Genomic DNA, 110,810 nt, shown 5'->3' on the forward strand with positions numbered 1-110,810 from the left:
ACCCGGCGGGCGACCACGTCCTTCTCCAGCTTGAAGCCGGGGATGCCGTAGACCAGCAGGCCGCCCATGCGGTCGTAGCGGTCATAGACATGGACCTCGTAGCCCTTGGCGCGCAGCTCCTCGGCGGCGGCCAGCCCGGCCGGGCCGGCGCCGATCACGCCGGCGGACAGGCCGAGTTCACGGGCCGGCTTGCGCGGCTTGACCCAGCCATTCTCCCAGGCGGTGTCGTTGATGTATTTCTCGACCGAGCCGATGGTGACGGCGCCGTGGGTCGACTGCTCGATGACGCAGTTGCCCTCGCACAGCCGGTCCTGCGGGCAGATGCGGCCGCAGATTTCCGGGAAATTGTTGGTGGCCTGGGAGACCTCGTAAGCCTCCTCCAGACGGCCCTCGGCGGTCAGCTTCAGCCAGTCGGGGATGTTGTTGGAGACCGGGCAGTGCACCTGGCAGAAGGGGACGCCGCATTGCGAGCAGCGGTTGGCCTGCTCGTTCGCGCGCTCGTCGCTGAAGCGGGCGTAGATCTCGGCGAAGTCCTGGCGGCGGTCGGCGGCAGACCGTTTGTCGGGCATCTTCTGCGCGGTGTGCACGAAGCCCAACATTTTCTGGTTCGCCATGACGTCTGCTCCTTCGCTTCGCGGCCCCGCCGTCTCTCTCGGGGACATCGCCTTGCTGGGCCTGACCGGGGGCTGCGGCATTCGCCTCTACCGACCGGCTGGGTTGAAATCGAACGTCCGCGAAGTGGCGGACGCTCGTCATATAACGCATGCGATCGGCCCGCGAAAGCACAAAACAGCCGATAGGTCCGCTTTGTTGACCTTTTCTTCCGCAAGGCTGTAATGCGCATGGGGGTGCGCGGGGCGTCACAAAAACGCGACAGAAAATTAGTCCCGAAAAAGGACTATCGCCCGCATCGGAGTACCGACCCCTCGCCATCGCCAGCGTGATCGTCGCCTGCTATAAGCGCTGCAACATCCAACCGTGCCGAAGGCTTGAGCGCCGCGATGATGATCGATCAATATCTGGACGCCACCCTGCTGGGGCTGATCGAGGGGCTGACCGAGTTCCTGCCGGTCTCCTCCACCGGCCACCTGATCATGCTGGACGAGCTGCTGGGATTCGAGGGGCCACCCGGCAAGGTGTTCGAGGTGGTGATCCAGCTTGGCGCCATCCTGGCGATCTGCGTGGTCTATTTCCAGCGGCTGTGGCATGTCGCCACGGGGCTGAAGGACGACCCCGGCGCCCGGCGCTTCGTGATGGCGGTGGTCATCGCCTTCCTGCCGGCGATGGTGCTGGGCGCCGGCCTGCACGGCATCATCAAGGCGGTGCTGTTCAACCCCACCGTGGTCAGCATCGCGCTGATCGTCGGCGGCATCGCCATCCTGCTGGTGGAGCGCATGGTGCCGGTCCCCCGCTATCACCGGATCGAGAATTTCCCCGCCCCGCTGGCGCTGAAGATCGGCTTCTGCCAGTGCCTGGCCCTGGTGCCGGGCGTCTCGCGCTCGGGCGCCAGCATCCTCGGCGCGCTGCTGATGGGCGTCGACCGCAAGACGGCGGCCGAATTCTCCTTCTTCCTGGCGGTGCCGACCATGGCCGGCGCCACCGTCTACGACCTCTACAAGAACTGGTCGGGCATGAGCTTCGACAGCGGCCTGCTGATCCTGGTCGGCTTCGTCACCGCCTTCATCGCCGCGGCCCTGGTGGTGAAGACCCTGGTCGACTTCGTCGGCCGCTACGGCTTCACCCCGTTCGGCTGGTACCGCATCGCCGTCGGCACCGGCATGCTGGCCTTCCTCTATCTGTAAGTCTCTCAACCCGTCCGCCGCGGCACCGCACGGGCCGCGGCGGCGGCCATTCCCAGCGCCAGCAGCGCGATCATCGCGAAGGCGCTGGCGAGGCTGGTGGCCTCGGCGATGAAGCCGACCAGCGGCGGACCGGCGAGCACGCCGGCATAGCCCATGGTGGACACGGCGGCGACCGCGTGGTCGGCATGGCCGCTGTCCACCGCCCCCGCCGTGCTGAACAGCACCGGCACGATGTTCGACAGGCCGATCCCGGTCAGCCCGAAGCCGATCATCGCCAGTACGGGCAATCCGTCCAGGACGGGGCCGCCGGCCAGCACCAGCCCCAGTCCGGCCGCGGCCAGCACCCCGCCGGCACGCATCAGCGTCGCCCCGCCGAAGCGGTGGCGCAACCGGTCGCCGCTGAACCGCCCGATCGCCATGGCGGCGCTGAACACGCCGAACCCCAGGCCGGCGACGGAGGCCGGCGCGCCCAGATCGTCGCGCAGATGGATGGCGCTCCAGTCCAGGATGGCGCCCTCGCCCATGAAGGCCATGGCGGCCAGCAGGCCGAGCAGCAGGGTCTTGCGGTCGGGCAGCACCAGCCCGCCGCCGCCGGCGTTGCGGTCGGGCAGGAAACGGCCCTGCAAGGCCAGGAAAAGGGCGAGCAGCCCGGCCGACACCAGGGCGGCCTGGGCCGCCGGCGGCATCAGCGGCAGCAGAAGCCCGCCCAGCCCGGCCCCGGCCAGTCCGCCCAGGCTCCACATTCCATGCAGCGACGACATGATCGGCCGGCCGAAGCGCCGCTCCACCAGGGCGCCCTGGGCGTTCATCGCGACGTCCATGGTGCCGCCCGAGGCGCCGAACAGGGCCAGCACGACGCACAGCGTCACCACATCGGGCACCAGCGCCGGCAAGGGCAGCAGGCCGGCGAACAGCAGGGCGGTCGCCCGCGTCACCGGCGCGCTGCCCAACCGTCCCAGCAGGGGCCCGCTGGCGATCATCGCCGTCAGGGCGCCGGCGGCAAGGCAGAGCAGCGCCACCCCCAGCACGGCCGGGCTGAGGTCGAGCCGGTTCTTCAGCAGCGGGATCTGCGTCGCCCACACGCCGAAGACGGTGCCGTTCAGGAAGAAGGCGGCGACGGTGGCCCAGCGCGCGGCGGACGCCTGTTCCATCGCCCGTCCCGCAACGTCCCGGATATGCTCTGCCCCAGTCATCGCCCGCGCCCGCCTCCCCTCGGTTGAACCGCCCACATGACGGCGGACGGTGGGGATTTCAAGCGGCGATCGCGGCAGGCGTGCCATGCCCGCCGGCATGGGGAACCTTCCCGCTCCTCCCTTCCCCCCCCAATGCGAAAGCCCCGGCGCGGGGGCCGGGGCTTTCGGGAGGCGGCAGCTGTGTGCGCCTGGTGCGGGTTGGCGGTCAGTGGGCGGTGCCGGTCTGGCCGCTGAACTTGCCGCCGACGATGAAGCGCGACAGGTAGGTCGGCAGAATCACCTCGCAGGTCGCCAGATCGGCGATGCCGAGATCCTTGAAGCCCAGCGCGGTCGGGGAAACGACGTTGTCCCGCTTCAGCAACGCCACCTGATCGCGGGTCAGCACCGGATCCAGCACCGGGACCTTTTCCAGGAAGCCGGCCAGCGACTCGGCGGCGTTCCAGGGGATGGTCACCAGCGGGCGGTGGCGCTGGATGTCCTTCTGGGTCAGGTCGAGCAGTTCGCGGAAGGTGTAGACGCGCGGGCCGCCCAGCTCATAGGTCTTGCCGCGGCTGGCGTCGGTCGCCAGCGCGGCGACGACGGCATCGGCCAGATCGCCGACATAGACCGGCTGGAAGAGGGTCTTGCCGCCGCCGATCAGCGGCAGGGCGGGGGCCTTCTGCGCCATCGCGGCGAATTTGTTGAAGAAATTGTCCTCCGGCCCGAAGACGATGCTGGGGCGCAGGATCGTCGCCGCCGGGAAGGCCGACAGCACCGCCGTCTCGCCGGCCGCCTTGGAGCGGGCGTAGGCGGAGGCGGAGGAGGCGTCGGCGCCGATGGCGGAGAGATGGACCAGCCGCTCGACGCCGGCCGAGGCCGCCAGCCGGGCGATGCGGGCGGCGGCATCGACATGCACGCCCTGGAAGCTCTGGCTTCCGCGCTCGAACAGCACGCCCAGCAGGTTGATGGCGACGTCCGCTCCCTGAAGGGCGCGGGCCACCGACTCGTCCTTGGCGCAGTCGGTGGCGAAGGGCACGATCTGGCCGACGGCGCCGGCCGTTTTCAGGAAGGCGGCCTTGCCTGGATTGCGGGTGGCGATGCGGATGACGGCGCCCGACTTGGCGAGGCGCCGGATCAGATGGCGGCCGATGAAGCCCGAACCGCCGAACACCGTGATAACCTGAGTGCGATAGGACATCGACCGTCTCCCGTGTCGTTGCGCGCCGGAACCGGGGATTCCGCGCGGGCGGCCTTTTCCGCGCGCCGCCGCGCGCCCCCCGCGCGTCGTCCGACTGTGTGTCGCCATATAGAGGATCGCTGGAACTGCGGGCATGCTTATAGCGAAAGGGTCGCCGCCAATCTAGGGACTGCATCGCCGCGCCCGCCGGCGGGGGGACGAAAACCCGCGATGCGACAAAAAAATGAAGGGGCCGGAAAAAAGCTGTTGACGCCCCCCGGCCGGATCATTAAACAACCGCCCACACACCGAGCACCGAGCCCAGGTGGCGGAATTGGTAGACGCGCAGGTTTCAGGTACCTGTGGCAGAAATGTCGTGGAAGTTCGAGTCTTCTCCTGGGCACCATTTCTTTCTACCCGGCTGCGCCGCATGCACAGCTCCTTCGATCGAGGGAGAGAATGTGCAGAGCGGCGTTCGTCGTTTCTAGGGTCCGTGGCCGGGGGCCTGACCACCCCGGGAACCGACCATGCCCATCGACCTTCATGACGGCGACCTCCCCGACGGCCTCGACCTCGCCGCCGGCGCCCGCGACAACTGTGTCGCCATCGACACCGAGACCATGGGGCTGAACCCCCATCGCGACCGTCTCTGCCTGGTGCAGCTGTCGGCCGGCGACGGTGCCGTCCATCTGGTGCAGTTCCGTCCCGGCCGGTATGAGGCGCCGAACCTGAAGCGTCTGCTGACCGATCCCGGCGTGACCAAGCTGTTCCACTTCGCCCGTTTCGACGTGGCGGTGATGAAGGCCTATCTCGGCGTCGACTGCCGGCCGGTCTATTGCACCAAGGTCGCCTCCAAGCTGGTCCGCACCTTCACCGACCGCCACGGCCTGAAGGATCTGTGCAAGGATCTGCTGGGCGTGGAAATCTCCAAGCAGCAGCAGTCCTCCGACTGGGGCGCGCCCGAACTGACCACCGACCAGATGAAGTACGCGGCATCCGACGTGCTGCACCTGCATGACCTGAAGGCGAAGCTGGACGTCATGCTGGCGCGCGAGGGGCGGACCCATCTGGCGCAGGCCTGCTTCGACTTCCTGCCCGCCCGCGGCGAGCTGGATCTCGGCGGCTGGGAAACCCCGGACATTTTGGCGCACTGACAGCGGACGCCTTTGGCGCTTCAAGTGGCGGGCAAGGAGTTTCCGTCCCTGGAGGGCGGAGACTTCGATCGATCGCCGGGTCCCGGTTCGGGCGTGGGTTTGACCCCGCCTGCCGGGCTGGGCATACTGCACCACGCCGCCACCGATCCGTCATGATGCCGGGCGGGCGCAGGGTGGTGAACGGCCCGTCGCCGGGCCTCTTGAATGGAAGGCATGACAGCCTTGACCAGCGTTATCATGTCCAGCGTGACCGGCAGCCTGACCGACGGCCCGGTCGCTTCGACCGAGTCCAGCCCGGTGGAGAACCGCGATCTCGCCTGCGCCGTCCGCGTGCTGCGGACCGAGGCCGACGCGCTGGTCGCGCTGGCCGGCAGCCTCGACGGCGAATTCCTGCGGGCGCTCGACATTTTGCAGGGCATCGAAGGCCGCGTCGTCGTCACCGGCATGGGCAAGTCCGGCCATGTCGCCCGCAAGATCGCCGCCACCATGGCCTCCACCGGCACGCCGGCCCTCTTCGTCCATCCGGGCGAGGCCAGCCACGGCGACCTCGGCATGATCGCCAGGATCGATGCGGTGGTCGCGCTGTCCAATTCCGGCGAGACTCATGAACTGGCCGACATCATCGCCTACACCCGCCGCTTCGGCATCCCGCTGATCGGCATGACGCGCCGCGCCGCCTCCTCGCTGGCCGAACAGTCGGACGTGGCGCTGGTGATCCCGCCGGAACCGGAGGCCTGCCCGCTGGGGCTGGCGCCCACCACCTCCACCACCATGATGCTGGCGCTGGGCGACGCGCTGGCGGTGGCCCTGCTGGAGCGGCGCGGCTTCTCCGCCGCCGATTTCCGCGAGTTCCACCCCGGCGGCCAGCTCGGACGCGCCCTGCTGAAGGTCACCGACATCATGCACAAGGGCGACGATCTGCCCCTGTGCCGTCTTGACTCGCCGCTGTCCGACGTCATCTTCGAGATGACGGCCAAGCGGCTCGGCTGCGTCGGGGTCACCGACGAGGCCGGGGCGCTGGTCGGGATCATCACCGACGGCGACCTGCGCCGTCATCTGAAGCCGGAGATTCTGGCCGAACGCGCCGACAGCATCATGTCGCCGCGGCCCAAGACCATCCGCCCGAAGGCGCTGATCGTCGAGGCGCTGCGCGAGATGAACGACAAGAAGATCACCACCCTGTTCGTGATCGAGGCCGACCGGCCGCTGGGCATCGTGCACATCCACGATTGCCTGCGGGCCGGCGCGGCCTGATGGTGGTCCCGGTCATCATGCGAGCCGAGCGCCGAGCCGGAGGGACGAGGATTTGAGCCTGGACGACCTGCGCAGCCCCGACCGCACAGCGGCCGGCAACACCGCGACCGAGCCCACCGCTCCCGCGCCCGTTCTGTCGGCGCCCGTTCTGTCGGCGATTGGCCCATCGGCGGGAGGACGGGCGCGTGATGGCCGCGACTCCGGCTTGGCGGCACCGCAGGCGGCGCGGCGGGCGCACCGTCGGCGCGACACCCGCCCGGTCAGCCGGATCTACAGCCGTTTCGTCTCGGCCATGAAGTTCGTGCTGCCGGCGGCGGCGCTGGCGATGGTGGCCCTGCTGGCCGCCTGGCCGTCGCTGAACAGCCCGCAGGGCGCCCGGATCACCGCCGACGCCGGGCAGACCGAGATGCTGAAGCCGCGCTATTTCAGCCTGGACGAACACAACCAGCCCTTCTCGCTGGTGGCGGCCAAGGCCGACAAGTCGACCGACCAGCCCGACATCGTCCTGCTGGACGACCCGCGCGCCGAGATGACCGAGACCACCGGCACCTGGGTGACCATGCAGTCCGACAAGGGCTGGTACAATCAGACCACCGGCATCCTGCTGATGCGCGGCAACGTCCATGTCCTGCGCGACGACGGCAACGAGTTCACCACCAGCGAGGCCGAGGCCGACATCCGCAAGGGCAACGCCTGGGGTGACAAGCCGGTGACCGGCCAGGGCCCGCAGGGCGAGATCAACGCCATCGGTTTCCGCATGACGGACCGTGGCAAGAACGTCGTCTTCCTCAACCAGTCGAAGGCCGAGGTCCAGGCCGCCGAACGCCCCGGGAGCAAGAAGCCGTGACGTCCAAACGGTCGCCAGTCCGTACCGCCCTGACCTTGTCGGCCCTGCTGGCCGGCGGTCTCCTTTCCGGCGCTCCCGCCCTTGCCCAGGGCCTGCCCGGCATGGGCGGCAAGCAGCCGGTGGAGATCAACGCCGACCAGGCGATCGAATGGCACCAGGATGTCCGCGCCTATGTGGCGCGCGGCAACGCCTCGGCCAAGCGCAACGAGTCGACCGTCTTCGCCGACGTGCTGACCGCCTATTACCGCGAGGTCCCCGGCAAGGGGAACGAGGTGTTCCAACTGGTGGCCGACGGCAATGTCCGCGTCGTCAGCCCGAACCAGCAGGTTTTCGGCGACCATGGCGTCTATGACGTCGACAAGCAGGTCGCCGTCGTCACCGGCAAGGACCTGAAGCTGATCACCGCCAAGGATGTCGTGACCGCCCGCGACAGTCTGGAATATTACGAGGCGCAGGATTTGACCGTGGCCCGCGGCGACGCGGTGGCGGTGCGCGGCAACGACCGGCTGCGCGCCGACGTGCTGATCGGCCGGCTGAAGAAGATGCCGGACGGCACCTCCCAGATGGAGCGGATCGACGGGTCCGGCAACATCATCGTCACCACCCCCACCGACGTGGCGCTGTCCGACAAGCTGGTCTATTCGGTGGCCGACAATGTCGCGGTGCTGATCGGCAATGTCCGGATCACCCGCGGCGACAACCAGCTGAACGGCGAAGCCGCCGAGATGAACATGAACACCAAGATCAATCGCGTCATCGCCGGCCGCGACGCCGGCGGCCGGGTCAGCGGCCTGCTGATTCCCGCCGATAAGACTGATGGTGGCAAGACCGGCGCCGGCAATACGGGCGCCCCGGCGGGCAAGAAGCCGTGACCGTGCTGACCGTGAACGGACCCGGCGCCGCTCCCGCCGGCAGCGGCAGTGCCGCCACCGCCACCCCCACCGAAGGGCTGGTGGCCCAGCATCTCGGCAAGTCCTTCAAGAAGCGGCCGGTGGTGCGCGACGTCTCGCTCAGCGTCCAGCGCGGCGAGGCGGTCGGGCTGCTCGGCCCGAATGGCGCCGGCAAGACCACCTGCTTCTACATGATCACCGGCCTGATCGCCGCCGATTCCGGCACGATCACGCTGGATGGCCAGGACATCACCGCGCTGCCGATGTACCGCCGCGCCCGGCTCGGCATCGGCTATCTGCCGCAGGAGGCCTCGATCTTCCGCGGCATGACGGTGGAGAACAACATCCGCTCCGTGCTGGAGGTGGTGGAAAGCGACCGCGACGCGCGGGAGGCGATGCTGGACGAGCTGCTGGCCGAATTCTCGGTGACGCATCTGCGCCGCTCGCCCGCCCTGGCGCTGTCGGGCGGCGAGCGGCGGCGCGTGGAGATCGCCCGCGCGCTGGCCGGACAGCCGCATTTCATCCTGCTGGACGAGCCGCTGGCCGGCATCGACCCCATCGCGGTGAACGACATCCGCGAATTGGTCGGCCACCTGCGCGACCGCGGCATCGGCGTGCTGATCACCGACCACAATGTGCGGGAAACGCTCGATCTCGTCGATCGGGCATATATTTTGCACGACGGTGTGGTACTAATGGAGGGACGGCCGGATGAGATCGTGGCGCACGAGGGCGTGCGCCGGGTCTATCTCGGCGACCGCTTCAGTCTGTAGCCCTCCGTTTCCACTGGTCCCGGTTCCACAGCCATGGCGCTTGCTCAACGTCTCGACCTTCGACAAGCCCAGACACTGGTGATGACACCGCAGTTGCAGCAGGCCATCAAGCTGCTGCAACTGTCGAACATCGAACTGTCGGACTTCGTCGATCGCGAGATCGAGCAGAATCCGCTGCTGGAGCGTGACGGCGGCCCGGCCGACGGCGGCAGCGATCCGGTGGGAGAGGGGAGCGGCGGCGAGGCGCCGGGCGGGCTGGACGGCCCCGGCGGCATGGAGGCGAACGGGCTCAGCGCCGACGGGCTGAACGGGCGTGACGACGGCCCGGCCCTGGCGCCGGGCGACGGGCGCACCCGCGACACGGTGGAGATGACCTCCTCGGACACGCTGGCCTCCTCGTCGGAGGCGCCGCTCGACACCGATTTCGAGAATGTCTACAGCGACGACCGCTTTTCCGACGGCTCGGACGGCGGCAGCGAGGTCTACGGCTCCTATGGCGAGCGCGGCGGCCGCAGCGGCTTCGACGATGACGACAGCAATCTCGAAGCGACGCTGACCAGCGAGAAGAACCTCCGCGACCACCTGACCGAACAGCTGAAGATCGACCTGCCCGACCATGGCGACCAGTTGATCGGGCTGGCCCTGATCGACATGCTGGACGAGGCCGGCTGGCTGATCGGCTTCGACGCCGGGGCGCTGGCCGACCAGCTCGGCTGCGGGGTGGAGCGGGTGGAGCGGGTGCTGGCCGCCTGCCAGCGTTTCGACCCGCCCGGCATCTTCGCCCGCTCGCTGAAGGAATGCCTGGCCATCCAGCTGCGCGAGAAGAACCGGCTGGACCCGGCGATGGCGGCGCTGCTCGACAATCTGGAGCTTCTGGCCGCGCGCAACCTGCCGGCCATCATGAAGGTGTGCGGCGTCGATGCCGAGGACGTCGCCGACATGGTCGCCGACATCCGCAAGCTGAACCCGAAGCCGGCGCTGGCCTTCGACCACACCCCGGCCCAGCTGGTCACCCCCGATATCCTGATGCGCGCCAATCCCGGCGGCGGCTGGCTGATCGACCTGAACCCGGACACGCTGCCGCGCGTGCTGGTCAACCACCGCTATTTCGCCCGCATCTCCGACAGCGCCCGCAACAAGTCCGACAAGGAATACATCTCCGAACGCTTCCAGTCGGCGAACTGGCTGGTGAAGTCGCTGCACCAGCGCGCCACCACCATCCTGAAGGTGGCGAGCGAGATCATCCGCCAGCAGGATGCCTTCTTCATCCATGGCGTCTCGCACCTGCGGCCGCTGATCCTGCGCGACATCGCCGAAGCCATCGGCATGCATGAAAGCACCGTCAGCCGCGTCACCACCAACAAGTTCATGGCGACCCCGCGCGGGGTGTTCGAGCTGAAATACTTCTTCACCTCCGCCATCCAGGGGGCCGACGGTCAGGCGTCCCATTCCGCGGAGGCGGTTCGGCACCGCATCAAGACCATGATCGACGCCGAGAAGCCGGATGACGTGCTGTCGGACGACAAACTGGTGGAGATTCTGCGTTCCGAAGGGATCGACATTGCGCGAAGGACGGTCGCGAAGTATCGTGAAGCGATGAAAATACCGTCATCGGTGCAGCGGCGACGCGCCAAGATGTCACGCATGTAGGCGGGCGGTCAGGGGAGGGCTCGATTGACAGTCCGATGCCCGTTGCCTATCGTCCCGGCCCGCAAGCGGCGGATCAGCATCTTTGAATGCGGCATCTTAGAACGTCGTGTCTACACCGTCCCCAGCGGACCAATATTGGAAACGTTCCACCATGCAACTCTCCGTCAAAGGCAAGCAGCTCGATGTGGGTGACGCTCTGCGCTCCCATGTGGCCGACAGCCTGAACGCCGTGGTCGGCAAGTATTTCGACAAGCCGATCGAGGCGAACGTCGTCCTGACCAAGGACGCGCATCTGTACAAGGCCGATATCCAGGTCCATGTGAGCCGCGGAATCGTCCTGCAGAGTGCCGGCGACGCCACCGAACCCTATCCGGCCTTCGACATCGCCTGCGAGAAGCTGGCCAAGCGTCTGCGCCGCTACAAGCGCCGTCTGCGCGACCATCATGCCGCCGAGAACGGCGCCGCCATCCCGGCCAGCTACCGGGTGCTGGAGGCCGAGGGCGACGAGCATCACGAGGAGGTCGAGGCCGCGGCCGATGGCGCCGCCCATCCGATGGTCGTCGCCGAGATGGAGACGAGCATCGCCACCCTGTCGGTCAGCGAGGCGGTGATGCGCCTGGAGCTGGCGCAGGCCCCCGCCCTGATGTTCCACAACGGTGCGCACGGCCGCCTGAACATGGTCTATCGCCGCGCCGACGGGAACATCGGCTGGGTCGATCCGGCGGAGAAGGCCGGCGCCTGACGGCGCCGACCCCTCTCCCTGGTCAAGAAGCGTCATGCTCGACCTCATCTCTCCGCACGCCATCCTCCCGAACCTGAAGGCCGGCAACAAGAAGCAGGCCCTGCAGGAGATGTCGCGCAAAGCGTCCGAGCTGACCGGTCAGCACGAGCGGGCGATCTTCGACGTGCTTCTGGAGCGCGAAAGGCTGGGCACGACCGGCGTGGGCCATGGCATCGCCATCCCGCACGGCAAGCTGTCCAGCCTGGACCGCGTCCATGGCGTCTTCGCCCGCCTGGAGCGGCCCATCGATTTCGACGCGATCGATGAGCAGCCGGTCGATCTGATCTTTCTCCTCCTCGCCCCGGAACAGGCGGGAGCCGACCATCTGAAGGCGCTCGCCCGCGTCTCGCGCCTGTTGCGGGACCAGTCCATGTGCGAAAAGCTGCGCGGAGCCCAGTCGGGCGACGCGATGTACGCGCTCCTGACCCAGCACGAGCCGACCCCGTCCAACTGACGGGCCGCCGGTGAGGGGGAATGGTATGCCGAAGGGCCGCTGCACGTTCGTGCGCGGCCCTTTTTCTTTGGCGCTCCAACACCAATTAGTGTCGGGACGGACGGGCTGCTACACTGGACCGAGCCGACTTGTTTGACGGGGGCCAAGGCCATGGGAAACGCACAGCGCAAGCCCTGGATTTCGCCGCAGGACTACCTCGCCGCCGAACGCAGCGCCGAGGTCCGCCACGAGTATGTCGATGGCGAGATCTTCGCCATGGTCGGGGCGAGCCGCCGTCATGCCACCATCGTCGGCAATTTGTTCGTCGCCCTGCGGCAGGCCGCCCGCGCCCGTGGATGTCAGGCTTACGCCAACGACGTGAAGGTCCGCGTCGAGGCGGCGAACGCCTTCTACTATCCCGACCTCGTCGCGACCTGCTCCAGTGGTGACGACGACCCCTATGTCGTCAAGGACCCGGTCCTGGTCGTCGAGGTGCTGTCCGACAGCACCGAGGCCATCGACCGCCGCGAGAAGCGGACCAACTACCAGAAGATCCCGTCCCTGCGCGAGATCGTGCTGGTCTCGCAGAGCGAGCGTCTGGTGGAGGTGTACCGCCGCGACGGCGGCGGCTGGACCGTCGATGTCGTGCGCGACGGTCCGGTCATGCTGGCCGCGTTGGACCTGGCCATTCCACTGGAGGCGGTTTACGAGGACTGAGGGCGATCGGCTTTCAAAACCGAAAGTCCTTCAACTATCATTCCCCCTCACCCCCGTTCAGCCCACCCCATATAGTTCACGTCCAGATCGCGCGGGTTCAGCCGGAATTCGTCGCTCAGCGGGTTGTAGGTGATGCCGGTCAGGTCGCGCATGCCCAGCCCGTGGGGGCGGATGATGGCGTTCAGTTCGGACGGGCGCAGGAACTGGCGCCAGTTGTGGGTGCCGCGCGGCAACCAGCGCAGGATGTATTCCGCCCCGACGATGGCGAGCGCGAAGGATTTCGGCGTGCGGTTCAGCGTCGCCAGGAACAGCGCGCCGCCCGGCGCCAGCAGGTCGGACAGCGACTTCACGAACAGGGCCACGTCGGCGACATGCTCGATCACCTCCATCGCCAGCACCACGTCGAAGGTCTCGCCGCTGGCCGCCAGCGCCTCGGCGGTGGTGGCGCGGTAATCGACGGTGGTGCCGGTCTCGGCGGCATGGGTGGCGGCGGTCTTGATGTTCTTCTCCGAGGCATCGACGCCGACCACCTCGGCGCCCATCCGTGCCAGCGGTTCGGCCAGCAGGCCGCCGCCACAGCCGATGTCGACCACCCGCAGCCCTGCCAGCGGCGCCGGCGCCAGCGGGTCGCGGCCCAGCCGCTTGCACACGCTGTCGCGGATGTAGGTCAGGCGCAGCGGGTTCAGCCGGTGCAGCGGCTTGAACTTGCCGGCCGGATCCCACCACTCGGCGGCGATGGCGGAGAAGCGGGCGACATCCTCCGGATCCACGGTTCCGCCGGCAGAGACGGTTGCGGACGCGTGCGGGAAGGCGGAGGAGGAGGCGGTCATGGTGAAAATCCGTAAACTGTGAGGCGGGACGGGCGCGGGCAACTTGCCTCGCTCCCATCGACGGAGTATGGATACGCCGCCCCGCGCCGGCAACGGTGGAGCGGGGGTGCGCTCAGCCGACCCGCATGATCGACAGACATCGTGACCGGGCGGCCAGACATGGTGTGAGGTATGGCGCGGATCGTCCTGAAGTTCGGAGGCACGTCGGTCGGCGACATCGACCGCATCAAGAACGTGGCCCGGAAGGTCGAGCAAGAGGTGAAGGCGGGGCATCAGGTCGCCGTCGTCGTGTCGGCGATGTCCGGCGTGACCAACCAGCTCGTCAAATACTGCAACGACATCGACAAGCTGCACGACGCCCGCGAATATGACGCGGTCGTGGCGTCCGGCGAGCAGGTGACCTCCGGCCTGCTGGCCGTCGCCCTGCAATCGCTCGGCATTCCCGCCCGCTCCTGGGCCGGCTGGCAGATTCCGATCCGCACCGACGACACCCACGGCAAGGCGCGCATCGTCTCCATCGACACCACCGAGATGGAAAAATCCCTGCAGACCGGCGAAGTCGCCGTGGTCGCGGGCTTCCAGGGCGTGTCGGAGCAGGGCCGCATCACCACGCTGGGCCGCGGCGGTTCCGACACCTCGGCGGTGGCGCTGGCGGCGGCGGTGAAGGCCGACCGCTGCGACATCTACACCGACGTCGACGGCGTCTACACCACCGACCCGCGCATCGTCACCAAGGCGCGCAAGCTCGACAAGATCACCTACGAGGAGATGCTGGAGCTGGCCTCGCAGGGCGCCAAGGTGTTGCAGACCCGCTCGGTCGAGATGGCGATGAACCACCGCGTGCGCGTGCAGGTGCTGTCGAGCTTCGAAGCGGCGGCCGGCAGCGCGCTTCCCGGAACCCTGGTTGTTGACGAGGACGAGATCGTGGAAAAGGAAGTTGTGAGCGGCATCGCCTACAGCCGCGACGAGGCGAAGATCACCCTGGTGGGCGTCGCCGACCAGCCGGGCGTCGCCGCCGCCATCTTCGGTCCGCTGACCGACAACGCCGTCAACGTCGACATGATCGTCCAGAACGTGTCGGAAGACGGCAAGTCGACCGACATGACCTTCACCGTCGGCAAGGCCGATCTGGCCCGCGCCGTCAAGGTGCTGGAGGACGCCCAGTCCACCCTGAACTACAAGCGCATCGTCTCGGATGCCAATGTGGTGAAGGTGTCGGTCATCGGCGTCGGCATGCGCAGCCATGCCGGCGTCGCCCAGCGCATGTTCAAGGCGCTGGCCGACAAGGGCATCAACATCCAGGTCATCTCGACCTCCGAGATCAAGATTTCGGTCCTGATCGCCGAGGAGTATGCGGAGCTGGCGCTGCGCGCCCTGCACACCGCCTACGGCCTGGACGCCGCCTGAGCGCAGGTGGCGCCCGGGTGTCGGGGACCGCAACATCAGGAAAGGGCCGGCCATGACCGACGCCATATCGCACGCGGCGGCAGGACCGGCCCAGTCCCGTCTCGACAGACCCCGTTCCGACCACTCCCGGCAGCAACAATCCCGTCTCGACCGGCTCTGGCAACGGGGCCGGGACTTTCTCGGCACCCGCACCGCCGTGATGGGCGGGGCGATGAGCTGGGTGTCGGAACGGCATCTGGTCTCCGCCATCTCCAATGCCGGCGGCTTCGGCGTGCTGGCCTGCGGTTCGATGGCGCCGGACCAGTTGGCGGTGGAGATCGCCGCCACCCGGGCGCTGACCGCCAAGCCGTTCGGCGTCAACCTGATCAACATGCATCCGGCGCTCGACCGGCTGATCGACGTCTGCCGCGAGCAGGGCGTCGGCCATGTGGTCGTCGCCGGCGGGCTGCCGTCCGGCGCCACCCTGCGCCGCATCAAGGATGGCGGGGCCAAGGCGATGGGCTTCGCCCCGACGCTGGTCGCCGGCCGGCGGCTGGTGAAGCATGGCGTCGACGCGCTGGTGATCGAGGGAACCGAGGCCGGCGGCCATATCGGTCCGGTCTCCACCACCGTGCTGGCCCAGGAAATCCTGCCCGACCTGCGAGAGGTCCCGGTCTTCGTCGCCGGCGGCATCGGCCGCGGCGAGGCGATCCTCTCCTATCTGGAGCTGGGGGCGGCCGGCGTGCAGATCGGCACCCGCTTCGTCTGCGCCACCGAGTGCGTGGCCCATCCCAAGTTCAAGCAGGCCTTCATCCGGGCATCCGCCCGCGACGCCCAGCCGTCGGTGCAGATCGATCCGCGTTTTCCGGTCATTCCGGTGCGGGCGCTGGCGAACGACGCGTCGAAGCGCTTCACCGAGTTCCAGCGCGCGGTCATCGCCAAGGTCGATGCCGGCGCGATGAGCCGCGACGAAGGCATGCTGGAGATCGAGCATTTCTGGGCCGGCGCGCTGCGCCGCGCGGTCATCGACGGCGATGTCGAGACCGGCTCGCTGATGGCCGGGCAGAGCGTCGGGCTGGTCACCCGCGAACAGCCGGTGGTCGACATCCTGGCCGAATTGATCGCCCAGGCCGAATCGGCGCTGGCACGGCGGGCGATGGATGAGGCATCGTTGGGATTACTGGCGGAGCCGACGGTGGGAGCGCTGTAGCGATGACCGACACCCTCGACACGACGGCCGGAGATGGCGGGATGGGCGGGGGATCGCACCCCCGTTTCGACGGCGCCTCGTCGCGCCGTCTGCTCGCCCATCTGCGCGACATCATGGCCGGGGCGGGGTCGGGACAGGACCGGCTGGACAAGATCGTCACGCTGATCGCGGCCGAGATGAAGGCCGACGTCTGCTCCTGCTATGTGCTGCGCGCCGGCGAGGTGCTGGAGCTGTTCTCCACCGAGGGCCTGAACAAGACCGCCGTCCACAATACCCGGCTCAGGGTGGGCGAGGGCATCGTCGGCTTCATCGCCGGCCATGCGCGGCCGCTCGCCCTCAACGACGCGCCCTCCCACCCCAGCTTCGCCTACCGCCCGGAAACCGGGGAGGAGCCCTTCCCGTCGATGGCCGGCGTGCCGATCCTGCGCGGCGGCAAGGTGCGCGGCGTGCTGGTGATCCAGCACAAGGACCGCCGCCGCTATGTCGAGGAGGAGGTGGAAACCCTCCAGACCATCGCCATGGTCGTCGCCGAGCTGGTCGCCCAGAGCGAGCTGGTCAACCCGGCGGAGGTCAGTACCACCGGCGATCCGGTGCTGCTGCCGGCCCGGCTGTCGGGCACGGCGATGAGCGCCGGGCTGGCCATGGGGCTGGCCGTCATCCACCGGCCGCAGCTGACCGTCCGCCAGATGGTGGCGGAGGATGCCGACGCCGAGCTGGAGCGCTTCAACGCAGCACTTCAGACCATGCACAGCGCCATCGACGATCTGCTGGAGGCGGCGTCGCTGGCGGGGCTCAGCGAGCCGCGCGACATCCTGGAGACCTACCGGATGTTCGCCGAGGATCGCGGCTGGCTGTCGCGCATCCGCGAGGCGATCCGCGTCGGCCTGACCGCCGAGGCGGCGGTGCAGCAGGTGCAGAATGACACCCGCGCCCGCATGAGCCATCTGACCGATCCCTATATCCGGGAGCGGTTGATGGATCTGGAGGATTTGACCAACAGGTTGCTGCAACATCTGGCCGGAAAGACCAGCGGCGCCGACGGCGCCACCCTGCCGGACGACATGATCCTGGTCGCCCGCTCCATGGGGCCGGCGGAGCTGCTGGATTACGACCGCACCCGCCTGCGCGGGCTTCTGCTGGAGGAAGGGTCGCCGGCCAGCCATGTCTGCATCGTCGCCCGCGCCCTGAACATCCCGGTGGTGCAGGCGGCCGACGCGCTGAACCGGATCGAGCCGCTGGACCAGCTGATCGTCGATGGCGACCACGGGCAGGTCTTCATCCGCCCGGCCGAAGACATCCAGATGGCCTTCTCCGAGGCGGTGGCGTTGCAGCACCGCAAGGAGCAGATGTATGCGGAGATCCGCAAGCACCCGTCGGTGACGCGCGACGGGGTGCCGATCTCCATCCATCTGAACTGCGGCCTGCTGATCGATTTGCCGCATCTGACCGCCAGCGGGGCGGAGGGGGTCGGGCTCTACCGCACCGAAATCCCCTTCATGGTCCGGGCGTCATATCCCGACGTGAAGGCGCAGACCGACCTCTATTCCCGCATCATGAACGAGGTCGGCGACAAGCCGGTCGTCTTCCGCACGCTGGATGTCGGCGGCGACAAGATGCTGCCCTACATGACCGGCGGCGAGGAGGAGAATCCGGCGCTGGGCTGGCGCGCCGTGCGCATCGGACTGGACCATCCGTCGCTGCTGCGCCAGCAGCTGCGCGCCTTCCTGCTGGCAGCCGCCGGACGGCCGCTGTCGGTGATGTTCCCGATGATCGCCGAGGTGGCGGAGTTCGACGGCGCCCGCCGCCTGCTGGAGCTGGAGCTGAAGCGGCTGGCCGCCCAGGGGCTGGAGCCGCCCAGCCGCCTGCGCGTCGGCACCATGCTGGAGGTGCCGTCGCTGTTGTGGCAACTTCCGGCCCTGCTGCCCAAGCTGGACTTCCTGTCGGTCGGGTCCAACGACCTGACCCAATATCTGTTCGCCGCCGATCGCGGCAACCCGCGCACCTCGACCCGCTACGACCCGCTGGCGCCGTCGATGCTGTGCGTGATGCGCCGGCTGGTCGACGAGTGCGCGAAGCACAAGGTGTCGCTCAGCATCTGCGGCGAGATGGCCGGCCGGCCGCTCGACGCCATGGCGCTGATCGGCGTCGGTTTCCGCACCCTGTCGATGTCGCCGCCCTCGGTGGGGCCGGTGAAGACGATGCTGCGCTCGCTCGACGTCGCGGCCCTGCGGGATTACATGAGCGGGCTTTACACCGGCGCCGACCACAGCCTGCGCGACAAGCTGAAGACCTTCGCCAAGGATCATGGCGTGATCATCTGATAGCGGTCGGCGGCGCGAAGGGTGGCAGGTGGAACTCCGTCTTTTTATCCGCCTTTCTCGCCGGGCCGGCGGGCCGATGCCACAAAATACGTGACGGAATAGGCGCGAAAGCCGTTAGGCTATGGGTATGGCCGAATCGAGGCACGACCCAGTGTTGGGAACATGAAGCAGCCTTGCCGGAGCCAAGGCGTCCTCAGCCATGGGATGGTCCCGCAGGCAAGCAGCGGGGCGTCGCACCGCCGCCCCGGTCGGCCGGCGCACCCCGGCCCCCATCCTTGGACGCCGCCGTTTCCAAGCCGCCGCCTCCTGCTTGGCGGCCTCGGCCGACGATCGGGCGACACCATGCCAAACCGGACGGACGAGGCCCGCCCGCCGCAAGCCCATCCTCTTCCCTCGATCTCCGTCGGCCTCGGGTCGACACCGGCACGCTTTTCCATCGGAGGGCCTTCATGCGTATACGCCTGGGTTACCAGCTGAATTTCAGCTTTCCCGCCCCCACCCCCATGATCGTGATGCTGAACGTGCATTACTCCCGCGTCGGCGATCTGGAGCGGCCCGACCATATCGTCACCAGCGTGCCGGCGCCGATCCAGGGCTATCGCGACAGCTTCGGCAATTGGTGCAGCCGGTTGGTCGCGCCCGCCGGTGCCGTGACCATCAGTGCCGACAGCATCATCCGGGACAGCGGGGCGCAAGATCCGGTCGAGTATGGCGCCGTCCAGCATCGCGTCGACGAGTTGCCGGCCGACACCCTGCTGTTCCTGCTGGGGAGCCGCTATTGCGAGACCGACGTGCTGTCGGACGAGGCATGGCGGTTGTTCTCGGGGACCGCGCCGGGCTGGGCACGGGTTCAGGCGATCTGTGACTTCGTCCACGCCCACGTGACATTCGGCTACGAGCATTCGCGCCCGACGCGGACCGCCGCCCAGACCTATGCCGAGAGGCGTGGGGTCTGCCGTGACTTCGCCCATCTCGCCGTCGCCTTCTGCCGCGCGATGAACATTCCCGCGCGCTACTGCACCGGATACATCAGCGACATCGGCCAGCCGCCGCCTTATGGGCCGATGGATTTCGCGGCGTGGATGGAGGTGTATCTGGGCGGTCGCTGGCATGTCTTCGATCCGCGCAACAACGCTCCCCGGATCGGGCGCATCCTGATCGCGCAGGGACGCGACGCGGCCGATGTGCCGCTCACCCACACCTTCGGCCCCAACACGCTGACGGAGTTCCGGGTCTGGACGGACGAGGTCAGCGTGTGATCCGGAGCCACGCCGGCCCGGCTCTTTCCGCTTCCCGTAACCATGCGGCGCCGGTGCGTCCGCCGCGCCCTTGGCGGTCATTCCCGCCAAGGGCGGGAGCCGGGAAGTTCCGCGATCAAATGCTTGAATGGACGGGATTCTTGCTTTGGCCGCAATGACGGCCGAAGACGGTGCGGGGCTCTGGCCTTTTGATTTTCCGTGCGATTCACGGTCCAGACGATTCCGTTCGAACCGATTGCGCGTCAAGCCCGGCGCCTTATCCGGCGACCGTCACCATTGATCGCGATCTATGCGTTCAACCGGCAGCCCCGCCGCTTTCCAGGAATCCAGCCCGCCACGGAACCAGCTGACATTGGTGTATCCGATGCGTTGGGCGCGAAGCGCCGCGTTCAACGACAGCCAGCACTCGGACGACAGGCAGTAGAAGACCAACGGCTTGGTTTTGTCGCCGGCGGTCAGGTCATCCAGGCGCTTGGACAGGCGTGCCTGTGTCGCATCGTTGAAGTCCTTGCCCAAGCCGGCACCGCTCAACCAGACCGATCCCGGGATCGCGTTCACCCATTGGCCGGTGAGGGTGTTCACGATGACGGGCTTGCCTTCCCCCTGAAGCGACTGGGCAAGGGCATGGGTGGCGACCACCTTGGCCCCCGGCAGCGAGACCGGGGTCGGGGCGTGGTAATTGCCCTGCCTTATGGTGGTCTGTGGAGCGATTCCCCAGTCCTTGTCCTCGGCGCTGTAAGGTTTGGCCGCAACCTGTCCAGCCGATTGGGCCGCGCTCTGACCACCTGCTCCGGAAGTCTGGCATCCGGCCAGCAGCACCGGAGTGATCATCGCGAAGACGAGGCTGCGCATCGACCGACGTGGAGGCATGATCCCATCCCATCCTCTACAGGAGAGCGTCAGGGATCGGTATGTCATAGGCATCATTGCGAGTTCAATGCGGCGCATCCGCGCATCACCGGGTCTGGAATGGGGCAATCTATCCATTCCAATCGGAGGGCGATCCGATGACGCTCCGACCTTCCCCCTTGTTTCAGTCCACCCCGCCGCTTTGCGGCGAACGCGGCCGGGGTGAGGCATCCGAGGCCGCTGTCCGGGCGCTCCTGGAGCGGGCCGTGACCTTGCCGGCGCCGTCGGCCTCGGACGCCGCCATGTTCCGGTTCGACAGGAAGTCCAGGTTGGCGCTGACGGTGGTCGCGTCGAGATCCATCCGCCCGATACGTTCGGCATCCGCCTCCCGGCCGGCCAACCCATAGGCGAGCGCCAGCGTCTGCCGATGGCGGGGCTCCGCCTTCGGATCGTTGGCGAAGGGTTCCAGCACCGATACCGCCGCCGCGGCATCTCCGGTCAGAAGCAGGGTGAATCCCAGGTTGTTGCGCAGTGTCCGGTCATCGGGCCGCCGTTCCAGCATGCCGCGGTAGTCGGCGATCGACTGGTCGCAGGCCCCCGTCATGCATCGGGCAACGGCCATTCCGTTGCGGGCATCGGCGTCCGTCCCGTCAATGGTCAGCAGGCGCGCGTAAGTGTCGATCCCCGACTTCGCCTGGCCGGTCGCGAGTTGGAGCCGGGCAAGTCTGCGCATCGCCACGACGTCAGCCGAATTGATGGCGAGAACCGCGCGGTTGGCCGCGGCCGCTCCCTCCAGATTGCCGCCGCGCTCCAGCGCCTCGGCCAAGCCGCGCGCCGCCGTGATGTTCTGCGGTTCCGCCCGCAGGGCACGTTCGTACAGCAGCGCGGCGCCGTCGGTATCGCCACGCCGCAGCGCGGCATCGGCCACTTGAAGCGTGGCGAGCACCTGTGGCGTCTCGGCTTGCCGGCCGCCGGCCGCGAGACCATTGTCGCCCATCGTGGCGCAGCCGCTCAGCATCAGGACGATCGCGATCGCCGTCGAGGCGCGTGGCAGGGAAGGGCACCCCATGGACATCTCCGGAAGGTAAGGGACGATTCGGGCGGACCGGGAAGACGCGGCGATCAGAGCCGCTGCCGCAGCCAGACCTCGACGCGGCGGTTCTTGTCGCGGCCTTCCTCGGTGTCGTTGGAGGTGACCGGCAGGTCGGGGCCGAGACCCATGACGCTTTGAACCTGGACGCCGCGGCGGCGCAACTCGTCGGCGATGATCTGGGCGCGCTGCTGGGACAGCGTGACGTTCGCGGCCCGCGCACCCTGGGCATCGGTGAAGCCGATCAGCACCACGCCACCCCGCTCGTCGGGCTTCTGCTTCGTCAGGAAATCGACCAGCCGGTCGAGGTCGCGGACGGCCTTGTTGTCGAGGGCCGACGACCCCGAGCGGAAGCGGAGATTGACCGACAGCCGGCGGGCCTTCGCCGTCAGATCCTTGTACTCCCGCGGCGCCTGCGTATTTCGGCGAATTCGCCCAGGCGTTTCGGTTGAAAGCGCCCACCGTTTCGGCGAAAGCGCCCACCCGAATTGCAAGCTGGTGGGAGCCGGGGCCGAACCCTGGATTTACGTTATGAAGGTTGTGGGTTTGGTTGCCAAGCACCGGCCTTAGGTGTCGGGGGTTTCGCTGGCGGCATCGGCCTTGGTGCGGCGCATGGAGTCGCCATGCAGGTCGATGCGGTAGGCCCGATGCACGAGGCGGTCGAGGATGGCGTCGGCGTAGGTGGCATCGCCGATGAGCCGATGCCAGTTGGCCACGGGAACTTGGGTGGCCAGCATGGTTGCGGCCCGGTCGTGGCGGTCATCGATCACCTCCATCAGGTCCAGGCGCTGAGGCGCGGTCAGCTCGGTCATCGCCCAGTCATCCAGGATCAGCAGGTCGAGCCGGGCGATCCGTCGCAGCAGCCGGGCGAGCGAACCGTCCAGGCGGGCGGTGGCCAGATCGTCCAGCAGGCGGGTCAGCCGGGTGTAGAGTACGCTGTGGCCTTCCCGCGCCGCCTGGTTGCCGAGTGCACAGGCCAGCCAGGTCTTGCCGATCCCGGTCGGGCCGGTGATCAGAACCGGCCGGTTCTCCTTCACCCAGCGCCCGGTGGCCAGCTCGCGCACAACACCGCGATCGAGCCCACGCGGGGTGCGCAGGTCGAGGTCCTCCAGGCAGGCCGTCTGGCGCAGCCGGGCACGTTTCAGTCGGCTGGCGAGTGCGGTGTTGGCGCGCTCTGCCGCTTCCCGCTCGATCAGCGTGCCCAACTGCTCGTCGAAGGCCAGTTGGCCGCGATCGGGCAGGCGTTCCAGCGCCTCCAACCCCTTGGCCATGCCGTACAGCCGCAACTGGCGCAGCCGCTCGTGGTTGACGTGCTTCATCATCGTATCTCCGTCAGTGATAGTAGGAAGGGCCGCGCAGATTGGTGTGCTCGCCGGCACCGGCCGCGTCCGCCGTTGTGGCCGGGGGAGCGGTCAACCAGCGCTGGACGTAGCGGTAGGATCCGACGTTGGCCTCCAGCGCCGCCTGGCAGGCTTGCTCCAGCCGGCTGGTGCCGTGGGTGGCCGCCAAGCGGATCAGGCCGATCCCGGCCCGCACCGCCTGTTCGGGGTGATCGGCGCCGGCCAGGATGCGTTCGAACAGCAGCGCGGCGGCCGGGCCGATGGCGGCCAGTTCGGTCTGGATGGCATCGGGGGTGAAGCGGGCGACGGCCCGGTGGTTGGCGGGGCGATGGGCGTCCAGCGTCACGGTGGCGCCGTCCTGCCGGCGGACATGGCAGGCCATCCGCTTGCCGCGCAGGAAGACGCTGATCACGCCGGCGGTGCTGTGCACGTCGACCGTCTTGCCGATCAGCGTGTGGGGCACCGAGTAGACGCCGCCGTCGAGAGCGAGATGATAGTCGGGCGGGACCTTGTGGCGCGCCCAGGTGCCCGGCACGAAGCGGTCCGGCGGCAAGGGGCGCAGGGTCGGCTGCTCCTCGGCGGCGAACAGGCCGGCGCGCGTGTCCTGCGGCCGGCGGCTCAAGGGAGCGGCATTGAGGGTGGCCAGCTTGTCGCGCAAGGCCGCGTTGGCGGCGTCCAGCGTGGCGAAGGGCGTATCGCGCAGCGGGGCCAGCACCCGCCGCTCGACCTGCTGCACGCCGTTCTCGGCGCTGGGCTTGTCGCGCGGGCGCCGCACCCGGGCCGGCAGGACGGCGGTGCGGTAGTGCCGGGCGAGATCGTGATAAGCCGGGTTGATCGCCGGATCGTAGAAGGAGGCGTGGCTGACGCCGACCTTGAGGTTATCCGGCACCAGCTTGCCCGGCACGCCGCCCAGATGTTCGAACAGCCGGGTGTGGGAGGCCAGCCACTCCTCCGCCTGCTGGGTCCAGGTCGCCTCGGCATAGACGTAGCCCGAATACGGCAGGCAGGCGACAAACACCTGGGCCTGCCGCGCCTCAGCGCCGAGCCCGACGGTCAGCGTCATCCCAGCGTAATCAACCTCGATCGCCGCCCCCGGCCGATGTTCCCGGCGCAGACGCGGCTCGGCATGAGCACCCTGCCATGCCCGGAAATGCTGGACGAATTGGGTGTAGCGATAGCCGCCGGGATGGACCTCCAGGTATTCCTCCCACAGCAGCCGCAGCGTTACGCCACGGCGGCCGAGTTCCCGGCTGATGTGCCGCCAGTCGGGCACCGGGCGCGCCGACGTGACCGGAGGCGGGAACAGCCGCTCCTCCAGCTCGACGTCCGTCCAGCCCAGCACATCCGCGTACTGCAGCCCGGAGGCCCGTAGCCGCTCCAGGTAATCGCGCACGGTGCTGCGCGGCAGCCGGCAGGCATCGGCAATCTGCCGTTGGCTGGCGCCAAACTCATCCCGCAGACGAAGGACTTCTCTGATCCGCCGCATGTCCGACCTCGCTCGGGGCATCCCGATCCTCCTTGGCCTGTGCCGTGGAAAGATCATGGGGATGCCAAAGGCTGGTTCGGACCCCGATACCACCACTCCTACGGGTGGGCGAATTCACCGAAACGGCTGGGCGCTTTCACCGTTCTGCCCGGGCGCTTTCCGCCGTTCCCGCTGGGTGCTTTCCGCCGAAATATGCAGGCGCCGTCTCCGGGACCGAGGTGACGATGTCCGAATCGATGGTCAGCGGCACGAATCCGACTTCCGCCGCGATTCCCTGACCAGCCGGGGACAGCGCGAATTCGATGAAGTTCAGGACCAGCGGGTTGATGGAGGTGGTCGGAACATAAAGGAACAGCCGTCGCGACAGCGGATAATCCTCGGTGGAGACCGTGAACACCGTCGGCAGCAGCGGATTGGCGTCCTTTTCCGCAACCGCCAGCGCCTTGGTCGGGCCGATGTAGGGCAGTCCGATGAAGCCGATGCCGTTGGGGTCGGCGGCCACGGCATTGGCCAGTTCGCGGCTGTCCTCGAAACGCTGCGCCTTGTCGCTCAGCGGCGTTTTCCCGAGCACCAGCGCCTGGAAGGTGTCGAAGGTCCCGGAATTATGGTCACGCGCGAACAGATGGACCGGCCCCGCCCGTCCACCGACCTGCGACCAATCGGTCGCCTTGCCGTTGAACAGATCCCGGATCTGGGCGGTCGACAGCGCGGCCAGGGGATTGCTGCGGTGGACGACCACCGCAAGCCCGTCGAGCGCGACGACATTCTCGTTCGAGGGCGAGGTCATGTCGCCCAGCGTCTTCAGGCGGTTGACCTCGGCGGCGGAAATGGGGCGCGACGCCATGCCGATGTCGGTCTTGCCCTGTTCGAGATCGCTGAAGGCGGTCGCCGATCCGTGCGCCGCCACGGTCACCGCCACCTGCTTTCCATCGCGGGTCGCGGTGATGATCAACTCGTCGGCGACGGGGGAGCGGCGGCCGACCACCGAATAGCCTTCGGAGGCCAGGAAGCGCTCGACCAGCGTCGGCCCGAACTTCGCCCCGATGGTGTTCGAGCCCGAGATGCGCAGGATCACCGGCGCCTCGGGTGCGGGGGCGGGCGCCGCCGCGGGTGCCGCCGCCGGTGCCGCGCCGTCGGCCGGCTTCGACGGCTGGGACGGCGGCGCCGGCTCGGAACGGGCCGGCGCGGATTGGACTGGAGCCGATTGGGGCTGGGAGACCGCTGGAGGGGTGGCGGGGGCGGCCGGACGCGGCATCGGCTGCGGTGCCGGCTGGGATGCCGATGCCGCCACCGCCACCGGCGAGGCCTGCTCCCGCGTGCCGACCAGCCCGCCGAAATAAGCCGCCGCACCGCCGGCCAGCAGAAGCAGGGCCGCCGCCGCTGCGAGCTTGCCGCGCCCGCCCCCCATGCTTTTCCCGCCGGGAGCGGCGACCGTGATCAGCAGGCGCCCGCATTCGGGGCAGGCGGCATTCTCCTCCTCGGTCAGCGGAACCTGGGTGCGGCTGTTGGCGACCGAGCAGTTCCCGATGTTCGGGCACATCCCCATCCGGTTGGCCATTATCGATGGTCTCCCCTAATCATCTGGGTGGCGGTCCGGGCCGCATCCACGAATTTGCGGTAGATCGGGTCGACCGGGTCATTGCCCCGATCCGCCTTGACCCGATTGACGAGCGACACCACGCTTCGCAGCCAGTCCTCGCGCTGTTCCGGCGACGCGGCGGACAGGGTCAGCGTGTTGTTCGCGCACAGCAGCGCCGTGGTCGACGGCACCAGCCTGTCGCAGGACTGGAGAAGATCCTCGCCAAGGAGGATCGGCTCCTCGTCGAGGCCGTCCGCATCCTTCGGCACCAGCAGGTAGCGGTCCGGTTCCAGGGCGTCGCCCTTGCGGCGGAAGACATGCCCGAGGGCGACGCCGATCAGCAGATGCGGCAGGGTGAAGCCCGCCGCCTTTTCCTTCTGGCGTTCGCCGCCCTGGACGGTCAGGGGCTTCAGGTCGGTGGCGTTGCTCACCGTGTGCATGTCGTAGAAGGCCGTGGCGGTGTCGGCGAACAGGCGCGTCTGATAGGCGGTGTCGTAGGCGGCCAGGTTGGTGAAGCGGGACAGGGAGGGGATGGTCTGGATCGTGACGATCCCGATTTCGAATGGCCCCTGGTCGGTTTCCAGGAACTCGATCTCGCTTCCGGCGCTGGCGCGGATTCCGGCCCGAACCTGCTTGGAAAACGCTTCCTGCTTGGCGCCGCGCGGCAGCAGGGCGAACTGCCGCCGCGCCTGCGCCGCCGCCGGCTCGGTCAGTTCCGCGAAGCAATGGGTCGCCGACAGGATCGTGTCGAAGAAGGAGCGGAGCGCCGCCGGGTCGCCGCCATACATGTCCCGGATCTGGTCGAACACGGTCAGGCGCAGGACCCGCTCGCCGGTCGCCCCCATATGGCTGGCGTGCGCGTCGTCGATCCTGGCCTGACCGATCTGGCGGATGGTCTGGGTCAGGTTCGGTCCGTTGAAGCGCTCCAGCAGATCGTGGAAGCCCTGCTCCGGCCCGAGATCGCCGATCATGGCGTCGCGCATCGTCGCCACATGGTGCCGCTGCACGCGCTCGTCGGTCAGGGTGGCGGCGGCGATGCCGCGCACACGGTCGCGGTTGAACAGCCTCACCACCGGGGCATAGGCGTTGGGCATCGCCTCCAGTACGTCGCCCAGCCGGTCGAGCCGCTGGTCGAGCGCATTGACGGCGTCGGCCACCGAGCGCGTCACCGATTCGATGATGCTCCTCAGATTCTGCAATTCCGTCAGGATGGCTGGCAGCAGCTGGCCGGCGAAGGCCCAGGCTTCGGCCCGCGTCATCTTCACGTTCAGCTCATGCAGCTGGATGACGCACTCGTCGAGAATCTGCTCGCATTTGCCGGACAACCGGGCCAACCGGCCCAGGGCGGCCCATTTCTGGAAGACGCCGATGATCCGCGCGCGCGTCTCGTCTTCCGAGCCGCGGATCCGGGCGACCCGTTCCGGGATGGCGGCGAGCCTGTCCTCCTGGGCGGCGATCAGGGAATCGACGATGCCGGCCAGTTCCCCCAGCGACCAACGGCCGTCCTTCCAGCCGTCGATCAGGTCGCGCTCGATGCTCGCGCGCACCATCGCGGCCATATACACCGTTTCCATGTAGCGCGACCGATAGAAATTGGCGACGCCGACGCCCCTGAAATCCTCCGCATAGCGGCGATGACACAGGGCGATGAGGGTATCGAGCCATTTCGGCCGCTCTTGCAGGCGCGCCATGTCCTTGAAGCCCTCCATCACGGAGGACCATTCGTCGGAGATCGAACGCCAGCGCTTGTCCGCGAGATCCTGCGGAAGGAAGGCCTGCGACAGCAGCAGATGGTCTTCGGAAATCAACCAGCGGCTCTCCGCGTCGCGGGGCCAGGTCGTCCCACCGGGCGATTCCGGGGGTTCATCGACGAATCCCGCGCCGTCGCGCCAGTTGTTGTGCAGCAATTGCAGCAACCCGGCGCGAGCGAAGGAGAGGACCAGCGCTTCGCGGATTTCCGGCTCCGGCGAGACCAGCCGCTTCGAACCGAAGGCCAGCACCGTCATCGCGCCGCCGTCCGACCAGGGGAAGCGCCCGGCGCCGAAGCCGTTCGCCGAATCCTCCAACTGGCGCAGGCGCTTTCCATCGACATCGCCCCGGTCGATGGCGATCCGCTGGCGCAGGAACTGGGCCGCGGCTTCATGCACGTCGTCCGCCGACAGCGGCTGGCCGTTCTCCAGGCTTCCGCCGAACAGGTAGGCCGCGTTCAGGGGCGCGTGCTGGTCGACGCCCGTCTCCCCGAAGGTGAAATCCGCGGCGCCGATCTCGCCGGCGACGATCGCCTGCAACTCGACCATGGCGGCATAGGCGTTGGCCAGCGCCGCGGCCGCCGTGTCGTCCCCGGAATCGTCGGGGTCCGGCATGCGGGCATAGACCACGATCCGCGCCCGCTTCGGGTCGCGCCAGCGCATCCGGATGCCGGCGACCGCCTCGATCAGCCCGCCTCCCGGCCCTTCGCCGAGGCCATAGACAATGTGGAAGGTGAGGGGCGCGCCGCCGAGGGACGGCAGCGCGTCGACCGCCCGGTCGAGCGCCGCCATGAAGGACGGGGCGTTGCAGGCGAGCAGAAGCCGGCCGAGCCGCCGCGATTGGGCGCACAGCGCCGCCAGATGGCGGTCGTCGTCGTCCCGCATCGCCCGCTCCACGCGCTCGTACAGGGCGCGCGAGAAATGATGGCCGGGCATGCGCGGCGCGCCGTGCTTCAGGCTGCTGGGGTGTACGAGCAGGAATTCCTCGGGCAGGAAGGTCCCGGACCGCAGCCAGTCGGAGATCGGTGCCGCTCCGGCGACATCGGTCGCCGCCTCGACGATGAGGTAGCTGACGTCCGGGCCGACAGGCTGCTCCGTCTGGGCATCCTGCTCGGCGATCCTGCGAAACGCCGTCAGCGCATGACCGCCGGTCGCGCCAAGCCCGATCAGAACATGGGCCATGCGACACCTCGGACGCCGGGTTTCAGATCGGAAATATGGGCGCAGTTGGAGGAATGCACGACGCGAGCCCAAGCTCCAAACGAGAATCAAGGCGCCGCACGGAGGACGTCGCCGTCACACATGTTGAGTCGCACCTTATATAGATATAGCCACGCTTCGTAAAGTTGCTTTCCGTGAGAATTTTTGTTGACGTAAGGGGTTTTGCGAGAAAATCTATTATAGACTCAATAGATTTAAGATTTGTGTCGGCGATTTTAATTGCACAATTATGATATATGAATATTTTGTATTTTCAAATACTTGACATATGTGAATATAATATTCTGATATGTTCGAAGTCTTAATGTTGTATAGATTTGTAAGAGGAGTCTGTAGTCTGCTCATAGCCAAAGACTGTTAAGCTTTTATGATGAATCGATGAAGACTCGCTGTTTTCACGAAATTAAATAACATTGACTTGAAACATTAATCGATTATCCGTTGATAACCTGTGTTCCAACATGGTAATCGACCATCCGCCTAGGCTGGATGCCATACGGGGTCACCAGCATGTGCCTTGATTGTGGCGCCGGCAGATCCGCGTTCCGTCATGACCACCCGGAGAAATGAAATGTTCGGAATTCTTCGCCGTCTGCGCAAAGATGATCGTGGCGCCACCGCCATCGAATATGGCCTGCTCGCCGCCCTGATCGCCGTCGCCATCATCGGCGGCGTGTCCGCTGTCGGCGGCAATCTGAACAGCATGTTCAATGCGATCTCCAGCAAGATCAGCGCCAAGACGCCGACCTGATCACCGCCGGCGCATGGACTGGGGTCTATCGGTCGTCCTGTGCGGCCTGTTCGCCTGGGCCATGGTCAGCGATATCCGTCGGCGCACCATTCCGAATTGGATTTCGCTGGCGCTGGCGGTGCTCTTCGCCGTCGCCACCGCCGCCGATCCCGGGCGGTTCGATCCGGTTTTGGCGGCGACGGCGGCGGGATTGACCTTCGCGATCCTGCTCGCCGCATTTCTCGCCGGTCTGGTCGGCGGCGGCGACGTCAAGCTGATGACCGCGGCCGCGCTGTGGACCGGTCTATCCGGTCTGCCGGGCCTGTTCCTGGGAACGGCCCTGATCGGCGGGCTGATGGCCTTCGGCGCCCTTGCCCTGCGGGGGCTGCGGCGGCTGGGCCTCCTTTCCCGGGAAGGCGCCGGGGAAATGGACGGTCTTCCTTACGGCGTCGCCATCGGCGCGGCGGCGCTTCTTTCAATCCCTTTCCTCGCACCCGGCTGAGCGGGGGGCCCGGGGGCGTGGGCCGCGGCCGGGGCGGCCATCTCATGGGGTTCGAACGTCGATGAAGCTCGGGACGGTGTTCCTCGGAATAGCGGCTGTGTCGATGGCCGTCGTCGGCGGCCTGATGGTGCAGGCCGCGGTCGGTGCGCGCGGCGCGCCAGCGGCCGTCGAGATCCCGCAACGGCGGATCGCCGTCGCCGCGGCCGATCTCCCCGCCGGTTCCTTCCTTCAACCGATGTCGGTGCGCTGGGAAGCCTTCCCGGAAAACGCGCTGCGGCCCGAAACCCTGGTCGAGGGCAAGGACAATATCGATTCGCTGGTGGGAGCCGTGGTGCGCGACGCCGTCAAGGCGGGGGAGATCATCTCGCGCGACCGGCTTCTCTCGCCGCGCGAGCGCGGCTTTCTCGCCGCCGTCCTGGCGCCCGGCATGCGCGCCGCCTCGGTCGCGGTGAACGAGGTGTCGGGAACCGCCGGGCTGATCTTTCCCGGCGACCATGTCGACCTGCTGCTGACCCAGGAGGCCAACGACGAGGGGGCGGCCCGCCGCCTCGCCACCGAGACGATCCTCGACAATCTCCGCGTCCTCGCCGTCGACCAGCGGACCGATTTTCCGAAAGGCGAGGAGCCGGGACAGACCGCGCGCGTGGCCCGCACCGTGACGCTGGAGGTGACGGCCAAGCAGGCGCAGGTGATCTCGGTGGCGGCCAATCTCGGCAAGCTGACGCTCAGCCTGCGCAGCCTCGCCAGCGCGCCGGACGGCCAGGGCGAGGCCGGGAGGAAGGGCGAGGCGTCGGTGGTCTGGGCGACCGACGTGTCGGTCGTCACCCCGCGCCCGCCGGCGGCCCCCGTGCCGTCGCCCGACGCGCCGACGGTCGTGAAGCCGCCGGTTCCCGTCATCATCCGCGGCACGACCCGTTCCACGCCATGACCGCGTCCCATTTCACGGTCCCCGCCCGCAAGATGCAGGAGTGCTTCCCCGTGCCCATGTTCCGGACACCGCCGCTGCCCGCCGCCCGGATCGCGGCCGCCTTGCTGTGGCTTGCGGTGGCGCTTGCCCTTTCCGGTCCGGTTCGGGCGGCCGGGACGGGAACCGGCGAGACCGGCGCCACCGCCGGCACGATGACCCTCGACGTCGGCACCAGCGAAATGGTGCGGCTGTCGGCGCCGGCCACCAATGTCTATGTCGCCGACCCCGAGATCGCCGACGTCCAGGCGGCCTCCGGCACGGTGATCTTCGTGCTGGGGCGCAAGCCCGGGCGCACGACCGTCTATGCGCTGACCGAGGGCGACCGGGTGGTGCTGCACCGCGACATCCGCGTCATCCACAGCCTGGCCCCTTTGCGCGAACAGATCACCGCGCGCTTCCCCGGCATGCCGGTCACCGTGACGTCGGCGCCGAACCGCCTGATCGTCACCGGCGAGGTGCCGACGCCCGCCATCGCCGAATCGGTGATGGAGCTGGTCAACGGCTTCGCCCGTCCGGACGACAAGGTGGTCAACCAGATGGCGGTGACCGGCCCGGTCCAGGTCACGCTGCGTGTGCAGGTGGCGGAGGTCGCGCGGTCGGTGACCCAGGAGCTCGGCTTCAACTGGGAAGGCGCGGTCAAGATCGGCGACTTCGCCATCGCGCCGGGCTTCGGACGTGATTTCCTCAACGCGACGAGCGGAGCGATCCAGCGCTCCGCCACCGGCGCCTCGTCGCTCGCCGGCATCCTCAAAAGCTCGAACGGCAAGGCGAACATCGCCGGCATCGTCGACGCCATGCAGGACCAGGGGTTGGTGACGCTGCTGGCCCAGCCCAATCTCGTCGCCATGTCGGGCAAGCCCGCCATGTTCCTCGCGGGTGGGGAATTCCCCATTCCGGTCTCGGCGGGGGATAGCGGCTCCAACAAGATCCAGGTCGAGTTCAAGCAATATGGCGTCGCCCTGAACTTCGTGCCGACGGTGCTGGCGCCCGACCGCATCGCGCTGACGGTCCGTCCGGAAGTCAGCGAACTGACGGATGTCGGCGCCGTCACCGTCAACGGCCTGACCATCCCGGCCCTGACCGTGCGCCGTGTCGAAACCTCGGTCGAGCTGGGCAGCGGCGAAAGCTTCGCCATCGGTGGCCTGTTGCAGAACAGCAACCGCAGCTCGCTGAAGAAATTCCCCGGTCTCGGCGACCTTCCGGTGCTGGGCGAGCTGTTCCGGTCGCGCCGCTTCATCAACAACGAGACCGAGCTCGTGGTCATCGTCACCCCCTATGTCGTGAACCCGATCCAGCGGGGTCCGGGTGTCATCCCGCAGCGGGGCACCAAGCCGAACCGCGAGGTGGAGGAGCTTCTGCGGCGTCGCCAGCAGGCTCTCGGCCTTCCGGAGCCGGCCGGTTCCTATTACGGCCCCGCCGGCTTCATCTATTGAGGTGCATCCCATGCGCTCGCCCGCCTTCCCGCCGTCCGCCATCGCGTCACTTGCCGGTCTGCTGGCCTCGGTGGTCCTCGCCGGATGCACGCCGACGCCGCTCTACCAGGAAAACACCGCCGTCCAGCAACAGCTGACGGTCGATGTGGCCACGGCGGAAACCACGCTCTCCCCGCTTTCCGGCGCGCGACCGCTGGACGGGGCCAGCGTGGAGCGCCTGCGCCGCTTCGTGATGGAGGAGGGGAATCCCTATGCCGTCCGAATCCGGCTCACCCCGGGCGACCGGGTCGCCGACGGCGTGGTGAAGCGGGTCATCGCGGTGCTGACCGCCGCCGGCGTGCCTGGCCGGGGCATCTCGGTGTCCATGGTCAACCGCCCGGTCGGCAACGAGCTGCGGTTGCGCCGCGAGACGGCGACGGCCGTGCTGCCCGACTGCCCGCCGCTCAACCGCGACACGCTGCTTGACCGGGAGAACGATACGCCTCTCGATCTGGGGCGGGCGCCTCCGCCCCCGCCGCGCCTCGGCTGCGCGACGACGGCCAATCTCGGCCTGATGCTCGCCGACCCGCGCGACCTGATCGAGCCGCAGCGCTCCGGTCCGGCGTCGGGCGCGCTGGCCGAGGATACGGTCGGCCGTTACCGGACGAACCGCCTGCCGCGGCCTGGCAATTCCGGCGTGACGTCCGGCGCGGCCTCCGAATCCGGAAACCAGTAAGCGAACGGGCGGGGCTCGCGATGTCCATCCTCGGAAGATCGGTTTCGGCCAAGCCGGCCAAGCGCAGCGGTGCCGCGGAGGTCGCGGCCTTCATCGCCGACGGCGAAACGGAGAATTCGCTGCGCATGCTCGTCCAGGAGCAGGTGATGACCTTCACGGTCATCCGCCGCGGAAGCGTCCGGGACGCCATCTCCTATCTCGGAACCGCCGCTCCGCCGCGGGTGCTGATCGTCGATGTCTCCAGCTCCCGGCTGCCGCTGGCCGACATCGACGAGCTGGCCAACGCCTGCGAGCCGGGCGTGATCGTGATCGTGATCGGCCAGCAGAACGACATCGGCCTGTTCCGCGACCTCATGCATCTCGGCATCTCCGACTATCTCGTCAAGCCGGTGACGACGGAATTGTTGCGGCGCAGCATCTCCGTCGCCCTTGGCGGCCAGTCCGGCGGGGCCGTCCGCCAGCGCACCGGCAAGATCATCGCCGTCACCGGCGCGCGCGGCGGGGTGGGCACCTCGACCGTGATGACCAATGTCGGCTGGCTTCTGGCGAACAAGATCGGCCGCAAGGTGGCGCTGGTCGATCTCGACCTGCAATGCGGATCCATCAGCCTGATGCTGGGCCTGAAGAAACAGGCCGGCATGATGGAGGCGTTGAAGAACGCCCACCGTATCGACAACGTGTTCCTCGACCGCACGCTTGTCCATCACGGTGAACGGCTGTCGGTGCTGAGCGCCGAGGAGCCGCTCGGCGACGACACCCGCTACGAGCCGCAGTCGCTGGACAAGGTGATCAGGGATCTCGAACAGCGGTTCCATTACGTGATGTTCGACGTTCCCCGGCGTCCCGACCCGATCTATCAGCATCTGCTGTCGCAGGCGCAAATCCGCGTGGTGGTCGCCAATCCCACGGTGGCCTCGGTTCGCGACGTCATGCGGATCATGAAGATGGCCGGGCGCGACGACATCGGCCAGCGGCTGGTCCTCGTTCTGAGCCACACCGTCCCGCCGTCGCAGGCGGATATCAGCCGACGCGATTTCGAGAAGGCGGTCGGGCGGCGGGCCGACCACGAAATTCCCTTCACCCGCCACGCCATGTTCGCCGACAACGCCGGCAAGCTGCTGGCGCAGCGCCGCTGTCCGGCGACCGATCAACTGATGCGCATCACCGACGACCTGATGGGCAAGCGGGTGGTCCAGCGCTCGTTGATCGCCCGTCTCCTCAGGCGCTGAGGTCCTCCATGTTCGGACGCAAGCTTCAATCGGCGGTTTCCTCGGTTCAGCAGGCCCCGGCCGCGGAAAAACCGGAGGTCCCGGCCGCCGCCGCCTCGGAGACGGCGGCCGCGGCCGGGATGGTGGCCGACCGCCATCCGATGGAACTGCTGATCCGGGAAAAGCTGTTCTCGCGAATCAACGTGTCGGCGGTGGTGACGACCGGGCGCGAGCGGTTGCAGGACGACATGGTCCAGATCGTCGCGGCCATCACCGCGGCCGAACGGCTGCCGATCAACGCGGCCGAACAGGAACAGATCGTCACGCGCGTCCTCGACGACATGTTCGGGTTGGGGCCGCTGGAACCGTTGCTGGCCGACGAGACGGTGACCGACATCATGGTCAACGGTCCACATCAGGTCTATGTCGAACGCCATGGCAAGCTGGAGCTGACCGACTGCCGCTTCCGCGACGACGCCCACGCCACCAACGTGGCGCAGCGGATCGCGGCGTCGATCGGCCGCCGCGTCGATGAATCGAGCCCGACGGTGGACGCGCGCCTTGCCGACGGCAGCCGCGTCAACATCGTCCTGCCGCCGGTCGCGCTGAATGGTTGCGTGATCTCCATCCGCAAATTCGCCAAGCGGAAGGTCGATTTCGCCCAGATGGTGCGCCAGGAGAACCTGTCGGCGGGCATGTCCAAGCTGCTGGAGATCGCCGCCGCCTGCCGGCTCAACATCGTCATCTCCGGCGGCACCGGTTCGGGCAAGACGACGCTGCTGAACGCGCTGTCCCGGATGATCGACCCGCGCGAACGGGTTCTGACCATCGAGGACGCGGCCGAACTGCAATTGCAGCAGCCCCACGTCGTCAGCCTGGAAACCCGTCCGGTGAATGTCGAGGGCCATGGCGAGATCAACCAGCGCGATCTCGTCAAGAACGCGCTGCGCATGCGCCCCGACCGCATCATCCTGGGCGAGACCCGTGGCAGCGAAGCCTTCGACGTGTTGCAGGCCATGAACACCGGCCATGACGGGTCGATGACCACCGTCCACGCCAACACGCCGCGCGACGCGCTGGTGCGTCTGGAAAACATGGTGCTGATGTCGAACGCCAACCTGCCGATCCGCGCCATCCGCATGCAGATCGCCAGCGCGGTCAATCTGGTGGTGCAGATCGAGCGCATGCGCGACGGCGTCCGCCGCCTCCAGAGCATCACCGAGGTGATCGGCATGGAAGGCGACATCATCACGACCCAGGATCTCTACGTCTTCGAATATGACGCCGCGTCCTTTGGCGACAAGGTCATCGGCAGTTTCGTCAGCACCGGCGTCCGGCCGCATTTCTCCCGCCGAGCGGCCTATTACGGCCTTGAGGAGGCGCTGATGGCGGCGATGAAGACGCCATGACGCCGGAGATCCTCGCGGCGCTGGCTCCGGGCCTCGGCGCCTTCCTGCTGATCCTTGGCGTGATCCTGCTGGCGCTGGTGCTGCGCGGCGCGCTGACCGAGCGCCGCCGCGCCGTGTCGAACCGCCTGACGGCGCTGAGCGCGCCGGTGTCGGTCGTCGCCGACGGGGAAACCCTCCTGTCCGTCGACGAGGGCGCCGGTGAGCGGGACGGCCTGATGCGCCGCCTGGAAGCTTTGATCGAGCCGGCCGGCGGCTGGGCGGCGGCCCGGCCGGCGGCCTTGGGCGCGGTCGCCGCCTTCGCCGTCGCCCTGTTCCTGGCCGGGCGGGCGCTTTCGCTGCCGCCGGCCCTGGCCATCGCCGTTCTCGTCGGGCTGGGGGCCGGCCGGCAGATCCTGGGCATGTTGACCCACCGCCGCACCATCCGCTTTCTCGACCGGCTGCCGGACGCCATCGATCTGGTGGTCCGCGCCAGCCGCGCCGGCGTTCCGGTGAGCGAAGCCATCATCGCGGCCGGGCGGGAAACCGAGGAGCCGGTGCGCTCCGAATTCCGCCGCGTCGCCGACCAGGTGTCGATCGGCGTCGATCTGAAGGACGCCCTGCGCCAGTCGTCGGCCCGCGTCCGGCTGCCGGATTTCGATTTCTTCGTGGTCGCGCTGGTGGTGCAGCGGGAAACCGGCGGGCAACTGGCCGAAACGCTCGGCAATCTCAGCGACATCCTGCGCAAGCGCAAGGACATGCGGCTGAAGGTCAAGGCGCTCACTGCGGAAGGACGCATGTCGGCGAACATCGTCGCCTCGCTTCCCTTCGTTTCGGGCGGCCTGATCTTCGCCGTCGATCCAACCTATGTCCTGAACCTGTTCACCGATCCGCTGGGGCACAAGCTGCTGGCGGCGGCGGCGGCCTGCCTCGGCCTCGGCATGTTCGTCATCGGGCGCATGACCCGGGCGGAGGCGTGACATGGACGACCGCTGGGGAGGTTCGTGGTACGCGGCGGTGGCGGGCACCGGCGCCGAGGGGCTTGTCCTCGCCCTGCTGGGGCTGGCGGCCGTCGCCGTCGCCGCCGCCATGGCGGCGCGGGGCGGCGATTCCGTCCGGGAGCGGCTGGACTGGGTGGCCCGCCGGCAGGCCGGCATTCTCGTGGATGCGGCCGATGACGAGGATCCCGGTGTTTCCGTCCGCCGTCCGGGTGAACTGGCGGCCCGCATGCTGCGTTCCGCGCACGGGATCCTCGGGTCGTTGGCGATGGCCAACGCCGCCGAGCAGGCGCGCATCCGGCAGCGTCTGCTCAACGCCGGCTTCCGTGATCCGGAAACCGTGTCGCTGTTCCTCACCGCCAAGCTGGTCTTCGGGCTGGCGGCGATTGCGCTGGCGATGGTGGCGGTGCTGGGATTCGATCTGGTGTCCGGCGGGGCCGTCCCGCGCTTCGGGGCGATCATCGCCGCCGCCTATGCCGGAACGATCCTGCCGGAGCGCATCCTCGCGCTGCTGGCCAAGCGGCGGCAGTCCGCCATCGCGCGCACGTTGCCCGACGCGCTCGACCTGCTGATCATCTGCGCCAATGCCGGCTACAGCCTCGATCTGTCGCTCGCCCGCGTCGGGCGGGAGATGCGGCTCGCCGCCCGCGCCATGAGCGAGGAGCTGGTCATCACCGCCGACGAGCTGCGGGTGCTGACCGACCGCCGCGAGGCGTTGCGCAATCTGGCCGAGCGCAACGACCTGGAGGCGCTGCGCTCGCTGGTCGCCACGCTGTTGCAGGCGCAGAAATACGGCACGCCGTTGACCCAGGCCCTGCGCACGCTGGCCGCCGAGATGCGTCATGCCCGCATGATGGCGATCGAGGAGCGCGCGGCCCGGCTGCCGGCGCTCATCAGCGTGCCGCTGATGGTGCTGATCCTGCCGGCCGTCTTCATCATCGTCGCCGGTCCCGCCGTCATCCAGGTCGCCAGGACCTGGGTCCAGTGAGGCCGCCGTCCATGCCGAAACCATCGATCCCCGTCATGATCCCCGTCATGATCCCCGTCATGGGGCGCAAGGGATCGGTGGCGGTCGAGTTCGCGATCGTGGCGCCGATGATCATCCTGGTCTTCATCGCCGTGTTCGAGCTGGGCATGCTGGAGTTCAGCCGAAATTGCCTGGAGCTCGCCGCCCGGCAGGCGTCGCGCGCCGGCGTCACGGGCGTGCTTCCCACCGGCTACAAGACCCGCGAGGACGCGATCCAGGCCCTGGTGACCTCCCTCACCGCCGGCTATTTCGATCCCGGCAAGGTGTTCGTGACCATGTGGGTCTATTCCAGCTTCGACCTGCCCGCGCCCGAACCCTGGACCGACCTCAACCACAACGGAACCTGGGACAGCGGGGAGCCCTACACCGATATCAACAAGAACGGGAAATGGGACGGCAACATGGCCGCCAGCGGCGCGGGCGGCAGCGGGGATATCGTGCTGTACCGCATCACCGCCAGCCGCCCCTATCTGACACCGGTCTGGAAGGGCCTGGCGGGCGACGACGAGGCGCATTTCTCCGTCCAGATCGTGGTCAAGAACGAATGACGCCGCCCCCGCCCTTCCCGTGGCCGCCCCCGCGGACGCCGGCCGGCGGGCGGTCCGTCTTCGGCGACCGCCGCGGCGCCGTCTCGATCGAGACGGCGATCCTGGTGCCGCTGCTGTTCCTGCTGGTCGTCGGCGCCCTGGATGTCGCCCGCTATTTCCGCACCCTCGCCGCGCTCGACCGCGCGGCGGTGACGGCCGCCGACCTCGCGACGAAATGCCAGACGATCTACGCGCCCACCGTCAACCCGACCTCGCCCTGCAACGTCCAGACGATCTTCAAGGCGGCGGCGGTGACGGCCGGCGACCTCGGCCTCGACGGCGGCGGCGCGGTCATCCTGTCGAGCGTGGGGTGGTACGTCACCAACCCCGCGAATGCCTTCGCCGTTCAGACGGTGTTGTGGCAGCAGGCCAGCGGCTTCACGACGCCGGGCGCCGGAACGTCCGTCGGCAAGGTCAACGGGAAGGCGACGCTGCCGGCCGGGGAGGTGCTGCCGACGGCGCACAACGTCATCGTCGCCGAGGTCTTCTACAGCTACCGGCCCTGGAGCACCCTGACGATCTTCCAGCCGGTCATCGCCCGTTCGGCGGTCTTCCGGCCACGCTACACCACCGATCTGCGCACCATCACCACCAGCTGACCCCGTCTTCCGGGCGCTGTCATCAGTGAGACCAGGAATGAAACGACCGCTTCCTCCAGCCAGGGTCTTCGCGCCGCTGGTCGCCGTGGCCGCCGACCGGCGCGGTTCGGTCGCCATCATGGTCGCGCTGTCCTTCCTGGTTCTGCTGGGCATGCTGGGGGTGGCCATCGATTTCGCGCGCGCGCAGTTCGTGAGCTCGCGGATCTATTACGCGGCCGATGCGGCCACGCTGGCGGTTTCCCGCGAGAATTTCCAGGTCAGCACCAATGATCAGTTGAAGGCGCTGGCCCAGAGTTATTTCGACGCCAATTTCCCGCCGGGAACCATGGGGGCGACGACCAGCCTTTCGGTGGCGACCAGCGGAACGCCACCGACCGTCCAGGGCTTCACCGTGACCGTGACCGCAACGCTTCCGCTGGTGTTCGCCCCGCTGGTCGAGACGCTGGGCGGTCCGACCATCGGCAGTGTCGGCATCTCCAAGGCCAGCGGAGCCGTTTTCACCACCCAGACCTCCAACCAGGGCGGTATGGAACTGGTCATCGTGCTCGACAATTCCGCGTCGATGAAAGGGTCGCAGGAGGATCTCAGGGGTGGGGTCAAGGCCTTGCTCGACATGCTGTACGGCAATGCCGACACCAGGAAGAACCTGTATGTCGGCATCGTCCATTACAGCGGCGCGGTCAATGTTCTGCAAAGCGCCTTGAAGAACAAGGCCGACATCGTCGCCCCCGTCGTCGGCGGAATGGCGAACTGTCCGATGGCGACGGTCAATGGGAAGCTCAACGGCAGCAGGCTTAGCAACGCTCCGCCGAAGACGTTCAAGTTCGATTCGACGACCGACGGCGTTGAAATCCAGTATTGCGGCGCGTCGACCCTGGGGACGAGCAGCGCCCTGTCGCCGAATCGCGGCGACGCCGACAAGGCGATCAAGTCCTATGTGGCCGGTGGCGACACGCTGATCGGCGAGGGGCTGGTGTGGGGCTGGCGCATGCTCACGCCGAGCTGGCGCGGGCTGTGGAACACCAAGGACCAGCCGGGCGCCAGCCTGCCGCTCGATTACGACCTTCCCTACATGAAAAAAGTGCTGGTGCTGATGACCGACGGCGTGAACCACATCGCCGGCCGCAATTACACCGCCTATTACTCCGACCCCTATCAGACCGTCGCGGACGCCAGCAAGGCGGATGCCGACCTGATGACCATATGCAATGCGGCGAAGAAGGATCACAACGTCGTTCTTTACACCATCACATACGGATCGGACACCGACGAACAGCAGATGTCGGACTGTGCGAGCGATCCGTCAAAGCATTACCACGCCGCATTGCCGCAGGACCTGGCCAAAGCCTTCACGCAGGTGGGAACCGATCTCACCACCATGAAACTTGTTCAGTGAGGGCCGAGCATGGATTCAAATCTACTTGTCCGGCTGGCGACCGACCGGACCGGCACCTCGGCCGTCGAATACGCCATCCTTCTCGGGATCATCGCCGTGACGCTGACCGTCGCCATCCCCCCGGCGATGGATGCGATCACCGCCATGCTGATGCGCCTCGCCATCCTGTTCGGGGGAAGCGCGTCGTGACGGTGCCGCCGCCCGCCCGCCCGGATGGCGGCGCCGGTCACGGGGGCGAGGGGCGCCGCTCCGCCGAGGCGCCCCGGACCAGGTTCGGCCAGACCGGCGGATGGTGCGCCGCGGACTTGGCGATGGCCGGCGGTCTGGCCTTCGTCATGGTGATGGCACTGTCGGCGCGGGCGCATCTGATCGCCTTCGACGGTTCGACGATCGACGACCCCGACACCTGGATGCGTCTTGTCCGCCTGCGCCTCATCATCGAATCCGGACAGATGGCGTGGTCGATTCCGGGCGCCGATTCCGGCGGCCCGCTGTCGCTCCACTGGAGCCATCTGCTCGAAGGGATGATGTTTCCGTTCGTCTGGCTCCTCCGTCCGTTTCTCGGGCTGGACGGCGCGCTGACCGCGGTTGCCGGTATGGTCGGCCCGCTGGGCGAGGCGGCGTTGGCCGTCGCGCTGTGCTGGGCGGTGGCGCCGCTGGTGCCGACGCGCACCTCGCGCACCCCGCTGGGCGGTTTGGTCAGCATAACGCCGATGCTCTACTCCTACGGCCGGTTCGGCGTGGCGGACCATCATGTCCTGCTCGGCGCGGCGGTCGCGCTGGTCGCCGGTTCCGCGCTGCGGGCAAGGCTGCGCCCCTCCGGCCGGGCGGCGGCGATGCTTGGGATGACGACGGCGGTCGGGGCTTGGCTGAGCGTCGAAAGCCTGGTCTTCGCGGTCATGGCGTTCGGCGGGGTCGGCGTCGCCTGGCTTCTCGGCCCGACGCCGGTGGGACGCCGACGGATCGCGCGTACCCTGCTGGTCGCCTGCATGGTTCTGTGCGCCGCCATGGCCGCCTTCATCCTGCTCGATCCGCCGGAGAGCGGTCTGGCCGGGGTGGAAATGGACCGGCTGTCGCGGCCTTTCGTCTTCGCGGCGATGGCGGGCGCCCTGGTGGCCGCGGCGATGTCCGCCGGCGCCGCGGCCGGGATGCCGGCGCGCCTGGGTCTGCTCGTCGCCAGCGTCGCGCTGGCCTGCGGCGGCTGGGCGATGGGCTTCGCCGATGCCTTGCGCGTGCCGGCGGAGGTGATGGTGACCGCCTCCGAAGCGTTCGACTGGAACCGGATCTCCGAAATGAAGCCGGTCGGCGACCTGCGGGAATTCGTGGTCTATTGCGGGTTGGGCCTTCTCGGCACGGTGGCGGCCACGCTGGTGGCGCGGCGTCTCGCGGGTTTCGCCGACGCCGCCTATGTCCTGGCCTGCGGTGGCGCCTGCATCCTGCTGGGCGCGCTGCATATCCGGTTCTCCGTCTACACCGCCGTCGCCGGCGCGGCCGGGCTGGTGATCGGGATGGAGTATCTGCGCACCCATCCCGTGCTGTCCGATGCGGTCAGGAAACCGGCCATGTTCGTTCTCGGACTGATCGCGCTGTGCGTTCCGACGGGCGTCGCGGCCTCCATCGTCGCGGCCAACGACCTGTCCAACGACGATCGCTATCTTGGCGTTTCCTGTCCGCTGGCCGACGTCGGCGCCCTGCTGCGCGATCATGACGTCGGGATGGTCCTGGTCTTTCCGAACTATGCGCCGGAGCTTCTGTTCCGGGCGAGAAACGTCCGCGTCGTCGGCGCGCTCTATCATCGCGGGACGGTCGGGCTGGCGCAGTTCACGCGGATCTGGGATGCCCCGTCCGAGGAGGGGCGGGCGGCCATCGACCGGTTGGGTATCCGCTGGGTTCTGTCTTGCCAACCGAAGGAACCGCGCTACGGCGTGCCGACGGATGGCCTGTCGCTCGGCGGCCTGCTGTCCCGCGGCACGCCACCCGACTGGCTGCATCCCGCCGTTGGTTACCGCAACTCCCAACCGATGCTGTTCGAAGTGAGGTGAGCGAGGCGGTCCCGCCCACTTGTCACGATCAGGCCCCCAATTCCACGGTCATTGCGGTTGCGCCGTGGGGTCGGCATGTCGTACCCATTTCGCAAGTTGCATCCACGCGGATGACCCCGCTGCGCACATCTTCCGGTGTGCGCGCAAGCTGCGAGCAGATGGCGAGCCATGGCCAAGCGCAAGGTTTTCGACGATTTCGATACGGCCCCGTCCGGCCCCTCCGTCTCCGAGACGCTGCGCGCGACGCGGATGGCGCATGGTTATGAGCTGCGCGACGTCGCGACGATGCTGCGCATCCGCTACCCGTACCTGCTGGCGATCGAAGAGGGGCGGTATCAGGAACTGCCGGGCAGCACCTATGCCATCGGCTTCCTGCGCTCCTATGCGGAATGCCTGGGGCTCGACCCCGATATGGTCGTCGCCCGTTACAAGGAGGAGGCGGCCGGCACGGTTCGCCCGCGGGAGCTGTATCTCCCGACGCCGGCGGCCGAGGGGCGCGCGTCGGGCGGCACGCTGCTGCTCGGCACGCTGGTGCTTGCCGGCATCGTCTATGGCGGCTGGTATTATCTGTCGGCCACCGACCGCTCCGTGGCCGACCTCGTGCCGACCCTGCCGGATCGGCTGGTCTCCCTGCTGGACGGGGTGTCGACCAAGCCGGCGGAGCAGACGCCCGAACAATCCGGGGCCGTGCCGCAACCGGGCGCGGAGCCGACGGTGCCGGCGCCGGTGATCGCTTCCGCCGCCCCGCAGACGACTCCCTCGGCGGCAAATCCTTCCTCGGCAAACCCGACCCAGGCAAATTCCGCGTCCGCGGGTTCGGGTGCGGCGTCCGGGGCGGCGTCCGGAGCGGCATCGTCGTCTGCGCCGGGCAAGCCGCCGCAGACCGCCGCCGCCGTGCCGCCGACTCCGCCGGGGGGAGCCGCCAAGCCGCCGGCCGTCGCCGCGTTGCCGCCCCAGACCCAGCCATCCCAGACCCAACCGCCGCAGCCCTCGGTGACTCAACCCTCGGCCAACCAGACGGGCGGGCAGGGGATGGTCAACGTGCCGGCCCCGCCGGCCGAGGATGACGAGGATGCGTCGCCGCAGGAGCCGACGCCGCTGAACGCCGCGGCCGCACCGCCGACGGCGCCGGCCGCTCCCACGGCCACGGTGCCGGCGAACGGCAAGGTCTATGGCACGCTGAACACCAACGCGAAACTGATCCTGAAGGCGACGCAGGAAAGCTGGCTGCAGGTGCGCGACGGCAGCGAGATCGTCTTCACCCGCGTGCTGAAGCCGGGTGATACCTTCCGCGTTCCCGACAAGCCGAACGTCAAGATCCGCACCGGCAACGCCGGCGGTCTGGTGGTGATGGCCGATGGCGGCGAAAGCCCGCCGCTGGGGTCGGTCGGGCAGGTGCTGCGCGATGTCACCATCGACTCCCGCGGGGTGGTGCGGCGTTGAAAGCCGGGGTGGTGGGGCGCCAGCCATGCGGTGGCGGCGCCCCACCACCCCGCCCCCTTGGAATTCCGGGGGCCGGAGCGCACTTCTGGCCTGACGCCGGCTGCGCTAGGATGCGGCATCCGGCCCCCGTTCCCCGGATCGTTCCGCTGTCCAGAGGTTGACCTGAGATGACCGTGCGCGCCTACCGCCAGATCCTTCGCCGCAAATCGCGCCAGATTCGTGTCGGCAACGTGTTGGTCGGCGGCGACGCGCCGATCTCGGTCCAGACCATGACCAACACGCCGACCACCGACGTGAAGGCGACGGTGGAGCAGATCCAGGCGGCCGAGCGGGTGGGGGCGGACATCGTCCGCGTCTCCTGCCCCGACCGCGAGTCGGCGCTGGCGCTCAAGGACATCGTGCGTCAGGTCAAGGTGCCGATCGTCGCCGACATCCATTTCCACTACAAGCGCGCCATCGAGGCGGCGGAGAGCGGTGCGGCCTGTCTGCGCATCAACCCCGGCAACATCGGCTCGGCCGAGCGGGTGCGCGAGGTGGTGAAGGCGGCCAAGGACCATGGCTGTTCGATGCGCATCGGCGTCAATGCCGGCTCGCTGGAGCAGGATCTGCTGGAGAAATATGGCGAGCCCTGTCCGGAGGCGATGGTCGAGAGCGCGCTGAACCATGCGAAAATCCTGGAAGACAATGATTTCCGCGAGTTCAAGATCTCGGTGAAGGCGTCGGACGCCTTCCTGGCGGTCGCCGCCTATCAGGGACTGGCCGAGGCCTGCGACTATCCCCTGCACATCGGCATCACCGAGGCGGGCGGCCTGCGGGCCGGGACGGTGAAATCCTCCATCGGGCTCGGCATGCTGCTGTGGTCGGGCATCGGCGACACGCTGCGCGTCTCGCTGTCGGCCGATCCGGCGGAAGAGGTGCTGGTCGGCTACGATATCCTGAAGTCGCTGGGCCTGCGCCGGCGCGGCGTGACCGTCATCTCCTGCCCGAGCTGCGCCCGGCAGAACTTCAACGTCATCAAGACGGTGGAACTGCTGGAACAGAAGCTGGCCCACATCACCACCCCGCTGACCCTGTCGGTGATCGGCTGCGTCGTCAACGGCCCGGGCGAGGCGCGGGAGACCGACATCGGCCTGACCGGCGGCGGCAACAACACCCATCAGGTCTATTTGTCCGGCGTCACCGACCACCGGCTGAAGGACCAGGACATCGTCCAGCATCTGGTCGGGCTGGTCGAGAGGAAGGCGGCGGAGATCGAGGCGGCGAAGGCGGCGGCGGAAGCGGCGGCCGAAGCCGAGAGCGGGCAAGACGTGGCTCCCGCCGCGGAGTAAGCTGCCCGCGATTCGGGCAGGGACGGCGACCCCAGGCGTGACCACAACCTCCTACCTCGTCATCGGCGCCAGCCACCGGACCTGCTCCGGTGCCGTCCGCGACCGCCTCTCCACCGACGAGGCGGAAGTGGCGGGCATGCTGGACCGGCTGCGCGCCGCGGGCGTGGGACAGGCGCTGTGGCTCAGCACCTGCGACCGGGTGGAAGTGCAGGCGGTCCATGAACGCCCGGCCGAGGCGGCGCTGGCGATCGCCGAACTGATGGCCGACCGCGCCGGCTTGGCCACCGCCGATCTGGCGCCGCAGCTCTACACCCGCACCGGCATCGACGCCGCGCGCCACCTGTTCGCGGTGGCCTGCTCGCTCGACAGCCAGATCGTCGGCGAACCGCATATCCTGGGCCAGTTGAAGGCCGCCCATCGCAGCGCCGCCGGTGCCGGGCTGACCGGGCCGGAGCTGGAGGCGGTGCTGCAAGCCGCCTATGCCGCCGCCAAGCGGGTGCGCAGCGAAACGCCGATCGCGGAGGGCGCCACCTCGCTGGCCGCCGCCGCCATCCAGGTGGCGCGCGACCTGCACGGCGACATCAGACGCTGCGGCGCGCTGCTGGTGGGGCTGGGGGACATGGGCGCCCTGGTGCTGGAGGGGCTGCGCGAGGCGGGCCTGCCGCGGCTGACGGTGGCGGCCCCGGTGGACCGTCGGGCGGAAGCGGCGGCGCGGCGGCTCGATGGGCATTTCGCCCCCTGGACCGATCTGGAGACGGCGATGACCGGCGCCGATATCCTGGTGACCGCGGCCGGTCTGGGGCGCTATATCCTGACCGCCCCGATGATGGAGGCGGTGCTGAGGCGCCGCCGCCGCCGGCCGGTCTTCGTGGTCGATGCCGCCATCCCGGCCGATGTCGATCCGGCGGTCGCCGGCATGGACGGCGCCTTCGTCTATGATCTGGGCGATCTGGAGCGGGTGGCGTTGCAGGGCCGCGTCGGGCGCGAGGCGGCGACCCAGGCGGCCTGGATGATCGTGGACGAGGCGCTGGCCGCCTTCGCCCGCGACCGGGCGGAACGCGCCGCGGTGCCGGCCGTGGCGGCGCTGCGCAGTCATTTCGAGGCGGAGCGGCGGCGCCTGCTGGCCGGGCACGCCGATCTGGATGCGGCGTCGGCGACGCGGCTGCTGGTCAACCGGCTGCTGCACGTCCCGTCGGAGGCGCTGCGGGCGCTGGCCGCCGACGGCAGCGGCGACGGTCTGGCCGAACGGGCCGCCGCCGAGCGGCTGATGTTCCGGCTGTTCGGGCTGGACAGGGTGACGGGCGCGGCACTGGAAGAGAACGAACGGGATAAGGACGAGCGACGTGAGCCTGGACGAGAAGTTCGATAAGGTGATGGCCCGGTATGACGAGCTGCGCGACACGCTTGCGGCCGGCCTTGCCGAGTCCGGCGATTTCGCCCGGCTGTCCAAGGAATATGCCGACCTCACCCCGATCGCCGCGGCCATCGCCGAGCTGAAGAGGGGCCGCGCCGAGGCCGCCGATCTGGCGGAGATGATAGCGGCGATGATGGGCGACTCCGGTGCCGATCCCGAGATGAGGTCGATGGCGGAGGAGGAGTTCCACCTCCTGACCAAGCGCATCCCGGAGTTGGAGCGCAAGGTGCAGATCTCGCTGCTGCCCAAGGACGAGGCGGACGAGAAGAACGCCATCCTGGAGGTGCGCGCCGGCACCGGCGGCGACGAGGCCGCCCTGTTCGCCGCCGAGCTGTTCGAGATGTACCGCCGCTATGCCGGCCTGCATGGCTGGCGTTTCGAGGCGATGGACGTCAGCGAGACCGGCATCGGCGGCTACAAGGAGGCCACCGCGAACATCACCGGCCGCGGCGTGTTCGCCAAGTTGAAGTTCGAGTCCGGCGTCCACCGCGTCCAGCGCGTCCCGGCGACCGAGGCGCAGGGCCGCATCCACACCTCCGCCGCCACCGTCGCCGTGCTGCCGGAGGCGGAGGAGGTCGACATCCACATCGACGAGAAGGATCTGCGGATCGACGTCTTCCGCTCCTCCGGTCCCGGCGGCCAGTCGGTCAACACCACCGACAGCGCCGTGCGCATCACCCATCTGCCCACGGGGCTGGTGGTGAGCCAGCAGGACGAGAAGTCGCAGCACAAGAACAAGGCCAAGGCGCTGAAGGTGCTGCGCGCCCGGCTGTACGACCGCGAACGCGCCGAAAAGGACGCGGCCCGCGCCGCCGACCGCAAGAACCAGGTCGGCAGCGGCGACCGCTCGGAACGCATCCGCACCTACAATTTCCCCCAGGGGCGGGTGACCGACCACCGCATCAACCTGACGCTTTACAAGATCGACAAGGTGATGGCCGGCGAGGCGCTGGACGAGCTGGTCGACGCGCTGGTCGCCGAGGACGAGGCCGCCCGGCTGGCCGAGCTGGGGTGAGGCTCTTCGCGGAGCGATACCCAGGTCCCTCCCCCGCCCAGCGGGGGAGGGGAGAAACTGTTGCGTAGAGAGGGCGTATATCCATGAACCTCCGCACCCTGCGCGCCCGGGCCGAGGCGCGGCTGCGTGAGGCCGGTGTCGATACGCCGGACCTCGACGCCCGCTATTTGCTGGAGCATGCGCTCAAACTCACCCGCACGGATTTCATTACGAAATCGGAACAACCCGTCCCTGACCAGGATGCCGCCCATGTTCTGACGCTGGTTGAACGCCGCGCCGCGCGGGAGCCGGTGGGCCGCATCCTGGGGCACCGGGAGTTCTGGACCATCGATCTCGTCCTCAATCCCGACACGCTGGAACCCCGGCCCGACACCGAGACGGTGGTGGAGGCGGCGCTGGCCGCGATTCCCGATCGCAAGGCTCCGCTGCGCCTGATTGATTTCGGAACCGGAACAGGTTGTATCCTGCTGGCGCTGCTATCGGAACTGCCGAACGCCACCGGTGTCGGCGTCGATCTCAGCCCGCTGGCGGTGCAGGCGGCGGCCGGGAACGCGGAGCGGAACGGGCTGGCGGACCGCGCCCGCTTCCAGATCGGCGATTGGGCGAAGGATATCAGGGATCGTTTCGATATCGTGGTATCCAATCCGCCTTACATCCCCAGCGCTGACATCGCCGCGCTGGAGCCGGAGGTGCGTGATCATGACCCGCTCCGCGCGTTGGATGGGGGACCGGACGGGCTGGAGCCCTACCGCATCCTCGCCGCCGAGCTGCCGCGCCTGCTGCTCCCCGGCGGGCTGGTCGCCTTCGAGGTCGGGTGGGGCCAGGCGGAGGATGTGGCGGCGCTGGTCGAGGCGCAGGGGATGGGCGAGACCGCGATCCTGTGTGACCTCGGTGGGGTAAAGCGTTGCGTCAGGGCGCGGATGGCGCCATAGGCGGCGGGCCATCCAAAAAAACGGTTGGATTGGTGGGCTCTGGCGGGTAGTGTGCGGTACACGACCGCGAACCGATGGCCTGCGGAGCAACAAACTCGGATGGTTTTCTGCCGAGCTCTGACCGCGATGGCCTGCCGCACGTGATGCGGACGCGTCGTTTGAACCCCGTGAGCGGCCCATGGAAATCGTCCATGGTGGGCTCGGTGGCCGGGCCGGAAGGCCGGAAGGCCGCTGGAGCGTTCCGGGGACTGCGCTTCTCTTGCATGGGGCCTTAAGAGCCGAATGAGACAGGGACCGAACTCCAGGCGTTCGCGTGGTCGTGGCAACAGCGGTGGCGGGGGCAGCGGCGGCGGTGGTGGCGGGGGCGGCGGTGCCGGCCGGCGCCAGAATGTTCCGCTGCGCCATCAGACCTTCGACAGCAACGGCCCCGATGTCCGCATTCGCGGCAATGCGTGGCAGGTGCAGGAAAAATATCAGGCGCTGGCCCGTGACGCGATGTCGTCGGGCGACCGCGTGCAGGCGGAGAACTACCTGCAGCATGCGGAGCATTACCTGCGCATCATCAACCAGATTCAGGAATCGGAAAACCGCCAGCGCGGTGGCCAGCCGGGCAACGGGCACGGCCATCAGCCGCAGACCGTCCCCTATGGCGGTGACGAGGACGGCTCGGGCATCGAGGACGAAACCGACGGCGAGGAGCGGGCGGCCGTCAACGCCTGAGCTTATCCGACCGCTGCGCCAACTGCCGCGACCGGGTCGCCAACCGCGATCCGGCCGCCGCCGGTCACCCGGGCGCGCAGCAGGATCTGGGCGTGGCCGTAACCGCGCTCCATGATTTTGGTCAGGTTGAGGTCGGCGACGCCGGTATCCGGGTTCACATCGTTGCCGGGCGTGCAGTCCAGCGCCTCCACCACCTCCAGCGTCGCGGCGCCGACCGTCAACCTCCGGCCGATCCAGCCGCGCTCCGCCCAGGGGGCGATGCCATCCACCAGCAGATTGGCGCGCATCCGGCGGGGATCGACCGGCTGCTTGGCGATCCGTTCCTCCAGATCGCGCAGGCTGGCGAGGTTCAGCAGGGTGACCGACGGCTCCTCGCTGTCACCGAAGCCGCCCTGCCGTGCCTCGATCAGGCGCGGCATGCCGGGGACGATCCCGGCCAGATAGGCGGCGAAGAACTGCTCCAGCAGGGTGCGGCCCATCGGCTGGTCCAGCCGGCCGCGCGACACCTGCCGCCCGCCGCGGCGGACGACCAGCGCCCGGGTCGCCTCGTCGAACTCCGTCCGCAGGGCCGCCAGCTTTTCCGTACGGTCCAGCGTGAAGAAATCCGACGGCAGGCGCCAGCCCTCCGTCTCCGCATCCAGCGCCGCCGGGCCGTGAAGCAGCCCGTATCTGCGGTCGAGCGGGATCGCCTGACCGGCGGTCAGCTCGGTGGCGGGCAGGTCCTGGCCGCTCATGCCCTTTACGGGGTAGCGGCTGATGGCGGTCACTGTGGCGTTCATTGCACTGCACAATGAGAGGGCGCGGGCACCCCTGTCAACCGATGCGGCGCATGTTTCTCACGCCTTGGCAACGGGGATGGCTGGTCCGACCACCCGCTCCGCCTCCACCCTCCGCCACGGCTACCAGCGTTCGGCGACAGGGCACCGGCCGAGAAACTCCTCCAGCCGTCGCCCGGTGGCGGGCGACAGCCCCGCCGGCAGCCGGTCCAGCGGGAAGAAGCGGGTCTCGACGATCTCGACTCCGTCGGCCTTTGGACTGCCACTCCAACTGCACACGACGAACACCGCCACATGGTCGCTCGCGCCGTTGCGGAAGCGGGCGTAGATGCCGAATGGCTGAGCCGGGCGGTCGGCGATCAAGCCGACCTCCTCGCGAACCTCGCGGCGCATGGCGTCGATCAATGTCTCCCCCCGTCCGACCCCGCCACCGGGCAGGTGCCAACCATCGACATAGCTGTGCCGGATCAGCAGAACGCGGGGGCTGGCCGGGTCCGACTCGTCGACGATGATCGCCCGCACCCCCATGGTCAGCGGCCGCGCCACCCGGTGCCAAAGCCCGCGCAGTCTCCAGGCGAGACGGAGCAGGCGCCCTGTCGGGGTTCGCGGCATCGGCTGGTCGGTGGGGGAGGGCTTGGTGCGGGAACCGGAGGCGGCCAGATCGGTCATCATGAAATCCGGAACGGGGAACCGTCGCCAGGCGGGATGGTCGCCAGACGCGATGCCGGCAGTCTAACCGCGGCCGACCGCGGCGGTGTAGGGAGCAATCGGTGGGGGCGGGCGCTACCCCTTTTTCCCGATCCCAGGCGGTCCGGCGGGAGGAGGTCGTGGCGGCGTTTCCCCACCGATACCCTTTCCGCGCCGATGGTCTTGCATGGCTTTCGGCCCTGCCTACATCTTCGGCAGCATCCTTGCGGATCGCACAGTTGCGTGGATCGGGCAGGGGGATCGAGTCGGCCGGGCTGCCTCGCGGACGGTTGGCGGGAGAGAGGGGAGCATCATGGATTTCGAGCAATACACCGAGCGCAGCCGCGGGTTCATCCAGGCCGCGCAGACCCTGGCGGTGCGCCGTGGGCATCAGCGCCTGACCCCGGAACATCTGCTGAAGACCCTGCTGGACGACAAGGAGGGCCTCGCCGCCAACCTGATCCGTACGGCGGGCGGCGATCCCCAGGCGGCCCTGTCGGCGGTCGATGCCGAACTGGACAAGCTGCCGAAGGTCGAGGGCAGCGGCGCCGGCCAGCTCTATCTGACCCCCGAACTCTCCCGCCTGTTCGAACAGGCGGAGAAGGTCGCCGAGAAGGCCGGCGACAGCTTCGTCACCGCCGAGCGCATCCTGCTGGCGCTGGCCATGGCCGACGGCACCCCGTCGGCGCGCGCGCTGAAATCCGCCGGCGTGACGCCGCAGGCGCTCAACACCGCGATCAACGACATCCGCAAGGGCCGCACCGCCGACAGCGCCAGCGCCGAGCAGGGCTATGACGCGCTGAAGAAATACGCCCGCGACCTGACCGCCGCGGCGCGCGACGGCAAGCTCGATCCCGTCATCGGCCGCGACGAGGAAATCCGCCGCACCATCCAGGTGCTGGCGCGGCGCACCAAGAACAATCCCGTCCTGATCGGCGAGCCCGGCGTCGGCAAGACCGCCATCGTCGAGGGGCTGGCCCAGCGCATCGTCAAGGGCGACGTGCCGGAAGGACTGAAGAACAAGCAGCTGTTGTCGCTCGACCTCGGCGCGCTGGTGGCCGGCGCCAAATATCGCGGCGAGTTCGAGGAGCGGCTCAAGGCGGTGCTGTCGGAAATCCAGGCGGCGGCCGGCGAGATCGTCGTCTTCATCGACGAGCTGCACACGCTGGTCGGCGCCGGCAAGTCGGATGGCGCCATGGACGCCTCCAACATGCTCAAACCCGCGCTGGCGCGCGGCGAGCTGCATTGCGTCGGCGCCACCACGCTGGACGAGTTCCGCAAATACATCGAGAAGGACGCGGCGCTGGCCCGGCGCTTCCAGCCGGTCTTCGTGTCGGAGCCGACGGTGGAGGACACCATCTCGATCCTGCGCGGCCTGAAGGAGCGCTACGAGGTCCATCACGGCGTACGCATCACCGACAGCGCCATCGTGTCGGCGGCGACCCTGTCCAACCGCTACATCACCGACCGTTTCCTGCCCGACAAGGCGATCGACCTGATCGACGAGGCGGCGAGCCGCCTGCGCATGGCGGTGGACAGCAAGCCGGAGGCCATCGACGAGCTGGACCGCCGCATCATCCAGCTGAAGATCGAGCGCGAGGCGCTGAAGCGCGAGCAGGACTCGGCGTCGCGCGACCGGCTGGTCACCCTGGAGCGCGAGCTGTCCGAGCTGGAGCAGGAGTCGGCCGAGCTGACCGCCAAGTGGCAGGCCGAGAAGGACCAGCTCCAGGGCGCGCAGAAGATCAAGGAGGATCTGGAGAAGGCGCGCACCGAACTGGAGACGGCGCAGCGCGACGGCAATTGGGGACGGGCGGGCGAGCTGGCCTATGGCGTCATTCCCGGCCTGGAGAAGGCGCTGAAGGACGCGGAGGAGCATGCCAGCAGCCGCATGCTGAACGAGGAGGTCCGGGACGGCGACATCGCCGCCGTGGTCAGCCGCTGGACCGGCGTGCCGGTGGACAAGATGCTGGCCGGCGAACGCGAGAAGCTGCTGGCGATGGAGGAGAAGCTGCGCGGCCGGGTGATCGGCCAGGACGAGGCGATCGTCGCCGTGTCCAACGCCGTGCGCCGTGCGCGGGCCGGGTTGCAGGACCCCAACCGCCCGATCGGCTCCTTCCTGTTCCTCGGTCCGACCGGCGTCGGCAAGACCGAGCTGACCAAGGCGCTGGCCGAATTCCTGTTCGACGACGAGACGGCGATGGTCCGGCTCGACATGTCCGAATATATGGAAAAACACTCCGTCGCCCGCATGATCGGCGCGCCTCCGGGCTATGTCGGCTATGAGGAGGGCGGGGCGCTGACCGAGGCGGTGCGCCGCCGGCCCTATCAGGTCGTGCTGTTCGACGAGGTGGAGAAGGCCCATCCCGACGTCTTCAACGTGCTGCTTCAAGTGCTGGACGACGGCCGTTTGACCGACGGGCAGGGCCGCACCGTCGATTTCCGCAACGTCGTCATCATCATGACCTCCAACCTCGGCTCGCAGGCGCTGGCCGAGCAGGCGGAGGGCGAGGACAGCGCCGCCGTGCGCGACGAGGTTATGGAGGCCGTCCGCGCCCATTTCCGGCCGGAATTCCTCAACCGCCTGGACGAGATCCTGCTGTTCCACCGGCTCGACCGCCGGCATATGGGCGGCATCGTCAAAATCCAGCTCGGCCGCCTGACCAGGATGCTCGCCGACCGCGAGATCACGCTGACGGTGGACGAGGCGGCGACCGAATGGCTGGCCGAGGCCGGTTACGACCCGGTCTATGGCGCGCGTCCGCTGAAGCGGGTGATCCAGCGCGAGTTGCAGAACCCGCTGGCGACCCTGATCCTGGAGGGCCGGATCAAGGACGGCCAGACGGTGGCGGTCGGGGCCGAAGCCGGTTCGCTGACCATCGACGGCCAGCCGGTCGGCGGGCTGGTCCGCAAGGGCTGACGCTCCGCCAGTTCCCCTCTCCCCCGCTGCGCATGCTTGGGGGAGCGGGGGGGGTCAGCCCCGGCGCAGATGCATCTTGCCCAGGCCGCCCAACGCGTCGAACAGTTGGCGGAATTGGGTGAGGAACTGCTCCCAGGTCACCTTGGCGGTCGGCTCGATGGCGGCGTGCAGGGCGCCCAGGTTGGTCCCGCCGTCGATCCGCGACAGGATCGGCCCGGCCAGCCGCGGCAGGGGCAGCGCGACCACGCCGCCCATCAGGTCGAACTCCAGGCCGCCGCCGGGCGGCACCGCCTTCGCCACCGCCGGGCCGTCGATGTCACGCAGGATCGGCACAATGTCGGGCCCGTCCGGCTGGATGCGGGCGGCGTCGACATCGGTGGGACGCAGCAGATAGGCGATGTGCTTGGTGAAGGCGCCGGTGACGCGCTCGGTCCAGGCGGCGCGTTCCAGCATGCCCATGCCCTCCAGCCGCTTCAGAACGCGGGCGTCCTTGACCCACAGCGACGGCTCGTAGCGCAGCGGGTCGATCAGCGTCGCGATGGCGAGGCCGGCGCTGTCCGCCAGCTCCGCGAGCTGCGGCACGCCGTAGGGGCGGTCGCAACTGTGCAGCAGCAGGTCGTAGAGGTTGGCGTCGGCCAGCCGGTGGTCGCTGATGTGCGGGTTGTTCAGCAGCCAGTTGGTCGGCGGCAACGCCTGGATCAGCCGGCGGGCCAGCGCCACCTTCTCGGCCGGCGGCAGCCCCTCGGTCATGCCGCGCAGCGCCTCCTGCATCGGATAGACGCCGGTGCGGCCATAGGGGGCGTAGACCATGAGGCCGATGCCGCCGCCGGGCGCCAGCGCGCCGGCCAGCGAGCGCAGGCCGGCCGCCGGGTCGTCGAGATGGTGCAGCACGCCGCAGCAGTCGATGTAGTCGAACGGCCCGGCTTCGGCCGTGACCTCGCCCAGCTCCAACAGCGAGCCGCGGCGGAAAACGATGTTGCTCAGGCCGCGCGCCTTGGCCCGCGCCTCGGCGATGGCGCGGCTGGCGTCGGACAGGTCGATGTAGGTGATGCGGCCGGGATTGCCGGCATCGGCCATCTGCTGCGCCAGCATGACGGCGCCGTCCCCCGTGCCGCCGCCGGCCACCAGCACGCGCAGCGGCTTGGAATGGTCGATCCGGCCGCCGAAGACATGCTGGACCAACTCGTCCAGATGGCTGGGCGAGCCGGTGATCAGGCGCTTGGACTCGTCGGCCGGGTTGCGCGCCGGGTAGGGATAGGCTTCGTACTGGGCGCGCAGGTCGTCGATGCTCATGGGGGACTGCTCATAGGGAACGGGCGCGGCGACCATAGCACCGCGCCCGCCCGATGGCAGCCGTCCGGTCGTGTCCGCTCGGGGTGATCTCAGTCGGCGAGCGGAACGCAGATCTCGGTCAGCCACTCCGCCGGCGGCAGGGCGCGCGGGTTGTTGAGATATTCCTCGTAGCAGGGGGCGTCGCCCGGCGCGTGGCCGCTGTTGGGCAGCCACTCGCCATAGAGCCAGCGATAGACCGCGCCCAGTTCGGCATAGGGGCCCTGGTGCCGCACCACCGCATGACGCCCGCCGGGGATGTCGACCACGCGGATCATCCCGTCCTCCACGACTCCCAGATCCAGCATCAGTCCGGCGAAGGAGCGCAGCTCCTCCGGCTTCACCGAGTCGGGATCGTCGTAGTAGATGGCGAAGCTGCGGATGTGGGGACCGATCAGCCCCTGCTTGGACGCCCAGGCATAGAGCCGGTCGAAGCTGACGCCGATGGTCATGTAGGGGCCGCGATGCGGCAGCCCGACGACGCGGTGGGCGGGCAGATCGCGGATTTCGACCTCGTGCATGCTGTCCTCCATTCGATGGTTGGCGGTTCGATGGCCGGTCGGGACTGGAGGATTGAGCCGCCCACGCCTGCGGTAAGCGGCCGGTGTCGCGCCATAACCTTGCCCGAAGGCGCGGGTGAAGGCCTCGACGCTGCCGTAACCCGCACGCCGGGCGATGTCCGGGATGGCGATGCTGTCGCGCACCAGATCGCCGGCCGCCCGGTGCAGGCGAAGCCGGCGCAGGGTCTCCGCCGCGGTCTCGCCGGTGATCGCCCGGTAGACGCGATGGAAATGGTAGGGCGAGAAGCAGGCCACCTCCGCCAGCCGCTCGAGGTCGAGCGGATCGTCCAGATGGTCGGCGATATAGGCCACCACCCGTTCGGTCCGGTCGCCATAATCGAGCCGCGTGCCGGGCTTGGCCGCGATGGCGGAACAAGGCACCGGCGGTTGCGCGGACAGGCGATCATGGATCTCGGGGGTCTCATGGGTCATGGGTCGGCGTCCTCCAGTCCCGCCGATGCTAACCGGCGGCCGCTTGATCGCGCTTGCGGAGTTGAGCCGCCGGCCCGGCCCGTCGTCGCCCGGCGCTCATGCCGGCGAGCTTGCCTCGGGCGGGTGGTGGCGGCAAGCTCACGCCCGGTCATATCCTTACCTGGAGCGGCGGGTTCTTCATGCGTGGTTATTTCGGGATCGGGGTGGAGCGGATCAGCAAGCCGGGCAATGTCGGCAACCTGATGCGCACCGCCCACGCCTTCGGCGCCTCCTTCTTCTTCGCCATCGATCCGGAACCCGATCTGCGGGAGACGAAGCTGGTCGATACCTCCGGCGCCACGCTGCATCTGCCGCTCTACATCCATGACCGGGTCGCCGACTTCACCCTGCCGAAGGATTGCGCGCTGGTCGGGGTGGAACTGACCGACGATGCGGTCGAACTGCCCAGCTTCCGCCACCCGTCGCGCGCCGCCTATGTGCTGGGGCCGGAGCGCGACAGCCTGTCGCCCGCCCTGCTGGAGCGCTGCGACCATGTGGTGAAGATCCCGATGTCCTTCTGCATCAATGTCGGCGTCGCCGGGGCGCTGGTGATGTATGATCGCATGATCTCGCTCGGCCGCTTCGCCGAACGGCCGGTGCGCCCCGGCGGCCCGCTGGAGCCGCCGTCGCTGCACAAGCACGGCAAGCAGATCATGCGCAAGGCCGATCGCCGCCGCCGCATCCGCGGCGAGCAGAGGCCCGTCGAGGAGGATGGCGACGAGTGAGGATGCAGGGGTAGGTCAGAGCGGCAGCGGATCCTCCGCGGCGACGGCGCAGATCCGCTGCACCACCGCGGGCTTGGGCAGGGTGATCTCGCCCTGTTCGAAGGCCACCACCTGGAGCGTGCCGCGCACCGCCTCCAGCAACTCGCCCCGGCGCAACAGGAAGTCGGGGGAGGAGGGGCGGCCGAAGCGGGCGTTGCCGTCGGCGAAGGTCTCGTAGATCAGCACGCCGCCCGGCTCCAGCGCCGCCAGGATGGCGGGAAACAGCGGCCGGTGCAGGTAGTTGGTGACGATGATCCCGGCGAAACGGCGCTCCGCCGGCAAGGGACCATTCAAGGGACCATTCAAGGGGCCATGGCCGCCCGCCGAGTCGCCACCTTCCAGATCGGCCTGGACGAGAGTGACGCCCGCCTTCCCCTCCAGATCGGCGACGCCGGCAAGGTCGCGGTCCAGACCGACCACCGGATGGCCGCGCCGGCGGAACAGCCGCAGATGCCGTCCGCCGCCGCAGGCGAGGTCGAGAACCGGCCCGCCCGCCCGCAACAGCGGGGCGAATCGCTCGACCCAGGGGGAGGGTGGCGAGAGCGGATGCGGCGTGGGCATGATGGAAGTTCCCTTGGCGGACTTTTCTTGGGGCGCGCGGAACGATATCACAAGAGGTACGGACAATTGAGCAGGGCGGCGTTTGACGGCGCGGCCCGGCCGTGCTGAATTAGGGCAAATTCCCGAGTCGCGCCGCAACCCGGACCGGCACGCCGGGGCGCACCTTCCAGCTGCGGGTTAGTTTGGGGCTAGTGGGGACATGATCCTCTTCGCGTTGAGATGCTCGGCCGACCATCGGTTCGAGGCCTGGTTCCGCAACGGTGCCGCCTATGACGAACAGGCGGCGGCGCATCAGATCGCCTGCCCGATCTGCGGCGACACCATCGTCGGCAAGGCGCCGATGGCCCCGCGCATCGCCAAGGGCGTCGCCAAGGCGGCCGACCGTGCCCGCGAGCAGGCCGAAGCCGTCGCGGCGGACAGCCCGCCGGCCGCGCCACAGCCCAACGCCGCGGCTCCGGTCCCCGCGGCTCCGGTCCCCGTGCCGGTGCCGCTGCCCAACGTCTCCGACATGGTCGCCGCCCTGCCGGCCGGCCTGAACGACGCCCAGCGCGAGGCGGTGGCGGAGGTCATGCGGCAACTGACCGAGGTCCGGCGCAGTGTCGAGAAGAACTGCGACTATGTCGGCGACCGCTTCGCCGAGGAGGCCCGCCGCATCCATTATGGCGAGACCGACCCGCGCGGCATCTATGGCGAGGCGTCGGACGAGGAGGTCGCCGAACTCCACGACGAGGGTGTGACATTCCACCGCATCCCCTGGATTCCACGCAGCGATTCCTGACGGCACGCCAGCGCGGCGGGCCTTGTGGCGGGGCCATTGATTCCCAACGAAACCGTTTGAAACACTGACTTCCAAAAAGGCGCGCCCACCCTCGGGCGCGCCTTTTCCCATGCGCCTAGCGCCTTGCCCAGCCTTGGCTTTTCAGGATCGGCCTTCCCATTGGCGCGTTCGAATCGACCAAGGTAGGGGGTGCATCCAACAATGATCTGTATCAAACAATTGGGCAGGTCAAGGGCGTACGAATTACGGGGAGAAACCCGGACGCGACGGCCCGGACGGCAAATGCCCGCTGGTTCAGAAGATGCTGTCTCTGGTTCGGAAGACGGTGTCTTGGCGGACCGCCGAACATTGCCGGCACTCGATGAGGGGACGCACATGAGTCAAAACGCGCAACGGATTGTGAACAATCCAAAATTCCAGGAACTGGTGGCGAAACGCTCCGCCTTCGCCTGGACTTTGTCGATCGCCATGCTGGTCATTTATTTCGGATTCATTCTGCTGGTGGCGTTCGGAAGGAATTTCCTGGGCACGCCGATCGGCTCCGGCGTCACCACCTGGGGCATTCCCATCGGCGTCTTCACCATCCTGTCCGCCTTCATCCTGACCGGCATCTACGTGCATCGGGCGAATGGCGAGTTCGACGAGCTGAACCGCCAGATCCTGGAGGAGTCGAAGTGATGCGCGCCACCACCCGTCTCGCCACCCCGGTCGCCGCGGCGGTGGCCGCCGCCGGCGCGCTGCTTCCCACCACCGTCCTGGCCGACGCCATCGGCGGCGCCGTGCAGAAGCAGGCGACCAACTGGTCGGCCATCCTGATGTTCCTGGCCTTCGTGCTGTTCACGCTGGGCATCACCTACTGGGCGGCCCGCCGCACCAAGTCGGCCAAGGACTTCTACGCCGCCGGCGGCGGCATCACCGGCTTCCAGAACGGCCTCGCCATCGCCGGCGACTATATGTCGGCGGCCTCATTCCTGGGCATCGCCGGCCTGGTGTACGCCTCGGGCTTCGACGGCCTGATCTATTCGGTGGGCTGGCTGGTCGGCTGGCCGATCGTGCTGTTCCTGGTGGCCGAACGGCTGCGCAACCTCGGCAAATACACCTTCGCCGACGTCGCCTCCTACCGTTTCCAGCAGACGCCGATCCGTTCGCTGTCGGCCTGCGGCTCGCTGGCGACCGTCACCTTCTACCTGATCGCCCAGATGGTGGGGGCGGGCAAGCTGATCCAGCTGCTGTTCGGCCTCGACTACATGGTCGCGGTCGTCATCGTCGGCGTGCTGATGATCGGCTACGTCACCTTCGGCGGCATGCTGGCGACGACCTGGGTGCAGATCATCAAGGCGGTGATGCTGCTGTCCGGCGCCTCCTTCATGGCCTTCATGATCCTGGCCAAGTTCGGCTTCAGCCCCGAGGCGATGTTCAAGGCCGCCGTCGAGGCCCATCCGAAGGGGCTGGCGATCATGTCGCCGGGCGCGCTCGTCACCGATCCGGTCTCCGCCATCTCGCTCGGCATGGCGCTGATGTTCGGCACCGCCGGCCTGCCGCACATCCTGATGCGCTTCTTCACCGTCGCCGACGCCAAGGAAGCCCGCAAGTCGGTCTTCTACGCCACCGGCTTCATCGGCTACTTCTACATCCTGACCTTCATCATCGGCTTCGGCGCCATCCTGATGATCCTGGCTCCCGACGCCAACAACGCCTATCCCTTCCTGACCGCGGCCCCGGCGGCCGGCGTCAAGGCGGTGGTGGCCAACGTCATCGGCGGCACCAACATGGCGGCCATCCACACCGCCCATGCGGTCGGCGGCGACCTGTTCTACGGCTTCATCTCGGCGGTCGCCTTCGCCACCATCCTGGCGGTGGTCGCCGGTCTGACGCTGGCCGGCGCCTCGGCGGTCTCCCATGACCTCTACGCCTCGGTCTTCGCCAAGGGCCGCGCCAACGAGGCCGACGAGATCCGCGTGTCGAAGATCACCACGGTGGCCATCGGCATCCTGTCGATCATCCTGGGCATCGCCTTCGAGAACCAGAACGTCGCCTTCATGGTCGGTCTGGCCTTCGTCATCGCCGCCTCGGCCAACTTCCCGATCCTGCTGATGTCGATGTTCTGGGGCAAGATGACCACCCGCGGCGCCGTCATGGGCGGTGCGCTCGGCCTGATCTCCGCCATCGTCCTGCTGGTGCTGGGTCCGACTGTCTGGAAGGCGGTGCTGGGTCATCCGGAAGCGATCTTCCCCTACGACAACCCGGGCGCCTTCACCATCCCGCTCGCCTTCCTCGGCATCTGGTTCTTCTCGATCACCGACAACAGCGCGCAGGCCCAGAAGGAGCGCAAGGACTTCGAGGCCCAGTATATCCGGTCGCAGACCGGCCTGGGCGCCGAGGGTGCGTCCGCCCACTGAGCGGCCCGCTGATATCGATGGGGTAACCGGGCGGAGCGGGAAGAACGGGGAAGGGATCGCGACTCGCACCGCATCCCTTCCCAGGAAGAAAAGGCTCCAGCCCGTGCGGTGAACGAACCACGCCGCCAAATGTCGCACCCGCTTCCGGCCTTCCGCCCGGCGGGTGTATCCTGAAAGGCGCCACCGGCCGCGATCCGGTGGCGCTTTTTTCATGCCCCGCCCTCCCGCGACGGAGCCTGCCCGTGCAGCACGCGATGCCGACCGCCTGTCCGGATTTCGACTTCGGGCAGCCTCCCTTCGATCTGCTGACCGACGAGCAGCGGGCGGCGCTGGCCGGCGCGATGGACATCGCGCTCTACCCGCCCCATACCGTCCTGCTGTCGCGGGAGGAGCCGACCGACTCGCTGTTCGTCGTCCTGCGCGGGACGGTGCAGGAACGCCGCGGCGGCGAACTGGCGGCCGTCCATGGGCGGGGCGACCGCTTCGGTCTCCAGGCGCTGTATGGCGGGGCGGGCGGAGCCGGCCGCCGTTTCGTCGCGGCGGACGAATGCGCCTGCCATCTGGTCCCGCGCGTGGCGCTGGAGGCGCTGGCGGCGGAGAATCCGGCCTTCGGCGCCGCCATCATCGGCGATTTCGCCCAGCGCATGCGCGATCTCGCCGCCCAGCGCTCCAACCGCGAGATGGCGGCGCTGACCATGGCCCGCATCCGGCAGGCCTATCTCCATCCGCCCTTGTTCGTCGATGCCGGCGCCAGCCTGCGCGACGCGGCCGAGGCGATGAAGCGCAACCGCGCCAGCAGCGTGCTGGTGCGTGGGGCGGATGGCGCCGTCGGCATCCTGACCGGCACCGACCTGCGTGACCTCGTGGTGCTGGAGGGGCGGCCGGTGACCGATCCGGTGGGGCCGCTCGCCCGCTATGGCTTGCTGACGCTGGACCGCGACGACCTGCTGTTCAACGCGCTGGTGCTGATGACCCGCCATGCGGTGCGCCGGGTGGTGGTGACGGAGGCCGGCGCCATCGTCGGGCTGTTGGGGCAAAGCGACCTGCTGGCGGTGCTGTCCAACCATTCCCAGGTCATCGGCGTGCAGGTGGACCACGCGGCCGACCCCGCCGACCTGCGGCGGGCCAGCCGTTCGGTGGTCGAGCTGATCCGCACGCTGCACGCCACCGGGGTCAAGGTCGCCGTCATCGCCGATCTGGTGACGGAGCTGAACCGCCGCATCTTCCGCAAGCTGTTCGAACTGCTGGCCCCGCCGGAGCTGCTGGCGAACAGCTGCCTGATCGTGATGGGCAGCGAGGGACGCGGCGAACAGCTGCTGAAGACCGACCAGGACAATGGCCTGATCCTGCGCGACGGCTTCGACTGCCCCGATCTGCCGCGCATCGCCGCCGACTTCACCCGTCATCTGGTCGATTTCGGTTATCCGCCCTGTCCGGGCAACATCATGCTGTCGAACCCGGAGTGGACGCGGCCGCTCGCCGGCTACAAGGACGCGATCTTCGGCTGGATCCACCGTCCGGACGAGGCGGCGCAGATGAATCTCGCCATCTTCTACGATGCCGCTCCGGTGGCCGGCGACGCCACGCTGCTGGCGGACGCCAAGGAGTATCTGCTGGGCCGGTTGCAGGACAACCAGATGTTCTTCACCCATTTCGCCCGGCCGGCCCTGTCCTTCGACACGCCGAGCGGCCTGTTCGCCGCCCTGTTCGAACGGCGCCGGGCGGAGCCGGTGGACATCAAGAAGGCCGGCATCTTCCCCATCGTCCACGGCGTGCGGGCGCTGGCGCTGGAGAAGCACCGGGCGGAGACCAACACGGTCGAACGCATCCAGGTGCTGGCCGAGCTGGGGGCGCTGGAGCGCCGGATGGCCGCCGATCTGGTGGAGGCCTTCACCATCCTGTCGACCATCCGGCTGAAGGCGCGCGTCGACCTGCCCGATGAGGAAAACGGAGAGGATGGCGGGGAGGGGGCGGATCTGGCGATCGACAATCTCGTCCACCCCGACCGTCTGGGCAAGCTCGACCGCGACCAGTTCAAGGACTGCCTGGCGCTGGTGAAGAGCTTCAAGGAGCTGATCGCCCACCATTTCCGACTGAACCACTGAGGCGACGGCGATGGGCGGTTCCGATCACAGCGATGGCGGCCATGGCGCCGACCGCCGGGAGCATGTCGCGATCCATTGCGAGGCGACCAGCTTCGATCCGGGGACGGCGCGGCCGGTCGCCGTCGCCGCCATCCGCATCCGGGGCTTCCGCATCCTGACCGGCGGCGCCCTGCTGCTCCATCCCGGCGGCGACATCGGCGTGGCCGAGGCCGGCGACCGGCTGCACGCCTTCATCGGCGGCCGCCCGCTGGTCGGCTATTATCTGGATTTCTCCGTCGCCCTGGCGGAGCGCCTGACCGGGCGGCCTTTGCCCGACGAGCGGGCGGAGGTGTCAAGCCTCTATTACGACCGCAAGATCCGCAGCCTGTCCAAACAGGCGGTCGATCTGCGGCTGGACAGCCTGATCCGCGACCTCGACCTGCCGGTGCGGCCCGGCGGCGCCTTCGGCACGGCGCTGGCCGCCGCCATGGCGTGGCTGCGGCTGACCCAGGACGGGCGCTGAAGGACGGGCGCTGAGGGGGGCGGGAGAGGGGATTACCCGACCCGCTCCACCGTGAAGGCGCGGTCGTGGGTCAGCGACGGGACCATGCCGCGGGCCTCCGCCACGCGGTCGAGGTCGAGGTCGGCGGTGATGATGCCGACCTCGGTGCCGGCATCGGCCAGCACCTCGCCCCAGGGGGCGACGATCAGGGAATGGCCGTAGGTCTGGCGGCCCTGGTCGTGGCTGCCGGTCTGGGCCGGGGCGACGACGAAACAGCCGGTCTCGATGGCGCGGGCGCGCAGCAGCGTATGCCAATGGGCGCGGCCGGTCGGCACGGTGAAGGCGGCCGGCACCGTCAGGATCGACGCCCCCGCCTGGGCCAGCGCCCGGTAGAGAGCGGCGAAGCGCACATCGTAGCAGACGGTCATGCCGATGCCGCCCCACGGGCTCGACGCCACCACCGCCCGCTCGCCCGGCCGGAAGGTCGCCGATTCGCGGTAGCTCTCGCCGTCCTTCAGCGTGACGTCGAACATGTGGATCTTGTCGTAGGAGGCGACGATCCGCCCGCCGGCGTCGAACAGGTAACTGCGGTTGGCGGCCCGCCCGTCGTCGAGCAGGACATGCAGGGTGCCGCCCAGGATCCAGGCCCCGGTTTCCCGCGCCAGATCGGCGAAGGCGGGGATGCCGGGATGCTCCGCCTCGCTGCGGACACGCCGCATGGTCTTGTCGCGGCCCTGGACGATCCAGCCGACATTCTCCGGCAGGGCGATGAAGGCCGCCCCGGCGTCGCGGGCGCGGCGGACGAGGTCGCCCGCCGTCCGCAGGTTGGGCTCAAGCTCCGTCCCGGCATTGACCTGGATGCAGGCGGCCTTCAGCACGCCGCCATTGATGGGCGGGGCGCCGCTCATGCGGCGATGCCCAGCAGCGGGTCGAGCTTGCCGGCGCGGTCCAGCGCGTGGATGTCGTCGCTGCCGCCATAGGGCTTGCCGTCGATGAAGATCTGCGGAACGGTCGTCCGGCCTTCCGCCCGCTCGATCATCTCGCCGCGGCGTCCCGGCTGGGCGTAGAGGTCGATTTCCTCGTAGCTCACCCCCTTGCCGTCGAGCAGGCTCTTGGCCCGCATGCAGTAGGGACAGAAGGGCGTGGTGTAGATGACGACGTCGGCCATGCCACTGGGCTCCTGTTGGATGTGGGGAGACTATAGGATCAACCCACGGGAGGCGCCAGACGTTGCGGCCCGCGCGCGACGCCGGTCAGCCTCGCCGGACGCGGCCCTTTTCCGGTGTCAGCGCTGCACCACGCGCGCCAGCGTCAGCACGTCGACCCTCGCCGCGCCGGCGCGCAGCAGGACCCGCGTGCATTCCGCCAGGGTCGCTCCGGTGGTCATCACGTCGTCGATCAGCACCAGCCGCTGTCCCGCCACCGACTGGCCCGGCCGCAGGCAAAAGGCGCCCTTGACGTTGCGGTGCCGTCCCCGGCGGTCCAGCCCGCCCTGGGTCGGGGTGGAGCGCCGGCGTTGCAGCAGGTCGGGGGTGGCCGGCACGCCGCTGTGTTTCGACAGGGCCTGGGCCAGCAGGGCCGCCTGGTTGTAGCGGCGGTGGAACAGGCGGGCGCGGTGCAGCGGCACCGGCAGCAGCCGGTCGGCGTCGGCCAGCAGTTCCTTTCCGGCGCGGGCCAGCCAGAGGCCGTAGGAGCCGGCGGCATGGATGCGGTCGCCATGCTTGAAGCCCAGCACCAGCGGCCGGCTGCCGTCGTCATAGGCCAGGACGGCGCGGGCGCGGGCGAAGGGGGGCGGGGCGGCCAGACAGGCGCCGCACAGCGCCCCCTCCTGCGCCTCATACTCGAAGGGCAGGCCGCAGCGGGCGCACAGCGGCGGGGCGATGAAGGTCAGCGTGACCCAGCAGGCGGCGCACAGGCCGCCCTGCCGGTCCACCGCCTCGCCGCAGCCGAGGCAGCGCGGCGGCAGCAGGGCGTCCAGCAGCAGCCCCGCAGCACCGGCGGCGGCGCGGCCCAGTCCGGCGAGGGAGGTGGCCAGGGGAGGGAGGGACCGCATCGCCGTGGCCCGGTCACTGCAACATGGCGATGCGTTCGAAGATGACGCCGGTGTAGTCGCGCAGCGCCAGATAGATCGCCGGGCCGGTGACGAACAGGATCAGCAGGGTGGCGAAGAACTTCATGTCCTGCTGGATCGAGGATTCGTTGATGTTGGTGGCGGTCTGGACCAGCATCAGCCCCGCCGACAGCAGGGCGGTGAGGCCCAGCGGCGGCAGCGAGATCTTCAGGATGACCATCAGCGCCTCGTGGCTGACGGCGATGGCCTCGTCGATGCCCATGGCGTGGCTGTCCCGATGGAGAATGGTGGCGTGGAGATGGTGGCTGTCCTGCGAGTGTAGCACGGTTGTCGCGCCGCCGGGCTGGGGTATAGTGCGGCCATGACGAATCCCGACAGCATGACCGTCTTCGACCGTGCGCTGGTCCGCCGCCGCCGCGACCGCGCCGTCGCCGAATTCACCGACCACGCCTTCCTGTTCGAGGAGATCGCCGACCGGCTTGCCGACCGGCTGGAGGACGTGATCCGCCCCTTTCCGCTGGCGCTGGACGTCGGCTGCCATGACGGGGCGATGGGACGCATCCTGAACGGCCGCAAGGGGATCGAACGGCTGGTCGCCTGCGACCTGTCGCCGGACTTCGCCCGCGCCGCCGCCGGTCCCGGCAGCGGCACCATCGCCGCCGCCGCAATTGCAGCCGACGAGGAGTTCCTGCCCTTCGCCGCCGGCAGCTTCGACCTCGTGGTCAGCAATCTCAGCCTGCATTGGGTCAATGATCTGCCGGGCGCGCTGGTGCAGATCCGGCAGGCGCTGAAGCCCGACGGCTTCTTCTGCGCCTCCATGCTCGGCGGCCAGACGCTGGCCGAGCTGCGCCGCTGCCTCTACGAGGCGGAGATGGAGGTGTCGGGCGGCGTCTCCCCCCGCGTGTCGCCCTTCGCCGAGATCAAGGATGCCGGCGGGTTGCTGCAACGCGCCGGCTTCGCCCTGCCGGTGGTCGACAGCGACGTCATCACCGTCACCTATTCCGACGCCTTCGCCCTGATGCGTGAGTTGCGCGGCATGGGCGAGACCAACGCCGTGCTGGCGCGGCGCAAGGTGCCGGCCAGCCGCGGGCTGCTGTTCGACGCGGCCCGGCGCTATGCCGAACTCTATGCCGAGCCGGACGGGCGGATTCCGGTGACCTTCGAGGTGCTCTATCTCGCCGGCTGGTCGCCGCATGAGAGCCAGCAGCAGCCGCTGAAGCCCGGCAGCGGGCAGGTTCCGCTGGGCGACGCGCTGAAGGGCGGCGGTTGCGGCATCCACTGAAACCGGCTGATCCGATCGGGACGGGGGGCTGGTTCAGGCGACCAGCTTCCACGCCATCCAGCCCAGCACCCCGGCGTTCACCAGCATGATCGCCGGGGCGGCGCGGGCGACGGCGGTGCGCCAGGTGCGGCCGGCGATATGCCCGGCCAACCCCACCGCCAGCAGGCTCGGCATCGTGCCGAGCGCGAAGGCCATCATGCCGATGGCGCCGGTGAGCGCGCTGCCGCTGGCCGCCGCCACCGCGACGGCGCCATAAAGCATGCCGCAGGGGATGAAGCCCAGCGCCACCCCCAGCCCATAGCCGCGCCAGCCGGTCGGGTTGCCGAACAGCGGCCGGGCGAAGGCGGATACCCGGTCGCTCCACCAGCGTCGCAGCCGGCCCTCACCGGGCGACCGCGGTTTCGGCAGCCAGGACAGGGCGCCGCGCGCGGCATAGCCGAGGAAGAACAGCGCCGCCAGCGCCAGCAGAGCCACCGACAGCCAGCGCAGGCCCGGCAGCGCCCCGACATGGCCGGCCACCGAGGCCGACAGCGCGCCGATCAGCGCATAGGTCGTCGCCCGGCCGGCATGGTAGGGCAGCACGGCGGCCCCGGTCAGGCGGCGGAACTCCGACATCGCCGCCAGCGGCACCCGCTCCAGCCGCGCCGACACCTGGGCCAGCACGAAGGGGCCGCACATGCCGGCGCAATGGGTGGTGCCGCCGACCAGCCCGGCGGTCAGCAGGGCCAGCAGCAGCCCGCCGTCGCGGTCGATGACCACGGCGCACTGGTTCAGTCCGGCATCCAGCAGCGACAGGGCGTCCAAGGGCGGGTGTCTCCGGGTCGGGAACGGAGGGCGATCTTAGGGGGGAGAGGCGGCTACCCCAATGACGTGGGTCAATGGATTGGCGGGTGTGGGGGAAAGCGACCGGGAACCGCTTTGTCTGGGGGGAGTGCAACCGCGGCAAACATCGCCTCATCGCGGTCGCTTAACCCCACGGTCTCAGGCCAGCAGGCGGGCGATGGGCGGGCGGCTGGGGTGGAGCACGACGCCGTCGTCTGCCGGTTCGACCTTGGCGTCCGGGTAGGCGGCCAGCGCATATTGCAGCGCCTGCACGAAGCGCGGCTTGAAATGCTTCATCTGGTCGTAACCGGCACCGAACTGGGCATAGAGCGACGGCCAGGAGATCGGCTGCGGCCGGCTCAGCGAATGCAGCCGGTAGGCGAGCCAGACATAGAGGTCGAGGCTGAGCGAGCGGTCCTTCAACTGCCGCACCGCCTCCTCCAGCAACGGGACCGGGTGGTCGCGCAGGGCCTGGAAGAAGGTCTCGTCCAGCTGGACCACGTCGTTCCACAGCGTGCCCTGGCGGTCGTCGCCGAGATCATCGTGGAAGATCAGGCCGCGCTTGACGATGCCGCCCTTCTCGAAGACGTCGGCATCCTCGCCGTCCCAGAAGAATTTCAGGGTGCAGGCGGAGATGCGCAGCGACTGCTCGCGGAAGCCGCGGAAGGTCTCGCCGCCGACGCTGATGCCCATGCGGGTCAGCCAGTCGCGCATGGAGCGGCCGAGCTCGACCTCGCGCCGGCCGGTGCGCACCGCCTGGGTCTGCAGATAGATCAGGATCATCCGCGCCCGCGCGCCATAGGGCACGCCGAACAGCTTCATCCGGCCATTCACCTTCAGCCGGCCCGGCTCGACCAGCAGCGTCACCTGATGGCCGCGCTTCTCCCACGGCATGTCGTCGGCCAGCTTCTTGTGCGGCAGGCTGGTCAGGCAGAAGCCGCTGTAGGTGATGCCGAGATGCTGGTTCTCGTCCGCCAGGATGTCGGCGGCGATGTCCACCAGCGTCCGCTCCTCGGGCCGGACCAGGGCGCGGGCCTTGTCCCGACCATGCTCGATCACAAGCCTGTGTATGTCGCCCATCGCGCCCTCGCCCGGATGTTGTGGCATCCTGGTGAGCGGCGGGCGCTGGAGTCAATGTGGGGTTAGGCGACCAGGCTACTCGACGGTTAGTTGTTTGACCTGTTAGTTGAGTCGCCGCTTTTCCCCATGGGGAAAGCCCGAGTCGCGCCGCTTTTCCCCACGATTCGGCCGCTTTTCCCCACGGGGGACGGGGTGGACAAAGGGCGACGGTCGCTTTTCCCCAAGGGGCCTCGGGCGGCGACTCGCGCCGGTTGCGGAGGGACTCGGGAGACGGATGGTCGCTTAACCCCACGGGTGGGGCATTCGCCAGCCGAGGCCTCCTCAATGGCTCATCAGCACCGGGACCGTCATGTGCCGCAGGATGAAGCGGGTCATGCCGCCGAGAACCAGTTCGCGAAAGCGCGAGCGGCCATAGGCGCCCATCACCAGCAGGTCACAGCTCTCGTCGGCGGCCATGTTCAGCAGGGTGTCGCCCGGCTCGACCACGTCGGTGGCGACATGGGTGGCTTCGACGCGGCAGCCGTGGCGGGACAGGTGGCGGGCGATGTCGGCGCAGGGTTCGTCGCCCAGACCGTTCGGGCCGGGTTTCGGATTGGCGGCCATCACCACGACCCGCTTGGCGGCGGCCAGCAGGGGCATGGCGTCGCCGACGGCCCGCGCCGCCTCGCGGCTGCCGTTCCAGCCGATCAGGATCCGCTCGCCGATGCTGGCGAAGCGGCCGGCATAGGGCACGACCAGCAGCGGCCGGCCGCATTCGAACAGAAGGTCGGCCGGCTGGGCGACGGGCTGGTCGCGGTCACGGTCGGGGTCGGGTTGCCCGACCATGATCAGGTCGGCATAGCGGCCGCGCACCGCCGCGCTGATGGTCGGGTCACCTTCCTGCACCAGCCATTCGGAGCGGTCGGTCAGGCCGTGGCGGCGGATCGTGTCGTCGAAGGCCGCCGTCATCCGCTCCGTCTGTTCCTTGCGGGACTGGCGGCGGCTGTCGCGCAGCTCCTGTGGGATTTCCGCCTCGATGTAGCCGGGAAGCACGATGTCGGTGAAGGCATAGAGCGCGGTCAGGTGCGCATCGCACCGGGCTGCGAGCCGTGCCGCGAGGTCGAGACGCGCTGCGGACGCGGGCGTATCGTCGACGACGACCAGGAAATCCTTGATAGCCATGGTGTGAGTCCTGCCCAGAATGTGATTTTTGGCGTTGCGGTCGGGGGGCGTCGTGGCCGGAGTTTCCACGGTCAGGGCTGAGCCGGGCCCGGTGATCTCCTCGGCTGTGTTGCCCCCACTTCCAATGGCAGTATAAATCCGTGTCCGTCCGCCCATATCTTTCCATTACAGGGCACAGCCATACCGTTCCCGCGTTCCTGCATCGCACAAGAGTGACGGTTTATCGACCTTTCATCGTGCGCCGGATATCAGATGCAATCACAAGGGGCGGCCGATACGACAGAGAACGAAAGTGATTCCACGCTTGTTTCCGAGCGGAGCGGAAAGAGCGGATGCCTATCCCGGAGATATGCAACCCCGGCTTGAATGAATACTATTATATGCTGTTGGTCACGTCTGGCTGTGTCTGCCGCTTCGCCTGTAGAAATGTCCAAGATATGCCGCACTAAGGCAGCTTTGGTTTTGACGGATGGGTGACACTTCGCGTAAGTGTTGGGTATCGATTTCCTGATGAGTACCCCGCTCTATCATCGCCATGAGTCCAGATCCCCGAATCACTGCGCTTGCCGAGGCTTTATCGGGTGCTGCTTCGGGCGTGCCCGGGCTGGATGCCCTGCGTCAGATTCTCGAGGCGATGACGGTGAAGGTGGCGCTGTTGGACACGCAACGGCGGTACATCTATGCCAACCCCGCCTATTTGGAGATGGTGGGAACGACGCTGGACAAGGCGGTCGGCACCACGCTTGGCCAGTTCATGGGGCCGGAGTTGCAGCGCGGCTCGCTGGCGCGGGCGGAACGCGCGCTGGCGGGGGAGACGGTGCAGACGGAGGGCTGGATCACCCAGACCGACGGCCAGCAGCGCTACCTGATGCGGATGCATGCGCCGTACCGTCTCGGGGACGGCAGCATCGGCGGTTACTTCGTCATTCTGCAGGATGTTACCGACCGTCGGCAGATGCAGGACGACCTCTTCCGCCTCGCCTATTACGATCCCGTCACCGGGCTGGCCAACCGCCTGATGCTGCTGAAGCATATGGCGGATTACAGCGGCATGGGCGAACCCTTCACGCTGGTCATTCTGGACATCGACCGTTTCGCCGAAATCCGCAGCAGCATGGGGCAGGGCTTCGCCAACGAGCTGCTGGATGGCCTGGCGCAACGGATGGCGGCGCGGGCCACCGCCTTCGATCTGATCGCGCGCGTCAGCGACCATGCCTTCGCCATGCTGGCCGGCGGGGCCTGTGACCGGCCGGTGCTGGAAAGCGCCATCGACGATCTGGCGGCGGTGGTGCGTTCCGCCCGTTCCAGCTCCGGCGGCACGGTGTTCCTGTCCGCCAGCATCGGTGTCGCCGTCGCGACGCCGAGTCACGAGCGGCCCGACGACGTGCTGCGCGATGCCGAGATCGCCACCGCCCGCGCCCGCGAGCAGGGCGGCGGCCGGCAGGCCTGGTTCGACCCGGCGATGCAATCCCATGTGGTCGAGCAGGTGCGGCTGGAGCATGATCTGCGCGGCGCGCTGGTCAGCGGCAACGATCTCTGGGTCGCCTACCAGCCGATCGTCGAGATGGTGACCGGCGGGTTGGCCGGGTTCGAGGCGCTGATGCGCTGGAACCATCCCGAACGCGGCAACATCCCGCCCGGCATCTTCATTCCGATCGCCGAGAGCACCGGTCTGGTGCTGTCGCTCGGCACCTGGGTGCTGCGGCAGGCCTGCCTCCAGATCGCCGAGTGGCAGGACCGCCGCGAGCCGGGTTCCGCCCCGCTGTTCATGAGCGTCAACCTATCCTCCCACCAGCTGTCGGATCCCAATTTCGTCCAGGTCGTGCGCGAGGTTCTGCGCGAGACCGGGGTGGAGCCGTCCTGGATCAAGCTGGAGCTGACGGAAAGCGCGGTCATGGACAAGGCGGAACAGTCGATCCGCCTGCTGCGCGATCTGCGGGCGCTGGGCATCAAGCTGTCGATCGATGATTTCGGCACCGGCTATTCGTCGCTGTCCTACCTGCACAAGCTGCCGATCGACAGTCTCAAGGTGGACCGCTCCTTCGTTTCGGCGATGCATCAGTCCGAGGAAAACCGCGCCATCGTCCGCATCATCATGGATCTGGCGCGGCTGCTTGGCTTCGACGTGATCGCCGAGGGGATCGAGACCAGCGCCGACGCCAACCTGCTGCGGGCGCTGGCCTGCGATTACGGTCAGGGCTACCACTTCGCCCGCCCGCTGCCGCCCGATCAGGCGGGCAAGCTGGTCGGCGGGCCGTTGCCCTGGCAGATGCCGCGGTGACGGTCCGCCGCCGACCGCCCTCGCCCCCTCATTTCCCCCGGACGAACTTCGGCGTGCCTGCGGCACTGGGCAGCAGGCGGATGGCGTAGGGGCTGGTTCGGCTCAGCGCCACCGCCTGCGCCGGGCCGGGCACCATCTCGTGATAGCCGACGATCAGGTCGGCTCCGGCCTGCCGCACGCTGTCGATGGTCACACCGTAGCCGGCGGTGTCGCGTGGCCCGAGGAAGACCGCGACCGCCATCCGTCCGCCGGGCAGCGAGGCCGGGGCCGGCTCGCCGACCCTGGCCCACAATGCCGACCATTCGCCGGCATCGCGGGCGACGACATAGGCGCGCTCCGCCGCACCGCTGCGGTCGCCCTCCCAGACGCTGCCGGCCTCCGCCTGGGCCGGCAGCAGATTGCCGTCGGTGCCGCCGCCGCTCTGGCAGGCGGCCAGCAGCAGCGAGGGCGGGAGCAGCAGCGCGATCAGGCGGAGACGGAACGGCATCTTCATGGGACGGTCAGGCGCTCCGCGGCAGGATCGTCTCGACCAGCGACGCCCAATAGCTGGCGCCGGTGGTCAGGATCGCGTCGTTGAAGTCGTAAAGCGGGTTGTGCAGGCGGCAGGACGGTCCGCCATGGCCGCCATGGCCGAGCCAGACATAGGCGCCCGGCCGCTCCTTCAGCATATAGCCGAAATCCTCCGCCGCCATGGTCGGGTCAGGGGCCCAGACCACATTCTCCTCGCCCACCACCCTGGCGGCGGCGCTCGCGGCGATGCGCGCTTCCGCTTCGCTGTTGACGGTGGCCGGGTAGCCGGGGCGGAAGCGCAACTCCGCCTTGGCGCCCAGCCCCTCGGCGATGCTGGAGACGAGACGGCCGAACTGCTCCTGGATGCGGCGGTGGTTCTCTTCCGAGAAGGTGCGCATGGTGCCGAGCATCCGCGCGCTGTCGGGAATGACGTTGGCGGCGGTTCCGGCCTCCACCACCGTGATCGACACCACGGCGCTTTCGGCCGGGTTGGTGCCGCGGCTGACCAGGCTCTGCGCCGCGGTGATGATGTGGGCCGACACCAGCACCGGATCGATGCCGCGGTGGGGCATGGCGGCATGGGCGCCATGGCCGGTCACCTGGATCTCGAACTGGTTGGCCGCGGCCATCACCGGGCCGGGATGCACGGCGATCCGGCCGGCCGGCAGTTCCGGCCAGTTGTGCAGGCCATAGACCTGTTCGCAGTCGAACCGCTGGAACAGCCCGTCCTCGATCATCCGCTTCGCGCCGCCCAGCCCTTCCTCGGCCGGCTGGAAGATGAAATGCACGGTGCCGTCGAAGTTGCGGGTCTCCGCCAGATAACGGGCGGCGCCCAGCAGCATGGCGGTGTGGCCGTCATGGCCGCAGGCGTGCATCTTGCCGGCATGGCGCGAGGCATGGTCGAACTCGTTGGCCTCCGGCATCGGCAGCGCATCCATGTCGGCGCGCAGGCCGATGGCCCGGCCGCTGCCGGTGCCCAGGCCCTTCAGCGTGCCGACCACCCCGGTCCCACCCAGGCCGCGATGCACGGCGATGCCGAACTCCTCCAGCCTGGCGGCGACGATGTCCGAGGTGCGATTCTCCTCGAACCCCAGTTCCGGATGGGCGTGGATGTCGCGCCGCCACGCGGTCATGTCGTCCTGGAAGGCGGCGATGCGGTTGTTGATCGGCATGTCTCTAACATCTGGTTGGAACGGCCGGTTGGCGTTCGGGGGAGCTGGTTGGGATTGAAATTAAACTGTCGTTGCGAAGGCGGAACGACTAATCGGGGGTGCTGATGTCGGGAACCGCCATTCCGCGCCGGACCGCCGGCCTCGCCCCGACGGCGTCATGCCAGCGCTTCAGGTTGGGAAAACGCTCCAGTAGCCCGCCGCCGGCCACCGCCGCCGCGGCGATGAAGGGGAAGCAGGCGATGTCGGCGATGGAATAGGACTCGCCCGCCAGATGCTCCGCCTTGCCGAGCCGTTCCTCCAGCGCGGCGTAGCAGCGCATCAGCTCGCCCTTGTACAGGTCGATGGCGTGGGGGATGCGGTCGGGGGAGCGGGCGGCGAAGCGCTGCATGTCGATGGCGGTCGGGCCGAGATCGCTGACGCCCAGCATGAACCAGCTCATCGCCTCCGCCCGCTCGTCCTCATCCTCCGGCAGCAGCCGGCCGGTGCGTTCGGCGAAATGCAGCAGGATGGCGCCGGACCCGAACAGGCGGCGCATCCGGCCGCCCGGCAGATCCTCGACCAGGGCCGGGATCTTGGTGATCGGGCTGATCGCCAGGAAGTCGGGCCGCTTGTTCTCGCCGAGGGCCAGATCGACGCGGTGGACGGCGTAGGGCAGCCCCAGCTCCTCCAGCAGGATCGAGGCCTTGTGTCCGTTGGGCGTGGGGAAGCTGTAGAGCGTGAGCATGCGGTGACGGTTCCTGCGCCCGGTCCGGGGGCGGATCCCCTGGAATGATGGCGTCGGTGGCGATCGTCTCAGTCTGGCCGATTTGCGCGGCGAACGCCAGCGACAGCAGGGGCGATTCCGAGTGTCAGAACAGCGGCGCGCAGCCATCCGGCTTCACGATCCTGACCGCCGACGGCGGGTTGCCCGCCAGCGTCGCGGCCGGGCGGATCGGCCGCCTTACCAACTCGCCGCCACAGTTCGGGCAGCGTTCCCCCGGCAGCCGGGCGCGACAGTCGGCGCAGAAGGTGCATTCGAAGGAACAGATATAGGCGTCCGCCGCGTCCGGCGGCAGATCGCGGTCGCAGCATTCGCAGTTGGGGCGCAGGTCCAGCATGACATGATCTCGGCTGTCGGGATGAGCCATGGAGGGTAGCGGGGATCACGACGGCAAGGGGAGTGGCGTGGATGCCGGCCAACGTGAAGATCCTGCCAAAATGGCGGCTACATCGTTTCCGACCGGCGGCCGAAGAGGGTGCGGAGCTTGCGGCCGATGGCGCCGCCCAGCATGCCCGCGCCGTCCTCCGCCTTGGGGAACCAGCCGGGATCGTCGGTCTGGAGGCGGCGGACGACCTGGAGGAAGGCATCGACGACATCGGGGTCGAAATCGCGGCCCGCCCGTTCGGCGATCCAGGAGATCGCGTCCTCCACCGCCCAGGCGTTGCGGTATTGGCGGTGGGTGATCAGCGCGTCGAACACGTCGGCCACCGCCGTGATGCGGGCGCCGATGGGAATGGCGGTGCCGCTCAGCCCCTCGCGATAGCCCGATCCGTCATAACGTTCATGGTGGTAGCGCGCGATCTCCGCCGCGATGGACAGCAGCGACCGGCCGCGCAGCGGCACCGCCGCCTCGGCCAGGATGCGGTGGCCGATCTCGGTATGGCGCTGGATCATCTGCATGTCGATGCCGGTCAGCTCGCCGGGCATGCTGAGCGTCTCGTCCGACACGCTCAGCATGCCGACATCGTGCAGCAAGGCGGCCAGCCCGACCTTCTCGACGAAATCGGCATCCAGCTCGTCGCGGAACGTCTCGCGCCGGTACAGCTCGCGGGCGATGGAGCCCACCAGCGTCTCGATGCGCTGGAGATGGCCGGTGGCGGCGTTGTCCTTGTATTCGGCCAGCGCCCCCATCGCCAGAACGGTGGCCTTCTGCGAGCTGTTCAGCTCCTCGATCAGCAGCGCGTTCTCGAAGGCGATGGAGCATTTGTTGCGGAACAGCTCCAGAAGCTGCCAGTCGCGGGCGGTGGCGTCGTTGCGGCCCTCGACATAGATCATGCCGGTGATCCCGACATTGGCGCGCAGGCGGAGCGCGCAGAAGCCCGCCTCGATGATCGTCTCGCTGCTGGGAGACAGCCGCTCCAGCGCCGCCTCCACCTGCGGTTCGCCGATCTCCGCGAGTTCGATATCCTTTCCATTGGTCCCACCGGCCCATCTGGCGAAACGGCCGGTGGCGGCACGCACGCGGATCCGGCGGTCGCGCGGCAGCGTGTCGCCCTGGATGCACAGCAGGGCGTGATGGCCGATGCCGAGCAGCCCGACCACGCGCGGCAGGATGTTGGGGAACAGCACGTCGGGCGTGCGCATCTCCAGCAGGCCGGTGGTGGCGACCAGCATGCGCGCCAATCCCTTGCGTCCGGCGGCCAGGGACTGGAGGCTGACGAAGGTGCGCAGCTGGCCGGCGACGGCGACGCGCAGGGCGTGCGGCGTCAGCTCCGACTTGCGGCGCCAGTCGCCGATGTCGTTGGCGGCGATGGCCTCGTCCTCCGTCTCCGCCCCGCCGTCCGGTTGGTTGGTGCAGACCAGGATGCGGGTGCGCTGGTTGCCCAGCTCGTGCCGCAGACAGGCGATCAGTCCGAGCCCGGCGTCAGGCTCCTCCAGCGCGATCTCCAACAGGATCAGCGAGATGTCGGGGTGCCGCAGCAGGGCGTCGCGTGCCTCGGCGGCGGAGGCGGCGCCCGTCAGCGTGACGCCGGCCCCGCCGATGGAGAGCCCGTCGAGCGCCGACCGGGCGAGGGCCAGCAACGATGGGTCGGGGTCGACGATCAGAACCCTGAACGGCGGTTTGGCGACCGGACCGGCCGTCTGTGGCCGTGCATCGTCATGGCGCATGGGAATCTCGATGGTTGCGCATGCGTGAAGCGCATCCGGCAAAGTAATCCCATTGTCCGGCTCATTCAACCGGCGACAAGTGCCGCCACCACCTCCGACGCCAGCAGGGTGGGATTGACCGGCTTGGCGATGACGCGGGTCACGCCCAGCTTGGCGAAGGCGGCGGAGGTCAGCTCGGCCGGCACCTTGTCGTCGATGGCCGACAGGATGACGATCGGCATCTCCGGGCGCAGGGAGCGGGCGGCCTGGATGACCTCGAAGCCGTCATGGTCCGGCATGATGATGTCAGTCAGGACGAGATCGAACCGCTCGACATACAGGATGCCGATGGCTTCCGGAGCGCTGGCGCACAGGGTCAGCTCGTGCCCCTCGCGGGTCAGGATCGCGCGGACGAGGTTGCGCGTGACCGGGTCGTCGTCCACCACAAGCAGTTTGGCCATGCCAGTCCCCGTCGCCAACCCAACCCGTTCATGCCGGGCGTTCATTCCGGGCGCAGATATAGCGCGAAGCCGGCGCCGCGCCAGCGGCAAGTTTGCGTGCCCATTGTCTCCAAGTCGGTGGAAATGTCACGCGGCGCGCGGCCCAGGCTGTGAGAAATGGACCGGCCCCGGCCCGCCGGCCTTGGAATGCTCCGTCCCTTTGGGTTAGTGTCCGCCCGCATCCCACGGACCAACAACGAGCAGACGCAAGACCGATGTTGCTTCCCAACGCCGTCCGCCGAACTGCCGGGGCCGCCTTTGCCGGTTCTGCCGTCGCCGCCCTTCTGGCCGCCGCCCTCTTCTCCGCCGCGCCGGCCGCCGCCGCCGATCCGCGCCATCTCGGCACCTTCAAGGACTGGAACGCCTTCCTGTTCGAGGAGAAGGGGCAGAAGGTCTGCTACATCTCCAGCCAGCCCAAGAAGTCGGAGCCGAAGGCGAAGCGCGGCGACATCTACACGCTGGTCACCCACCGCCCGGCGGAGAAGGCCCTGGACGTCGTCAGCATCATCGTCGGCTATCCGTTCAAGAAGGGCAGCGAGGCCGAGGTCAGCATCGACGGCAAGGAGTTCAAGCTGTTCACCGACGGCGAGACCGCCTGGGCCCGCGATGCCGACGGCGACCGCGCCGTGACCACGGCGCTGCGCAACGGCAAGCAGTTGGTGGTCAAGGGCGTGTCCGGCCGCGGCACCAAGACGACCGACACCTACAGCCTGGCCGGCGTCGGCCAGGCCTATGACGCCATCAACGAGGCCTGCGGCGTGAAGCGCTGATCACGCCTGCGGCGTGAAGCGCAGATCGCCGCAGCGCTGCGCTTGGTCTTTTTTCACTTGGTCTTTTGACTCCGAACGCGCATGGCCCTATGTAATGGGGCCATGAGCGCCTCCAATCATGCTTCCGCCTTCGTTCTGCCGGCGACCGATGCCGACGGACGCAAGAACCTTGTCGGCCTGTCCCGCGAAGAGCTGGAAGCCGAGATGCTTGCCGTCGGCCTGGAGAAATTCCGGGCCCGCCAGCTCTGGCACTGGATCTATCACCGCGGCTCCACCGATTTCGCCGAGATGACCACGCTGGCCAAGCCGGTGCGGGAGAAGCTGGCCGACACCCACATCGTGGCGCGGCCGACGGTGGTGACGGATCTGAAGTCGGCCGACGGCACCCGCAAGTGGCTGCTGCGCATGCCCGACGGGCAGGAGGTGGAGAGCGTCCACATCCCCGAGGAGGATCGCGGCACGCTCTGCGTCTCCTCGCAGGTCGGCTGCACGCTGACCTGCCGCTTCTGCCACACCGGCACCCAGCGTTTGGTGCGCAACCTCGACGCGGCCGAGATCGTGGCGCAGGTGATGCTGGCCCGCGACATGCTCGGCGAATGGCCGGCGCCGCCCGACGGGCGCATGCTGTCCAACATCGTCATGATGGGCATGGGCGAGCCGCTGTTCAATTACGACAATGTCGCCAAGGCGTTGAAGATCGTGATGGACGGCGACGGCATCTCGATCTCCAAGCGGCGCATCACGCTGTCGACCTCCGGCGTCGTGCCGATGATGGAACGCTGCGGCCAGGAGTTGAACGTCAACCTCGCGGTCAGCCTGCACGCGGTGACCGACGAGCTGCGCAACATCATCATGCCCATCAACCGCAAATACCCGCTGCGCGAGTTGATGGAGGCCTGCCGCACCTATCCCGGCCTGTCCAACGCCCGGCGCATCACCTTCGAATATGTGATGCTGAAGGGCGTGAACGACACGCCGGCCGACGCGCGGGCGCTGGTGAAGCTGCTGGAAGGCATCCCGGCCAAGATCAACCTGATCCCCTTCAACGAATGGCCGGGCGCCCCTTATGAGCGCTCGACCGCGCGGGCGATCCAGCTGTTCGGCGACATCGTCAACAATGCCGGCTATGCCAGCCCGGTCCGCACCCCGCGCGGTGAGGACATCATGGCGGCCTGCGGCCAGTTGAAGAGCGCCAGCCTGCGCCTGACCGCCGCCGAACGCGCCGCCATCGCCGCCGTCATCGCGGAGAAGGACGCGGCGCTGGCGTCCTGACCGGGGGGATCGCCACCGGCGTCATCAGTGCCGCCGCCGGTAGATGCGCATCCAGCCATGCTCGGAGATGCCGGCAAGCTCATAGCCGGCGTCCAGCTGCTCCAGCTCCAGGCCGGCGCCGTCCATGGCGGCGCGCTCCGGCGTCAGGCCCCAGACCAGGACATAATCGACCTGGATGGCGCTGCGGGTGCCGGCCATCAGGAACTCGTCGGTCGGCGGGCTTTCCGGGTTGGCGCCGTTGCCGCGCAGGTGGATGTAGGGATCGGCCTCGGTCCGGTAGCGCACCGGGAAATTCGGTGTCGAGGCCTGATAGAGGTTCAGGTCGACCAGCGGACGGGTCGCGACGAAGCGTGACTGCGGGTGACCGACGAAATTCAGGCGGAAGCTGTCATACCGCCCGTCCGGGCTGGCCTTCCAGCCGGTGAAATCGAGCAGCAGCATGGTCCGTCCCGGCTCCAGCCGCTGGGCCACGCCGTCGAACTCCGCCAGATAGCCGCTGTTCAGATGGTTGTGCACCATGTTGATCGCCAGCAGCCCGGCCGTCGCCACCCCGGAGACCGCGACCGTCACCCGCCGCAGCGCCCTCCAGTCGGTGACCAGCGCCAGCCACAGCATCAGCAGAAGGTAGGGGAAGATCTGGATGCGCTGCACCGCCAGCCCGCCGCCCGACATGCTGTTGGGAATGGCGTAGCTGAAGAGCAGGACCAGCAGCGCCCCGGCCAGCATGCCGTCCATCGGGTCATTGACAGGGCCCGGGACACTGCCCAGGACGGGGCCCGGCGCGGCCCTTCCCCCCTGACGGCGGCGGAAGAGGAGGAGCGTCGCGGCCCCGAAGGGCAGCAGCGCCACCGGGGTGGCGAACGCCCCCTCCCATCGGGTGTGCGACAGGATGACGTTGCCGTAGACCAGCATCTTGGTCCGGTACCAGAGGTCGGGACCGAACTCCACCTTCTGTCCGGTGTTGCGCAGGGCGAACAGCAGGGTCAGCACGACGATCGGCAGCAGCGCTGCCGCGAAGGCGGCGAAGGGTACCCACAGCCTGCGCGGCCCGGCCTCCAGCAATCCCGACGATCCCGGCCGGCGCAGCTCGCACCACAGCAGCCATGCGCCGAATCCACCCAGGCAGAGGCACAGCACGATGGCGGCGGTGAGGTGGGAGAAATAGGTGACCAGCCCCAGCAGGGCCATCGTCAGCGTGCGGGCCGGCGTCATCGCCCGCCAGTGGCGCAGGGCGTAGCCCAGCGAGACGAACAACCAGACGAGGCTGTAGATGAAATTGTACAGGCCGAGATTCAGCGGCCAGGAGAAGACGAAGGGCAGGGCGAACCAGGACAGGGGCGCGTTGCGCGGATTGACCGCCGTCACCGCGTAGCGGAAGGCGTAGGGAAGGCCGATGACATAGCCGGTCAACAGGATCTTCTCCGCCGTATAGGGATCGAAGACCCGCAGCAGGGCGGCCAGCACCGGGTAGATGAACCAGTTGGGCTCGCTCTGGAGGTTGAGGGTGAAATACTGCGACAGGATGGGGTCGGCGGTCCCCGCCGCCAGCACCGTCAGCAGATGGGCCATCGCGACATGGACGCCGCCATCGCCGAAGCTGAGCCTGGGAATGCTCCACAGAGCCAGCACCAGCACCGATACCGCCCCCGCGAACGGGATCGTCTCGCGGGAACCGCTGGGTGCGGCATCCAGAACCCCGGGCTCCAGCCTGCCCGGCCCGAGACCGAGCGCCGCTTCCGTCGATCGCACCATTCCGGTTCCTTATCCCCCTGCCGGGACTTCGCCGAGACGCATGGCATGCGGGGAGGCTGACCCCGGCCGGCCGGGCCTGTCCACCGACCTTCCGGACAGCGGCCGATCGGTGGTGGCCGTTCGGGGTATCGCGTCCCGCCGGACGGCTTGCCGTCCTCGCCAAGCGGACAGCGGGGAATTGCGCTGCCGACCCGTGCTGTGACAGGGTGCGGCGGTCCGCCAAACAGCCCCGGTTCCAGCATCGGCATGCCCACCCCCATCGAGGACATCATCGCCAAGGCGATCAAGGACGCCGACAAGTCCTTCTTCAACGAGGATTATGCCAAGCAGGCGAAGGCGGTGACCGCCGCGCTGAAGAAGGCGGGCTACGAGGTGGCGCCGGTCAAGCCGCCACCCGGACTGGTCGAATGGGCGAAGGACAACATTCCGTTCGGCCGTCTTCGTCCGGCGGAACTGATTACTCAGATGTACTCGATGATGGTGGAGAACGTGCGGCGCTTTGACAAGTAGCGGTGGGGCAAGCGCGTCGGGGTGGGACTGGACGCTGATGCTGGTATTACCACAGGACCGGAAGGCCGTTTCTTTTCAGCCACTTCCCGCGCTGCGCCAAAATCGTCACACCAGCACTTTCGGCCACCCCCCGCCGTTGACTCGGCTGCTGCGGGAGCGTAATTCATTGCGCCAACGAACAGGACGGGACAGCCGTCCCAAAACTGCACGCACCACCCAGCCGCCGCGGCAATCGTCATGTTGCGCCGCGCCCGGCCGCGAACAGAGGACGACGCAATGGCAAACGGCAGCGGTCGGCCGCTCTCCCCGCATCTGCAAGTCTACAAACTCCCGTTGACCGCAGTCATGTCCATCACGCACCGCATCACGGGCGTCGGGCTGGCTGTGGGCACGCTTCTTCTGGTGTGGTGGCTGGTCGCCGCCGCCGCCGGTCCGGAGGCGTTCGCGCGCGCCCAGGGTTTCATCGGCTCCTTCTTCGGCCTGCTGCTGATGTTCGGCTGGTCGGCGGCGCTGTATTACCATTTGTGCAACGGCATCCGCCATCTGGTCTGGGACGCCGGCAAGTCGTTCGAACTGACCGATGCCGACCGCAACAACCGGATCGTGCTCATCGCGACGGCAGCGCTGACCGTGCTGACCTGGATCGTCGGCCTGGCCGTGTGGTGAGGAGAATAAGACATGGCGTCCAATAGCAAGACCCTCCGCTCGCCGCTGCAGGTCGCGCGCGGTCTGGGTTCCGCCAAGCATGGCACCGAACATTGGTGGTCGCAGCGCCTGACCGCGATCGCGCTCGTCCCGCTGACCGTCTGGTTCGTCTTCGGCGTCATCGGCCATCTCGGCGCCGATCACGCCGCCTTCGTCGCCTGGATGAAGTCGCCCTTCTCGGCCGTCATGATGGTCCTCACCGCCGTGGTCACCTTCCACCATGCCCAGTCGGGGTTGCAGGTGGTCATCGAGGACTATGTGAATGTCGAATGGCAGAAGATGGCGCTGATCATCGGCGTCAAGTTCCTGTCCTTCGCCCTGGCGGCAGCCTGCGTGCTGGCCGTCGTGAAGATCTTCATCGGAGCCTGACGACCATGGCGACCGCCTACACCATCATCGACCACACCTATGACGTCGTCGTCGTCGGCGCCGGTGGCGCCGGCCTGCGCGCCACCTTCGGCATGGCCGAAAAGGGCCTGAAGACCGCCTGCATCACCAAGGTGTTCCCGACCCGCTCCCACACGGTGGCGGCGCAGGGTGGCATCTCGGCCGCGCTCGGCAACATGGGCGAGGACGACTGGCGCTACCACATGTACGACACCGTGAAGGGGTCGGACTGGCTGGGCGACCAGGACGCCATCGAATACATGTGCCGCGAGGCCATTCCGGCGATCATCGAGCTGGAGCATTACGGCGTTCCCTTCTCGCGCACGCCGGAAGGCAAGATCTACCAGCGCGCCTTCGGCGGCATGACCGCGCAATACGGCAAGACCCAGGCCTACCGCACCTGCGCCGCCGCCGACCGCACCGGCCACGCCATCCTCCACACGCTCTATCAGCAGTCGCTGAAGCATGAGGCGGAGTTCTTCGTCGAATATTTCGCGCTCGACCTCATCATGGAGGACGGCGTCTGCAAGGGCGTCCTCGCCTGGAACCTGGACGACGGCACGCTGCACCGCTTCCGCGGCCAGATGGTGGTGCTGGCGACCGGCGGCTACGGCCGCGCCTATTTCTCGGCGACCTCGGCCCACACCTGCACCGGCGACGGCGGCGGCATGATCCTGCGCGCCGGCCTGCCGTTGCAGGACATGGAGTTCGTGCAGTTCCACCCGACCGGCATCTACGGCTCCGGCTGCCTCATCACCGAGGGCGTGCGCGGCGAGGGCGGCTACCTGACCAACTCCAACGGCGAGCGCTTCATGGAGCGCTATGCCCCGTCGGCCAAGGACCTGGCGTCGCGCGACGTCGTGTCCCGCTCGATGACCATCGAGATCCGCGAAGGCCGCGGCGTGGGTGAGCACAAGGACCACATCCACCTCCATCTGGAGCATCTGCCGCCGGAGATCATCCATCAGCGCCTGCCCGGCATCGCCGAGACGGCCAAGATCTTCGCCGGCGTGGACGTGACCAAGGAGCCGATCCCGGTTCTGCCGACCGTCCACTACAACATGGGCGGCATCCCGACCAACGTTCACTGCGAGGTGCTGTCGCCGACCGCTTCGAACCCGGACCAGGTGGTGCCGGGCCTGATGGCCATCGGCGAGGCGGCCTGCGTGTCGGTCCACGGCGCCAACCGCTTGGGCTCCAACTCGCTGCTCGATCTGGTGGTGTTCGGCCGCGCCGCCGCCATCCGCGCCGCCGAGATCGTCAAGCCGGGCAAGGCCACCTCGGTCAAGCCCGACAGCTGCGACAAGGCGCTGGAGCGGTTCGACCGCATCCGCAACGCCAAGGGCACGATCAAGTCGGCCGACCTGCGGCTGGAGATGCAGCGGACGATGCAGAACAACTGTGCCGTCTTCCGCACCGGCGAGGTCCTGGACGAGGGCGTGAAGAAGATCGACGCCGTCTATGCCAAGAAGGGCGAGATGGCGATCTCCGACCGCTCGCTGGTCTGGAACTCCGATCTGGTCGAGGCGCTGGAGCTGGACAATCTGCTGGGCCAGGCGGTCGCCACCCTGCATTCCGCCCAGAACCGTCCGGAAAGCCGCGGCGCCCATGCCCGCGAGGACTATCCGAACCGCGACGACGAAGGCTGGATGAAGCACACCGTCATCTGGGTCGCGGACAATGGCGAGACGAAGATCGATTACCGCCCGGTCCACATGTACACCCTGACCGACGAGGTCGAGGTCTTCCCGCCCAAGGCCCGCGTGTACTAAGGCCCGCCGGATAAAGGAAATCAGCCATGGTTGAATTCAACCTGCCAGCCAACTCCAAGGTCGGCGTCGGCAAGACCGTCAATGTCGCGAACGGCGCCAAGCGGGCCAAGACCTTCAAGATCTACCGCTGGAACCCGGACGACGGCCAGAACCCGCGCGTCGATTCCTATGTGGTCGATCTCGACAAGTTCGGCCCGATGATCCTGGACGCGATCATCTACATCAAGAACCAGGTCGACAGCACCCTGACCTTCCGGCGGTCCTGCCGCGAAGGCATCTGCGGCTCGTGCGCGATGAACATCGACGGCACGAACACGCTGGCCTGTCTGAAGGCGATCGACGAGGTTCCGGGCGACGTCAAGATCTACCCGCTGCCGCACATGCCGGTGGTGAAGGATCTGGTTCCCGACCTGAAGCACATCTACGCCCAGCTCGCCTCGATCAAGCCGTGGTTGCAGACGCAGTCGCCGGCGCCGAGCCGCGAGCGCCTGCAATCGCCGGAGGACCGCGCCAAGCTGGATGGCCTCTACGAGTGCATCCTGTGCTTCTGCTGCTCGACCTCCTGCCCCAGCTATTGGTGGAACGGCGACCGTTACCTCGGCCCGTCGATTCTGCTCCAGGCCTATCGCTGGATCGCCGACAGCCGCGACGAGATGACGGGCGAGCGCCTCGACAACCTCGAGGACCCGTTCCGCCTCTACCGCTGCCACACCATCATGAACTGCACCAAGGCGTGCCCGAAGGGTCTGAACCCCGCCAAGGCCATCGCCGAGATCAAGAAGCTGATGGTCGTGCGCCGCTGATCGCGGACCGCGTTTCGCGACAAGGAAAAGGCGCCCCTCCGGGGGCGCCTTTTTCGTTTGCCGATGCCCGGAGACGGGGCGTCAGGCGAAGTCCGGGTCGGTCGGACGCGACGGCGGCAGATCCTCGCCGGGGACCGGGCTGTCGGTGGTGCCGGGGCCGCCGGCGTCGGGCAGGTCGGGATTGTCGGTGCCCGGCAGGTCGACGACCGGCACATCCTCATGCGGGCGGGGAAATGGGGTGGGGGGAGCCGCGGCGAGGCCGGGGGTGGTCATCGGCGTGAGCATATGGGTGAGCATGGGCATGGTCTCTCTCCCGTCTGTGTCGGTTCGCCATCGGGCGCTCCTCCTGTCAACGGACGAAGCCGCGATCCGCTCCCCCGCACGGGACGATTGCGCGCGGACCGGTTGACCCGCCGTGGCGGGGGGGTATGCTCAACGGGAGATCACAAACGACGACGAACCACCAGGGGGGCGGCGCCAACCGGCGGCACCCGGCGGACGGATATATTTTCTTTCCAGGGAAGGACCAATCATGGGCGGCATGGCAGGCCAGGCGTGGAGCTGGATTCAGGGCGAGTGGGTGGAGGGAAACCCGCCGATCGTCGGACCGCTGTCCCACACGCTGTGGCTCTCTTCGACGGTCTTCGACGGCGCGCGCGCCTTTCAGGGTGTCGCTCCCGATCTGGATCTGCATTGCGCCCGCGCCATCCGCTCGGCCCATGTGATGGGGTTGGAGCCGATGGTCACCGCCGGCGAGATCGAGGAGCTGTGCTGGGACGGCATCCGCCGCTTCCCCAAGGAGGCGGAGCTGTATATCCGCCCGATGTTCTACGCCGATGACGGCTTCGTCGCCCCGGCGCCGGAAAGCACCCGCTTCGTCCTGTCGGTCTATGAGGACCCGTTGCCGCAGCCGACCGGTTTCGCCGTCTGCATCTCCAGCCGTCGCCGGCCGATTCCGGCCATGGCCCCGACCGAGGCCAAGGCCGCCTGCCTCTACCCCAACGCCGGCATGGCGCTGACCGAAGCGCGCAAGCGCGGCTTCCAGAACGCCATCATGCTGGACGCCATCGGCAATGTGGCGGAGTTCGCCACCTCCAACATCTTCATCGTCAAGGGTGGCGTGGTGCGGACGCCGGTGCCGAACGGCTGTTTCCTCAACGGCATCACCCGCCAGCGCATCATCGCCCTGCTGCGCGGCGATGGCGTGACGGTGGAGGAATGCACGCTGACCCCGCAGGAGGTGCTGGAGGCCGACGAGGTCTTCTCCACCGGCAACCACGCCAAATGCGTGCCGGTGACCAGGGTGGAGGACCGCGCTCTGGCGGCGGGACCGATCTTCCAGCGGGCCCGCGCGCTCTATTGGGAATACGCCTTCCGCTGATCGAGCAGCGCCACCGCCGCCCCACGGTGATGGGCCAGCGTGGCGGCCAGCCGGGCCAGCCACGCGTCGCTCCGGCAGGTCGCCGCGGTCAGGCCGCGGCGGCGTCGGGCGGCGGCGAAGCACGCCTCGGCCGCGAGCGTGCCATGCAGGCGGAGCGTCGCCGCGCGTTTGAGGGCGTTGGCGCGCTCTCGGCCGCCGAGCAGGGCGGCGCGAAGCGCCGGTTTCGGCGGCTGGCCGTCATGGCTGCGGTGAAGGCTGTCCAGGCGGGCGGCGCGGTCCATGGAATGGACGGTAGCGCCTGCCGGGGTGAATGGTAAAGGAAAATTTCCCTAGGACCGTGCGCCGGATGGGGAGGTGTTTGCCCCCACCCTCACTGGCTCGCCCAGATGATCCGCGCCATCCAGGCGACGTCGGCCAGCGGGATGCTGCGGTCGGGGTGGGCACGGTTGATCGACAGCAGCTCGATCTTGGTCGCCGTCTCGCGGATCAGCTGCTTGGCCATCACCTCGCCGCCCTTGGTGCGGACGACAACGCGGTCGTTGCGGCGGATCTGGGCCGCCGGCGAGACGATGATGGTGTCGCCATCGCGATAGACCGGCTCCATGCTGTCGCCGGAAATCTCCAGGGCATAGGCGTGCGGGTCGCCCAGGCTGGGGAACAGCAGCTCGTCCCAGCCGCTGCCGGCGGGGAATCCGGCATCATCGAAATAGCCCGCCGACCCGGCCTGGGCATAACCGATCACCGGAACCCGTTGCAGCGGGCCGGTGCCGGCGCCATCGCCGACCAGCGAGACGAATTCCGACAGCGAGGCGCCGGTGGCGTCCAGCACCTTGGAGATGCTTTCGGTCGAGGGCCAGCGCAGCTTCCCGTCATTGGTCGTGCGCTTGCTCTTGTTGAAGGTGGTCGGGTCCAGTCCGGCGCGCCGTGCCAGCCCGGAGGCGGAGAGCCCGTGCTGTGCCGCGAGACGGTCGATGGCCCGCCAGATGTCCGTATGTTTCAGCATGGGACGATAATCTCATAAACCGGCGACAGCGTCCCTAGGAACTTTTTCATAAATCTGTTGACCGCGTGTATTGGCGGGACCATAACGCAAACAGACGGTGTGGCCGCGATCCCGGCCCGACGCCTCCCTTCCTTCAAATTCCGAAGCCGCAAGGAGACCAGCATGCTGAGTCCGGCCGCCCCCCCTTTGTCCGCCGAGCGCCGGTCCCGGACCGTTCCGCCGAGGGCGGAGCCCTACGGCGTCGACGGCGAGCCCTTCGCCGGGGCCGAGGAGGCCTGGTACTGGGCGGTGCAGGCGCATGACGCCAAGGCGGCTGGGGCGCGGGTCGTCGCCGGCTGCGGGCAGATCGCGCGGCCCTGCGAGCCGCAGGACCTGCTGCGCGTGGTCGACCGGCTGTACCGGATGCGGAAGCTTCAACGCGACCATCTGCATGTGCTGGTCCATTACGGCCGCCGCCGGAGCGCGCCGGAGCCGGAGCGCTTCCGCGAGCAGCGCGCCCATGTCCTGTGGGAGGAGGCCTTCGCCGCCATCGCCCCGGCCCTGCGCGACAAGGGCATCACCCGATGACGGCGCACCCGCAAGCCACGTCCTGGACGGCGGCCTGGGTGGTCTATCGCGGGGAGGCGCCGCTGTGGTGGCTGCGGCCGCTGAAGCCGGGATTCCGCCACTGCCTCGCCCTGCTGACCGACGGGCGGCGCTGGGTCGCGGTCGATCCGCTGGCCGGCTTCACCGACGTGGCGGTGCTGGACCTGCCGGCCGGCTTCGACCTGCCGGGCTGGTACCGCGCCCAGGGGTTGACGGTGGATGCCGCTCCGCTGCGCCGCCCGGCCGCCCCCGCCCCCTGGGGGCCCTTCACCTGCGTCGAGGCGGTCAAGCGCCTGATCGGCCTGCGCGCCCGCCGGGTGCTGACCCCGTGGCAACTGCATCTGCACCTGACCGGAGGAGAGCGCGCATGTCCACATCCGCTGCCGTGAAGCCGTCCGTCCGCCGGAAGGAGGAGCCGTCGGAGCCGGAGGCCCTGCTTGACCGCTATCGTGGCGCCCGCGAGCGGCGCGGCGTGTGGGAAAGCCATTGGCAGGACTGCTACGACCATGCCCTGCCCAATGGCCGTCCTTTTCACGGAGGCGGCACGGCGGGCGAACGCCGGGTCAACCGGCTGTTCGATGGCACCGCTCCCGACGCGGTGGAGCAGCTGGCCGCCAGCCTGCTGTCGGAGCTGACGCCGCCCTGGTCGCGCTGGTTCGGTTTCCGGCCCGGTCCCGACCTGACGGGGGCGGAGCGCGACCGCATCGCTCCGCTGCTCGACCGTGCCGCAGGCATCATCCAGGCCCATTTCGACCGCTCCAACTTCGCGGTGGAGGTGCATCAGGCCTTCCTCGACCTCGTCACCGTCGGCACCGCCAGCCTGCTGATGGAGGAGGCCGCGCCCGGCGCCGTGTCCAGCCTGCGCTTCACCGCCGTGCCGTTGGCCGACGCGGTGCTGGAGGAGGGGCCGGACGGCCGGCTCGACGCCACCTTCCGCCGCAGCGAGGCGACGCTGGCGCAGATCCTCCAGCGCTTTCCCGGCGCCGGGCTGCCCGACGAGCTGCGCCGACGGGCGGCCGAGGATCCCGACCACCGCTTTCCCCTGGTCGAGGCGGTGGTTCCCGACGGCGCGGCCTATCGCTGGGGCGTGGTGCTGGACAGCGGGCTGGCCGACCCCTCCTGGCTGGCGCAGGGGCGGTTCGCCCAGTCGCCCTTCGTCAATTTCCGCTGGCTGAAGGCGCCGGGCGAGACCTATGGCCGGTCGCCGGTGATGAAGGCGCTGCCCGACATCAAGACCGCCAACAAGGTGGTGGAGCTTGTGCTGAAGAACGCCTCGATCGCCGTCACCGGCATCTGGCAGGCGGATGATGACGGGGTGCTGAACCCCTCCACCATCCGGCTGGTGCCGGGCACCATCATCCCCAAGGCGGTCGGATCGGCCGGTCTGACGCCGCTGGCCAATCCGGGACGGTTCGACGTGTCGCAGCTGGTGCTCGACGATCTGCGCGGACGCATCCGCCATGCGCTGCTGGTCGACCGGCTGGGGCCGGTGGACTCGGCGCGGATGACCGCGACCGAGGTGCTGGAACGCTCGGTCGAGATGGCGCGGCTGCTCGGCGCCACCTATGGCCGGCTTCAGGCCGAGCTGATGACGCCGCTTCTGTTGCGGGCGGTGTCGATCCTGCGCCGGCGCGGCGAGATTCCCGACATCACCGTCGATGGCCGGCTGGTGGAGTTGCAGCACCGCTCCCCGCTGGCCCAGGCCCAGGCCCAGCGCGACGTCCAGGCGACTCTGCGCTGGCTGGACAGCGTCAAGGCGCTGGGGCCGGAGGCGGAGGCCGTGGTGGATGCGGCGGCGACCGCCCACTGGCTGGGCGAGGCCTTCGGCGTGCCGGCCAAGCTGATGCGGGCGGAGCTCGCCGCTCCCACCCCCGCCGCCCCCCTCCCCTCCGCCTCGCCTCCGGTTCCGGCGGTGGTCGATGCTGCGGCTCCCGACATCGTCCCCCCCGGCATCGGAGCGTCCAATGGCTGAGCGCGAGGGGTGGGAGTGGCTGGAGACGCCGCTCTCCGCCGATCCGGACCCCGCCATGGCTTCAAACGTCGATCCGGCGCCCAGCTTCGCCCGCTGCTTCGCCGGGGATGACGGGGCGCGGGTGCTGGCGATGCTGCGGGCGATGACGCTCGACCGTGCCCTGGGGCCCGACGCGCCCGAGGCGGCGCTCCGTCACCTCGAAGGGCAGCGCCAGCTGGTCGCCATCATCCTCGCGCTGGTCGCGCGCGGACGGGCTGGTTGACCGGCCGCCGCCCCCACCTGTTTTCCCCTTCCTGCAGGAGCTGACAATGGTCGATATTCCGCTGCCCGAGTCCGCCGCGTCCGTCGGCATGGTGCCGCCGCTGCCGATTCCGGAGAAATTCCGCGATGCCAGGACCGGCGCCCTGCGCGTCGACGCGCTGCTGAAATCCTATCTGGAGCTGGAGCGCCGCCTGTCGTCCCAGGGCCGGTCACGCCAGGGGCCGGCTGCCGTCGCTGCCGAGCCGGTGGCCGAGGCAGGGCCGGCTGCCGTCGAACCGGCTTCCGGCGATCCGGCCTCCATCAATCCGGCCCCAATCAATCCGCCCCCAATCAATCCGGCAGCTCTCGACCCGGCGCAGCTTCGCCGGCTGCTGGGGGCACCGGAAACGCCGGACGGCTACAGCATCGCCTGCGACCATGGCCTGTTCCAGCCCGATCCCGAGATCAACGGCCGCCTGTTCGAGGCCGGATACACCCCGGATCAGGCGCAGCTTCTCTATGATCTCGCCGCCGAGCGGATGGTTCCGCTGATCCAGACGATGGCCGCCGAGTTCCAGGCCGAGCGCGAGGTCGAAAAGCTGGTCGCCCGCTTCGGCGGCGAGGAACGCTGGCGCGAGGTGTCGCGGCAGCTGCTGGCCTGGGCCGGCAAGACCCTGCCGCCGGCCGCCGTGGAAGGTCTGGCGAGCAGTTACGAAGGCGTCATGGCGCTTTACGCGATGATGACCGGCAGCGAGCCGGCGGCATTGTCGATGGCGGGCAACCGGCCCGGCGGAGGCGAGGGCGAGGGCGAACTGCGCACCCTGATGCGTGACCCGCGCTATTGGCGTGACCGTGACCCGGCGGTGATCGCCCGGGTGACGGAAGGATTCCAGCGCCTCTATCCCGGTCAGGGGTGAGGCTGGGCTCCGAGCGATGCCCGGCCGCCATCCCCATTTCCGCGGCTGGCGGCCGGGCAGGGACGTGACGAGACAAAATGTCGCGATCCGCAACCTTTATAACGGGTTAGGGGGCATCTGTTGCGCATGCGTGGAAAAATTGCGTTGCAAGATTGAAATGAAGCCGTCAGTTTCTTTAGGATAGGTTCCAACCATCCGTTCGACTGACGGATTAACAGGGCGACGCCAAGCCTGATGACGCTGCGCCGCAAGATTCGCTGGCTGACCTGGATCGGCCTGATCGGTTGCCTGATGGCGGCGATTCCCGCGCTCTATCTGTTGCGGCAGGGCATGGTCGCCGAGCGGGCGCAGGTCGCCGCCGCGCTGGTGGATTCGGCCGGCCTGCTGCTGCGCGACCTGGAGCGGTCCGCGGAGTCCGGGGCGATCTCCGGCGACGAGGCGCGCGACCGCGCGCGGACGGCCCTGCTGGCGCTGGCGGCCAAGCCCTTTCATGTCAGAATCTTCGCCGACGGCATCGTGCCGGCGGGCTGGCCGTCCATCGACCGCGCGGTGACGGCGGAGGGGCGGTTCGAGCCCTGGGGCTGGGCGATCGCCGCCGCCGGCGACATCGGCGATCTCGACCGCGATTTCCTGGTCGAGGCGTCTGGATTCCTGCTGTTCCTGGCGGCTCTGCTGGTGCTGAGCTGGCCGGGGGCGCTGTTCCTGTCGCAGCAGGTGGTCGGGCCGCTGGAGGCGCTGTCGGATCGCATGCGCCTGCTGACGGAGGGGCGCACCGACATCGAGATTCCGGGCTGCGAACGCCGCGACGAGTTCGGTGCGATGGCCCGCGCCATGGAGTTCTGCCGCCGCGCCGCCATCTCGCTGATCGAACGGGACGAGCGGCTGGCCGGCATCATGAACAATGTCAGCGAGGCGATCCTGCTGGTCGACGGCCGGGGCCGGATCGAAGAGCACAACCCCGCCGCCGTTTCCCTGTTCGGCGTGACCGCCGGGGAACTGCGCGGCCGGCCGCTGTCCGGGCTGTTCGCAGCCGACGGCCGCGAGCGGATCGAATCGCTGCTGGCCGAGCTGGCGGCTCGGGACAGGATCCCGGAGCCGGTACGGGAGAAGGCGCTGGAGATCGAGCGGGCGGGCGGCGGCGGGCGGATCGACGCCTCGCTCAGCCTGTCGCCGCTGGTGGTGCGGGGCCGGCGCGGTTTCGTCTGCGCGCTGACCGATGTGACCGAGCGGCTGCGGCATGAGCGGGAATTGATGCGTCTGGCCACCCGTGACCGGCTGACCGGCCTGCCCAACCGCGCGATGATCGAGTCGCTGCTGGAGGCGGCGGTGGAGCGCAGCCGGAGTCGCCGCCGCTCCTTCGCCGTGCTGTGCCTGGATCTGTCGCGCTTCAAGCTGATCACCGACACGCTCGGCCATCAGGCCGGGGACGCCTTGTTGCAGGAGGTGGCGCGGCGGATCGTCGCCTCGGTCCGCGCCGCCGATCTGGTCGGGCGCATCGGCATCGACGATTTCGCCATCATCCTCGAGGAAATCCGCGACGCCGACGAGGCGGCGGCGATCGCCGGGCGCATCCTCGACGCCTTCGACAACCCGGTCACCCTGCCGGGCTGCGAGCATTATGTCCGCCCGGCCATCGGCATCGCCGTCTATCCGACCGACAGTTTCGTCGATGACGCCAGCGACACCGCGATGGACGACCCGCAGGCGCTTCTGCGTGCCGCCGAGACGGCGCTCTATGCCGCCAAGCGGATGGGCGGGCGCCGCCATGCCTTCTTCCGCCCCGAACTGGCCGAGCAGGCGCGCCGTCAGCTGGCGCTGGACGGCGATCTGCGGGCGGCGCTGGCCCTGAAGCAGTTCCGCCTGCATTACCAGCCCAAGGTATCGCTGATCGACTATTCGCTGGAGGGGTTCGAGGCGCTGCTGCGCTGGGAGAAGCCGGGGGAGGGGCCGGGGCAGGGGCTGATGATCCCCCCCGGCGAATTCATCCCGGTGGCGGAGGAGACCGGCTTCATCGTGCCGCTGGGCGACTGGGTGCTGGACGAGGCTTGTCGCCAGATGCGCGAATGGCTGGATGCGGGAATGGAGCCGGTGCCGGTCGCCGTCAACATCTCGCCCAAGCATCTGCGCAACCGCAGCGCCGAGGATTTCCGCCGCATCATCGATCGCCACAGGCTGCCTCCCGGCCTGATCGAGCTGGAGATCACCGAGGGCGCGGTGATGCAGGATATCGACCATGCGCTGGCGGTGCTGGCGGCCTTGAAGGCGATGGGGATCCGGGTGGCGGTGGACGATTTCGGCACCGGCCATTCGTCCTTGAGCTATCTGAAGCGGTTGCCGATCACCACGCTGAAGATCGACCGCTCCTTCATCAACGGCGTGCCGAACGAGCGCGAGGATGCCGGCATCGTCTCCACCATCATCGCCATGGCCGACATGCTGGGCCTGCATGTGGTCGCCGAAGGGGTGGAGAAGGCCGAGCAGGCCAATTTCCTGCGTCACCACAACTGCACCCAGGTCCAGGGCTGGCTGACCGGCCGTCCGGTGCCGGCCGAGGCCGCCCGCCGCCTGTTGATGGAGCGGCTGCGGCGGGTGGCGCTGGGGGCGGCTTAAGGCGAGGTCGGCCTTGCCGGCGCGGTCTTCCGTGGGCGGGGCGCCGTCAGCTCGGCGAGGGTGACCGGGCGGAAATTCCAGACATCGACGCCGACATCGATCTGGCGGGGCTGCGGCTTCAACTGGCCATGGCTGTGGCCGTGCAGGTTCAGCGCCTTGCGGTGCATGCCGTTCCAGGTGCGGAAGGCGTAATGGCACATCACCAGCTCGACACCATCCAGGACCAGTTCGGCGTAATGCCCGACGCTGGCCCAGCCGGGTAGCGCCAGCGTCGCCGGGCCGTCATTGTTGCCGGCGATCAGATGCTTGGTGCCGTTCAGCCGGCCGAGCAGGGCGGCCAGGACGTCGGGCTTCATGTGCAGGGCGAAGTCGCCGAGATGCCAGACCTCGTCGCCGGGACCGACGGTGGCGTTCCAGTTCGCCTCCATCGCCGCATCCATCTCGGCGGTGGACCCGAAGGGACGGCGGAAGCGGCCGCGCGCGCCGCCATGGCCGAAATGGGTGTCGGAGGTGAAATAGACGGTCATCGACCGCTCGAACGCCGGCAGGCCGGGGGCGGTTCCCGATAGCGGGAAGCCACCCGCCGGTCCCTTGCGGGCTCAGTGCTTGTGATCGTCCGCCGCCGGGTCGAGGAAGCGGTGCAGATGGACGATGTAATAGCGGGTGTGGGCGTCGTCGATGGTCTGGCCGGTGGCGCCGCGCCATGCCTTGTAGGCCTCGTCATAGTTCGGGAAGATGCCGACGATGTGCAGCTTCGACGGATCGACGAACTGATCGGTGTCCGGACGCACGAGTTCGCCGCCGAACACGAGGTGGAGGAGCTGTTTGTCGGGCATGACGGGGTCCTTGTAACCGGGGGAGGGGGATGGCTGTTCTTGCGCCGGTTGGCCGGCTGATGCGTCGCAGTCTCATATCCGTCGTCCGGGCCGCGCTTCAAGCCTGTTGACTCGTCCATCCGGGTTTGCCACCACGGAACCACGGCCTTTTCAGGAACTGGACAAAGAATCCGTCCATTTTCTCCAGATGACAAGGGCCGTAACCATGGCCGAACACTGCGAGGATCCAGCGATGGCAAGTGGTCATACCGCGACTCGGGAGAAACAGGAGCGTGCGCTGCGGGTCTGGGACCTGCCGACCCGTCTGTTTCATTGGGCGCTGGTCGCCGCGGTGGCGGTCGCGATTCTGTCGGCCGAGCTTGGTATGCTTGACGTTCATATGTTGGCTGGGGAAACAGTTCTGATTCTGGTGCTGTTCCGCCTGGTCTGGGGCGTGGTCGGCAGCCAGACCGCCCGCTTCGCCGATTTCGTGAAGGGGCCGGCGGCCATCCGCGACTATCTGAAGCGGTCGCGGGCGGGCGGGGAGTCCGCCTTCACCCTGGGCCACAATCCGCTGGGGGCGCTGATGGTGGTGGCGCTGCTGCTGGTCCTGCTGGTGCAGGCGGGCAGCGGCCTGTTCACCAGCGACGATGTGCTGGTCGATGGCCCGCTGGTGCCGCTGGTCTCCGGTGCCGTGGTGGCGCTGCTCGGCTCGCTGCACCGGCTGCTCGCCAACGGCATCTTCCTGCTGGTCGGGCTGCATGTGGCGGCGGTGTTCTTCCATCTGCTGGTCAAGAAGGACAATCTGATCCGGCCGATGATCACCGGCCGCAAGACCCTGCCGGGGCGTCTGGCCCTTACCGAGCCGCGGCGCGCCCCGGCGGCGCTGGCCCTGGCGATCCTGGCGGCGTCGGCCGGGCTGGTCTTCTTGGTGCTGCGCGCCGCCGGCTGACGCTGTCCGCTGCCGGCCGGGTGGCGATCCGTCGCGGCATATGCCGTTGGTCGGTGCGGCAATGCGCCGTCTGGGGTTTTGCGGTCTCTAGTTTAGAATAATTCCAGATTGATCCAGTCCAGACCTCAATGAACCAGTGAAGCCGGCCCGGTTTCCCGGATCGATTGACCTTTGCCCGGGCGAGGCCTCGGGCTGCGGTGGAATGGGCCGGTCGACCGGGAGACCGCCAGTCATGCATGTGAAAACCGGACAGAGCCCGACCGTGGCGCTGAAAAGCCTGCTCGTCGCCACCGCCGCTTCCCTGGGCATTCTCGCCGCCACCTCTGGCGCGGCACCCGCCGCCGATCCGGCGGGCGTCGGCGGCGACGCCCTGATGGGCCGCGCGCGCGAGCTGTTCACGCCGCTGCCCGCCACCCTGCCCGTGGTCCGCAACAACGCGGTCACCCGCGAAAAGATCGAGCTGGGCAAGATGCTGTTCTTCGATCCGCGCCTGTCGGCCAGCGGCATCTTCTCGTGCAACAGCTGCCACAATCTCGGGCTGGGCGGCGTCGACGGGCTGGAGACCTCGGTCGGTCATGGTTGGCAGAAGGGGCCGCGCAACGCGCCGACCGTGCTGAACGCCGTGCTGAACGTCGCCCAGTTCTGGGACGGCCGGGCGGAGGACCTGAAGGCCCAGGCCAAGGGACCGATCCAGGCCGGGGTGGAGATGAACAGCACGCCCGACCGGGTGATGGCGGTGCTGAACAGCATCCCCGGCTATCAGGCCAAATTCGCCGATGCCTTCCCCAACGAGAAGACACCCGTCAGCTTCGACAATGTCGCCATGGCGATCGAGGCGTTCGAGGCGACGCTGACCACGCCCGCCGCCCCCTTCGACCAATATCTGGAGGGCAAGGCCGATGCGCTGACCGACACCCAGAAGGCCGGGCTGGAGCTGTTCATCGACAAGGGCTGCGCCGGCTGCCACAACGGTGTCAATGTCGGCGGCCATGATTACTTCCCCTTCGGCGTCGTCGCCAAGCCGGGGGCGGAAATCCTGCCGCCGGGCGACAAGGGCCGCTTCGCCGTCACCAAGACCGCCGATGACGAATATGTCTTCCGCGCCCCCACCCTGCGCAACGTCGCGCTGACCGCCCCCTATTTCCATTCGGGCAAGGTGTGGGACCTGCGTCAGGCGGTGGCGGTGATGGGGTCGAGCCAGCTGGGCGCCACCCTGTCCGACCAGGAGATCGACAAGATCACCGCCTTCCTGACGGCGTTGACCGGCCAGCAGCCCCGCGTCGAATATCCGCTGCTGCCGGCCAGCACGCCGGCCACGCCGCGGCCGGTGTTCAAGTAGGGGACGGCAAGGAAAAGGCCCTTCCCCCTGGTGCGCGGGGAAGGGCCCTTTGCCGTCATCAGTGCCACTTATTCGGAGCGGTAGCGCTGGTGGCAGGCCTTGCAACCGTCGGCCACGGCGCCGAACGCCTTGCCGGTGGCGGCCTTGTCGCCCGAGGCGGCGGCGACCTTCAGCGCCTTCGCCGACTCCTGTAGAGCCTGCGCCTTGGCGGTGAAGTCCGGGAAGTTGGCCCAGATCACCTCCTTGGCCGCCGTCTTGCCCTTGTCGGAGCCCGGCGGGAACAGGGTGGGGATCCTGGCGGCGAAGGCGTCGATGCGGTCGGCGGACGGGCCGATGGCCGCGAGGTCGCTCTTGCCCACCGCGTCCTTGATCTCGCCCATCGCCTTCTTGAAGTCATCGAACCCGGCCTTCCGGGTTTGGATCACGTCCTGGGCCAGAGCAACGCCGCCGGTCAGCATCAGCGCCGTCGATGCCGCAAGTACGATACGGGAAAACACGGATCTCATCCCTTCTTTGAATTTGTCCCCCTCGGGAGCTTACGCACGGCTCCGTCAAATCTGTCAAGTGAAGCGGCCATGACGAAGGCGTACCGTCATGGCATTGCTTTGTACCGTAATGAACAAGTCTGTGACGGAGCGGGACGGTGATTTGCAGGGTGGGGCGGGCGGATGCGATCCTGGGCGCCACGGCTATGGAGCGGCGGCCACAGGGTGGAAAAAGCGCCGGACAGCGCGGTTTTCACCGGCCGACCGGCCTTGCAACCGGGGTGGAGCGGAAGTAAGGTCCCGCCTCGCGCCTTCCACCCGGAGGGGCAGGCGTCCTGACGACGCCTCCGCCACACCGTCTCCATAGCCCTGAGGGGGCCCGCCGCCATGTCGATTATCGCGTCCCGTCTCTCGCGCATCAAGCCGTCGCCGACCATCGCCGTGACCAACAAAGCCCGCGAGCTGAAAGCGGCCGGTCGCGACGTCATCGGCCTGGGCGCCGGCGAGCCGGACTTCGACACCCCCGACAACATCAAGGCCGCCGCGATCAAGGCGATCGAGTCCGGTGATACCAAATACACCGCGGTGGACGGCACCCCCGCCCTGAAGAAGGCGATCTGCGCCAAGTTCGAGCGCGAGAACGGTCTGACCTACACGCCGGACCAGATCACCGTCGGCGTCGGCGGCAAGCAGGTGCTCTACAACGCCCTGATGGCGACGCTGAACCAGGGCGACGAGGTCATCATCCCGGCGCCCTATTGGGTCAGCTATCCGGATATGGTCGAACTGGCGGAAGGCACGCCGGTCTTCGTCTCCTGCCCGGCCGAGCAGGGCTTCAAGCTCCAGCCCGCCGACCTGGAGAAGGCGATCACGCCGAAGACCAAGTGGCTGATCCTGAACTCGCCGTCGAACCCGTCGGGTGCGGCCTACACCCGCGCCGAGATGAAGGCGCTGACCGACGTGCTGATCAAGCATCCGCATGTCTGGGTGATGACCGACGACATGTATGAGCACCTGCTGTATGACGGCCTGGAGTTCGTCACCCCGGCCCAGGTCGAGCCGTCGCTGTATGACCGCACGCTGACCGTCAACGGCGTGTCGAAATCCTACGCGATGACCGGCTGGCGCATCGGCTATGCCGGCGGCCCGAAGGAGCTGATCAAGGCGATCGGCGTCATCCAGAGCCAGTCGACCTCCAACCCGACCTCGATCGCCCAGGCCGCCGCCGTCGAGGCGCTGAACGGTCCGCAGGACTTCATCAAGGAGCGTGCCGAGGCCTTCCGCGAGCGCCGCGATCTGGTGGTGTCGATGCTGAACCAGGCCAAGGGGCTGAGCTGCCCGAAGCCGGAGGGCGCCTTCTACGTCTATCCGTCCTGCGCCGGCACCATCGGCAAGACGACCCCGGACGGCAAGGTGATCGGGACCGACGAGGATTTCGTCACCTACCTGCTGGAGTCGGAAGGCGTCGCCGTCGTCCAGGGTTCGGCCTTCGGCCTCGCCCCGCACTTCCGCATCTCCTACGCGACCTCGACGGAAGCGCTGGAAGAGGCCTGCAAGCGCATCCAGCGCGCCTGCGGCAACCTGCGCGACTGATATCGACCGCAGGGTGTGAGTTGGGGCGGGGCCGGCGCCGCAGGGTGCCGGCCCCGTCCTTTTGGGCGTCACCGCGCCGCGATCATCCTGTCGATGGCGCCCAGCGCGAATTTCAGCACGGCGTCGTCGGCCAGTTTGCCGTCCTTGATCTTGTCACCGATGCCGCCGATGACGACCTGGGCACCGCCCAGCAGCTTGGCGGGAAGCGCCAGCAGCGTGTCATTCACCTGCTGATGCGCCCGCACACCGCCGGTGAAGGCGGGCGAGTTGGAGATGACCAGCACCGGCTTGCCGATCAGTGCCGACTTGCCGTAGGGGCGCGAGGCCCAGTCGAGCGCGTTCTTCAGCACGCCCGGCATGCCGTAATTATACTCCGGCGTCACGATCACCACGCCGTCGGCCGCCGCGATGGCCTGACGGAAGGCGTGGATCTCCGCCGGGGCGTCGGGGGTGTCGATGTCCTGGTCATAGAGCGGCAGGCGCAGGTCACGGATGTCCATGCTGACGTCGGCCGGCAGGGCGTCCTGCAATCCGCGCAGCACGGCCAGCGAGTTGGAATTGCTGCGCAGGCTGCCGGGCAGGCCCAGCAGTTTGGCGCGCACCGTTGCATCGGTCATGAAGCGGTTGCCTTTCCTTTTGTTGGTCGACGTGTATCGTTGTGGGAGGTCGACCGTCCGCGCCGTGGCATGGATGGCGGCGTGGATGGCGCTGACCCGTGGAGCAGAGATGGGCGGCGAAGCCTCGGCTTTCCAACCGGCCATGGCCGAATCGTGATGGCGACGGCATCGCCGGGAGCCGGCCTGTGACCATCCTGGGACCCGGCTGTTGATCGGCTGGATGGCTACCTATTTAGAGGGCGCGAATGGGTGGGGCGCGCAACCGGGCAGACGCAGCGGGCGGACGCGACCAGGCGGACCCACCGGCTTTGACAGCTGGTCCGGCGGACCGGAAGACAAGGGGAGGCGACATGGCGACGCGGCGACTGGATCGGGATGACCACGTCCGCAAACATCTGGCGCTGATGCTGCGGGAATGGCAGGAGCTGACGGGGCGCGACATGGCGACCGCCACCGCCGACCAGCGCTTGCAGCATTGCACGACCCTGCTGATCGACCTGCTGGGCGAGGCGGAGCGGGCCGACGAGGCGGCCACGGCTGACATCTGACCCTGGAGGGAGCGGTTCCGACGGGAAGGCCGCTCCCATCTCCGAGGTGCGATGCCGTTACTGGGGCGCCATGCGGATGGCGCCGTCCAGCCGGATGGTTTCGCCGTTCAGCATCTCGTTCTCCAGGATATGCTGGACGAGGCGGGCGTATTCCTCCGGCTTGGCGAAGCGCTTGGGGAAGGGGACGGTGGCGGAAAGGCTGTCCTGCACCTCCCGCGGCATGTTCAGCAGCATCGGCGTGCCGACCAGCCCCGGTGCCACCGTCATCACCCGGATGGCGTGGCGGGCGAGGTCGCGGGCGGCGCAGAGGGTCAGGGCGACGATGCCGCCCTTCGACGCGGCATAGGCGGCCTGGCCGATCTGTCCCTCATAGGCGGCGACCGAGGCGGTGTTGACGATCACGCCGCGCTCTCCGCTCTCCAACGGGTCGAGCTTCGCCATGTCGGCCGCGGCCAGCCGCAGGATGTTGAAGCTGCCGATCAGGTTGATTTCGATCACCGAGCGGAAATTCTCCAGCGGCATCGGGCCGTCGCGGCCGACGATGCGCTGGGCCGGGGCGATGCCGGCGCAATTGACCGCGATGCGGGCCGGCCCATGGGCCGAGCGCGCCTGATCGAACGCCCGTTCGGTCGAGGCGCCGTCGGTGACGTCGCAGACCAGACCCAGCCCGCCGATCTCGTGCGCGGTCTTCAGCACCGCGTCCTCGTTGACGTCAAGCACGGTCACCCTGGCGCCGAGCCCGGCCAGATGGCGGGCCGTCGCCGCTCCCATGCCCGAGGCGCCGCCGGTGACGATGGCGGACAGACCCTGGATGTTCATGGCGTCTCCTCCTTAATTTCGGCCGGTCCGTAGATGACGCCGGCCTTGTGTCCAACAGGGCGCGATCGCACTTGTTGTTTATCAGATGGCCGGGCGACCATACCACACCGTATGGAAAAAGGCAGGGGCCGGCGATCGGCTTGCCGATACCGGCCGGGCCATCCGGCAGTCTTCGAAAGGGTTCGAGCGTCCATGACCGCATCGTCCATTTCCCCTCTCCCCGGCAACGCGTTGACGGTACCGGATCCCGACCGGGTCGAACGCGACGAACGGCTGGTCCGCCGCCGCTTCTGGCGGACGCTGCGCGCCAACCTGCATCGCATCCCCTTCCTGGAGGACCTGCTGGCCGCCTATTTCTGCGCGACCGATCCGGCGACACCCTATCGGGCGAAGGCGATCCTGCTGGGGGCGTTGGCCTATTTCGTGCTGCCGGTGGATGTGGTGCCCGACTGGCTTCTGGGGATCGGATTCACCGATGACGCCGCGGTGCTGGCCGCCGCCGTGCAGATGGTGCGCGCCAACCTGACACCGGCCCATTGGGCCCGCGCGAAGGAGGCCCTGCGGGCTGAAGCGGCGGCTGAAACAGCGGGCGGCGATGACAAAGGAGACGATTCGGGCGGAAGGGTCTAGTCGCGCCGCAGCCGCGCCGCTTTTCGTTCCTCCGCCGCGTCGCGGTGCATGCTGTAGAAGGCGGAGCCGGCGATCACCAGGGCGCCGATCCAGCCCCACAGATCCATGGTCTGGCCGAAGAGGATCCAGACGATGACGGCGGTGAACGGCAGGCGGGCATAGTCGTAAGGCATCACCGCCGAGGATTCGGCCAGAGCCAGCGATTGCGTCATCGCCAATTGCCCCAGCGTCAGAAGTCCCCCAAGCAGCGCCAACCCGCCCAGAACGCTCCAACTTGGCCAACTCCAGACGAACAGCGCCGGCACCAGCGCCATCGGAGTCACGAACAGGCCGAGATAGGTGACGATCACCGCGGAGCGATCCCTTTGGCTGAGCAGCCGCATCTGCAGGATGGTCGCCGCCGCGGCGATGCAATGGACGAACAGCCCGAGGAAGGCCAGATCGATCGGTGTCGACCCGGGTCTCAAGACGATCAGCACACCGGCGAAACCGACGCAGACCGCGATCCAGCGCCGCGGCCGAACCCGCTCGCGCAGGATCAGCGCCGCACCCGCCGCGACGAACAGCGGGACCGCGAAACTGACCGCGATCGCGGTCGGCAATGCGATATGGGCGATGGCGTAGAACCACGCCGTCATGGCGAGGAGGGAGGTCAGGGCCCGTGACAGATAGGGCGCCAGGCGCCGTTCCGACAGCACCGCGCGGCAGGCCGGCGCCCCCGCCGTCAGGGCCCAGGGCAGCATCCACAGCAGGCTGAACAGGTTGCGGAAGAACACGACCTCCAGCGGGTCCATCACCGTCGCGGCCCAGCGCACCCCCGTGTTGCCGATCGCGAACAGCAGGGCCGACAGCAGCATGAAACCGGCGCCAAGCACGAGCCGGTTCGTTGGCGCCCGCAGGCTGGAACTGGCGTCCAGGGAGGAGGTGGTGGCGGAGACGGTCAAGATCAATCGTTCCCGACGAACCGTTGAAGCATATGCCGACCGCGCCCGTCGCCGCGGGGGCCGCGGCAAAGTTCGGGACCGCACAATCGGCAACCGGCACCGCGATCGGTGCCGATGCGACGATCCTCCGGAGAAAATCGCACTGGCGCAAGTAAAATTCAGGAGGGGTGATGCAATAATACTCGCGTATGGCGTGTGGTGACTTCTTCGGTGTGGGGCGGCGGTCATCCGAGACTGGGCGACTGTTCCGGGACATGGCCGTTCCGCCGCCACCGTGAAGCCACCGTGAAGCCAGCGTTGACCGCCCCGGGTGCCCGAACGGTTCAGCGGATCGAGTCGTTGTGCAGCACCATCTCCGTTGCCAGCCGGGCGGCGCAGAGATCGGCCAGGGCGGTGCCCACCGATTTGAACAGGGTGATCTGGTCGTAGAAGCGCCGTCCCGCCCGTTCGCCACGGCCGAGCTCGAACAGGTCGCCGGCGATGTCGTCCGGGCTCAGCACGCCTGAGCCCAGCGGCTGCGCGATGTCACCCGCTGTCACCGGCGTCCGCTCACGGCAATCGACGAAGACGCGGGCGCGGCGGACGCAGCCGTCGTCGGCCTCGCGCATCCCCGGCGTCACGCCTCCCAGCAGGTCGAGATGCTGGCCGGGTTGCAGCCAGTCGCCGTGGATCAGCGGTTCCCGCGCCGCGGTGGCGCAGACGACGATCTCGGCGCCGCGCACGGCCCCCTCCAGATCGGCGGTCGCCTCGATGCGGAATTTCGGCCGGTGGAACCGCGCGGCGAGCTTGCGCGCCTTCTGGGCCTCGCGTCCCCAGACCAGCACATGGCGGATCGGGCGGAGGGCGGTGTAGGCCTCGATCAGTTCCAGCGCCAGCGGGCCGGTGCCGACCACCAGCATCCGTTCGGCATCGGGGCGGGCCAGGTAGGAGGCGGCAAGCGCCGAGGAGGCCGCAGCGCTGCGCCGGCCGAGCGTGGCGGACGAGTCCATCAGCACCTGCGGAACGCCGGTCTTGCCGTCGACCAGCAGATAGACGCCCTGGGTCCGCGGCAGGTCGCTGCCGGCATTGTCGGGAAAGACGGTGTCGATCCTTACCCCGATCGCCTGGTTGACCTGCCAGGCGGGGGCGAGCGTCAGTTCGGCGTCGCTGGCGCCATAGGTCTCGACCCGCTGGCGGAGCGGCGGCGGCGCCTCGACACCGGCGCGGAAACTTTGCCGCAGCCGCTCGATCAGCATGCGGTGGTGCAGAACGGATCGAAGCTCGGCGCCGCTGACGGTGCGCATGGAACCTCCTCCCGCCGGCCGGTTACTCCGCCCGTCCCACTGACCAAGGGGACGGGATCCCGTCGATCCGTGCCGCTCAGTGAACGGTCGGCGCGCGGCCCTCGCCGGCCGGCACCGGAAGGCCGCTACCGATTTGGCCGCCAACCTGGCCGGCGGCCGGGCCGGACAGCGGGCGGGTGCTCTCGGCCAGACGCTTTTCGGCGGCGGCGGCGCGGGCCTGCGCCTCCTTCAGCTCACGCTCCAGATACAGCACGCGGTTGCTTTCGCGGCGGGCGCGGCGGCGATGGCGGCGCTGGCTGTTCCAGACGACGAAGCCGCCGGCCAGGAAGCCCACCACCAGCGCGATCAGCGTGGCCAGATAGACCGGCGTGTCGAGCGTGAAGGGCAACGGCCACAGCGACAGGGTCGCGATGCCGCGGTTGGAGATCGCGAACAGGATCGCGACGAGGGCCACGGGAACGGTGACGATCCAGGAAAGATGGCGCAAGACGAAGGTTCCTTGAGAGGGACGGCCGGGACGACAGCCGCGCGGCGGCCGGACCGGCGTTCAGTCCGTGTTCAGGCGCTCGCGAAGCTGCTTGCCGGTCTTGAAGAAAGGAATGCATTTCTCGCCGACGTCAACCGATTCCCCGGTGCGCGGGTTGCGACCCGTGCGCGCGTCCCGCTTCTTGATGGAGAAGGCGCCGAAACCGCGCAACTCCACCCGGTCGCCACGCGCCAGCGCCTCGGTGATCTCGTCGAAGATGGTGCCGACGATCTTTTCGATGTCGCGCTGGTACAGATGCGGATTCCGCTCCGCCAGCCGTTGGATCAGTTCCGACTTGGTCATGACCGTTGACGTTCCCCCATATCGATGCGGGCGCTTATGGTCGGTCCGCGCCGCGCTTGGTCAGCAGCGTGCCACCGGGCGGAGGAGGCGTCAAGCCTCACCCGTGACGCTAAGCCGTTACGGCGCAATCGTTTTTCCGGATCGTGGCCGCCGCCGTCCCCGATATGTCCGGCGCCCGCCACTGGCGCGCGTGACAAAAATTTGAAAGCGATCAACGGCTTCGCGAAAGAAAGCGCTCCGCCGGCTCAGGCGCCGCCCAGCCGCGTCCCTTCCAGGATGGCGCCCTCCAGAACCGCCGACGACCGGTCGCAGCCGGTCAGGTCGGCGAGGGTCAGGTCGCTGCCCTTCAGGTTGGTCTGGGCCAGCGAGGCGCCGGCCAGCCTCGCCCGCACCAGCGAGGCGCGCATCACCTTCGCTCCGGCGCTGACCAGCAGCATGCCGAGATTGGCGCCGTCCAGCCGGCTGTCGATCAGGATGGCGCGGTCCAGCTTAACCCCGCGCAGGTCGGCGCGGCTGAGATCGGCGGAGCGCAGGTCGGCGCCGTCGAACTGGGCGGCCTGCAACTGGGCGCCGCTCAGCCTGGCGTGGCGCAGCCGGGCGCCGCTTCCCTTGGCCAGGGTCAGGATCTTGCCCGTCAGGTCCGCCCCCTCCAGGTTCAGCCCGGTCAGGTCGAGCTGGCAGCCCTCCTTGCCGCTGGTGCCCAGCCAGATCATGTGCTGGCGCAGCATGCTGTCGAGCTGGTCGCCGGGCAGGGCCGGCATCTCGGCGGCGACCGGGTCCTCCGGTTCGGGCTCGGGCGCCGGGGCCGGCGGGGCGGCCTGCCGGGCGGCCCGCGCCTGCTCGTCGGTGCGGATCGCCTGGTCCAGCCCGGCCGCGTCCAGGCTGGCGCCCTCCAGAATGGCGCCGCGCAGGTCGGATCCGTTGAGATCGGCGCCGCGCAGGTCGGCGCCGGAGAAGTTGGCGTCGCGCAGGTCGGTGCGGTCCAGCCGGGCGCCGGCCAGCCGGGTGTTGGTGAAGTCGGCCGCGCGCGCGAAGCTGCCCGACAGCTTGGCCCGCGCCATGTCGGCGTTGGTCAGCCGGGCGGACGCCATGTCGGCGGGACCGGGGTCGAAGCCGACCACCTTCAGCTCGCCGGCGCTGTTGCGGTTGACCATGCTGCCGTCGCGCAGGTCGACCTCCACCATGGTGGCGCCGTCGAGCTTGGCTCCGCGCACGTTGGCGCCGCGCATGTCGGTGCGGAACAGCCGCGCGTCCGACAGGTCGGCCCCGCGCAGATCGGCGCCATAGAGGTCGGCATGGTCGAGAACCGTGCCGCGCAGGTCGGCGTCGCGCAGAATGGCGCCGGCCAGATGGGCGCCGGTCAGATTGCGCCCGGCCAGGGACAGGCCGGACAGGTCGAAGAAGGGCAGGTTGGCGCGGGCGCCGTTCGGCCGCCCCTCGGCGAAACGGACATGGCGCTCACACACGCGGTCGAGCTGGTCCTGGGTCAGGCGGATGCGGGATTTGCCGTCTTGTGCCATGGCCGGTCACGCGAAAAGGGCGTCGATGTCGGCCTGGGAGATCCCGCCGCCGCCATCGCCACCCGTACTGGCGGGCGGCGGGGGCGGTGGGGCCGGCTTCGCGACGGGAGGTGGTGGTGGCGGGGGAGGCGGAGGCGGAGGCGGAGGAGATGGGGGCATGTCGGTCGGCATCGGTTCCGCCCTGTCCGCCACTCCGGGCACGCTGCCGAACAGGGCGTCGATGGCGTCCTGGCTGACCTCCGGTCCGCCAAGCTGCGGGCCGTTCAGCAGATGCGCGTCGGGCCGGGTGTCACCCAGCTTGCGGTGCGAGGAGACCTCGCCCGTCGCCTGCTGCTGATCGGCGGCGGCGAGCCGCTCGACCCCCCAGATCTCGATCATCGTGTTCACGCGCTCTTCGATGTAGCGCAGCGTGTTGACGACCTTGGTGGTGCGTTGGCCGGTGATGTCCTGGAACGAGCAGGCGGTCATGATCTCGATGCACCACGCCTCGACCGCGTCGATCCGTTCGGCCAGATCGGCATCGTCGCGCGGGATCGACATGGTGATTTCCTGAATCCTCTCCGTCGCGTTCAGGATGTCGGTGGTGGCGCGTTCGGTGGCGGCGACGATCTCGTCCAACTCGCCGGTCGCCGCCTCGATCCGGTTGGAGCCGGTGTCGGTCGCCTTCAGCGCCGCGATGTCGCTGCGCGCCTCGCGCACCACCTGGGTGATGGCGGTCAGTTCCTGCTGGATGCGCGGATCCTCGCCGGGGAGGAGGGCGGTGAAGCTGCTGGGCGAGGCGCCGCCCAGCCGGTCGACCTGGGTCTCCAGCCTGTCGACCAGCCGGTGGAATTCATCGGAGGCGACGACGCGGCCCCGCCGGTCGCGCATGCGTAGAAACGCGCGTCCCCGCGCGGTCTGCGACAGCGCCTCCTCCATCTGTAGATATTCTTGCTCGGTCAGTTCGAGCAGTGGCCCGCCGCCCATCATACCCAACCCGTTTTTCGACAGCCACGCCGTCCCGGCAAGGCCGGGGCGAGGCGCAGCTTGTCCTATAGCATCAAATTTCTTTACCGGGAGTTTCCGCCGTGGCCGGGTTATCATCAACCCGGCGGTCTCGGGGGCGGTCTCGGGGGCGGGGCCCTGGGGGGCGGCCCTGGGAGCGGCAGGGGCGCCGGTGCGGCGCCGGTGCGGGGCCGCGGTGGACGGACTTGAACCGCCTCCGTATTTGTCCCAAATCAGCCCGGTCGATGACCTGTCCCACAAGAAATTCCCATCAAGAAAGGAAGAGACCATGAAGAGGACGGTGCGTCCGGTGGTGTTCGCGGCGGCGGTCGGAATGGCGGCGCTGACCGGTGGCGTTCCGCTCTCTCCCGCCGACTCGGCGCTGGGCCGGCTCGGTCACGCCCTCGGTCTCGGCGCCTCGCCGGCCGCGGCCGCCCTGCCGCTGGGGGCGGTCGGTGGCGGCACCATCGCCCCGATGCTGGAGCAGGTGACACCGGCCGTGGTGAACATCTCGGTGCTGAGCCAGGCGCCCCAGGCGGAAAATCCGCTGCTGCGCGATCCGTTCTTCCGCCGCTTCTTCAACCTGCCCGACCAGATGCCGCAGTCCCGTCCCCAGGTCAGCGCCGGATCCGGCGTGATCGTCGACGCCCGCAACGGCTATGTCGTCACCAACAACCATGTGGTCGAGAACGCGCAGGAGATCGCGGTCACGCTGAAGGACCGCCGCCGCCTGCGCGCCAAGCTGATCGGCCGCGACGCCGCCACCGACATCGCCCTGCTGCAGATCAAGGCCGAGGGGCTGACCGCCCTGCCGCTCGGCGACTCCGACCGCTCGCAGGTCGGCGACTTCGTCGTCGCCATCGGCAACCCGTTCGGGCTGGGCCAGACGGTGACCTCGGGCATCGTCTCCGCGCTCGGCCGCAGCGGGCTGAAGATCGAGGGGTACGAGGATTTCATCCAGACCGACGCCTCGATCAATCCCGGCAATTCCGGCGGCGCGCTGGTCAATTTCCAGGGCGAGCTGATCGGCATCAACACCGCCATCATCGGCCCGGCCGGCGGGTCGGTCGGCATCGGCTTCGCCGTGCCGGTCAGCATCGTCCGCTCGGTGATGGAGCAGCTGCGCGAATATGGCGAGGTGCGGCGCGGCCGGCTCGGCGTCGCCATCCAGGATCTGACGCCCGATCTGGCGGAAAGCATGAGCCTGAAGGGCGACGAGGGCGCGCTGATCGCCAAGATCGAACGCGGGTCGCCCGCCGACAACGGCGGTCTGCGCAGCGGCGACGTGGTGGTCGCGGTCGATGGGCGGCCGATCCGCAGCGCCACCGACTTCCGCAACCGCATCGGCCTTCTGCGCGTCGGCACGCCGGTGCAGTTGACGGTCATGCGCGAAGGCGGGCAAAAATCCGTCACCGTGCGCACCGCCCGCTGACAAACCACGCGGACAGCAGAGGAGCCTCCCCGTACCGGCATGATGCGTTCCAATCACCCCCGCCGCCCGGCCGCCCCGCCGGCTCCCTCGCCCGGCCGCAGCGCGGCCCAGCGCCAGCGCGAGATCGCGACGCTGCTGATGCGGCTCGACGCCATGCTGAAGCAGTCGGCGGAGCTGGCGCAGAATGCGCGCGAGCGGGTGTCGGTCGGCGGTCTGGCCCGCTACCGCCGGTTCAGCCGGCGGGTGCGCGACTTCTTCGCGCTGGCGGCGCTGACCCAGGAACGGCTGGACGCGGCACCGGAGGAGATGGAGGATCTGATCGATCCGATGACCACCGCGCTGGAGCGTCTGCATGCCCGCATGGTGGTCCAGTTCGTCGAGGGCAGCGCCGCCTTCTTCGCCAGCTTCTCGCGGGTCAAGGCCCTGCCCATCGGCACCCATGAGATGTGCGGCGTGGAGCTGCGCGGCGTCCTGGAAATCCGCAAGTTCCTCGACGACCCGCTTTATGAGGGGGAGCGCGGGCAGGCCCTGCGCGTCGGGGCCGACCGGGTCACCGCCCTGATCCGCCGGGTGATGGACCGTATCCCGCCGCTGCCCGATTTCGGCGACGAGCCCAGCATCGGGCCGCGCGGCACGCTGAACAGCCCGTTGAAGGGCCCCAACGCCCATATGCCGCCCGGCCGCGCCGCCACCCGTCCCGCCGCCGCCCGCCCTCCGGTTCCGCCGTCCGCCCCGCCGGCGCCACCCCCCGGCACCGAAGTCCGCTCGCTCAGCCTCGACCAGTTCGAGGACGAGGATGAGGAGTATGGCGAGGAATAAGCGGGGGAGAGGGCGGGAGTGACGGTTCCCCCTTCGCCTTCGCTCCCGTCACCGCTTACCGGCGGTGCTTGCCGTCATCCGCCGTCAGGGCGCCGACCGCGGCGCCGGCGGCACCGCCCAGCAGGCCGCCATAGACCGCGCTGCCGCCGGTGACGGCACCGACGACGGCGCCGCCGGCCGCCCCGATGGCGCCGCCGGTCAGGGCGCGGTTCTCGCGATGGTTCAGGTTCGAACAGCCGCCGAGCAGGGTGGCACCGATCATCAGCGCCAGCGCTCCGGTGTTGAATGTCCGCATGGTCGTCTTCATCGATCTCTTCCTTCAAAGGCACGGCAAACAAAAGGACCGTCGCCGGTACCGTGTCACCGGACCCGTGGCGGTCACGTTTATGTTTGGGGAGCGGGCGCGGCCTTTGCTGTGACCATTTCGGGGTATCCGCGCCGCCCGACCGGAGTAGGCGGCCCTTTTCGGGCGGGCCGCCCGCCGGATACGGCCCTGGCGCCCCTTCCGGGCCTTCTCCTTCCGGAGAATGGATTAGAGACGAACGGACAGTTGCACTGTTTGCGGGAGTCACCCACTATCCGGGGAGCCGGGTGAAATCCAGCGTCGCCGGTCCGCAATCTCCGTTTCATTGGGGCCTATGGAAGACATCGACCGCCAAAGGACACTCGCCTATTTTGAAAGGCTGGGAAAGAAGCGCGTGCGCCTTTATACCGCCATCGACTGCGAGCGGTTTCTCGGTGATTGGCAGGTCCGCGAGCTGGCCGACCAGTGGCTCGACGCCAAGAACGCGGAGGACCGGCCGCGGCCACCGGGATGGCCGTTGCTGCGGCGATTGTTGCCCGACCGCCAGCCCTGACGCTTTGCGCCTCAGCGCCGTTCCGGGAAAAGTCCCAGCAGCCCGTCGCGGCTTGCCGCGCAGACGCCGCGTTCGGTGATCAGGCCGGTCACCAGCCGCGCCGGCGTCACGTCGAAGGCGTAATTGGCGACCGGGCTGCCATCCGGGGTGACGCGCACCGTCGCGATCCGGCCGTCGGCGGTGCGGCCGGTCATTTCGCTCACCTCGCGGCCGTCGCGCTGTTCGATGGGGATGTCGCGCAGCCCGTCGGCGATGGTCCAGTCGATGGTCGGCGACGGCAGCCCGACATAGAAGGGCACACCGGTGTCATGCGCGGCCAACGCCTTCAGATAGGTGCCGATCTTGTTGCAGACATCGCCGGTCGCGGTGGTGCGGTCGGTGCCGACGATGCAGAGGTCGACCTTGCCATGCTGCATCAGATGGCCGCCGACATTGTCGGCGATGACGGTGTGTGGGACGCCATGCTGCTTCAGCTCCCAGGCGGTCAGGCTGGCCCCCTGGTTGCGCGGACGGGTCTCGTCGACCCAGACATGCAGCGGGATGCCCTGCTCGAAGGCGGCATAGACGGGGGCGAGCGCCGTGCCCCAGTCGACGGTGGCGAGCCAGCCGGCATTGCAGTGGGTCAGCACATTCACCGGCTCCCCCGGCCCCTTGCGTCCGGCGGCGGCACCGATCAGGGCGGAGCCGTGGATGCCGATCG

At 68.5% G+C, this 110,810-nt stretch carries 111 protein-coding genes and 1 tRNA gene (2 of these 112 cut by a window edge); 66 read left to right on the forward strand and 46 right to left on the reverse strand.

What is annotated here, in order from left to right; genetic code table 11:
* On the reverse strand, positions 1-614 hold the 5' portion of the coding sequence (locus tag AZL_RS00540) for an NAD(P)-dependent oxidoreductase (RefSeq protein WP_012972728.1). The gene continues 832 nt to the left of window position 1, outside the view; the window shows 614 of its 1,446 coding nt (coding positions 1-614); the start codon lies at positions 612-614; the stop codon falls past the left edge of the window.
* 387 nt (positions 615-1,001) lie between these two features.
* Here AZL_RS00540 and AZL_RS00545 point away from each other — a divergent pair, with 387 nt between their 5' ends.
* The gene (locus AZL_RS00545) at positions 1,002-1,802 is read left to right on the forward strand and encodes an undecaprenyl-diphosphate phosphatase (protein WP_012972729.1); all 801 of its coding nucleotides are present in this window, start codon (positions 1,002-1,004) and stop codon (positions 1,800-1,802) included.
* Between the two features lie 5 nt (positions 1,803-1,807).
* On the opposite strand, the gene AZL_RS00550 is transcribed toward AZL_RS00545, so the two are convergent.
* A complete protein-coding gene (locus tag AZL_RS00550; RefSeq protein WP_247894237.1) occupies positions 1,808-2,953 on the reverse strand; it encodes an MFS transporter in 1,146 nt (381 codons plus the stop codon).
* Positions 2,954-3,200: 247 nt separating this feature from the next.
* Positions 3,201-4,172 (reverse strand): complex I NDUFA9 subunit family protein, encoded by a 972-nt coding sequence (locus AZL_RS00555; protein ID WP_012972731.1) that lies wholly within the window; start codon positions 4,170-4,172, stop codon positions 3,201-3,203.
* A 298-nt stretch (positions 4,173-4,470) separates the two neighbouring features.
* Between AZL_RS00555 and AZL_RS00560 the strand changes: the two genes are divergently transcribed.
* The 10 genes from AZL_RS00560 (at position 4,471) to AZL_RS00605 (ending at position 12,650) form a co-directional block, all read left to right on the forward strand.
* A tRNA-Leu gene (locus AZL_RS00560) sits at positions 4,471-4,557 on the forward strand.
* Positions 4,558-4,678: 121 nt separating this feature from the next.
* The gene (locus AZL_RS00565; protein WP_012972732.1) at positions 4,679-5,305 is read left to right on the forward strand and encodes a ribonuclease D; all 627 of its coding nucleotides are present in this window, start codon (positions 4,679-4,681) and stop codon (positions 5,303-5,305) included.
* A 213-nt stretch (positions 5,306-5,518) separates the two neighbouring features.
* On the forward strand, positions 5,519-6,559 hold the full coding sequence (locus AZL_RS00570; protein ID WP_371304223.1) for a KpsF/GutQ family sugar-phosphate isomerase: 1,041 nt from the start codon (positions 5,519-5,521) through the stop codon (positions 6,557-6,559).
* Positions 6,560-6,611: 52 nt separating this feature from the next.
* Positions 6,612-7,406, forward strand: a complete 795-nt coding sequence (gene lptC, locus AZL_RS00575) for an LPS export ABC transporter periplasmic protein LptC (protein WP_042442245.1) — start codon at positions 6,612-6,614, stop codon at positions 7,404-7,406.
* Positions 7,403-8,278, forward strand: a complete 876-nt coding sequence (locus AZL_RS00580; protein WP_012972735.1) for an LptA/OstA family protein — start codon at positions 7,403-7,405, stop codon at positions 8,276-8,278. Before lptC ends, AZL_RS00580 begins: the two co-directional genes overlap by 4 nt.
* Positions 8,275-9,069: an LPS export ABC transporter ATP-binding protein gene (lptB, locus tag AZL_RS00585; protein ID WP_012972736.1), complete on the forward strand. Its 795-nt coding sequence runs from the start codon at positions 8,275-8,277 to the stop codon at positions 9,067-9,069. The genes AZL_RS00580 and lptB overlap by 4 nt, the downstream gene beginning before the upstream one ends.
* Before the next feature lie 33 nt (positions 9,070-9,102).
* A complete protein-coding gene (gene rpoN, locus AZL_RS00590) occupies positions 9,103-10,719 on the forward strand; it encodes an RNA polymerase factor sigma-54 (RefSeq protein ID WP_012972737.1) in 1,617 nt (538 codons plus the stop codon).
* Positions 10,720-10,870: 151 nt separating this feature from the next.
* Entirely contained in the window at positions 10,871-11,461 is a 591-nt protein-coding gene (hpf, locus tag AZL_RS00595; RefSeq protein WP_042442247.1) for a ribosome hibernation-promoting factor, HPF/YfiA family, read from the forward strand.
* Positions 11,462-11,495: 34 nt separating this feature from the next.
* Positions 11,496-11,954: a PTS IIA-like nitrogen regulatory protein PtsN gene (gene ptsN / locus AZL_RS00600; RefSeq protein ID WP_012972739.1), complete on the forward strand. Its 459-nt coding sequence runs from the start codon at positions 11,496-11,498 to the stop codon at positions 11,952-11,954.
* 150 nt (positions 11,955-12,104) lie between these two features.
* Positions 12,105-12,650: a Uma2 family endonuclease gene (locus tag AZL_RS00605; protein WP_012972740.1), complete on the forward strand. Its 546-nt coding sequence runs from the start codon at positions 12,105-12,107 to the stop codon at positions 12,648-12,650.
* A 47-nt stretch (positions 12,651-12,697) separates the two neighbouring features.
* On the opposite strand, the gene ubiG is transcribed toward AZL_RS00605, so the two are convergent.
* Positions 12,698-13,480: a bifunctional 2-polyprenyl-6-hydroxyphenol methylase/3-demethylubiquinol 3-O-methyltransferase UbiG gene (ubiG, locus tag AZL_RS00610; RefSeq protein WP_012972741.1), complete on the reverse strand. Its 783-nt coding sequence runs from the start codon at positions 13,478-13,480 to the stop codon at positions 12,698-12,700.
* Positions 13,481-13,651: 171 nt separating this feature from the next.
* Between ubiG and AZL_RS00615 the strand changes: the two genes are divergently transcribed.
* From AZL_RS00615 to AZL_RS00630, 4 genes are all read left to right on the forward strand, one after another.
* On the forward strand, positions 13,652-14,887 hold the full coding sequence (locus AZL_RS00615) for an aspartate kinase (protein WP_012972742.1): 1,236 nt from the start codon (positions 13,652-13,654) through the stop codon (positions 14,885-14,887).
* Positions 14,888-14,939: 52 nt separating this feature from the next.
* Entirely contained in the window at positions 14,940-16,076 is a 1,137-nt protein-coding gene (locus tag AZL_RS00620) for an NAD(P)H-dependent flavin oxidoreductase (RefSeq protein WP_012972743.1), read from the forward strand.
* A 2-nt stretch (positions 16,077-16,078) separates the two neighbouring features.
* Positions 16,079-18,397: a phosphoenolpyruvate--protein phosphotransferase gene (gene ptsP / locus AZL_RS00625; RefSeq protein WP_148219146.1), complete on the forward strand. Its 2,319-nt coding sequence runs from the start codon at positions 16,079-16,081 to the stop codon at positions 18,395-18,397.
* A 449-nt stretch (positions 18,398-18,846) separates the two neighbouring features.
* The gene (locus tag AZL_RS00630; protein ID WP_012972745.1) at positions 18,847-19,656 is read left to right on the forward strand and encodes a transglutaminase-like domain-containing protein; all 810 of its coding nucleotides are present in this window, start codon (positions 18,847-18,849) and stop codon (positions 19,654-19,656) included.
* Between the two features lie 270 nt (positions 19,657-19,926).
* On the opposite strand, the gene AZL_RS00635 is transcribed toward AZL_RS00630, so the two are convergent.
* The 7 genes from AZL_RS00635 to AZL_RS00665 all read right to left on the reverse strand — a co-directional run bounded on the left by AZL_RS00635 (position 19,927) and on the right by AZL_RS00665 (position 28,930).
* On the reverse strand, positions 19,927-20,508 hold the full coding sequence (locus AZL_RS00635) for a rhodanese-like domain-containing protein (protein ID WP_042442249.1): 582 nt from the start codon (positions 20,506-20,508) through the stop codon (positions 19,927-19,929).
* 181 nt (positions 20,509-20,689) lie between these two features.
* Entirely contained in the window at positions 20,690-21,574 is an 885-nt protein-coding gene (locus AZL_RS00640) for a tetratricopeptide repeat protein (protein WP_012972747.1), read from the reverse strand.
* Positions 21,575-21,627: 53 nt separating this feature from the next.
* On the reverse strand, positions 21,628-22,089 hold the full coding sequence (locus tag AZL_RS00645; protein WP_042442252.1) for an OmpA family protein: 462 nt from the start codon (positions 22,087-22,089) through the stop codon (positions 21,628-21,630).
* A gap of 72 nt (positions 22,090-22,161) precedes the next feature.
* Positions 22,162-22,917 (reverse strand): IS21-like element ISAzs2 family helper ATPase IstB, encoded by a 756-nt coding sequence (gene istB, locus AZL_RS00650; RefSeq protein ID WP_012972684.1) that lies wholly within the window; start codon positions 22,915-22,917, stop codon positions 22,162-22,164.
* A 10-nt stretch (positions 22,918-22,927) separates the two neighbouring features.
* Positions 22,928-24,442 (reverse strand): IS21-like element ISAzs2 family transposase, encoded by a 1,515-nt coding sequence (gene istA / locus AZL_RS00655; protein ID WP_012972683.1) that lies wholly within the window; start codon positions 24,440-24,442, stop codon positions 22,928-22,930.
* Between the two features lie 115 nt (positions 24,443-24,557).
* Positions 24,558-25,979: a PstS family phosphate ABC transporter substrate-binding protein gene (locus tag AZL_RS33225; RefSeq protein ID WP_012972749.1), complete on the reverse strand. Its 1,422-nt coding sequence runs from the start codon at positions 25,977-25,979 to the stop codon at positions 24,558-24,560.
* Positions 25,979-28,930, reverse strand: coding sequence for a tubulin-like doman-containing protein (locus AZL_RS00665; protein WP_012972750.1), 2,952 nt, complete (start codon positions 28,928-28,930; stop codon positions 25,979-25,981). The genes AZL_RS33225 and AZL_RS00665 overlap by 1 nt, the downstream gene beginning before the upstream one ends.
* 610 nt (positions 28,931-29,540) lie before the next feature.
* On the opposite strand from AZL_RS00665, the gene AZL_RS00670 reads away from it, so the two are divergent.
* From AZL_RS00670 to AZL_RS00765, 20 genes are all read left to right on the forward strand, one after another.
* Positions 29,541-29,720, forward strand: a complete 180-nt coding sequence (locus tag AZL_RS00670; protein WP_042442253.1) for a Flp family type IVb pilin — start codon at positions 29,541-29,543, stop codon at positions 29,718-29,720.
* Positions 29,721-29,733: 13 nt separating this feature from the next.
* Entirely contained in the window at positions 29,734-30,201 is a 468-nt protein-coding gene (locus tag AZL_RS00675) for an A24 family peptidase (RefSeq protein WP_012972752.1), read from the forward strand.
* 61 nt (positions 30,202-30,262) lie between these two features.
* The gene (gene cpaB, locus AZL_RS00680) at positions 30,263-31,129 is read left to right on the forward strand and encodes a Flp pilus assembly protein CpaB (protein ID WP_012972753.1); all 867 of its coding nucleotides are present in this window, start codon (positions 30,263-30,265) and stop codon (positions 31,127-31,129) included.
* On the forward strand, positions 31,126-32,601 hold the full coding sequence (locus AZL_RS00685) for a type II and III secretion system protein family protein (RefSeq protein ID WP_012972754.1): 1,476 nt from the start codon (positions 31,126-31,128) through the stop codon (positions 32,599-32,601). The genes cpaB and AZL_RS00685 overlap by 4 nt, the downstream gene beginning before the upstream one ends.
* Positions 32,602-32,611: 10 nt before the next feature.
* Positions 32,612-33,316, forward strand: a complete 705-nt coding sequence (locus AZL_RS33230) for a CpaD family pilus assembly lipoprotein (RefSeq protein ID WP_012972755.1) — start codon at positions 32,612-32,614, stop codon at positions 33,314-33,316.
* Positions 33,317-33,336: 20 nt separating this feature from the next.
* Positions 33,337-34,545 carry an AAA family ATPase gene (locus tag AZL_RS00695; protein ID WP_012972756.1) on the forward strand — a complete coding sequence of 403 codons (1,209 nt, stop codon included), beginning with the start codon at positions 33,337-33,339 and terminating at the stop codon, positions 34,543-34,545.
* Positions 34,546-34,553: 8 nt separating this feature from the next.
* The gene (locus tag AZL_RS00700) at positions 34,554-35,933 is read left to right on the forward strand and encodes a CpaF family protein (protein ID WP_012972757.1); all 1,380 of its coding nucleotides are present in this window, start codon (positions 34,554-34,556) and stop codon (positions 35,931-35,933) included.
* On the forward strand, positions 35,930-36,889 hold the full coding sequence (locus AZL_RS00705; protein WP_012972758.1) for a type II secretion system F family protein: 960 nt from the start codon (positions 35,930-35,932) through the stop codon (positions 36,887-36,889). Before AZL_RS00700 ends, AZL_RS00705 begins: the two co-directional genes overlap by 4 nt.
* A gap of 1 nt (position 36,890) precedes the next feature.
* Positions 36,891-37,895, forward strand: coding sequence for a type II secretion system F family protein (locus tag AZL_RS00710; protein ID WP_012972759.1), 1,005 nt, complete (start codon positions 36,891-36,893; stop codon positions 37,893-37,895).
* Positions 37,896-37,906: 11 nt separating this feature from the next.
* Positions 37,907-38,482 (forward strand): TadE/TadG family type IV pilus assembly protein, encoded by a 576-nt coding sequence (locus AZL_RS00715; protein WP_042442255.1) that lies wholly within the window; start codon positions 37,907-37,909, stop codon positions 38,480-38,482.
* Positions 38,479-39,120 (forward strand): TadE/TadG family type IV pilus assembly protein, encoded by a 642-nt coding sequence (locus AZL_RS00720; RefSeq protein WP_012972761.1) that lies wholly within the window; start codon positions 38,479-38,481, stop codon positions 39,118-39,120. Before AZL_RS00715 ends, AZL_RS00720 begins: the two co-directional genes overlap by 4 nt.
* A gap of 37 nt (positions 39,121-39,157) precedes the next feature.
* Positions 39,158-40,516: a TadE/TadG family type IV pilus assembly protein gene (locus AZL_RS00725; protein ID WP_042442257.1), complete on the forward strand. Its 1,359-nt coding sequence runs from the start codon at positions 39,158-39,160 to the stop codon at positions 40,514-40,516.
* 9 nt (positions 40,517-40,525) lie between these two features.
* Positions 40,526-40,705: a hypothetical protein gene (locus AZL_RS00730; RefSeq protein WP_042442258.1), complete on the forward strand. Its 180-nt coding sequence runs from the start codon at positions 40,526-40,528 to the stop codon at positions 40,703-40,705.
* Entirely contained in the window at positions 40,702-42,558 is a 1,857-nt protein-coding gene (locus tag AZL_RS00735; protein WP_042442259.1) for a hypothetical protein, read from the forward strand. The genes AZL_RS00730 and AZL_RS00735 overlap by 4 nt, the downstream gene beginning before the upstream one ends.
* 168 nt (positions 42,559-42,726) lie before the next feature.
* The gene (locus AZL_RS00740) at positions 42,727-44,001 is read left to right on the forward strand and encodes a helix-turn-helix domain-containing protein (protein ID WP_042442260.1); all 1,275 of its coding nucleotides are present in this window, start codon (positions 42,727-42,729) and stop codon (positions 43,999-44,001) included.
* Positions 44,002-44,168: 167 nt separating this feature from the next.
* Positions 44,169-45,329: a flavodoxin-dependent (E)-4-hydroxy-3-methylbut-2-enyl-diphosphate synthase gene (gene ispG / locus AZL_RS00745; protein WP_012972765.1), complete on the forward strand. Its 1,161-nt coding sequence runs from the start codon at positions 44,169-44,171 to the stop codon at positions 45,327-45,329.
* A gap of 37 nt (positions 45,330-45,366) precedes the next feature.
* Positions 45,367-46,698, forward strand: a complete 1,332-nt coding sequence (hemA, locus tag AZL_RS00750; protein WP_012972766.1) for a glutamyl-tRNA reductase — start codon at positions 45,367-45,369, stop codon at positions 46,696-46,698.
* Positions 46,673-47,758: a peptide chain release factor 1 gene (gene prfA, locus AZL_RS00755; RefSeq protein WP_012972767.1), complete on the forward strand. Its 1,086-nt coding sequence runs from the start codon at positions 46,673-46,675 to the stop codon at positions 47,756-47,758. The genes hemA and prfA overlap by 26 nt, the downstream gene beginning before the upstream one ends.
* Positions 47,759-47,841: 83 nt before the next feature.
* The gene (gene prmC, locus AZL_RS00760; RefSeq protein WP_012972768.1) at positions 47,842-48,690 is read left to right on the forward strand and encodes a peptide chain release factor N(5)-glutamine methyltransferase; all 849 of its coding nucleotides are present in this window, start codon (positions 47,842-47,844) and stop codon (positions 48,688-48,690) included.
* Between the two features lie 282 nt (positions 48,691-48,972).
* Positions 48,973-49,410, forward strand: coding sequence for a DUF4167 domain-containing protein (locus tag AZL_RS00765; protein WP_012972769.1), 438 nt, complete (start codon positions 48,973-48,975; stop codon positions 49,408-49,410).
* 2 nt (positions 49,411-49,412) lie between these two features.
* On the opposite strand, the gene AZL_RS00770 is transcribed toward AZL_RS00765, so the two are convergent.
* Both AZL_RS00770 and AZL_RS00775 read right to left on the reverse strand, forming a co-directional pair.
* A complete protein-coding gene (locus AZL_RS00770) occupies positions 49,413-50,177 on the reverse strand; it encodes an MOSC domain-containing protein (RefSeq protein WP_247894238.1) in 765 nt (254 codons plus the stop codon).
* A 132-nt stretch (positions 50,178-50,309) separates the two neighbouring features.
* A complete protein-coding gene (locus AZL_RS00775) occupies positions 50,310-50,858 on the reverse strand; it encodes an NUDIX domain-containing protein (protein ID WP_012972771.1) in 549 nt (182 codons plus the stop codon).
* Between the two features lie 328 nt (positions 50,859-51,186).
* Here AZL_RS00775 and clpB point away from each other — a divergent pair, with 328 nt between their 5' ends.
* Positions 51,187-53,790: an ATP-dependent chaperone ClpB gene (clpB, locus tag AZL_RS00780; RefSeq protein WP_012972772.1), complete on the forward strand. Its 2,604-nt coding sequence runs from the start codon at positions 51,187-51,189 to the stop codon at positions 53,788-53,790.
* 54 nt (positions 53,791-53,844) lie between these two features.
* On the opposite strand, the gene AZL_RS00785 is transcribed toward clpB, so the two are convergent.
* Both AZL_RS00785 and AZL_RS00790 read right to left on the reverse strand, forming a co-directional pair.
* On the reverse strand, positions 53,845-55,083 hold the full coding sequence (locus AZL_RS00785; protein ID WP_042443343.1) for a class I SAM-dependent methyltransferase: 1,239 nt from the start codon (positions 55,081-55,083) through the stop codon (positions 53,845-53,847).
* A gap of 89 nt (positions 55,084-55,172) precedes the next feature.
* Positions 55,173-56,111 (reverse strand): AraC family transcriptional regulator, encoded by a 939-nt coding sequence (locus AZL_RS00790; RefSeq protein WP_012972774.1) that lies wholly within the window; start codon positions 56,109-56,111, stop codon positions 55,173-55,175.
* Between the two features lie 179 nt (positions 56,112-56,290).
* On the opposite strand from AZL_RS00790, the gene AZL_RS00795 reads away from it, so the two are divergent.
* Positions 56,291-56,875, forward strand: coding sequence for an RNA methyltransferase (locus tag AZL_RS00795; protein WP_012972775.1), 585 nt, complete (start codon positions 56,291-56,293; stop codon positions 56,873-56,875).
* A 15-nt stretch (positions 56,876-56,890) separates the two neighbouring features.
* Here AZL_RS00795 and AZL_RS00800 read toward each other — a convergent pair whose 3' ends face one another.
* Positions 56,891-57,475 carry a class I SAM-dependent methyltransferase gene (locus AZL_RS00800; RefSeq protein WP_012972776.1) on the reverse strand — a complete coding sequence of 195 codons (585 nt, stop codon included), beginning with the start codon at positions 57,473-57,475 and terminating at the stop codon, positions 56,891-56,893.
* Positions 57,476-57,674: 199 nt separating this feature from the next.
* On the opposite strand from AZL_RS00800, the gene AZL_RS00805 reads away from it, so the two are divergent.
* The 5 genes from AZL_RS00805 to AZL_RS00825 all read left to right on the forward strand — a co-directional run bounded on the left by AZL_RS00805 (position 57,675) and on the right by AZL_RS00825 (position 63,259).
* On the forward strand, positions 57,675-58,253 hold the full coding sequence (locus AZL_RS00805; RefSeq protein WP_012972777.1) for a DUF1178 family protein: 579 nt from the start codon (positions 57,675-57,677) through the stop codon (positions 58,251-58,253).
* Positions 58,254-58,628: 375 nt separating this feature from the next.
* Entirely contained in the window at positions 58,629-58,931 is a 303-nt protein-coding gene (locus AZL_RS00810; protein WP_012972778.1) for a DUF485 domain-containing protein, read from the forward strand.
* Positions 58,931-60,652, forward strand: coding sequence for a cation acetate symporter (locus AZL_RS00815; RefSeq protein WP_042442263.1), 1,722 nt, complete (start codon positions 58,931-58,933; stop codon positions 60,650-60,652). The genes AZL_RS00810 and AZL_RS00815 overlap by 1 nt, the downstream gene beginning before the upstream one ends.
* Before the next feature lie 242 nt (positions 60,653-60,894).
* Positions 60,895-62,757, forward strand: a complete 1,863-nt coding sequence (locus AZL_RS00820; RefSeq protein WP_148219148.1) for a DUF294 nucleotidyltransferase-like domain-containing protein — start codon at positions 60,895-60,897, stop codon at positions 62,755-62,757.
* A 10-nt stretch (positions 62,758-62,767) separates the two neighbouring features.
* Entirely contained in the window at positions 62,768-63,259 is a 492-nt protein-coding gene (locus AZL_RS00825; RefSeq protein ID WP_012972781.1) for a DNA polymerase III, read from the forward strand.
* Positions 63,260-63,291: 32 nt separating this feature from the next.
* Here the strand turns inward: AZL_RS00825 and AZL_RS00830 are convergent, their stop codons facing one another.
* The 4 genes from AZL_RS00830 to AZL_RS00845 all read right to left on the reverse strand — a co-directional run bounded on the left by AZL_RS00830 (position 63,292) and on the right by AZL_RS00845 (position 65,634).
* Positions 63,292-64,146, reverse strand: a complete 855-nt coding sequence (locus AZL_RS00830) for a carbon-nitrogen hydrolase family protein (RefSeq protein ID WP_012972782.1) — start codon at positions 64,144-64,146, stop codon at positions 63,292-63,294.
* Positions 64,143-64,406 carry a glutaredoxin 3 gene (gene grxC / locus AZL_RS00835; protein WP_012972783.1) on the reverse strand — a complete coding sequence of 88 codons (264 nt, stop codon included), beginning with the start codon at positions 64,404-64,406 and terminating at the stop codon, positions 64,143-64,145. Before grxC ends, AZL_RS00830 begins: the two co-directional genes overlap by 4 nt.
* Before the next feature lie 117 nt (positions 64,407-64,523).
* A complete protein-coding gene (locus AZL_RS00840) occupies positions 64,524-65,291 on the reverse strand; it encodes a ComF family protein (protein WP_012972784.1) in 768 nt (255 codons plus the stop codon).
* A gap of 13 nt (positions 65,292-65,304) precedes the next feature.
* Positions 65,305-65,634 (reverse strand): flagellar biosynthetic protein FliQ, encoded by a 330-nt coding sequence (locus AZL_RS00845; protein ID WP_247894239.1) that lies wholly within the window; start codon positions 65,632-65,634, stop codon positions 65,305-65,307.
* A gap of 36 nt (positions 65,635-65,670) precedes the next feature.
* Here AZL_RS00845 and AZL_RS00850 point away from each other — a divergent pair, with 36 nt between their 5' ends.
* The gene (locus AZL_RS00850) at positions 65,671-66,591 is read left to right on the forward strand and encodes a methyltransferase domain-containing protein (protein WP_012972785.1); all 921 of its coding nucleotides are present in this window, start codon (positions 65,671-65,673) and stop codon (positions 66,589-66,591) included.
* A gap of 33 nt (positions 66,592-66,624) precedes the next feature.
* Here AZL_RS00850 and AZL_RS00855 read toward each other — a convergent pair whose 3' ends face one another.
* The 3 genes from AZL_RS00855 to AZL_RS00865 all read right to left on the reverse strand — a co-directional run bounded on the left by AZL_RS00855 (position 66,625) and on the right by AZL_RS00865 (position 69,654).
* Complete coding sequence (locus AZL_RS00855) at positions 66,625-67,395, reverse strand: sulfite exporter TauE/SafE family protein (protein ID WP_042442268.1); 771 nt, start codon at positions 67,393-67,395, stop codon at positions 66,625-66,627.
* 177 nt (positions 67,396-67,572) lie between these two features.
* Complete coding sequence (locus tag AZL_RS00860; RefSeq protein WP_012972787.1) at positions 67,573-68,493, reverse strand: replication protein RepA; 921 nt, start codon at positions 68,491-68,493, stop codon at positions 67,573-67,575.
* A gap of 321 nt (positions 68,494-68,814) precedes the next feature.
* Entirely contained in the window at positions 68,815-69,654 is an 840-nt protein-coding gene (locus tag AZL_RS00865) for a universal stress protein (RefSeq protein ID WP_012972788.1), read from the reverse strand.
* A 595-nt stretch (positions 69,655-70,249) separates the two neighbouring features.
* Here AZL_RS00865 and AZL_RS00870 point away from each other — a divergent pair.
* The gene (locus AZL_RS00870; RefSeq protein WP_247894240.1) at positions 70,250-71,935 is read left to right on the forward strand and encodes a putative bifunctional diguanylate cyclase/phosphodiesterase; all 1,686 of its coding nucleotides are present in this window, start codon (positions 70,250-70,252) and stop codon (positions 71,933-71,935) included.
* A 28-nt stretch (positions 71,936-71,963) separates the two neighbouring features.
* Here AZL_RS00870 and AZL_RS00875 read toward each other — a convergent pair whose 3' ends face one another.
* The 6 genes from AZL_RS00875 to AZL_RS00900 form a co-directional block, all read right to left on the reverse strand.
* On the reverse strand, positions 71,964-72,428 hold the full coding sequence (locus tag AZL_RS00875) for a protease complex subunit PrcB family protein (RefSeq protein WP_012972790.1): 465 nt from the start codon (positions 72,426-72,428) through the stop codon (positions 71,964-71,966).
* Positions 72,429-72,435: 7 nt separating this feature from the next.
* Positions 72,436-73,617: a M20 aminoacylase family protein gene (locus AZL_RS00880; RefSeq protein ID WP_012972791.1), complete on the reverse strand. Its 1,182-nt coding sequence runs from the start codon at positions 73,615-73,617 to the stop codon at positions 72,436-72,438.
* A gap of 88 nt (positions 73,618-73,705) precedes the next feature.
* Entirely contained in the window at positions 73,706-74,341 is a 636-nt protein-coding gene (locus AZL_RS00885; protein WP_012972792.1) for a glutathione S-transferase family protein, read from the reverse strand.
* A 124-nt stretch (positions 74,342-74,465) separates the two neighbouring features.
* Positions 74,466-74,714, reverse strand: coding sequence for a DUF1272 domain-containing protein (locus AZL_RS00890; protein ID WP_012972793.1), 249 nt, complete (start codon positions 74,712-74,714; stop codon positions 74,466-74,468).
* A 107-nt stretch (positions 74,715-74,821) separates the two neighbouring features.
* Positions 74,822-76,486, reverse strand: coding sequence for an HD domain-containing phosphohydrolase (locus tag AZL_RS00895; protein WP_012972794.1), 1,665 nt, complete (start codon positions 76,484-76,486; stop codon positions 74,822-74,824).
* Between the two features lie 65 nt (positions 76,487-76,551).
* Positions 76,552-76,926, reverse strand: coding sequence for a response regulator (locus AZL_RS00900; RefSeq protein ID WP_012972795.1), 375 nt, complete (start codon positions 76,924-76,926; stop codon positions 76,552-76,554).
* 254 nt (positions 76,927-77,180) lie between these two features.
* Between AZL_RS00900 and AZL_RS00905 the strand changes: the two genes are divergently transcribed.
* Positions 77,181-77,735, forward strand: coding sequence for an invasion associated locus B family protein (locus tag AZL_RS00905; RefSeq protein WP_012972796.1), 555 nt, complete (start codon positions 77,181-77,183; stop codon positions 77,733-77,735).
* A 102-nt stretch (positions 77,736-77,837) separates the two neighbouring features.
* Positions 77,838-79,007 carry a 23S rRNA (adenine(2503)-C(2))-methyltransferase RlmN gene (gene rlmN, locus AZL_RS00910; RefSeq protein ID WP_042442269.1) on the forward strand — a complete coding sequence of 390 codons (1,170 nt, stop codon included), beginning with the start codon at positions 77,838-77,840 and terminating at the stop codon, positions 79,005-79,007.
* 24 nt (positions 79,008-79,031) lie between these two features.
* Here rlmN and AZL_RS00915 read toward each other — a convergent pair whose 3' ends face one another.
* Positions 79,032-80,759 carry a hypothetical protein gene (locus AZL_RS00915; RefSeq protein ID WP_012972798.1) on the reverse strand — a complete coding sequence of 576 codons (1,728 nt, stop codon included), beginning with the start codon at positions 80,757-80,759 and terminating at the stop codon, positions 79,032-79,034.
* 246 nt (positions 80,760-81,005) lie between these two features.
* Here AZL_RS00915 and AZL_RS00920 point away from each other — a divergent pair, with 246 nt between their 5' ends.
* The 5 genes from AZL_RS00920 (at position 81,006) to AZL_RS00940 (ending at position 84,936) form a co-directional block, all read left to right on the forward strand.
* Positions 81,006-81,269 carry a hypothetical protein gene (locus AZL_RS00920; RefSeq protein ID WP_042442270.1) on the forward strand — a complete coding sequence of 88 codons (264 nt, stop codon included), beginning with the start codon at positions 81,006-81,008 and terminating at the stop codon, positions 81,267-81,269.
* Positions 81,270-81,545: 276 nt separating this feature from the next.
* On the forward strand, positions 81,546-81,935 hold the full coding sequence (gene sdhC / locus AZL_RS00925; RefSeq protein WP_042442272.1) for a succinate dehydrogenase, cytochrome b556 subunit: 390 nt from the start codon (positions 81,546-81,548) through the stop codon (positions 81,933-81,935).
* 12 nt (positions 81,936-81,947) lie between these two features.
* On the forward strand, positions 81,948-82,343 hold the full coding sequence (sdhD, locus tag AZL_RS00930) for a succinate dehydrogenase, hydrophobic membrane anchor protein (RefSeq protein WP_012972800.1): 396 nt from the start codon (positions 81,948-81,950) through the stop codon (positions 82,341-82,343).
* Between the two features lie 5 nt (positions 82,344-82,348).
* A complete protein-coding gene (sdhA, locus tag AZL_RS00935) occupies positions 82,349-84,133 on the forward strand; it encodes a succinate dehydrogenase flavoprotein subunit (protein WP_012972801.1) in 1,785 nt (594 codons plus the stop codon).
* Between the two features lie 26 nt (positions 84,134-84,159).
* On the forward strand, positions 84,160-84,936 hold the full coding sequence (locus AZL_RS00940; RefSeq protein ID WP_012972802.1) for a succinate dehydrogenase iron-sulfur subunit: 777 nt from the start codon (positions 84,160-84,162) through the stop codon (positions 84,934-84,936).
* A gap of 81 nt (positions 84,937-85,017) precedes the next feature.
* On the opposite strand, the gene AZL_RS00945 is transcribed toward AZL_RS00940, so the two are convergent.
* Positions 85,018-85,239, reverse strand: a complete 222-nt coding sequence (locus AZL_RS00945) for a hypothetical protein (RefSeq protein ID WP_247894241.1) — start codon at positions 85,237-85,239, stop codon at positions 85,018-85,020.
* A gap of 229 nt (positions 85,240-85,468) precedes the next feature.
* Between AZL_RS00945 and AZL_RS00950 the strand changes: the two genes are divergently transcribed.
* A complete protein-coding gene (locus tag AZL_RS00950) occupies positions 85,469-86,317 on the forward strand; it encodes a branched-chain amino acid aminotransferase (RefSeq protein ID WP_148219149.1) in 849 nt (282 codons plus the stop codon).
* On the opposite strand, the gene AZL_RS00955 is transcribed toward AZL_RS00950, so the two are convergent.
* Both AZL_RS00955 and AZL_RS00960 read right to left on the reverse strand, forming a co-directional pair.
* Positions 86,293-86,598: a hypothetical protein gene (locus tag AZL_RS00955; protein ID WP_012972804.1), complete on the reverse strand. Its 306-nt coding sequence runs from the start codon at positions 86,596-86,598 to the stop codon at positions 86,293-86,295. The genes AZL_RS00950 and AZL_RS00955 overlap by 25 nt on opposite strands.
* A gap of 89 nt (positions 86,599-86,687) precedes the next feature.
* Positions 86,688-87,320 carry a S24 family peptidase gene (locus tag AZL_RS00960; protein ID WP_012972805.1) on the reverse strand — a complete coding sequence of 211 codons (633 nt, stop codon included), beginning with the start codon at positions 87,318-87,320 and terminating at the stop codon, positions 86,688-86,690.
* A gap of 162 nt (positions 87,321-87,482) precedes the next feature.
* On the opposite strand from AZL_RS00960, the gene AZL_RS00965 reads away from it, so the two are divergent.
* The 6 genes from AZL_RS00965 (at position 87,483) to AZL_RS00990 (ending at position 93,644) form a co-directional block, all read left to right on the forward strand.
* The gene (locus tag AZL_RS00965) at positions 87,483-87,887 is read left to right on the forward strand and encodes a hypothetical protein (RefSeq protein ID WP_012972806.1); all 405 of its coding nucleotides are present in this window, start codon (positions 87,483-87,485) and stop codon (positions 87,885-87,887) included.
* Positions 87,884-88,294 (forward strand): hypothetical protein, encoded by a 411-nt coding sequence (locus AZL_RS00970; RefSeq protein WP_012972807.1) that lies wholly within the window; start codon positions 87,884-87,886, stop codon positions 88,292-88,294. Before AZL_RS00965 ends, AZL_RS00970 begins: the two co-directional genes overlap by 4 nt.
* Positions 88,273-89,877, forward strand: coding sequence for a portal protein (locus tag AZL_RS00975; RefSeq protein ID WP_012972808.1), 1,605 nt, complete (start codon positions 88,273-88,275; stop codon positions 89,875-89,877). Before AZL_RS00970 ends, AZL_RS00975 begins: the two co-directional genes overlap by 22 nt.
* Positions 89,870-90,139 (forward strand): hypothetical protein, encoded by a 270-nt coding sequence (locus AZL_RS00980; protein ID WP_173380464.1) that lies wholly within the window; start codon positions 89,870-89,872, stop codon positions 90,137-90,139. The genes AZL_RS00975 and AZL_RS00980 overlap by 8 nt, the downstream gene beginning before the upstream one ends.
* A gap of 46 nt (positions 90,140-90,185) precedes the next feature.
* Positions 90,186-91,034, forward strand: a complete 849-nt coding sequence (locus tag AZL_RS00985) for a capsid assembly protein (RefSeq protein ID WP_012972810.1) — start codon at positions 90,186-90,188, stop codon at positions 91,032-91,034.
* Between the two features lie 234 nt (positions 91,035-91,268).
* Positions 91,269-93,644, forward strand: a complete 2,376-nt coding sequence (locus AZL_RS00990; RefSeq protein ID WP_012972811.1) for a putative bifunctional diguanylate cyclase/phosphodiesterase — start codon at positions 91,269-91,271, stop codon at positions 93,642-93,644.
* On the opposite strand, the gene AZL_RS00995 is transcribed toward AZL_RS00990, so the two are convergent.
* Positions 93,641-94,171 carry a metallophosphoesterase family protein gene (locus AZL_RS00995; RefSeq protein ID WP_012972812.1) on the reverse strand — a complete coding sequence of 177 codons (531 nt, stop codon included), beginning with the start codon at positions 94,169-94,171 and terminating at the stop codon, positions 93,641-93,643. The two genes, AZL_RS00990 and AZL_RS00995, sit on opposite strands and share 4 nt — an antisense overlap.
* Positions 94,172-94,243: 72 nt before the next feature.
* Complete coding sequence (locus AZL_RS01000) at positions 94,244-94,480, reverse strand: DUF4170 domain-containing protein (RefSeq protein WP_012972813.1); 237 nt, start codon at positions 94,478-94,480, stop codon at positions 94,244-94,246.
* A gap of 232 nt (positions 94,481-94,712) precedes the next feature.
* Between AZL_RS01000 and AZL_RS01005 the strand changes: the two genes are divergently transcribed.
* Together AZL_RS01005 and AZL_RS01010 are read left to right on the forward strand one after the other, a co-directional pair.
* Complete coding sequence (locus AZL_RS01005; RefSeq protein WP_012972814.1) at positions 94,713-95,411, forward strand: cytochrome b/b6 domain-containing protein; 699 nt, start codon at positions 94,713-94,715, stop codon at positions 95,409-95,411.
* Between the two features lie 232 nt (positions 95,412-95,643).
* The gene (locus AZL_RS01010) at positions 95,644-96,750 is read left to right on the forward strand and encodes a cytochrome-c peroxidase (RefSeq protein WP_042442274.1); all 1,107 of its coding nucleotides are present in this window, start codon (positions 95,644-95,646) and stop codon (positions 96,748-96,750) included.
* A gap of 68 nt (positions 96,751-96,818) precedes the next feature.
* Here AZL_RS01010 and AZL_RS01015 read toward each other — a convergent pair whose 3' ends face one another.
* Positions 96,819-97,256: a c-type cytochrome gene (locus tag AZL_RS01015; RefSeq protein ID WP_012972816.1), complete on the reverse strand. Its 438-nt coding sequence runs from the start codon at positions 97,254-97,256 to the stop codon at positions 96,819-96,821.
* Positions 97,257-97,622: 366 nt separating this feature from the next.
* Between AZL_RS01015 and AZL_RS01020 the strand changes: the two genes are divergently transcribed.
* The gene (locus AZL_RS01020) at positions 97,623-98,828 is read left to right on the forward strand and encodes an aspartate transaminase (protein WP_012972817.1); all 1,206 of its coding nucleotides are present in this window, start codon (positions 97,623-97,625) and stop codon (positions 98,826-98,828) included.
* 68 nt (positions 98,829-98,896) lie between these two features.
* Here AZL_RS01020 and AZL_RS01025 read toward each other — a convergent pair whose 3' ends face one another.
* Complete coding sequence (locus AZL_RS01025; RefSeq protein WP_012972818.1) at positions 98,897-99,445, reverse strand: NADPH-dependent FMN reductase; 549 nt, start codon at positions 99,443-99,445, stop codon at positions 98,897-98,899.
* 350 nt (positions 99,446-99,795) lie between these two features.
* Between AZL_RS01025 and AZL_RS01030 the strand changes: the two genes are divergently transcribed.
* On the forward strand, positions 99,796-99,993 hold the full coding sequence (locus tag AZL_RS01030) for a hypothetical protein (RefSeq protein WP_042442275.1): 198 nt from the start codon (positions 99,796-99,798) through the stop codon (positions 99,991-99,993).
* A 57-nt stretch (positions 99,994-100,050) separates the two neighbouring features.
* Here AZL_RS01030 and AZL_RS01035 read toward each other — a convergent pair whose 3' ends face one another.
* Positions 100,051-100,812, reverse strand: a complete 762-nt coding sequence (locus AZL_RS01035; protein WP_012972820.1) for an SDR family NAD(P)-dependent oxidoreductase — start codon at positions 100,810-100,812, stop codon at positions 100,051-100,053.
* Positions 100,813-101,004: 192 nt separating this feature from the next.
* On the opposite strand from AZL_RS01035, the gene AZL_RS01040 reads away from it, so the two are divergent.
* The gene (locus AZL_RS01040; RefSeq protein ID WP_042442276.1) at positions 101,005-101,442 is read left to right on the forward strand and encodes a YkvA family protein; all 438 of its coding nucleotides are present in this window, start codon (positions 101,005-101,007) and stop codon (positions 101,440-101,442) included.
* Here AZL_RS01040 and AZL_RS01045 read toward each other — a convergent pair.
* The 6 genes from AZL_RS01045 to AZL_RS36175 all read right to left on the reverse strand — a co-directional run bounded on the left by AZL_RS01045 (position 101,439) and on the right by AZL_RS36175 (position 106,987).
* Entirely contained in the window at positions 101,439-102,386 is a 948-nt protein-coding gene (locus tag AZL_RS01045; RefSeq protein WP_247894242.1) for a DMT family transporter, read from the reverse strand. The genes AZL_RS01040 and AZL_RS01045 overlap by 4 nt on opposite strands.
* A 323-nt stretch (positions 102,387-102,709) precedes the next feature.
* Positions 102,710-103,669, reverse strand: a complete 960-nt coding sequence (locus AZL_RS01050) for an ornithine cyclodeaminase family protein (protein ID WP_012972823.1) — start codon at positions 103,667-103,669, stop codon at positions 102,710-102,712.
* 76 nt (positions 103,670-103,745) lie between these two features.
* A complete protein-coding gene (locus tag AZL_RS01055; protein WP_042442277.1) occupies positions 103,746-104,156 on the reverse strand; it encodes a lipopolysaccharide assembly protein LapA domain-containing protein in 411 nt (136 codons plus the stop codon).
* A gap of 60 nt (positions 104,157-104,216) precedes the next feature.
* Entirely contained in the window at positions 104,217-104,498 is a 282-nt protein-coding gene (ihfB, locus tag AZL_RS01060; RefSeq protein ID WP_012972825.1) for an integration host factor subunit beta, read from the reverse strand.
* A 245-nt stretch (positions 104,499-104,743) separates the two neighbouring features.
* Positions 104,744-106,018 carry a pentapeptide repeat-containing protein gene (locus AZL_RS01065; protein WP_012972826.1) on the reverse strand — a complete coding sequence of 425 codons (1,275 nt, stop codon included), beginning with the start codon at positions 106,016-106,018 and terminating at the stop codon, positions 104,744-104,746.
* A gap of 6 nt (positions 106,019-106,024) precedes the next feature.
* On the reverse strand, positions 106,025-106,987 hold the full coding sequence (locus tag AZL_RS36175; RefSeq protein ID WP_247894343.1) for a hypothetical protein: 963 nt from the start codon (positions 106,985-106,987) through the stop codon (positions 106,025-106,027).
* 304 nt (positions 106,988-107,291) lie between these two features.
* Here AZL_RS36175 and AZL_RS01075 point away from each other — a divergent pair, with 304 nt between their 5' ends.
* Both AZL_RS01075 and AZL_RS01080 read left to right on the forward strand, forming a co-directional pair.
* The gene (locus tag AZL_RS01075; protein WP_052293608.1) at positions 107,292-108,434 is read left to right on the forward strand and encodes a Do family serine endopeptidase; all 1,143 of its coding nucleotides are present in this window, start codon (positions 107,292-107,294) and stop codon (positions 108,432-108,434) included.
* Positions 108,435-108,473: 39 nt separating this feature from the next.
* The gene (locus AZL_RS01080) at positions 108,474-109,253 is read left to right on the forward strand and encodes a hypothetical protein (protein WP_012972829.1); all 780 of its coding nucleotides are present in this window, start codon (positions 108,474-108,476) and stop codon (positions 109,251-109,253) included.
* A gap of 55 nt (positions 109,254-109,308) precedes the next feature.
* On the opposite strand, the gene AZL_RS01085 is transcribed toward AZL_RS01080, so the two are convergent.
* Positions 109,309-109,560 (reverse strand): hypothetical protein, encoded by a 252-nt coding sequence (locus tag AZL_RS01085; protein WP_086935324.1) that lies wholly within the window; start codon positions 109,558-109,560, stop codon positions 109,309-109,311.
* Between the two features lie 391 nt (positions 109,561-109,951).
* Here AZL_RS01085 and AZL_RS36180 point away from each other — a divergent pair, with 391 nt between their 5' ends.
* Positions 109,952-110,110, forward strand: coding sequence for a hypothetical protein (locus tag AZL_RS36180; RefSeq protein WP_158305951.1), 159 nt, complete (start codon positions 109,952-109,954; stop codon positions 110,108-110,110).
* A gap of 11 nt (positions 110,111-110,121) precedes the next feature.
* Here AZL_RS36180 and mtnA read toward each other — a convergent pair whose 3' ends face one another.
* Positions 110,122-110,810: the 3' portion of an S-methyl-5-thioribose-1-phosphate isomerase gene (gene mtnA, locus AZL_RS01095; RefSeq protein WP_012972830.1), read on the reverse strand. It continues 415 nt past the right edge of the window; 689 of the gene's 1,104 nt are visible here — the last part of the coding sequence; its start codon lies off the right edge, out of view; the stop codon is at positions 110,122-110,124.

Source organism: Azospirillum sp. B510, from assembly GCF_000010725.1.
Taxonomy (GTDB): domain Bacteria; phylum Pseudomonadota; class Alphaproteobacteria; order Azospirillales; family Azospirillaceae; genus Azospirillum; species Azospirillum lipoferum_B.

Excerpts from the sequence above, each read along its gene's own strand:
- AZL_RS00545 (WP_012972729.1), top strand. The coding sequence starts at position 1,002 with ATGATGATCGATCAATATCTGGACGCCACCCTGCTGGGGCTGATCGAG.
- AZL_RS00550 (WP_247894237.1), bottom strand. The coding sequence starts at position 2,953 with ATGGAACAGGCGTCCGCCGCGCGCTGGGCCACCGTCGCCGCCTTCTTC.
- AZL_RS00555 (WP_012972731.1), bottom strand. The coding sequence starts at position 4,172 with ATGTCCTATCGCACTCAGGTTATCACGGTGTTCGGCGGTTCGGGCTTC.
- AZL_RS00565 (WP_012972732.1), top strand. The coding sequence starts at position 4,679 with ATGCCCATCGACCTTCATGACGGCGACCTCCCCGACGGCCTCGACCTC.
- AZL_RS00570 (WP_371304223.1), top strand. The coding sequence starts at position 5,519 with ATGACAGCCTTGACCAGCGTTATCATGTCCAGCGTGACCGGCAGCCTG.
- rpoN (WP_012972737.1), top strand. The coding sequence starts at position 9,103 with ATGGCGCTTGCTCAACGTCTCGACCTTCGACAAGCCCAGACACTGGTG.
- hpf (WP_042442247.1), top strand. The coding sequence starts at position 10,871 with ATGCAACTCTCCGTCAAAGGCAAGCAGCTCGATGTGGGTGACGCTCTG.
- ptsN (WP_012972739.1), top strand. The coding sequence starts at position 11,496 with ATGCTCGACCTCATCTCTCCGCACGCCATCCTCCCGAACCTGAAGGCC.
- AZL_RS00605 (WP_012972740.1), top strand. The coding sequence starts at position 12,105 with ATGGGAAACGCACAGCGCAAGCCCTGGATTTCGCCGCAGGACTACCTC.
- ubiG (WP_012972741.1), bottom strand. The coding sequence starts at position 13,480 with ATGACCGCCTCCTCCTCCGCCTTCCCGCACGCGTCCGCAACCGTCTCT.
- AZL_RS00615 (WP_012972742.1), top strand. The coding sequence starts at position 13,652 with ATGGCGCGGATCGTCCTGAAGTTCGGAGGCACGTCGGTCGGCGACATC.
- AZL_RS00620 (WP_012972743.1), top strand. The coding sequence starts at position 14,940 with ATGACCGACGCCATATCGCACGCGGCGGCAGGACCGGCCCAGTCCCGT.
- ptsP (WP_148219146.1), top strand. The coding sequence starts at position 16,079 with ATGACCGACACCCTCGACACGACGGCCGGAGATGGCGGGATGGGCGGG.
- AZL_RS00630 (WP_012972745.1), top strand. The coding sequence starts at position 18,847 with ATGCGTATACGCCTGGGTTACCAGCTGAATTTCAGCTTTCCCGCCCCC.
- AZL_RS00635 (WP_042442249.1), bottom strand. The coding sequence starts at position 20,508 with ATGCGCAGCCTCGTCTTCGCGATGATCACTCCGGTGCTGCTGGCCGGA.
- AZL_RS00640 (WP_012972747.1), bottom strand. The coding sequence starts at position 21,574 with ATGGGGTGCCCTTCCCTGCCACGCGCCTCGACGGCGATCGCGATCGTC.
- istB (WP_012972684.1), bottom strand. The coding sequence starts at position 22,917 with ATGATGAAGCACGTCAACCACGAGCGGCTGCGCCAGTTGCGGCTGTAC.
- istA (WP_012972683.1), bottom strand. The coding sequence starts at position 24,442 with ATGCCCCGAGCGAGGTCGGACATGCGGCGGATCAGAGAAGTCCTTCGT.
- AZL_RS33225 (WP_012972749.1), bottom strand. The coding sequence starts at position 25,979 with ATGGCCAACCGGATGGGGATGTGCCCGAACATCGGGAACTGCTCGGTC.
- AZL_RS00665 (WP_012972750.1), bottom strand. The coding sequence starts at position 28,930 with ATGGCCCATGTTCTGATCGGGCTTGGCGCGACCGGCGGTCATGCGCTG.
- AZL_RS00670 (WP_042442253.1), top strand. The coding sequence starts at position 29,541 with ATGTTCGGAATTCTTCGCCGTCTGCGCAAAGATGATCGTGGCGCCACC.
- AZL_RS00675 (WP_012972752.1), top strand. The coding sequence starts at position 29,734 with ATGGACTGGGGTCTATCGGTCGTCCTGTGCGGCCTGTTCGCCTGGGCC.
- cpaB (WP_012972753.1), top strand. The coding sequence starts at position 30,263 with ATGAAGCTCGGGACGGTGTTCCTCGGAATAGCGGCTGTGTCGATGGCC.
- AZL_RS00685 (WP_012972754.1), top strand. The coding sequence starts at position 31,126 with ATGACCGCGTCCCATTTCACGGTCCCCGCCCGCAAGATGCAGGAGTGC.
- AZL_RS33230 (WP_012972755.1), top strand. The coding sequence starts at position 32,612 with ATGCGCTCGCCCGCCTTCCCGCCGTCCGCCATCGCGTCACTTGCCGGT.
- AZL_RS00695 (WP_012972756.1), top strand. The coding sequence starts at position 33,337 with ATGTCCATCCTCGGAAGATCGGTTTCGGCCAAGCCGGCCAAGCGCAGC.
- AZL_RS00700 (WP_012972757.1), top strand. The coding sequence starts at position 34,554 with ATGTTCGGACGCAAGCTTCAATCGGCGGTTTCCTCGGTTCAGCAGGCC.
- AZL_RS00705 (WP_012972758.1), top strand. The coding sequence starts at position 35,930 with ATGACGCCGGAGATCCTCGCGGCGCTGGCTCCGGGCCTCGGCGCCTTC.
- AZL_RS00710 (WP_012972759.1), top strand. The coding sequence starts at position 36,891 with ATGGACGACCGCTGGGGAGGTTCGTGGTACGCGGCGGTGGCGGGCACC.
- AZL_RS00715 (WP_042442255.1), top strand. The coding sequence starts at position 37,907 with ATGCCGAAACCATCGATCCCCGTCATGATCCCCGTCATGATCCCCGTC.
- AZL_RS00720 (WP_012972761.1), top strand. The coding sequence starts at position 38,479 with ATGACGCCGCCCCCGCCCTTCCCGTGGCCGCCCCCGCGGACGCCGGCC.
- AZL_RS00725 (WP_042442257.1), top strand. The coding sequence starts at position 39,158 with ATGAAACGACCGCTTCCTCCAGCCAGGGTCTTCGCGCCGCTGGTCGCC.
- AZL_RS00730 (WP_042442258.1), top strand. The coding sequence starts at position 40,526 with ATGGATTCAAATCTACTTGTCCGGCTGGCGACCGACCGGACCGGCACC.
- AZL_RS00740 (WP_042442260.1), top strand. The coding sequence starts at position 42,727 with ATGGCCAAGCGCAAGGTTTTCGACGATTTCGATACGGCCCCGTCCGGC.
- ispG (WP_012972765.1), top strand. The coding sequence starts at position 44,169 with ATGACCGTGCGCGCCTACCGCCAGATCCTTCGCCGCAAATCGCGCCAG.
- prmC (WP_012972768.1), top strand. The coding sequence starts at position 47,842 with ATGAACCTCCGCACCCTGCGCGCCCGGGCCGAGGCGCGGCTGCGTGAG.
- AZL_RS00765 (WP_012972769.1), top strand. The coding sequence starts at position 48,973 with ATGAGACAGGGACCGAACTCCAGGCGTTCGCGTGGTCGTGGCAACAGC.
- AZL_RS00775 (WP_012972771.1), bottom strand. The coding sequence starts at position 50,858 with ATGATGACCGATCTGGCCGCCTCCGGTTCCCGCACCAAGCCCTCCCCC.
- clpB (WP_012972772.1), top strand. The coding sequence starts at position 51,187 with ATGGATTTCGAGCAATACACCGAGCGCAGCCGCGGGTTCATCCAGGCC.
- AZL_RS00785 (WP_042443343.1), bottom strand. The coding sequence starts at position 55,083 with ATGAGCATCGACGACCTGCGCGCCCAGTACGAAGCCTATCCCTACCCG.
- AZL_RS00790 (WP_012972774.1), bottom strand. The coding sequence starts at position 56,111 with ATGACCCATGAGACCCCCGAGATCCATGATCGCCTGTCCGCGCAACCG.
- AZL_RS00795 (WP_012972775.1), top strand. The coding sequence starts at position 56,291 with ATGCGTGGTTATTTCGGGATCGGGGTGGAGCGGATCAGCAAGCCGGGC.
- AZL_RS00800 (WP_012972776.1), bottom strand. The coding sequence starts at position 57,475 with ATGCCCACGCCGCATCCGCTCTCGCCACCCTCCCCCTGGGTCGAGCGA.
- AZL_RS00805 (WP_012972777.1), top strand. The coding sequence starts at position 57,675 with ATGATCCTCTTCGCGTTGAGATGCTCGGCCGACCATCGGTTCGAGGCC.
- AZL_RS00810 (WP_012972778.1), top strand. The coding sequence starts at position 58,629 with ATGAGTCAAAACGCGCAACGGATTGTGAACAATCCAAAATTCCAGGAA.
- AZL_RS00815 (WP_042442263.1), top strand. The coding sequence starts at position 58,931 with ATGCGCGCCACCACCCGTCTCGCCACCCCGGTCGCCGCGGCGGTGGCC.
- AZL_RS00825 (WP_012972781.1), top strand. The coding sequence starts at position 62,768 with ATGGGCGGTTCCGATCACAGCGATGGCGGCCATGGCGCCGACCGCCGG.
- AZL_RS00830 (WP_012972782.1), bottom strand. The coding sequence starts at position 64,146 with ATGAGCGGCGCCCCGCCCATCAATGGCGGCGTGCTGAAGGCCGCCTGC.
- grxC (WP_012972783.1), bottom strand. The coding sequence starts at position 64,406 with ATGGCCGACGTCGTCATCTACACCACGCCCTTCTGTCCCTACTGCATG.
- AZL_RS00840 (WP_012972784.1), bottom strand. The coding sequence starts at position 65,291 with ATGCGGTCCCTCCCTCCCCTGGCCACCTCCCTCGCCGGACTGGGCCGC.
- AZL_RS00850 (WP_012972785.1), top strand. The coding sequence starts at position 65,671 with ATGACGAATCCCGACAGCATGACCGTCTTCGACCGTGCGCTGGTCCGC.
- AZL_RS00860 (WP_012972787.1), bottom strand. The coding sequence starts at position 68,493 with ATGGGCGACATACACAGGCTTGTGATCGAGCATGGTCGGGACAAGGCC.
- AZL_RS00865 (WP_012972788.1), bottom strand. The coding sequence starts at position 69,654 with ATGGCTATCAAGGATTTCCTGGTCGTCGTCGACGATACGCCCGCGTCC.
- AZL_RS00875 (WP_012972790.1), bottom strand. The coding sequence starts at position 72,428 with ATGAAGATGCCGTTCCGTCTCCGCCTGATCGCGCTGCTGCTCCCGCCC.
- AZL_RS00880 (WP_012972791.1), bottom strand. The coding sequence starts at position 73,617 with ATGCCGATCAACAACCGCATCGCCGCCTTCCAGGACGACATGACCGCG.
- AZL_RS00885 (WP_012972792.1), bottom strand. The coding sequence starts at position 74,341 with ATGCTCACGCTCTACAGCTTCCCCACGCCCAACGGACACAAGGCCTCG.
- AZL_RS00890 (WP_012972793.1), bottom strand. The coding sequence starts at position 74,714 with ATGCTGGACCTGCGCCCCAACTGCGAATGCTGCGACCGCGATCTGCCG.
- AZL_RS00895 (WP_012972794.1), bottom strand. The coding sequence starts at position 76,486 with ATGCGCCATGACGATGCACGGCCACAGACGGCCGGTCCGGTCGCCAAA.
- AZL_RS00900 (WP_012972795.1), bottom strand. The coding sequence starts at position 76,926 with ATGGCCAAACTGCTTGTGGTGGACGACGACCCGGTCACGCGCAACCTC.
- AZL_RS00905 (WP_012972796.1), top strand. The coding sequence starts at position 77,181 with ATGTTGCTTCCCAACGCCGTCCGCCGAACTGCCGGGGCCGCCTTTGCC.
- rlmN (WP_042442269.1), top strand. The coding sequence starts at position 77,838 with ATGAGCGCCTCCAATCATGCTTCCGCCTTCGTTCTGCCGGCGACCGAT.
- AZL_RS00915 (WP_012972798.1), bottom strand. The coding sequence starts at position 80,759 with ATGGTGCGATCGACGGAAGCGGCGCTCGGTCTCGGGCCGGGCAGGCTG.
- AZL_RS00920 (WP_042442270.1), top strand. The coding sequence starts at position 81,006 with ATGCCCACCCCCATCGAGGACATCATCGCCAAGGCGATCAAGGACGCC.
- sdhC (WP_042442272.1), top strand. The coding sequence starts at position 81,546 with ATGGCAAACGGCAGCGGTCGGCCGCTCTCCCCGCATCTGCAAGTCTAC.
- sdhD (WP_012972800.1), top strand. The coding sequence starts at position 81,948 with ATGGCGTCCAATAGCAAGACCCTCCGCTCGCCGCTGCAGGTCGCGCGC.
- sdhA (WP_012972801.1), top strand. The coding sequence starts at position 82,349 with ATGGCGACCGCCTACACCATCATCGACCACACCTATGACGTCGTCGTC.
- AZL_RS00940 (WP_012972802.1), top strand. The coding sequence starts at position 84,160 with ATGGTTGAATTCAACCTGCCAGCCAACTCCAAGGTCGGCGTCGGCAAG.
- AZL_RS00945 (WP_247894241.1), bottom strand. The coding sequence starts at position 85,239 with ATGCCCATGCTCACCCATATGCTCACGCCGATGACCACCCCCGGCCTC.
- AZL_RS00950 (WP_148219149.1), top strand. The coding sequence starts at position 85,469 with ATGGGCGGCATGGCAGGCCAGGCGTGGAGCTGGATTCAGGGCGAGTGG.
- AZL_RS00955 (WP_012972804.1), bottom strand. The coding sequence starts at position 86,598 with ATGGACCGCGCCGCCCGCCTGGACAGCCTTCACCGCAGCCATGACGGC.
- AZL_RS00960 (WP_012972805.1), bottom strand. The coding sequence starts at position 87,320 with ATGCTGAAACATACGGACATCTGGCGGGCCATCGACCGTCTCGCGGCA.
- AZL_RS00965 (WP_012972806.1), top strand. The coding sequence starts at position 87,483 with ATGCTGAGTCCGGCCGCCCCCCCTTTGTCCGCCGAGCGCCGGTCCCGG.
- AZL_RS00970 (WP_012972807.1), top strand. The coding sequence starts at position 87,884 with ATGACGGCGCACCCGCAAGCCACGTCCTGGACGGCGGCCTGGGTGGTC.
- AZL_RS00975 (WP_012972808.1), top strand. The coding sequence starts at position 88,273 with ATGTCCACATCCGCTGCCGTGAAGCCGTCCGTCCGCCGGAAGGAGGAG.
- AZL_RS00980 (WP_173380464.1), top strand. The coding sequence starts at position 89,870 with ATGGCTGAGCGCGAGGGGTGGGAGTGGCTGGAGACGCCGCTCTCCGCC.
- AZL_RS00985 (WP_012972810.1), top strand. The coding sequence starts at position 90,186 with ATGGTCGATATTCCGCTGCCCGAGTCCGCCGCGTCCGTCGGCATGGTG.
- AZL_RS00990 (WP_012972811.1), top strand. The coding sequence starts at position 91,269 with ATGACGCTGCGCCGCAAGATTCGCTGGCTGACCTGGATCGGCCTGATC.
- AZL_RS00995 (WP_012972812.1), bottom strand. The coding sequence starts at position 94,171 with ATGACCGTCTATTTCACCTCCGACACCCATTTCGGCCATGGCGGCGCG.
- AZL_RS01000 (WP_012972813.1), bottom strand. The coding sequence starts at position 94,480 with ATGCCCGACAAACAGCTCCTCCACCTCGTGTTCGGCGGCGAACTCGTG.
- AZL_RS01005 (WP_012972814.1), top strand. The coding sequence starts at position 94,713 with ATGGCAAGTGGTCATACCGCGACTCGGGAGAAACAGGAGCGTGCGCTG.
- AZL_RS01010 (WP_042442274.1), top strand. The coding sequence starts at position 95,644 with ATGCATGTGAAAACCGGACAGAGCCCGACCGTGGCGCTGAAAAGCCTG.
- AZL_RS01015 (WP_012972816.1), bottom strand. The coding sequence starts at position 97,256 with ATGAGATCCGTGTTTTCCCGTATCGTACTTGCGGCATCGACGGCGCTG.
- AZL_RS01020 (WP_012972817.1), top strand. The coding sequence starts at position 97,623 with ATGTCGATTATCGCGTCCCGTCTCTCGCGCATCAAGCCGTCGCCGACC.
- AZL_RS01025 (WP_012972818.1), bottom strand. The coding sequence starts at position 99,445 with ATGACCGATGCAACGGTGCGCGCCAAACTGCTGGGCCTGCCCGGCAGC.
- AZL_RS01030 (WP_042442275.1), top strand. The coding sequence starts at position 99,796 with ATGGCGACGCGGCGACTGGATCGGGATGACCACGTCCGCAAACATCTG.
- AZL_RS01035 (WP_012972820.1), bottom strand. The coding sequence starts at position 100,812 with ATGAACATCCAGGGTCTGTCCGCCATCGTCACCGGCGGCGCCTCGGGC.
- AZL_RS01040 (WP_042442276.1), top strand. The coding sequence starts at position 101,005 with ATGACCGCATCGTCCATTTCCCCTCTCCCCGGCAACGCGTTGACGGTA.
- AZL_RS01050 (WP_012972823.1), bottom strand. The coding sequence starts at position 103,669 with ATGCGCACCGTCAGCGGCGCCGAGCTTCGATCCGTTCTGCACCACCGC.
- ihfB (WP_012972825.1), bottom strand. The coding sequence starts at position 104,498 with ATGACCAAGTCGGAACTGATCCAACGGCTGGCGGAGCGGAATCCGCAT.
- AZL_RS01065 (WP_012972826.1), bottom strand. The coding sequence starts at position 106,018 with ATGGCACAAGACGGCAAATCCCGCATCCGCCTGACCCAGGACCAGCTC.
- AZL_RS36175 (WP_247894343.1), bottom strand. The coding sequence starts at position 106,987 with ATGATGGGCGGCGGGCCACTGCTCGAACTGACCGAGCAAGAATATCTA.
- AZL_RS01075 (WP_052293608.1), top strand. The coding sequence starts at position 107,292 with ATGAAGAGGACGGTGCGTCCGGTGGTGTTCGCGGCGGCGGTCGGAATG.
- AZL_RS01080 (WP_012972829.1), top strand. The coding sequence starts at position 108,474 with ATGATGCGTTCCAATCACCCCCGCCGCCCGGCCGCCCCGCCGGCTCCC.
- AZL_RS01085 (WP_086935324.1), bottom strand. The coding sequence starts at position 109,560 with ATGAAGACGACCATGCGGACATTCAACACCGGAGCGCTGGCGCTGATG.